Here is a 115,343-nt window from a genome sequence, read left to right on the forward strand (position 1 = left end):
AAAGATCATCAATTTATGCAGCGCGCCATTTGTTTGGCAAAGCGTGGTCACTTTACTACGTCACCGAACCCTCGAGTAGGTTGTGTTATCGCACTAAATGGCGAGATTGTTGGTGAAGGCTTTCACAAAAAAGCAGGGCAAGGACATGCCGAAGTTCATGCGCTAAAACAAGCTGGCAGCAAAGCTAAAGGTGCTACCGCTTATGTTACGCTAGAGCCTTGTAGTCACTTCGGTTTAACGCCTCCATGCGCAGAAGCATTGATTAAAGCGCAGGTTAGTCATGTTATTGCCGCTATGGTTGATCCAAATCCAAAGGTGTCGGGTCGTGGCCTTGAACTATTAGCCGCCGCGGGCATAACCACACAATTTGGTTTACTGGAACAAGATGCTATCGCATTGAACCCAGGCTTCATTCAATTAATGACCAAAAAGTTACCTTATGTGCGCTGTAAGTTAGCGGCAAGTCTAGACGGAAAAACTGCCATGGCCAGTGGTGAAAGCCAATGGATAACGTCTCCCGATGCCCGCGCAGATGTTCAACGCCTAAGAGCGCAAAGCTGTGCAGTTATTTGTGGCGCAGAGTCTGTTATTTTTGACGATGCCAGAATGAATGTCCGTTGGGATGCCTTAGGGACACTTAAAAATAGTTATGCAGAAGCCGATGTTAGACAGCCAGTTCGGATTATTATTGATGGTAAAAATCGTTTAACACCGGATCTCGCTATCTTTAAAACAACAAGTAAAATATTATTAATTCGACATGCTATTGAAAAAAGCCAAACTTGGCCGCATTTTGTAGAACAAGTCACAATTTCTAAAGCTGTAGATAGTGAATATGTCGATCTAAGCCTATTATTAGCTTATTTGGCCCAACAAGGGTTAAATGACATATTAATTGAGTCAGGTGCTAAACTAGCGGGTGCGTTTATTAACGCAAACTTAGTGGATGAGCTAGTGCTATACCAAGCACCAAAACTGATCGGCAGTGATGGTAAAAGTTTAGTGAGTATGCCAACAATAATAAAGTTATCAGAGGCTAAGATTCTTGATATTCGTGATGTGCGTATGGTAGGTAAAGATATCAGGATAACGGCAAAGTTTAGTCAATAAGCGCAGGCACTGATTGACAATCTATTTTCAGTATAAATAACAATTCATAAGCTATACAGACGACGAGAGATATTATGTTTACAGGAATAATAGAAGCCGTAGGGCGTTTAAGAGCGATTAATAGCTCAGGTGACGGCGCGCGCGTCACTATTGATACGGCAACATTAGACTTGTCAGATGTTAAATTAGGCGACTCAATTGCCACCAATGGAATTTGCCTAACGGTTGTTGCCCTAGATGCCGCTAGCTTTAGCGCCGATGTTTCCAGTGAAACCTTAACGCGTACAGGTTTAGCACATTATAAAATGGGTGATAGCGTCAATCTTGAAAAAGCGATGTTACCAACTACGCGATTTGGTGGGCACATGGTCTCAGGTCACGTTGATGCGGTGAGTGAAATTAGCGCTATCGAGCATAAAGGCAATAGCATCGATTACTGGTTAACTATGCCAGCAGAATTATCAGCATATATTGCCGAAAAAGGCTCCGTGACTATTGATGGCACAAGCCTAACGGTAAACAGTTTAAGCGATGATAAATTCCGTTTAACAATTGTGCCACATACCACAGACCAAACAATTATCAGTAAATACCAGGTAGGCACGAAAGTTAATCTTGAAGTTGATTTAATTGCCCGCTACATAGAAAGATTACTTACCAAGCAAACAGCCGACAAGCAAGATGAGTCTGGTGTTACGCATGCGTTATTAGCGCGCAACGGTTTTATTAAATAAAAGAGGTTTTCATGAATTTACACACGCCAGAAGAGATTATCGACGATATAGCTCAAGGTAAAATGGTCATCTTAATGGATGATGAAGATCGCGAGAATGAAGGTGACTTCATCATGGCGGCAGAAAAAGTTACACCAGAAGCTATTAATTTTATGGCAACTCACGGTCGTGGCTTAATTTGTATGCCAATGTCGGCAGAGCGTTGTGAGCTTTTAAAATTACCGTTAATGGTTGATAAAAATGACGCTCAGTTCACTACCAATTTCACTGTTTCTATTGAAGCAGCTGAAGGGGTTACTACAGGAATTTCTGCTGCCGATCGTGCCACGACTGTTTTAGCAGCTGTTGGCAAAAATGCCAATCACAATTCTATTGTACAGCCGGGTCATATTTTCCCTTTGATTGCTAAAGATGGCGGCGTGTTAAACCGTGCCGGACATACTGAAGCCAGTGTAGATTTAGCACGTTTAGCAGGCCTTAAAGCCGCTGCGGTTATTGTTGAAATTTTGAATGCAGACGGCACCATGGCGCGTCGTCCAGATCTAGAAATTATTGCTGAAAAACATGGCATTAAAATGGGGACTATTGCGGATTTAATTGAATATCGTAATGCTAACGAAACGACCATAGAGCGTATATCACAATGTAAATTGCCGACCGAATTCGGTGATTTTGAGTTAACAGTATTTAAAGATACCATAGACGGCCAAGCGCATTTCGCCTTAACTAAAGGTGAAATTAAGCCTGAAGAGCCGACGTTAGTGCGTGTGCATTTAGAAAATACTTTTAAAGACTTATTGTTTAGCCAGCGTGAAAGCGTTGCGAAATGGCCAATGGCTAGTGCCTTGGAAAAAATTGGTAAAGAAGGTGGGGTATTAGTCTTGTTAGGTAAGCATGAGTCACCTTTAGAGCTTATCGCCCAAGTGCAAAAGTACGCTAAGCTTGACGCTGGTGAAACAGTGAAAGAAGTTAAACGACATGTTGGTTCACGCAACGTCGGTGTTGGTTCGCAAATTTTAGCTAATTTAGGTGTCAGTAAAATGCGCTTATTAAGCTCACAAACAAAATATCATTCACTGTCAGGCTTTGGTTTAGAAGTGGTGGAATATATCGCTGATTAAACGGTCTTTTGTCAGGAAGTAAGCGCACTATTCCAAGTGCTATAAACCTGATAGATATATACAGTATGAAAAATATAAAAAGCGATTTGAAGTCATTCAAATCGCTTTTTTGATCAGGAGCTTGAGTTACGATAGCATGTAATTTTAATTGCTGCTAAAGCACCGGCGACTTTCTATGTAATGTCGATTGCTCATAACCGTAAGCAACCTCTATCAACTTACCTTCTTGCAATTTACCTGAAAACATTGATAAGCCAACAGGTAAACCATGAACATACCCCATAGGCACCGTAATATGAGGGTAACCAGAAATAGCTGCAGCAGAAGAAGCTGCGCCTAAATAATGGTCACCATTTATCCAATCAGTTTTCCAAGCTGGGCCAGTTGTCGGTGCAATAATCAAATCAAGTTTATGTTTAGCCAAAAGAGCATCAATGCCCTCAGCTTGAGTAGATTTTTTTGCCAACTGTAAAGCTGCGAGGTACCTATCATCAGTAAGCGGTCCTTTAGCTTGTGCCATTTCAAAAATTTCTTGTTTAAAATAAGGCATTTCTTTATCGGCGTGAGCAAGATTAAAGGCGATTAATGCCTCAAGTGATTTCGGGGTATGATCATCAGTACCTGCAAGGTAAGCATTTAAACCATGTTTAAATTCGTATAGCAGGACTTCAAATTCAGCGTCGCCCCAGACAGCGGAATTGGTGAAGTTAGTTGAATCGACAATAATTGCCCCTTGAGCTTGTAGGTCAACAATAGCTTGTTCGAATACTGCATCAAGTTGTCCGTGATAACCCATAAGATTGCGTGCAACACCAATTCGCTTACCTTTAATGCCATCAAGCTTTAAATGACTCATATAATCAGCAGGTGCAGCAAGGGCCGCGTTATCATCGGCGTCGACAGCGGTTAACGCTGAAAGTAGCATTACCGCGTCAGTTACTGAGCGGGCCATCGGGCCAGCAGTATCTTGACTATGAGCAATAGGAATAATACCGTCACGACTTATTGTGCCTAAAGTCGGCTTAATACCAACAATACCATTTATTGCCGATGGGCAAGTAACAGAGCCGTCTGTTTCTGTACCAACTGCCAGTAAAGCTAAATCTGCTGCAATGGCTACGCCAGAGCCGGCGCTTGAACCACATGGGCTTGTGGTAATGTCGTATGGGTTTTTACTTTGCCCCCACAGACCACTCCAACCACTTGACGAAGAGGTTGAGCGAAAGTTTGCCCATTCGCTTAAATTTGTTTTACCTAAGATAATCGCCCCAGCATTTTTAAGTAGCTGAACCAAAAAGGCATCATCTTTCGGGTAGTTATTTTTTAACGCCCATGAGCCAGCAGTATTGGCCATGCCGTCAATCGTATCGATGTTATCTTTTAATAAAACAGGAATGCCATGCAGCGCTCCGACTTTTCCTGATTTTTTATAAATTACATCAAGCTCTTGTGCTCTTTTAATTGCGTTTTTATTGAGCTGTACGACAGAGTTAAGCTGTGGCCCTTTAGCATCAATTCTGGCGATTCGGTCTAAGTAATAGTTAACCAAGGTTTCACTGGTTAACTGTTTATCTGCCATCATGTTGTGAGCTTTAATAACCGTTAAGTCTTGGAATATCATGTTATTTTGAGAGTAGGCTGATAGAGGGTAGAGCAATAGCAGCGCTATAAATCTAAGGACGTTTTTCATGGTGATTCTTTTGTTATTATTTGTGCACTTATATAACGTGAAAAAAGCTGATTTGTCTAGCCTGGAGATGAAGCTTCGTCGTTAAGATGTGAGGGGAACTGCAAACAATATTTGACGATATTCTTAGGGCCACTTGTTTAGTTTTAAATAAATTCAAAACTAAACAAGTGGCGTGTTGATATTACTAGTCGCTAATTAACGTTTGTTAAAGCGTAATAAATTGATTGATTTTCTCTACGATACCGCTTGCATCTAGCCCTAGTTCTTGATGGATTTCTGCTTGAGTACCGTGTTTAATAAAACTGTCTGGTAAACCTATATTGAGAATTTTTTTCGCGATACCTTGGCTTAAAATATACTCATTTACTCCAGAGCCAGCACCACCAGCGATAGCATTATCTTCAATCGTAACAATACAGTCGTGAGTGTTACATAATGCTTTGATGATATCTTGATCTAATGGCTTAACAAATCTCATGTCGACTAACGTAACATTGAGTGTGTCAGCGGCTATTTTCGCTTGTGTTAATGTACTACCAAAATTGAGCACAGCCACTTTAACTTCAGTATCGGCATTTTGGTCGATTTCACGAATCACATTAGCTTTGCCCAGTGCAATGGTCTCATTAACGCCTGGTAACTCAGCACCATTACCACTGCCACGAGGGTAACGCACGGCCGCAGGTGTATTTAACTGATAACCGGTATTTAACATCAGTTGGCATTCACGTTCATCAGACGGCGTCATGATCGTCATATTAGGAATACAGCGCATAAAACTTAAATCAAATGCACCTTGATGAGTCGCACCATCTGCGCCGACAATACCAGCTCTATCGATGGCAAATAAAACCGGCAAATTCTGAATAGCAACATCATGAATAAATTGATCATATCCGCGCTGTAAAAAACTCGAATAAATAGCAACAACAGGTTTTTGTCCACCAATAGCTAAACCTGCCGCAAAGGTCACGGCATGCTGCTCAGCGATAGCAACGTCATAATATTGTTTGGGGAAACGTTGGCTAAATTGTACCATGCCTGAACCTTCACGCATCGCTGGCGTAATGGCAGCTAGTTTTGAATCTTGTTCTGCAACTTTACATAACCAATCGCCAAATATGGCCGAATAAGTAGGTAAGCTTGGCGCACTTTTAGGTAGGCTAGTTTCTGTGTGATCAAACTTTGGCACCGCATGGTACTTTATCGGATCTTGCTCAGCCTGTTGATAGCCTTTACCTTTTTTAGTCGCAATATGAAGTAATTGTGGTCCTTTAAGGTTACGCATGTTGGTGATGGTATCGACTAAGCCATTAACATCATGACCATCAATTGGGCCAATATAGTTAAAGCCTAGCTCTTCAAAGAAGGTGCTTGGCACGACCATGCCTTTTAAATGTTCTTCTGCACGACTGGCTAATTCTTTGATCGGTGGAATATTCTTAAGTATGCGTTTACCACCTTCACGGATCCCAGTATATAGGCTTCCTGAAAGCATTTTTGCTAAATGATTGTTTAAAGCACCGACATTTTCTGAAATTGACATTTCGTTATCGTTTAAAATAACCAACATATCTTTTTTGATATCACCAGCGTGATTTAATGCTTCAAATGCCATGCCGGCTGTCATTGCACCATCACCAATTACGGCAACAACTTTGCGATTTTTTGCTTCTTGTTCAGCTGCAACGGCTAAGCCTAAGGCTGCAGAAATTGAGGTGCTTGAGTGACCGACGCTAAGTACGTCGTATTCACTTTCTTCCCGCCATGGAAATGGATGCAAGCCGTCTTTTTGTCGAATAGTGTGCAATTGGTCACGTCGGCCAGTAAGTATTTTGTGCGGGTACGCTTGGTGTCCAACATCCCAAAGCAGGTGGTCAAATGGTGTGTTATAAACGTAATGTAAGGCAACAGTTAATTCAATTGTGCCTAAGCCTGAGGCAAAGTGACCGCTACTTTTACTGACTGAATTTAACAGATAACGTCTTAACTCTTCACTGGTTTTTGTTAATTGCTTTTGATCTAATTTTCGTAAATCATCCGGACAATTGATGTTGGCCAGTAAAGGGTATTTAGCTAGGTTTATAGTCATATTATTCTATTAAATTTTAAAGTTAATTTTTGCGGCTGACAATAAAAGTCGCAAAGTCGGATAAGCTTTGTGTATTGTAGGGCAAAGTGGCTAAAGCTTGAAGCGCTTGTTGATATAAGTTTTCTGCTTTTTCTTGTGCGCCTTGTAAACCTAGTAGTGCAGGGTAAGTACTTTTATTAGCGGCAAGGTCAGAACCTGCTGGTTTCCCAAGTTCTTCTTCAGTCGATGTTATATCAATAATATCATCACGCACTTGGTAAGCTAAGCCCATAAGTTTCGCATATAGGGCTAATTGTTCTTTATCGAACGTTGTTGCCTGATTACTGCACTCGGCAGCCATTTTTACCGAAGCTTCAAGCAAAGCTCCTGTTTTTAAAGAATGTAAGTTTTCTAATTCTGCCAGCGTAATTGCTTGACCGGTTGCGGCTAAATCTAACGCTTGGCCACCGCACATACCTTGATAACCAGCGGCATTGACTAAGTAGCGCAATAAATTAATACGCTTAGCATCAACGGCCTTTGAAAAATCATGATTGGCGATAATATCAAAAGCTAGCGTTTGTAAACTATCACCGGCGAGAATTGCAGTCGCTTCATCAAAAGCTTTATGGCAGGTCGGTTGACCGCGGCGCAAATCATCGTCATCCATTGCAGGTAAGTCGTCATGTAATAGCGAATAAGCATGAATACATTCTATTGCCGCTGCAACACCATCGATATCGCCTTGTTCTGCATCTAATGTTGCGCCAGTGATATACGCCAAATAGGGGCGCATACGTTTGCCACCAATGAGTAAGCCGTAACGCATGGCATCTAATAATTTCTCATCGTTAATGGCTAAGCTTTCGAGTTTTTTACCTAGATAATCATTAATGCGAGTTTGTACATCATCAATATATGCAAGTTTATTCACTGCTGTTTGTCTCGTTGGTATTAAATTTTTCTAACTGGGCTTGGCCGTTTTTTTCTAGCAAAATATTAATTTGCTGTTCGGCACCTTTAAGCTTTTCTTGGTTGTGTTGGCTCAGATGTAGGCCACGTTCAAATAAAGCCATTGAGTCTTCAAGATTAAGATCCCCTTGCTCTAAATTTTGTACAATTGTTTCTAATTCAACTAATGATTCTTCAAAGCTTAAATTTTCAATTTTTTTTCTGGCCATGGACTTTTTTTAGCGTGATATGAACTCTAGGCGCAAACTTACCTTAGCTGGGGCGCTGGGTCAATTAATGATGAATTTTTGCTGATATAGGCAGTATTCCTATTATCTTCTTAAGTTATTGACAATATGGGCGATAATAGAGCTATAACTAAAAATATAAGTATTCGCGTAAGACCTATTCATCAGGTATTATCAGAATAGTAATAGCAACAGAGCTAAGTAAGTGAACAATTGAAAGTAATATAAATATTCAAGATTAAGGCGTTTGATTGAGCAATAGCGGGCTATTGGGATTGAAAGTAACGCAGATGTTGGAGCTTTAAGTTACCTTGAAATGTTCAATTATTTATTTGAGTTGGTATCAGTATATCTAAGAAAATTTATCGGAGGCATTTGTGGATTTAGCAACGTTAATAGGCATAGTCGGTGCAATAGGGTTACTGGTTATGGCGATGTTACTCGCTGGTGACATTGGCATGTTTATAGATGCTCAGTCGGTGATCATTGTATTTGGTGGCTCAATTTTTGTTGTCTTATCCAATTATAATTTAGGCCAGTTTTTCGGGATCGGGAAAATTATCGGCAAATCCTTCATGTTTAAATTAGAAAAGCCTGAAGAGTTAATTGAAAAATCAGTTGAAATGGCAGACGCAGCTCGCAAGGGGGGATTTTTAGCCTTAGAAGAAGCTGAAATTTCTAATGCCTTTATGCAAAAGGGTGTCGACATGTTAGTTGATGGTCATGATGCGGATGTCGTAAGAGCGACCATGCAAAAAGATATTGATCTTACGACCGAACGTCATGAAACGGGTTCTAATATGATGATGGCATTAGCCGACGTTGCACCCGCTATGGGTATGATAGGTACGCTGATTGGTTTGGTTGCTATGTTATCCAATATGGACGACCCTAAAGCGATTGGACCCGCAATGGCGGTTGCACTATTAACCACGTTATACGGCGCGTTTTTAGCTAACGTTATTGCGATACCTATCGCGAATAAATTAAAGCTACGTTTGGCAGAAGAAAAAATGAATCAAGAATTAGTGCTTGATGCAGTTTTAGGTATTCAAGATGGCCAAAACCCGCGTGTTATTGAAGGTTTATTGAAGAACTACCTTGCTGAAGGTAAGCGAGTTGTTGATACCACCGAAGAGTAGCGGGAGTAAATTATGGCAGATAAATGTAAATGTCCACCCCCAGGGCTACCAGCATGGATGGGAACATTCGCCGATTTAATGTCGCTGTTGATGTGTTTTTTCGTCTTACTTTTATCATTTTCAGAAATGGACGTTCTAAAGTTCAAGCAAATTGCTGGCTCAATGAAGTTTGCTTTTGGCGTGCAAAACAAAATAGAAGTGAAAGATATTCCTAAAGGTACCAGTATTATCGCTCAGGAGTTTCGTCCCGGTAAACCTGAGCCAACGCCTATTGAAGTTATTCAGCAACAAACGATGGAAATGACCCAACAAATGTTGGAGTTTCAAGCGGGTGATGAAACCGAAGCTGGGGGGCGTCAAGAGCAGCGTGGCGCTGAGCGAGGTGGTCAATCACAAAGTACCGCAGATGAAATGGCAGAACAAGCAATACAGCAAGCAAAAGAAGAGCTAGAGCAAGCGTCACAAGAAGAAGTGAACGAGCTAGTGAAAAAAATTGCAGAACAATTAGAAAAGCAAATACAAGACGGTGCAATCGAACTAGAGTCACTGGGCCAGCAAGTTATTATTAGAATACGCGAAAACGGTTCATTTCCATCAGGTTCGGCATTCTTACAGCCGCAATTTAAGCCTATTATGCGAGAAATTGGTTTGTTATTAAACACAGTCCCGGGTGAAATAATGATCTCTGGTAATACCGATAATCAAGGTATCAGCTCTGAGCTATTTACCTCTAATTGGGACTTATCAAGTAAACGTGCAGTAGCTATAGCACATGAAATTATTAAAGTACCTGGGTTTGATCAATCACGTTTGCTTGTTGTAGGTCATGCAGATACGCGACCCTTGGTGCCTAATAATAATCGCCTAAATCGCCGTCGTAATCGTCGTGTTGAAATTGCGATTAATCAAGGAAAAGCGAAAGAAACAGAACCCATTTCCATCCGTTAACTATAATTAATGGCCTTGCAGTGAAGCAAGCTTAAGTGAGGAGTACAAATGATGTACTCCTTTTTTTATGGCTGTGCTTAATATATAATGCGCGCCATTCTAGGTGTGGGTATTATTGTTAATGAAATTTATTGTTAAGTTACAGGCTGAAATTACGATTAAAAGCCGTCCGGTGCGTAAGCGTTTTACTAAGATTTTAGAATCGAGTGTGAAAAATGTTTTACGTCGAGTTGATGATCAAGTCACAACACGCATGAACTGGGACAATATTGAAGTAAATACAGCCAACAACACGCCAGAAAACCGTTTGAAATTGATCGAAACATTAAAGTCAATTCCAGGTATTCCGATGTTTCTTGAAGTGCAACAAACAGATTTTACCGACTTGCACGATATTTATGAAAAAACTTTAGCTGTGCATGCTAAAAACATTGAGAATAAAACCTTTTGTGTTCGAGTAAAACGTACCGGTAAGCACGATTTTAACTCTATAAAAGTGGAACAATATGTGGGTGGTGGCTTAAATCAGCAGGTTGAGTCTGCTCGAGTTAAATTAACCAAACCCGATGTTACGGTTTATTTAGAAATTAAAAATGAAAATTTATTTATAGTCACTGAACGCCATAAAGGGATGGGCGGTTTCCCAATTGCCACACAAGAAGATGTTTTATCGCTTATGTCTGGTGGTTTTGATTCAGGCGTTGCTAGTTATCAAATGATAAAAAAAGGGGCTCGTACCCATTATTGCTTTTTTAACTTGGGTGGTGACGCGCACGAAGTTGGTGTTAAGCAGGTTAGCTATTATTTATGGGATAAGTTTGGTGCTTCTCATCGAGTGAAGTTTTTTGCTGTAGATTTTGAACCTGTCGTAGCTGAAATCTTAGAAAACATTGAAAATGGCCTCATGGGCGTTGTGCTTAAACGTATGATGATGCGAGCGGCTGAAAAAATAGCTGCAAAAATGGGTATTCAAGCGCTAGTCACTGGCGAAGCAGTAGGGCAAGTATCTAGTCAGACATTAACTAACTTGAATGTAATTGACCGTGTTACCGAAACCTTGATTCTACGACCATTAGTTGCATACGATAAACAAGATATTATTGATATAGCACGCCAAATTGGGACTGAAGATTTTGCTAAAACTATCCCAGAATACTGTGGTGTTATTTCTAAAAAACCGACAGTAAAAGCGGTATTGTCAAAAGTTGAGGCAGAAGAAGCTAATTTTGATTTTGCAATTCTCGATAAAGTCATTGCTGAGACTCGTATATTTGATATTCGTGACATTGGCAAAGAAAGTGAAGCCGAGATTCATGCTGTTGATACCTTGGATAATATTCCTGCTAATGCGGTAGTACTCGACATTCGTAGCCCTGAAGAAGAAGATGATAATCCATTAGACCTTGAAGGGGTAGAAGTGGTGCACTTACCTTTTTACAAGCTAACGACTCAGTTTGGCGACTTAGATAAGTCTAAAGATTACTTACTTTATTGCGACCAAGGTGTCATGAGTAAACTTCAGGCACTGTATTTATTAGGTGCAGGCTTTACCAATGTTAAAGTGTATCGCCCTTAAGTCATAACACGTATTTAAAGCTAAAAAGCCCATAAACAAGCAATTGTTTATGGGCTTTTTTAATGCATAAAATTATTGTTATGATACTTGTAAAGCTTTGACTTGCTGCACTAGCATTTCATTTTTAGGTACAAGGATGCCTGATTTTTTAGCTAAAGTGACGATATAGCCATTAATATAATCAATCTCAGTTTTACGTTGCTGTAAAATATCACTGCGCATTGAAGAGCAATTTTTGGCGGTTTTTTTCGCTACCTGCATTATTTTCTCTTGCAACTCATTAAAGTCAAATTTAACATTTTCATAAGCTGCAACAGTAATAATCTCTGAAATTAATTCCGTAATTATGGGGTTGAATTTTTCATTAAGTAGCTGACCATTATCAATATTCTCAACAGCGGTTAGTGGGTTAATAACACAGTTTATAGCTAATTTAAGCCATTGCTTTGTTTTGATGTCATTGGTAAATGTTAATGTTGGTAACGCTTGTTTAAGTGTAGAAGTGATATTAGCGCGCATTAATGGTGAAATTTCCCCATGTATCGATCCTAAATCACAGTGGCCTAACCCGGTATGTTGCGCATGAAAAGGACTATTGATTTTACAGCCATGAGTCGTCAGTAGCGTTAAACAAGGTTGCTGAAGACTTGCTAAATTCTGGTATGCACCCATACCGTTATGACAAAAAACAATGATGACATGAGGTGATATTTTGTTTTTTAATGCTTCTATAGCGACATTTACCTGATACGACTTTACGCAAATTAATATTAATTCTGCATCAATAAACGCCGCGTTATCAGCGACCATTAATGAAAGTTCATGGCTTTGTTGATTAATATCAGTAAAGCCATAATGGCTGGGAATAAATGTTGTTCTGGATGAGCATAACAAGCTGACTGTATTTTTCGGAGACTTTGCCAAATGATGATACCAGAGCAAACCGATAGCACCTTGGCCAATAATAACAATATTCACTTTACTGCCTTATTGCTAGAGCGGTTGCGGTACATCAAAATCGACCATCTTATAATGCCAAACAGTGCTATACCGATCAAATCAGAAATAAAGTCACTAACCTGAGCACTACGAAAGCCCAAGTAATATTGCCCTAATTCCGTTAGTACGCCATAAAAGGCAACGGTTAAGATAGTATTAAATAATGGTAACTTTAAAATACTGTGCAGTACCCAAGTCAAACAAAAGAAGCTAATAATATGACCTATTGAGTCGATTTCTGTACTGCGAAAAACTACGCGCCTAAAATCGTTAGAACTAAAGTAAAGGCAGAAGAATAGTAGGACAATAATAGCTAGAATTGATAAATGATAGCGACTTTTCATTGAGGTGTTTTTAGTGCACTTGCCGAAATAAGGTGGCATTAATCATATCAGGGCTCAGCAAGTAAAACTATCACTGTTCTTTCATGTTAAAGGCTTTAAATGAAGCCAATTATGGAGTCCGAGTAGCATTTCCTAGCTAAAGCGAGTTATTTGTTATCTTCAGCATTGGTATTAATTTCATATATTGATAATATATGCTCAATTTTTGCTAGATAGAGAGTCATCATGCCTTCAATGGATATTGTTTCCGAAATTAATTTGGAAGAAGTTAGAAACGCAACTGAAAATGCCAACCGTGAGTTGTCGACTCGATTTGACTTTCGGGGTGTAGACGCAAGCTTTGTTTGGAAAACTCCAACCGTTACGATGAAGGGCGATTCAGATTTTCAATTAAAGCAAATGGCTGATGTACTGCGTAGCCAGTTAGCTAAAAGACATATTGACGCCAAAGCGTTAACACTTAGTAGTATTGAGCACACAGGTAAAAACTTCAGCCAAGAGGCGACTTTTAAAGAAGGAATAGAGCAACCTGTGGCTAAGAAAGTTGTTAAACTGATAAAAGACAGTAAGTTAAAAGTGCAAGCCTCTATTCAAGGTGAGCAAGTTCGCGTGACTGGTAAAAAACGTGACGATTTACAAGCCGTAATGCAGTTACTGAGAGAGACAGAGTTAGAGCAGTCATTTCAGTATAATAATTTTAGAGATTAATTCGACTATGAATTATATTAATGTCTAATGTAAAAAGAGGCCTTAGCCTCTTTTTTGTTTTTAATGTCATAGATAGCGGTATAACGAGTAAATATAAGTCGACTGTAATTTAACCAGTAATGAAATGTTTACGATGAAAGCATCAATTAAAAGCACTTTCATGATGATTTTTACTAATAAACGCTGTTTTTTTCTTAATACTTTAAGTAAATTAACTTATTCAAATAATAATAATGATGATTATAAATGGCTGCTTCTAGAGGTGCGTTCAGTTCTCGTATAGGTTTTATCATGGCTGCTGCGGGTTCTGCCGTGGGGTTAGGTAATATATGGGGTTTTCCAACACAAACAGCAAGCAATGGCGGTGCCGCTTTTGTGCTGGTTTACTTAGTGCTTGCTTTTTGTTTAGCCTATCCCGCTTTTATGGCTGAGTTACTCATTGGGCGTTATGGCCAAGCCAATGCGGTGACGTCACTACAAAAAATATCTCGAAATTTATTGCACAAACGCTTTGCTTTTGTCGTCGGTTTTGGCGGTATTATTTGTGCTGCCTTGATTTTAAGCTTTTATGGTATTTTAGCCGGTTGGATGATGTCGTTCGCGATTGAGCCCATTACCACTTTATTAGGCTTTAATGAAGCTTCAAGCTGGCTAACGTCACAATCAATGGAGCGTAACTTAGTTTTTACCGCTTTATTTATGATGCTGACTATCTCGATTATTCGCCGAGGTGTAGAGCAAGGTATTGAAAAATGGTCTAAACGCTTAATGCCAATGTTGATAGGCTTATTAGTGTTGCTCATTATCTATGTCTTTACTTTAGAGGGGTCAAAAGAAGGCTTTGAGGCTTATTTAAATCCTGATATTTCTCGGGTATTTGAGCCCGACTTATTGATCAGCGCGTTAGGTCAGGCATTCTTCTCGCTGTCGTTAGGGACAAGTGTCATGGTGATTTATGGTTCTTATATTTCTAAGAAAGAAAATTTAGTTACTTTAGGCGCGCAAGTTACCCTTATTGATGTATCAATCGCATTTTTAGCGGGTTTGTTAATCATTCCATCAATGTATGTTGCTCAGGCACAAGGTGTCGCTATATTCGATGCAGAGGGGGGGCTTATTTCTGGTCCAAACTTGGTTTTTGATGTCCTACCTACTTTATTCAATGGTATGGGGTCTATTGGTTTATTTGTTGGCTTTGGCTTCTTCATATTAATGTCTATTGCCGCGCTAACATCGAGTATTTCAATGTTAGAAGGGCCTGTCTCTTTTGTTGTAGAGCGCCATAATATTGCACGGAAAAAAGCGACGACCTTTATTGGTATAGGTATTTTCATGATAAGTGCATTAATCGTGCTTAATTTTGATGCGCTTTTTGGTTTGGCTATTTCAATTTCTACCGTTTATGGTCAGCCGCTCATTGCTATGCTTTGTTGTGTGTTTGTTGGTTGGATTTGGTTTCGCAACGATATTTTAAATGAACTTAAACAAGGAAATGATATGGTTGAGCACTCCTTGTTTTGGAAAATTTGGCCTTGGTATACCAAGTTTATTTGCCCGACGGCAATAGCAATTGTGTTCTGGCATTCGCTGTAAAGCTATTTGATATTAAATAAGTAAAAGGGAGCTATTTAGCTCCCTTTCTTATTTATAATTTTACTTACTTATAGATAATATCGACTTACTTAAGTTTTTGGGCTTTATAGCTTAGGCCACTGCTGTTGCCAAGGTGGTGTGAGTTGATCTATAACTTCAAGTGTTGATGACTCATTGAAAACAGAGCCAGTGCTCGGCGGCAGGCAATACTGATATTGTTTATTGTTCAAGCTAAAGTTTAAGGCAAAAGCGTGTAAATAGCCTCGGTCTGCAGCTTTAGTACTGTTGTAAAGTGGATCACCCATTATGGGCACACCTATGCTGTTAAGTGCCACTCTTATTTGATGGGTTTTACCCGAATGAGGTTTGATCAAATATAGTCGTTGTTTTGGCGCTATAGTGTAAGATAAAAATTGGCTAATCGCTGGGTTTTCTAGGGTACGTAGTAACTTCCACATACCTCTTCGACTTTTTTCCATATCACCTTTAATTAAGCCTTGTTTTCTTTTCGGCTTACCTTCAGCGATTGCTAGATAATATTTTTCAACTTGATGTTGTTCGAACAGCTGTTGAAATGCCCTAGCTGTGGCACTATTTTTAGCAACAATGATAAGTCCAGAAGTCATCTTGTCTAAACGGTGCACGGGATAAAGATCAGTTAATGAAAACTGCGCTTTTAGTTGGGCTTTTATTTGTGAAAATAAGCCACAACCCATATTATCTTCGTCATGAAAACTGATGTTTTGAGGTTTATCAAGCACGACAAAGTCAGCTTGATGATCAATAACGGCTAACGGTTGCTTAGTCACTAAAAGTTAAGCCCGATAATGACATAAATGATCAACGTTAGTATGCCGCCCACTAAGGCATAAGGTAATTGTGTTTTAACGTGCTCGAAGTGATCGCAGCCACTGGCAATAGACGCAACCACTGTGGTGTCTGAAATTGGTGAAGCATGGTCACCAAAAATACCGCCACCGAGTACGGCAGCCACTAAAAACTCGATAGGCAAACCGCTTTGTTGCGCAATGGGCACGGCGATGGGAATAAGTATCGCAAAGGTGCCCCATGATGTACCTGTCGCAAATGCCATAATGGCAGCCGCAATAAATAAAATAGGCGCCATTAAAAACAACGGCACTTCAAGGTTAATCAACTGGCTTACATACATACCAGTGCCTAGGGCTTTAATGGCGTCGCCAAAGGCAAACGATAACACCAAAATCGCCACGGCAGGCGACATGTATTTAATACCGGTAATAATAGTTTTAAAGATAGTAGTAAATGACATGAGCTTTCGACTCATTATTAGCAGCACTAAAAATACTAAGGCTGTAACCACCGACCAAAATACCGAGAAAGCGCCTGAGCCACGGCGTATATCACCGTCACCTGTATACCAGAGGAGAACAAAAGTGCCCATTAAGAGCGTTAGCATGGGCAGCCACATCAGATGTGCGGGAGCAACATGCTCTACCGTGTTTTTTTGCTTTTCTTTGACCACTGATTCAGCGTGTTTAAGGGGTCCAAAAACTCTGCCGCTAAATGCGGTATAATAAGCAAGAGCAACAGCAATTATAGCGTAAAAGTTATATCCGATGGTGCCAATTAATATACCCACGGGGTCATCAAATGAATAACCATCCAGTAACCCTAGAACATAAGCCCCCCAGCCATTAACCAAAAATAAAATACTGATAGGTGCGCAAGTTGAATCAACCAAGTAGGCCAACCTAGCTCGGCTAAGACCATGATGGTCGAATAATTTTTGACTCGCCATGCCGGCAGTAAACATACTCAAATTCGTATCGGTAAAGATAGAGGTACCGATCACCGTAGGTAAAATACTGGCTTGTCGGCTATTCTTCACTAAGTTTAATGAAGCAAGATGGTTAATAAAGCCGTTTACCGCGCCCGATTGGTTCATTAGCGTCACTAATGCGCCAATTAATAAGCTGAAACTGACAATGTAAACGTTACCTATAGAGGAGAATACGCCTGCTATGCCAAAGGTTGTAGCGATTATACCGTCAAGAGGGTTGCCATTTTCTGCCATTAAATAACAAAGCATTACGCCACATAAAAGCGCGAAAAGTGCATTTTTTCGCCAAATGGCAATGATAATAGCCACAAGTGGGGGAAGTAAGCTAAAAACACTGTCTTGCATAGTAAACCTTTTTTATTATTTTATGTCAGAGGGCTTTCATTTTTTGGATATAATTTAGAAGCCCCTAACTTTACCGCAAGCTCATGTAATAAGAAACTGAATGCTAGCTGACATCATGATAAAAAATCTAAAGAAAAAGAAATATACATTGAATAAGTCGGGTCAATGCCTGTGTCGATAAAGATAAATATTACAATATAGCGTATATTTTAACAGTGTATGATAGTAAGTTTAAAGTGAGTTATCTAATATTAACTCACGGCTTCTTCCTTTATTATGCGTTCTAGCTCATATTTAGATAATAATAAATCACTGCAGCCATTGAAAATTGACATTTCACCCTTAAATAACAGTTACTCGCTGGCGTAACGCATCAGGAATCATTTTGACATTATCATTAAACGAATATATCTCGGCTTTTACTGAAAAAAAGCATCAAACTTCTTTGAGCCAATTTGGTCGAGGTATAGAACGTGAAGCACTTCGAGTGCTGCCAGAAGGGCGCTTGTCTGAACGCGGGCACAGTAAACTATTAGGTTCAGCGTTAACGCATCCTAACATTACCACTGATTACTCCGAAACACTGATGGAATTTATTACGCCTGTTAGTCATAAACCCGAAACGGTGATTGCCCAACTCGAAGATGTACAGAAATTTACCTTAAGTCAGCTTGATGGCGAGCTATTGTGGCCGATGAGTATGCCGTGTTTTGTTGATGACGACGATAAAATACCCTTGGCTCAATTTGGTAAATCTAACATTGGTCGAATGAAAACTGTTTATCGCCAGGGCCTGAAAAACCGCTATGGCAGCATGATGCAAGTTATTTCTGGGATACACTTTAACTTTTCATTTCCAAAAAGTTTTTTTCAATCGTTACAAGAAATTGAACAAAATACTGATGCACTTGATGATTATATTTCTGATAAATATTTTGCTCTACTAAGAAATTATAAGCGATTTTGTTGGCTTATCCCTTATCTATACGGAAGTTCACCAGCTATTTGTGGTTCGTTTTTAAAAAACAAACCTACTGCTTTACCGTTTAAAAAAACCGGTAAAGGCTATCTGTACCTTGAACATGCAACGTCTTTACGTATGAGTGATTTAGGTTATACCAATAGCGAACAGTCATCGTTGCAAATTTGCTATAACAATTTATCGGGATATTTAGATGGGGTTAAAAACGCCATAAATTTACCATCGAAAAAATTTGAAAAAATTGGTATCAAAGTTGATGGTAAATATCAGCAGCTTAACAGTAATGTTTTACAAATAGAAAATGAATTATACGCGCCAGTTCGACCTAAATGTGTAGCTAAAGCGGGCGAAAAGCCATCTGAAGCTTTAAGAAATAGAGGCGTTGAATATATTGAAGTTAGGGCACTTGATGTCAACCCTTTATCAGCCACAGGTATTACGGTTGAACAAGTCCGATTCTTAGACACTTTTCTTACTTTTTGTATGCTCGAACCTAGCCCAATACTTGATTGTAATGCACAAGCAACCAGTGAAGAAAATATGGGTGCTGTTGTTGTACGAGGACGGGATCCGACATTATTGTTACGTGATATCTCAGGAGAAAATTCAGAAGATAAGTCAGTACCGCAATGGGGCGGAGAGATCTTTGCAAAAATGGCCGATATTGCAACATTATTAGATAAAGCCAACGATAGTGAGTTATACAGCCAAGTACTTGCAACAGAAGCAGCCAAAGTTAACGATGCGAGTTTAACGCCTTCAGCACAAGTGTTAACAGCTGTAGTTAAAGAAAACAAATCGTTAACAACGTTGGCATTGAATAGAGCTGTTGATTACCGTGAACAGCTTTTAGCCAGTAATTATCAAGAGTTTAATGAAGCGTACTTTAAAACAACAGTGGCTGAATCGTTGCAAAAACAGTCGGCTATCGAAGAAAGTGATACTGTTGACTTTGATACTTTTCTCCAGGAATATTTCTCCTGATTACCGTTTAGTTTTATTTCTTAATTTGCAGACAAAAAAAAGCGCGTTAATCTAACGCGCTGTTAAAGTTAAGAAAGCAATCCAGGGAGGTTTTACTTCCATGTTATATGACCGATGAACTTATCAGTAGTTCATTTATTGTACAGGTAAATATTTTAATGCCTACTTTCTAGATATTTTCGGGATAAACTTTATATCAAATTGGTTTTACTTAAATGAACAAACCTGCCCAAAATTTCTTCGCGCATGTTCATTTTCAGCACACTAAGTTTCAGCTGAACAAAAGCACGACAAATATAAAAACACTACCGGGAAATAATGTTCTATCAACTGTGAGTAGTAAAATGAAAAGTAGCTCCCAAGCAAAAGTGTATTTTATAGGTCTTTGACAAAAAAGTTAAAATTGGGTTTACTTTTGGCTTATGCATTTAAATGAACCAGTGCAAGCCTGCGAGATAAAAGTGAAATATATGATGATTTTAAACTGAAAAACAGCAAATATTCTGGCATTATATTAACCACTCAATACTCAGTAACAGCGTACATGACTTTTTTTAAAACCTTAATTACTTCTGCCTTAGCCTGCTTAACCTTATCGAGTTGTGCGACGAGCCCGCCAAAAAATCCTGAAAACCTTTGTGAAATATTTCGTGAACACAGAAGTTGGTATTTTGCCGCAAAAGATATGCGTGAACGCTGGGGGGTACCTATTCATGTGCCTATGAGTATGATGTATCAGGAAAGCTCCTTTAAAGCCGGTGCATTACCTCCTAGAGATTACCTGCTAGGGTTTATTCCCTGGGGGCGTGTTAGTACTGCCTATGGTTATTCACAGGCAAAAACCATGACCTGGGAAGACTACACCAGAGAAACTGATAACTCTGGTGCCGATCGCGATGATTTTGAAGATGCGATCGACTTTATGGGTTGGTTCATTTTCAAAACTCAAAAAATCAATAAAGTGTCGAAGTGGGACGCCTACAACCAGTATTTAAATTATCATGAAGGATGGGGCGGCTTTAAGCGTAAAACCTACAAGAAAAAAGCTTGGTTAAGCCAGGTGGCTCGAAAAGTAGATAGTCGCGCTAAACGCTACTCTAGTCAGCTTAAAAGTTGTGAAGAAGAACTTAATCATGGTTGGCTATGGCGCTTATTCTTTGGTGATTAGCTAGTACCGTTAGCTAGAGATTAACTGGCTTTAATCTCTAGCTTTGTTGTTTGTTCAATACCGACCTTATCTAATGTTTTATTCTTTTGTGCAAGCTTTGTAGACCTAGTAAAGCTAAACATAGCTAAGCTATGTTTTATACTTCTAAAATAGCTAATTAACAGCGCGATATGCATATTTATTACGATCTTAATAACGTTGTTTAATGAGCAAACTTTCATATTTAGCTTAGTAAGCTGCCCCTCTTTTTTATGGCTCAACATTCTACTGGGCTAAGACTTTAAAAATACACGAAATAAATTTCTAGCAATATTAATAGGCAATAACTGTTCCTAAATTAGTATTTTCTTCCCTTATTCATTGACTGACTTTTCAACTGACTTTTCAGAAGATATTGTTAGCATAGTTCTTGCCAACATGAATAAAATTTTCATTATTTTTTAGCAATTCAGTCTGTGTAAGGGCTAGGAAATAAACAAGCAATATTTTTAAAAAAAAGTGCATTATTTCAAGATAAATTGATTGCAAAATACAAAGTCTAATTTCAATAGGGCTTGCATTTGTTATCCACAGAAATTGTGGAAACTTGTACCTGAGATCTAATGCTGTGTATAACTTTGTTATTAACTTTAAGTGAGGATTGTTCTATCCACAAAATGGTCGTGGAGGTGGCTGAAATGTCGTTTAAGTAAATGTTCATACTCCGTAATAATCTAAATTTTAGAGAAGTCACTTTATTATAAGGTCATTTGTATCAGTATCATTAATTATCAGAAAATTTCAACGGATTAAAGTCGCTAACGACTACTTTCGCATTTGATGACTATCGCAGTTTGAATCCCGCTTATTAGGCACTGTAGGAGATATTAACTTGAATAACGAGTGATTAACTGATGTACCTTATGTTTGAACGTTTCTATCGGTGTAACGTAGGTCAGTTATAGACTCGGTTGTTACTATTACCGAAGGCTATAATGCAAAAGGCACCGTTAATATATTATTAACGGTGCCTTTTGCAGAAATAATCTCTAACCGTTACATTGTTATGTTTTTATACCATCATAAAAATCGGGTAATATTCTAACTGTTTTGATCATGTTGTCTTTTACTTCGATAATTTCAAGTGGATAGCCGGATATTCTAACGCTTAAGTTCGCCTCTGGAATATCTTCAAGGTACTCCAATATTAAACCATTGATAGTTTTAGGGCCGTCGGTTGGAAAGTTCCAGGTCATTTCTTTATTAACGTCACGAACGGTTGCGCTACCATCAACTAAATAGCTGCCGTCGGGCTGAATATTTACTTCGTCACTGGTTGTTGGTGTCATTGTGGTAGTGAAATCGCCAACAATTTCTTCAAGGATATCTTCTAATGTAACTAAACCTTGAATATCACCATATTCATCAACCACTAAACCTAAACGTTCTTTAGCGTGTTGAAACTTAAGTAGCTGTACATTGAGGGGGGTGCCCTCAGGAATAAAATATATTTCCCGCACAGCACGTAACAAAGTTGCTTTGGTGAATTGTTCTTTCGACACTAGCCTCAACGCGTCACGAACATGAACATAGCCCACAACATCATCGATATTATCACGATATAATAAGACTCGAGTATGGTTTGATTGTGTCAGTTGTTTTTGTATGCGCTTCCACTCGTTATTGATATCAATACCTACAAGTTCATTACGCGGGATCATAATATCTTCTACGGTGACATTTTCTAGATCGAGAATACCCACCAGCATGTCTTGATCCTGAGCTTTTAATAACGCACCAGACTCATTTACCACGGTGCGTAATTCTTCAGAGCTTAAGCTGTGTTGCTCTCGTTGTTCTGAACTAATACCTAAGATGGCTAATATACCATTGGTGATCCAATTTACCGCAATAACGAAAGGATAAAGCAGTTTTAACAGTAAAGTGAGGATTAATGAACTAGGGAAAGCTACTTTTTCTGGATACAGCGCCGCTAAGGTTTTTGGCGTTATTTCAGCAAAAATTAATATAACTAGCGTTAACAACAAACCTGAATAAAAGACACCCGCGTCGCCATAGAGTCTTTGCGCTATTATTCCGGTAATAAGCGTCGCAAAAATATTGACTAAGTTATTGCCTATTAGGATCAAGCCGATTAATTTATCTGGTTTTGCCAGTAATTTACTGACCCGTTTAGCGCCACGATGATTCTGTTTTTCTAAGTGCTTTAACCGATATCGGTTGATCGACATCATGCCAGTTTCAGAGCCAGAGAAATAGGCTGATATGAATATGAGAATGCCAAGCACGACAAACAGCATATCGGTAGAGATGTTATCCAAAAAAGGGATCCTATATATTAATTGCGAGTGGTATTACTTCGCCAAGTTGGAAAAGTAATACAAAGTTAACTTATACGCTAAAATTTATAATAAGAGAAATTCTTTCACAAATCGACTACCAAAATAAGCCAATGTAAGTATAAATGTCGCAATTACCGTTAATGTCAGCACACGTTGGCCACGCCAACCTTGTTTATAGTGACCCCATAGCGTGACGAAATAAATTGTACAGGCAATTAAAGATAAAATTGTTTTATGAGCATTTTCTTTTGAGATCATACCATCAAGAAACAAAAAACCTAATACTTGGCTGAACAATAAGCAGACGCTACCAAATAGCAGGATAATATATAGCTGCTGCTCTACTTGCATTAAAGGTGGTAAGTGGTGGACGGCCTGGAGGTTTTTACTCTTTAACTTGGTATTTATATAAGCTACTTGGAAGGCATAAAGCGTCGCAATAACTAAGATGCAATAGGCGATAATGGCAAATGTAATATGGCTTAACATCGCAATTTTATCTGAAACAATTTCCATATTACCGACGGGAGAAATAAAAATCATAGCGAGCTGCCAAAGACCAGCAAAACCGTAGATTCCGGGTAATAACAAATTAACTTTAAAGCGTAAAGCGATCGCTGAAATAACTAGAGTAATAATTAGACTAACCAATGAAACGACATTAGGTAGAGAAAAGTTAAGGTGGTTATGTGTATTTAAAAATTGTGAGCTGCTTAACACATGAAAAATTATTGCCAAGCAGGCAAAAATTAAAGTAATAATTAAATTCGGCCCTTTAGGGTGAAACAAGCGAGATAAAATTGATATTGTCGCCACGCTGTAACAGACAAAGGCAGTAAATGAAGTGATACTTGAAAATTCCACAAAGAGCTCCGAAAAAATTAAAAACTGTTCATAAGCTTGCTAATATTGAGATTCTAGCAGAATAGCCATCAGACTCCATAACTATTGTTTATTTTATATCAACAGTTTACGCGCAGGTTGAAGGGCTATAAGCGTTAGAATATAAGCGCAGATTAAGCAAAGGCCAAATTGGCATAGTTACAACAGTTTACCATAAAGTATTATCCTCTTATTGAACTGTATGCCTGCTTTTTATTTTCTTTATTAAGGTATGTCATTAGCTTAAAAGCATAACTTATACTTTCGCTAATTAATTGTACGGGTATAATAGAGCTAATTTTTTGCGCAAAGTTAATATTTGAGTCCTTTATGTTTGAGAATCTTTCCGATCGTTTAACGAAATCACTAAAAAATATCAGTGGCCGTGGTCGTCTAACTGACGACAATATAAAAGACACTTTACGTGAAGTGCGAATGGCATTGCTAGAAGCTGATGTCGCCTTACCTGTCATTCGCGAGTTTATTGCTAAAGTCAAAGAGAGTGCTGTTGGGCAAGACGTTTCTAAAAGTTTAACGCCTGGGCAAGTTTTCGTAAAAATAGTTCAAAAAGAACTTGAATCGGCGATGGGTGAAGTTAATGAAGCCCTTAATTTAAAAGCAACGCCGCCAGCTGTTGTCTTAATGGCGGGTTTACAAGGGGCGGGTAAAACTACCTCTGTTGCTAAGTTAGCTAAGTTTTTAACTGAGCGCGAAAAGAAGAAAGTATTAGTGGTGAGTGCCGATGTTTATCGACCTGCCGCGATAAAACAACTAGAAATGTTGGCCACTGAAATTAACGTGGGCTTTTTCCCAAGTGACATTAAACAAAAACCTATCGATATTGCCAATAGTGCAATTGACCACGCGAAGAAAAACTTTTTTGATGTCGTGATTGTCGATACTGCCGGCCGTTTGCATATTGACGGTGAGATGATGGCTGAAATCCAGCAGCTTCATGCCGCCATTAAACCGATTGAAACCTTGTTCACCGTTGACGCCATGACAGGTCAAGATGCTGCCAATACAGCAAAAGCATTTAATGATGCTTTACCGCTAACGGGTATTATCTTAACTAAAACTGATGGTGATGCCCGCGGCGGTGCCGCATTGTCTATTCGCCATATTACTGGCAAGCCAATCAAGTTTATGGGGGTTGGTGAGAAAATTGAGGCCTTAGAGCCATTTCATCCAGATAGAATAGCTTCACGTATCTTAGGTATGGGTGATGTACTCTCTTTAATTGAAGAAGTAGAGCAAAAAGTTGACCGTAAGCAAGCCGAAAAACTCGCTAAAAAAGTAAAAAGTGGTAAAGGTTTTGACTTAGAAGATTTCCGAGACCAACTCGTACAAATGAAAAGTATGGGTGGCATGATGGGTCTAATGGATAAGTTGCCAGGTATGGGGAATATGTCAGAGCAAGTTAAAGGCCAAATGGATGATAAAGTCACCATTCGTATGGAAGCGATGATCAACTCCATGACAAAAGCTGAACGTCAACGTCCTGATATAATTAAAGGCTCACGCAAGCGTCGTATTGCTGCTGGTTCTGGTACACAAATACAAGATGTAAATAAACTGCTAAAACAATTTACTCAAATGCAAAAAATGATGAAAAAAATGTCTGGTAAAGGCGGCATGCAAAAAATGATGCGCTCAATGAAAGGTATGATGCCTCCAGGCGGCGGCATGGGCGGCGGTCCTTTTGGTCGTTAATTTTTATCTCTACAGCATTCTATAGAACTAAAAAAGGTAGCATATCGCTACCTTTTTTGTCTTCAAAAAAAAGTGAAGAAAATTCAGTTAAATCAATTGGTAAATTCGCATTTTATAGGTAATAGATATTCCCATAAAGAAGATGTTAAGCGCTTTTGTTTTTTAAGCCTAAGTACGCTTTAACTGAATTTATATTCTTTTTGTTCAGTATTCTTTCACCGAGGGCGGTTAGCATTGAACCTAAAACCACGAACCCAGCACCTATATAAGCTAGAGTATTTAAATGTTGTGCTTGGAATGTTTGTGGCCAAACTTGTTCAGCTAAAGTGGCAAAAACCACGGTTAATAATGGTGTTATAGCCAGTGTTGCGCTTACTTTAGCCGTTGATAAGTACTCTAATGACTTAGCAAAAGTGCCGTAGGCAATAAGTGTGTTTGCACAGCAAAAAAACAATAACAGTAAAGCGGTATCATCTAATGTTGTTATTTGCTGTGGGCTTGCTAGCGGTAAAAAAAACAGTGCGCTCAATAGATAGATACACCACATTACTTGATTAGAGCTGTAATAACGTAACATTTGTTTTTGAATGATGGCATAGGCTGCCCATGTTACCGCAGCACCAAACATAATGATAAAGCCAAGTAAAAATGCGTGGTTATCAATACCACTATTCTTTATAAACTGTTGATTAAAAAATAATATTAAACCTAAGATAAGCACAAATGACCCCACCATTTGGCCGCGGCTAAAGTGCTCTTTCATTACAATTACACTACCCAACAACATGAAAAAAGGGCCCATCTGAATGAGCATTTGTGCTGTTTCTGCCGGTATGTAATGCAACGAAACTAAGTAAAGTATGTAATTTAGGCTTAAAAGTATGGCAGCAAAAAAGAGTTGTTTCATTATGCTGGCACTTTGTAACACTGAGCTGGGTATCTTTCTTTTGGTAGACAGTAATAACGTCACGAAAAATGCTGCGAAGAAAAATCGATACCAAGTAATAGTATAAGCGTCCATTAATACTAAAACAGATTTTAACGCCAAAGGCAGTATTCCCCACATAATTGCTGTGGTCATTGCCAGTATTAATCCTTTTACACTATTATTTGCGAGTTGAGTCATAGTTTATCCAGCCAGAATGGGCTAATTTATCGCGCAGCTGCTATGGCGCTTAGTTTTGCAGGCGTGGATTATACCCGTTATATTAATATTAGCAGTAACTAATTTACGAAATAATTAATCTAACACTAGCTTTAGGTTGCTTTATCAGCAGGAAAGCGTAAAATACGCGAGCTTTTCTGTCGCTGAGGCGATAGAAATGTCTGGAAAATTCGTTTTAACACTTAAATTATATAGAGGACGATATGGTTACCATTCGTTTAGCTCGTGGCGGCGCAAAGAAGCGTCCATTCTATCAGGTTGTTGTTGCAGATAGCCGTAACTCTCGCGATGGTCGTTTCATCGAGAAAGTTGGTTTCTTCAACCCTACAGCGCAAGGTCAAGCGGAAAAATTACGTTTAGACCTAGACCGTGTCAACCATTGGGTTGGTCAAGGTGCAACTGTATCTGATCGTGTGGCCAAATTAGTTAAAGATGCTCAAAAAGCAGCTTAAATTAAATTGGTAGGTTTTAGGAGTTTGTTGTGGAAGTAATTGGTAAAGATGTCACTTTAGGTAAAGTAGGCGCAGTCTACGGTATCAAGGGTTGGTTGAAAATTCATTCATTCACAGATGACCAAGAAGCCATACTAGACTATTTTCCTTGGTCTTTAAAATTAGGGAATAAGATTCAATCAGTAGAAATTACCGATTGGCGCAAACATAACAATGGTCTTGTTGTTAAAGTTGCAGGAATTGATGACCGTGATATAGCCCAAAAGCTTGTTGGTTCTGAAATTTTTGTCAGCGAAGACGCGTTATCAGACTTACCAGAAGGTGAGTTTTATTGGCGTGATCTAATCGGCATGGCGGTAGTTACTGATAAAGGTTACGACCTTGGTCAGGTTTCCGACATAATGGAAACGGGCGCTAACGACGTACTGGTTGTTAAAGCTAATCTGAAAGATGGCTTTGGGAAGAAAGAAAGGTTAATACCTTACTTAATGGACCAAGTTATACTTTCGATAAGCGCTGAAGATAAACAAATTTGTGTTGACTGGGACCCAGGTTTCTAACTTGAGTAATAGTGTATCAACAAACAAGCTTAGCAATAAGAAAATCTGGATTGGGGTGATAAGCCTTTTTCCTGAGATGTTTGACGCAATTACTGAGTATGGGGTGACAGGCCGAGCGATTCGTAATGGCTTAATTGAGTTCCACAAGTGGAACCCAAGAGACTTTACTCATGATAAACATCGTACAGTGGACGACCGACCTTACGGCGGCGGACCTGGGATGCTTATGATGGTGCAACCATTACGTGATGCTATTCAAGCTGCAAGAAAAGCTGCAGATGAAGATAGCAGCCCTGATCTTATTAAAGAAAAGGGAAGAGCGAAGGTTATTTATTTGTCGCCGCAAGGACGGAAATTGGACCAAGCTGGTGTACGTGAATTAGCACAACATGACCGACTGATATTTATAGCAGGACGTTATGAAGGTATAGACGAACGACTAATTGAGTCTGAAATTGACGAAGAATGGTCGGTCGGCGATTACGTGTTGAGTGGTGGGGAATTACCTGCTATGAACGTAATCGATGCCGTAGCACGCTTTGTGCCCGGAGTATTAGGACATCAACAATCGGCTGAGCAGGATTCATTTTCTGACGGTTTATTGGATTGTCCACATTACACTAGGCCAGAGGTTATGGACGTTTCGGCTAACGAAGCTAAGTCTGTTCCAAAAGTGTTATTAAGTGGTAATCACGAGCATATTAGGCAATGGCGCCAATATCAGTCGTTAGAAAGAACGTGGACTAGAAGACCAGAATTATTAACTAACCTAGCTCTGACAGCAGAGCAGCAAAAAATGTTAACAGCCATTAAAGCTGATAACAAAAATGCTACTGATGACTGTGAACCCTAGGAAGAAGGTATTATGAGTAATATTATTAAGCAGCTTGAAGCTGAGCAAATGAAAAAAGATGTACCAGCGTATTGCCCAGGCGATACTGTTGTTGTACAAGTAAAAGTTACAGAAGGTGATAAATCACGTCTTCAAGCATTTGAAGGTGTTGTAATTGCTATTAAAAACCGCGGCATCAATTCTGCATTCACTGTTCGTAAAATCTCGAACGGTGTTGGTGTAGAGCGTGTATTCCAGACACATAGCCCAATCGTTGATTCAATTGAAATCAAACGTCGCGGTGATGTACGTCAAGCTAAGCTTTACTATCTTCGTGAGCGTTCAGGTAAATCTGCACGTATCAAAGAGAAATTGGGCAAAAGATAATTCCTCTTTAACTAGAGCAATATCTGCTAATTTTTTAGTAAAGAAAGATGATGAGAAAAACCTGTTTGGGAAACCAAACAGGTTTTTTTGTGACATTTTTTCGATAATAGTGATTAAACAACTGGGTATTACAATAAATAGACACTCGTATCGCTGGTTTTACCAGAGAGTAAATCAATGTAACTTATGGCTTTTACTTATAAAAAATCGAATAATAATTGCATGTGTAACTAAAGATGTGTAAGTTTGTAACCGAAATGTTAATGGATTAAGTGTTTCTCAACGTTGTATTTTTTATAAAAATAAAAATAATATAAATATATTCGAGGAAGAAAATCCATGCGCGGCCCTTTTTTACTCAAGTTACTACTTATTACCTTTTTTTGGTCCTCAATCGTCTCTGCTACGTTAATCGAACGTGATTATGAAGGTGTTTCAGGTGGTATTACTTATGATAGTAAAACAAATATAGAGTGGCTTGATCTGTCATTTACGCGGTCAATGAATTTAGTTCAATATCAACATTACCTTGCTAATTTAAATGCTAATTGGCTGTTCGCTGATGGTGAAATGGTAAGTGACTTACTCACGAACTTCGAGTTTTACTTCAACCCCGACTCTGCTGGTAACGATATCTATGGTCGTGCTATTAATGTTAAAGAAAATTATACTTATAACAACCCTAAAGATATTTACTTTAAACATGTTGACGAAATGAAAGTGTTAGGGGAGTTTACAACAGAAGGCGGCAAATGGACCGGTGTGAAGGGATTTACTAGCGATTACTCAGGGAATTACTACAAGCAATATATGGCTTATTATTCCAGCAACAAAAATACCGGAGTTGTTTCCGCAGGTAAATTTTACCGAGCACCCAAAGCTAGAAGTGATGAATCATTTTTTACCTATAGAGTATCAACTTTTGAAGAACCTGCAGTAAAAGCAACAGTTGCGGTGCAATCAGCCGTGCAATTGCCAGAGCCTTCAACTTTAGGTTTATTTTCTTTAATCTTATGTTTTATGGGCCTTCGCAAGTACAAGAGTTAAAAAGTATTATAGTTGCCCCCTCAACCTTTCGTTTGAGGCATCTTTCTATCCTATTAATTTAAATATTTTGTTTATTTTCAAACGTTATATTTTCGTGTCTGCAATATCCATAGAATGTTAATTTCTAGCACATTAAGCTCACAAATTCTGAAATATTCGACTTTAGTGGTGTGTTACAGCACCCAAACTTAGGCTATGATGTTGGGAAGTAAAACAGCATGATAGTTAGGCTCAGTCAATAATTATACGTGTGTTTAGCCATTCAATATTTAGATTTCAAGGATTAAGCATGAAAGAACTCAAAAGCAGTTATCCCGTATTAGAGCAGGCAAAAGCTCACACTTACATTAATTCAGATAAATATGACGCTATGTATAAGCAGTCTATTGAGCAACCTGATATTTTTTGGGCTGAGCAAGCAGAAGAGTTTCTTGATTGGTATAAACCTTGGGATAGCGTATCAGATGTCGACCTGAAAACTGCTGATATTAAATGGTTTTCAGGTGGTAAATTAAATGTTAGTTATAACTGTATTGACCGTCACTTAGTCAGTAAAGCCAACGATACCGCCATTATTTGGGAAGGTGACGACCCTAGCGATGATAAAAAAATAACTTATCAAGAGTTACATGATCATGTTTGTCGTTTTGCTAATTTATTAAAAGCACGTGGCGTGAAAAAAGGTGATCGTGTTTGTATTTATATGCCGATGATCCCAGAAATTGGTTACGCTATGCTAGCCTGCGCCCGAATAGGTGCTGTGCATTCAGTGGTGTTTGGTGGCTTCTCTACTGAAGCGATACGTTCACGTATTATTGATGCTGACTGTAAAGTTGTAGTGACTTCAGATGAAAGTCTCCGTGGTGGCCGTGTTATACCGTTAAAGGTTAATGTTGATGCCGCTGTTGCCGATTGCCCAGGTGTTCATTCTGTTATCGTTGTGCAACGTACTGGTGGCGATGTGGCATGGAATGATAAAATAGATGTTAATTACCAAGAAGAAGTAGCCAAACTGCCTGCCGCATGTGAGCCTGAGGTAATGGATGCAGAAGATCCTCTGTTTATTTTATATACTTCAGGATCGACAGGTACACCAAAAGGTGTTCTGCATACTTGTGGCGGTTATTTACTTTACGCTGCCATGACCCATAAATATGTATTCGATTATAAAGAAGGCGAAATTTATTGGTGTACAGCCGATGCCGGTTGGATCACCGGTCATTCTTATATTTTTTACGGACCATTAGCTAACGGCGCTACAACGCTTGTTTTTGAAGGTGTTCCTACTTATCCAGATGCTGGTCGATTTTGGCAAGTGTGTGATAAACATCAAGTTAATGTGTTTTATACAGCACCAACAGCGATACGCGCACTCATGAGTGTGGGTGATAGCTTTGTTGAAAAAGCAGACTTATCATCGTTACGTCTTTTAGGCACAGTTGGTGAGCCGATAAATCCTGAGGCGTGGCATTGGTATTATGAAGTTGTGGGTAAAAATAATTGTCCTATAGTTGATACATGGTGGCAAACTGAAACTGGCGGTATATTAATTACATCCCTGCCAGGAGCGGTTGATATGAAACCAGGTGCGGCTGGCAAACCATTTTTCGGTGTTAAGCCAGCACTTTTTGATAAAGACGGCAATACTCTAGAAGGCGAAGACCAAGGCTTATTAATGATAACAGGCAGCTGGCCGGGCCAATTACGCAGTGTTTATGGTGATCATGAACGTTTCTATCAAACATATTTAAGCCAATATCCAGGAAATTACTTTACCGGTGACGGTGCGAGACGAGATGAAGATGGCTTTTATTGGATTACCGGCCGTGTTGATGATGTTTTAAATGTCTCAGGTCATCGATTAGGCACTGCTGAAATCGAAAGTGCGTTAGTATTGCATCCGGCAGTTGCTGAAGCTGCTGTAGTCGGTTATCCGCATGAAATTAAAGGTCAAGGTGTTTACGCATACGTGACCCTAATGAATAATGCGACTGAGTCTGATGAGCTGCTAAAAGAATTAACTGAATTTGTTGCGAAAGAATTAGGTCGTTTTGCTAAGCCGGATTACATTCAATATGCACCAGGCTTACCTAAAACGCGTTCAGGAAAAATTATGCGTCGAATTCTGCGTAAAATTGCCGAGAATGATCTCGATACTTTAGGTGATACTTCTACCTTGGCAGACCCTGCGGTAGTTGATAACCTAGTCAGTAATCGTATCGTTCATGGCTAAACTTTAATGCTATTAAGACAAAAGCGCCGAAAGGCGCTTTTTTTTATCCACTATTATTCGAAATAGGGCTGTACGTGAGTAAATTATAGTGTAATATAAATGATACGAATTAAGTAAACTTAAATTTACAGTTGAAAGGTCATAAAAAGTGTACAAACTGCTATATCAATATTATTACCTCCCATACTTTATCTAGTCGCATTTCTAGCGACCTAGTTATTAGCAGACAATAGCTGCTAGCCAAAAATACTTTACTTAACTACTTACATTAATTGCTCTAAATTCAGGAAAGAATCATGTCAAACTCAACCTTAACTGCGCCTGTCGCAACTGAAATGCCTAAAAGCAGATTAAATGATATTCACGTAAACGCCGAGGAAGTACTCATTACTCCTAATGCTTTGCGAGAAGAGTTACCCCTACCGGAAGCGGGACGTGTTTTTGTTAAAAACGCTCGAAACATCATCGCTAATATTATTCACAAACAAGATCATCGTTTATTAGTTATCGCTGGTCCCTGTTCTGTTCATGATCTTGAAGCCGCAAAAGCTTATGCAAGAAAATTGAAAGTATTACACGATAAGTACCAAGATAGTTTGTACATAGTTATGCGAGTTTATTTTGAAAAGCCTCGCACTACTGTTGGTTGGAAAGGCCTTATTAATGACCCGCATATGGATGGTTCATTTGATGTAGAAAGTGGTCTTCGTAAAGCACGTGAATTATTAATTTATTTAACTGAATTAGGACTGCCTTTGGCGACTGAAGCGCTCGATCCTATCAGCCCACAATATTTGGCAGAGTTATTTAGTTGGTCGGCCATTGGTGCTCGCACTACAGAGTCACAAACGCACCGAGAAATGGCTAGTGGTTTATCAATGCCTATTGGTTTTAAAAATGGTACGAGTGGAGGTCTTGGCGTTGCTATTAATGCCTTACAGTCAGCGGCGTCGTCACATCGTTTTATGGGTATTAATCGCTTAGGGCAAGTAGCCTTAATTAAAACGTCAGGTAACCCTGATGGGCATGTTATTTTGCGAGGCGGGAAAAAACCAAACTATGATGCAGAAAATGTTGCTTTATGTGAAGAAGAATTAGCAAAACAAAATTTAGAACCTGGTATCGTAGTCGACTGCTCTCATGGTAACTCTAATAAAGATTACCGCCGCCAACCCATTGTGGCCGACAATGTTTTCGATCAAATTTGTGCAGGCAACAAGACAATTATTGGTATCATGTTAGAAAGTAATATTAACTCAGGAAATCAAAGTTCTGATCTACCATTTGAACAACTTCAATATGGTGTTTCTGTCACTGATGCTTGTATTGATTTTGATACGACTGAACAGCTTATCTCAGCGGCTAGTGCTAAACTTGAAGTTGCTTTAAAGAAGCGTATTAATTAACTGTTCTTTAATAGGAAGAATCGCTAGTAATGAATAACGAACTTACATTTGAGCAACAATTAGGTGAATTACGTGATGAAATTGATGATATCGATAGTCAACTCGTTGCGTTATTAGCTCGGCGTCGTGCTGTTACCACGAAAGTTGGTTTATTGAAAAGCGAAGCTGGAATACCGATTTTTGCTCCCGAACGAGAAGCTAATTTATTAAAGATTCGTCGACAACAAGCCATAGAGGTTGGGCTGTCACCAGAGTTAATTGAAGATATTCTCCGCCGCTTGATGCAAGACTCTTATATTAGTCAAGATGCAAGTGGCTACCGATGTGTTCACCCAGATTGTAAAAAAGTTGTTGTTATTGGTGGAGAAGGTCAATTAGGGCGAATTTTTGTTGATTTATTTAACCGTTCTCATTATCAAGTTCAGTCTTTAGAGCAAGCAGACTGGCCAAATAGTGATGAAATTTTAGCTGATGTGAGTTTGGTCATCGTTGCTGTACCTATTCGATTAACCGCTATGGTGATCCAAAAATTAGGTTCATTGCCTGAAGATTGTATTTTGGCCGATGTTACTAGTATTAAAGAAGCGCCGCTGTATGAAATGATGAAAGTGCATGCCGGCCCTGTTGTTGGCTTACACCCAATGTTTGGGCCTGATGTTACCGGTTTAGTTAAACAAACTATTATTGCTTGTGAAGGGCGTTTTCCTCAAGAATATAATTGGCTACTAGAGCAATTTCGTGTGTGGGGTGCAAAAATTCATCCTGTTGCAGCACACACTCATGATCAAGCGATGTCTATGGTACAAGTTATGAGACATTTCTCGACTATTGCCTATGGTTACCATTTAATGTCTGAAGGCGCTGATATAGCACAGTTAGTTGAGATGAGTTCACCCATTTATCGCCTAGAGTTGATTATGGTAGGACGTTTATTTGCGCAAAACCCAATACTCTATACCGATATTATTTTTGCCAATCAGGATAACATTGCTATGATGAAGCGCTTTGCTTATCGGTTTTTAGAATTGCTCGAAGACGTGCAATTAAATGAGAAAGAAGCTTTTACAAAAATGTTTACACAAGTTGCTGATTGGTTTGGTGACTATGCCGATATTTTCATGCAGGAAAGCAAAGAGATGTTAATAAAAGCAGATCAGCTAAAGAAGCACTAAATAAGTAATTCAAACAAGGGCAGCAATGAACAAGTTTTCAGCTATTTTAATAGGTATTATTTTGGTTTTTGTTTCTGCTTGCGCTTATAGTCCTGCAGAGAAAAATAGTATGGCTATTGGTGAAATAAGCCAACAGCAATTATTGCGGGATCATCAATCTTTCCAGCAAAGTTACCAAATTGTTAAGTTGTCTGGTGCTGAAGTTACTGAAATTCATACTTGGCCAAGAGATTTACAGGTAGAAGTTTACTTTGGCACTTGGTGCCATGACAGTCAGCGAGAAGTACCTAAGTTTTTAAAGATTTTGGCTGAAAGTTCTAATATATCCACTCGCTTATTTGGTCTCGACTATGCCAAGTCAGAGCCAAGTGGCACAGCAAAAAGTCACGATATTAAATACACGCCAACTTTTATTGTTTATCAAAATAATAAAGAAATTGGTCGTATTATCGAGCGCCCTAAGGTGTCTTTAATAGCCGATATTTCAGCTATGTTATAGCGATAGTGATAGTGATTTTAAGCTAACCAAGGTTGATGTTGTAAATTTTACGTTTTTGAATAGTAAACCATTACTGTGTTAAGCACTTTCATTGATAAAATAATGGTTTTAAGATAATTCAGACTGATATTGATAGATGAACTCAGTAAATGATCTAAAATTTAACAGCAATACCAACAGTAATTGAACTATCTATCCATAATGAATCGGTAAAATTTGCACCACAAATATCTTGTAAGCAAAAAATGGCGTCATCTTCGTCAATTAAGGTCGCGTAGGCACGTAATTCTGTCACTAAAGCTACTCGTTCCGAAAACTCGTAACGAGTACCAAAGGCAATGCTTGCTGAAGGATACAACTCATCACTGCCTTGTTCTGCATCAAAATAAGCACCACCGAATCCTAAGCTCATGGTCGTTACATATTTCTGCTGGCGAAATAAAGCTACGCCATTGAAGTGAGCATAAGTAATATCTAATGTATTTTTAGTTTCATTTTGGTCGGTAAAGTCATGGCTAACACGGTTCAGTAGTATCTGTCCTAGACCGTTAACATTCTCTTGCCATGCCAACCCAATAGAAATATTGCTACCTGAATCAACATTAATGTCACTATCATCATTGGCAACCAAATCAGAACCGTACATTTGTCCAACCATAACGCTAATTTCGTATTGCTCTGCTAGTGCAGCGTTTGAGCATAACAAAGTGCAGAGAATTGCTAGTGGTTTTAATGGATTTTTTACTTTCATTACAACGTGTCCTATGATTTGTTATTGTTATAAACCTAGCCAAAGGTAGCGGGTAACTTTAGCTAGGTTTTTATAGCACTAAAAGTAAGCTTAACCAAATAAGTCAGTTAATTTCTTCTTGGCTTTTTCTTTTAGTTTTTCTTTAACATCATCTGTTAATTGTTTCTTTTGTGTTGCCTTAGCTTGTTGCCAAATTTTAGATAATGCTTGTTTTACAATCTCACTACCCAGTTGACTTGCAGGTAAACCAGTATCACCGCCCACATTATTTAACGTAATGTCAGGTAATGTTGCGCTGTGCTCTTTATTACCAAATGCACTTAAATCAAGTGTTAGCGCGGTACCCGCAAGAATAATTTTACTGACTTTAATTTTTGGCTCATCAGCACTCGTTTTATCAGCTGAGTTGGCATCAGCTTTAGGTGCGTTACGTTCGATGGCATCTAAAATATCTTGAATATTAGAACCGCCAGTTTGGGTAAACTGCACAAAAGCTTGTGGAGACTTGATGACGATGGCATCGATAATAATGGGTGATGAGGTTAAACTTTCTAAATTAATATCAAGTGTTATTTCTTCTAAAGCAAAGGCGTTAGGTTGGCTATAAGTTTTGGGATTAGCTAAGTTAACGCCTAAAATACTACCCGCACCGCTAGTAAGCTTAATATCCACAGCTTTAACTGTCACCGACTGTTCAGTTACTTGAGTACCAACAGTTTCAATTTGGTTTTTAATGTAGTCATTTAATGAGCCGTTAGCTAAAAACCAAAGGGCTCCACCACTGAGCAATAACAAAACGACAATAATTGAGGCAATAATTTTCACGAGTTCAATCCTTAAAATGTAAAATATGAAGTAATGGCGAATACAAGCTATTCTTCATTTAGCGTAGGTATAATTAAATTATATCTTAATAATCACAAAGTTAATTATTTTTTATAATTTGCGACCAAAGCCTTAAATCTTAGGCTAAGTTGTATCGAGCGTTCTTAGTAACTAAGTTATAGTAATACTACTGTAATTTTTCGTAAATTTAGAGAATTTTGTTTATGTTTGCTGCTATTAGTCGCCGTTTACCTTTGTTATTGCTCGTTGGAGTATTAATTGCCTTAGTGATTTATTTGCAATGGCCCGAAAATACCACTACTAAAAAACAACATCAACGAGTTGTATCTGTTAAAACTACCCAAATAGCCTTAGCTGAGTTTAAAGACTCCGTGGAGGCCGTTGGTACTTCTAGGGCGAATGAGCAAGTATTCATTACCAGTAAATATTCAGATTTAGTAGATGAAGTGTTATTTCAAGATGGTGAAACTGTTGAAAAAGGTGATATTTTAGTCCGCCTTAATAGCCGGGAAGAAGCGGCTAAGGTTAAAGAGCTTCAGGCTAATCTTGCTGAGTCAGTAGCACAACTCAATCGCTTCCAAGATTTGTATAAACAAAAAGCAACATCCCAGTCACTGGTTGATCAACAAGAAGCAAAAACTAAAGCCATTTCAGCACAGCTCTTAAGTGCCAAAATAAAACTCGCTGAATTTACGATTAAAGCACCATTTTCCGGAATATTGGGTTTTCGTGAAATTAGCCTCGGTGCGTTGATAAATGTTGGAGATGTTATTACCAGTTTAGATGATCTTAGTACTATTAAAGTCGACTTTTCAATTCCAGAGCGTTACTTAACGACAGTTTCTATTGGCCAACGCATAGAAGCGACAAATACGGCTTATAAAGAAAAAGTATTTATTGGCAAAATTTCTTCAATAGATTCTCGTATTGATAGCGTAACTCGTACCTTAAAAGTAAGAGCCGAAATCCCTAATGCTGACCATAAATTACGCGCGGGTATGTTGTTAAATCTGCAAGTGGTTCGCAAAGTTGAGCAAATACTACAAGTACCTGAAAGTGCGGTTATTCCAATTGAAGATCAACATTTTATTTTTATTGTAGAAGCAGATAAAGCCATAAAGAAAAAATTAGAAATTGGCCGTCGTCACCGAGGTTTTGTTGAGGTTATTGCTGGTGTTGAAGTTGGCACTGAAGTTGTAGTTGAGGGTGCCTTAAAATTACGAGATGGTACAACTGTAAGTGCGCAGGAGAAATAAGTCGTGATTTTATCTGACCTATCAGTTAAACGTCCAGTTTTTGCAACAGTAATAAATTTACTGCTGATCACTTTTGGTATTGTCGCATTCTTAACCTTACCACTTCGAGAATATCCAGATATTGATCCTCCTGTAGTGAGTATTAATACTTCTTATCCTGGGGCATCGGCTGCTATTGTCGAGAGTAAAATAACGCAAATCCTTGAAGATAGAATTAGTGGTGTAGAAGGGGTTAAATCAATAAACTCAACTAGCCGCGTTGGTCGTTCTAGCATCTCGATTGAATTTGAACTCGACCGCGATATTGACGCAGCCACAAACGATGTGCGAGATAGAATTTCACGCGCGTTGAATAACTTGCCTGATCAAGCTGATCCGCCAGAAGTTTTTAAAGCCAATGATGATGAAAGTACTATTGTCTGGTTTGTTTTACAAAGTGAAGCAATGAGTACCTTGCAGCTTACTGATTATGCAGAACGTTATATTGTTGACCGTTTTTCTGTGGTTGATGGTGTAGCGCGGGTTCAGGTCGGCGGTGGCAGAACTTATGCGATGAACGTTTTGCTAAACCGAAAAGCAATGGCAGCAAGAGGCGTAACTGTTAATGACATAGAGCAAACTTTACGTGCGGAAAATGTTGAGTTGCCGGCAGGACAAGTTGAATCAATTGATCGTGATTTTTCAATTCGAGTTGAACGAAGTTATTTAACCGAAAACGATTTTGCTACGATGGTTATTGCGCGCAATAATAATAAATCATTGGTCTACCTTGGCGATGTAGCCAAAATCTCTTTATCGGCTGAAGATGAAGAAAACATGTTCCGTGGTAATGGCAAAAACATGGTTGGCTTAGGTATTATTAAACAGTCAAAAGCCAATACCTTAGAAGTTGTTAAAGCTGCCCGAAAAGAAATGATGTCGATTCGTGGCGGTTTACCCTTAGGTACAACAATTACCAATAGTTATGACTCGTCAGTATTTATTCAAGGCTCAATTGACGAAGTATATAGCACATTGGGTATTGCCATGTTGATGGTGGTATTAGTTATATTTTTGTTCCTGGGTAATGTTAGAGCAACACTTATTCCAGCCGTTACGGTACCTGTAGCGTTAACCGGCTCTATGATGGTGTTGTCGTGGCTCGGCTTTTCGATAAATTTACTGACCTTACTTGCCATGGTTTTAGCGATAGGTTTGGTTGTTGACGATGCTATTGTGGTACTGGAAAATATTTATCGCCGAATTGAGCGAGGACAAACTCCATTACTTGCAGCATATGAAGGTGGTCGGGAAGTTGCGTTTGCAGTTATTGCTACCACGCTAGTCTTGGTCGCAGTATTTGTACCTTTGATCTTTCTATCGGGTAACGTAGGACAATTGTTTACAGAGTTTGCCATTGCGATAGCCGCCGCGGTAATTTTCTCCAGTTTAACTGCACTTTCTCTCACGCCGATGATGTGCTCGAAAATGTTAAAGCATAAAAAGCGTAGTTCGTCATTTGGCCAAAAATTAGATAAGGGTTTTGCTAAGCTAGAAGCCGCTTATGGTCGCTCATTAAAAGCCAGTATTCATCAACCCGTGATGATACTCATTGTTATTATTTTATCCTTATTTGCTGTTTACGGCTTATTTAATCAGCTGCCTTCGGAATATACCCCAAAAGAAGATAGAGGAAACTTCTTTGTTATGATGCGTGGTGCGGAAGGGGCAAGTTATGAAAATAACGTTAAAAATATGCAGCAAATAGAAGAGAAATTACTGGTGCATCAACAAAGTGGTGAACTCGATCGCGTTATTGTCAGAGTACCTGGTTTTGGTGGTTCAGGTGGTATTGCGATTGTAGGCATGCCAGCTTGGGAAGATCGCATAAGTAATACTTTTGAATTTATTAATAAAATGAATGGTGAACTAGCACAAGTAACTGATGTTAGGGCTTTTGCAATGATGCGCCGAGGCTTGGGTGGTGGTGGCTCTTCATCGCCGGTTGAGTTTGTATTACAAGGTAATACTTATGAAGAATTAGCAAAATGGCGCGATATTATTATTGCTAAAGCACAAGAAAATCCAAACTTAAGCGGTATTGATAGTGACTACAAAGAAACCTACCCGCAATTACTGGTAAAAATTGATCACAATCGAGCCTTTGACTTAGGCGTTTCTGTTGGCGATATTGGCCGTACCCTTGAGACTATGCTTGGACAACGCCGCGTGACTAACTTTGTCGAACGCGGTGAAGAGTATTATGTGGTGGTACGAGGTGAAAAAACCGATTTCTCTAACCCTAAAGACATTGATAATATTTTTGTTCGTTCCACTGTTAGTCAGAAATTAGTGCCACTATCGAACATGATCACGATTGAAGAAAGTGCGACATCATCACAGCTCAATCGTTTTAATCGGCTGCGCAGTGTCACGATTAGCGCCAATTTAGCTGACGGCTATGCGCTTGGCGATGCTTTAAGCTTTCTAAATAATGCGGTTGCTGAACACTTACCTGAAGAAGCACAAGTGGCTTACAAAGGGCAATCACAATTATTACAAGAGTCTGGTAACTCTATCGCCTTTATTTTTATTTTAGCTTTAGTCATCACCTATTTGGTTTTGTCTGCTCAATTTGAAAGCTTCATTCATCCATTTGTTATTATGTTAACCGTACCTTTAGCGTTAGTCGGCGCTTTAGCTGGTCTTAAATTGATGGGAATGAGTTTAAATATATACAGTCAAATTGGTATTGTAATGCTGATTGGTTTAGCGGCTAAAAATGGCATCTTGATTGTTGAATTTGCCAACCAACTGCGTGACAAAGGTATTGCTTTTGAAGAGGCATTAATTGCTGCTGCTACCCAACGGCTAAGACCTATTGTTATGACCACCTTTACAACGGTAACCACAGCAATACCATTGGTCTTCGCTGTAGGTCCAGGCGCCGAAAGTCGAATGGTTATCGGTGTGGTGATCTTTGCTGGTGTTTCTATGGCAAGTATTTTTACCTTGTTTATAGTGCCCGGCGCTTATTATTGGCTTTGTCGCAATACAGGCTCACCGCAAGTTATTGCTCAAGAGATTGAAAGGCAACAAGCACAGGTTACGGCAAATAAAGTGTAGACAAAGAATAACGTTATAAAGCCCAATTAACAGCGATGTTCATTGGGCTTTTTTATGTACAGGATGTACGGTATGCCGTGGTGACAGGACGTCAATGAACGGCGGTACAGGATGTACGGTATGCCGTGGTGACAGGACGTCAAAGAACGGCGGTACAGGATGTACGGTATGCCGTGGTGACAGGACGTCAATGAACGGCGGAACAGGATGTAAGGTATGCCGTGGTGACAGGACGTCAATGAACGGCGGAACAGGATGTACGGTATGCCGTGGTGACAGGACGTCAATGAACGGCGGAACAGGATGTACGGTATGCCGTGGTGACAGGACGTCAATGAGCGGGGGAATATTTAAAAGCGGTCTTTGATTAATACCAAGTCGATTAATTAACTAAATCGGTTTTAAAATTCTAATCTAAATAGTATGAAATTACAGCATCTTGATTAAAAAGCATACATAAGATATAAAGGAGGGAAATAATAATAATAAGCTTGGAAAATAATGATGTTTAAGGTAAACAAAAAACTCTGGTCATTTAATTTTGGCTGTTTAATCGCGGGCTCATTAGTTTGGTTAGTGCATATCGGAAATTTAGCACCCGTTCCAAGTATCCTACATCCTCATACTGACTTTATTCTTGATTACTACCCTGGCTCAATTACCGCTATTAGCGCCAGCATTGTTAGCTTATTCATGCTGTTTTTTATGCATAAAGGTTTTAAATTATGTGCCAGTGAACATACATTTTGGTTGCTATTACCGACTCTGTGCTTTATCACCTTAACCTTGTTAATTGGTCAGTTTATGTTTTCGTCGATTATGTTTGCTGCGGTTCCTATATTGTTTGTGCTAAGCGTGAGTGCTGTGATTTTTCGATTAAGAAATCGTCATCAGTCAGTTGCATAAGTTGATTTGAGAATAAACAGATATAATTAAGGGCAGTACAACTGCCCTTAATTATTTTTAAGAATCAGTATTTATAGCAATGCGCTACTCGGTACATTAGTAGGGCTAATGTGCTCGATAGGGTAACAGCCTAAAATTTTAATGAAATTTGTTTGTTCAGTGATTTGGCTTATCGCTTCTTGTAACGCTAAGTGTTTCAAGTTTGCTTCGACATCTACATAGAACATTTCTTCCCAAGGACGACCTTGAATGGGGCGCGACTCAAGTTTACACATATTAATACCTTTATTCTTCAATACTAATAAGCATTCAACTAATGCGCCAGGCTTTTGCCCCGTTGCTATAATTAGGGTGGTTTTTGCTGGGATTTGTTCAGCAACATCAATAGGTTTACGTGCGACTAAAATAAAACGGCTGTGGTTTTCAGTTTGGTTGGCGATAGATTTCTCCAAAGCATGTAATTGATATAAATTACCGCCTTCTTCACTGCCAATTACAGCCACACTATCATCTTGTAATTCATAGACCTTTGCCATGGCATCGGCCGTACTTTCACAGTATTCAATACGAATATCGCTTTGTTTATCAAGAAAGTTACTACATTGGGCGAACGGCTGTCCATGAGCATAAATAGTTTTAATTTTATTAAGCTTAGTGTTCACGGCCGTCAGTAAACAGTGCTCAATGGGTTGCGTTATTTCACCAACAATCGACAAATTAGTATGTTGGAGTATGTCATAAACTTCATTAATACTACCTGAACTGGTGTTCTCTATTGGCAACATGCCATAGTCAACCGAGCCAGATTCAACTTGCTGCATAATTTCAGCAAAACTTTGGCAACCGCTTTCAATAATTTTCTCTGCACGGCGAGAAAAATAGCGATGGCTTGCTAAGTAGCTGTAACTACCTTTATCACCTAAAAAGGCCACACTCACTGCGGGCTCTTGCATATTAGGGTTGGCTAAAGTTTGTAAGTAAGCTTGCTGATTGAGCACCGAATCTTCAATAATAGTTTGAAAAACACTAGTAACATAATGCGCATCTAATCCTAGAGTTTTACCTTGTGTGATTAAGCGGATCAATAACTCTTGTTCGCGTTGTTGGTCTCGAACGGGTCGAATAAGGTGAGCTTTGCTTTTCGCAACATTTAAAGTGAGGGCGCGGCGCTCAGCAAATAGTGCCAGTAACTGCTGATCGAGATGGGTAATTTTTTCACGTATTTTATTTAAATCTAATGCTTCGTTCACCGCGTTTTCCTAATAAGTAGTTATGAGTTTAATTACTGCAATTCTGATATTTTAGTGTTGCCTGTTATTCATTTTGTTTATTGCTATCACTAAAAATAAAAAACCTCCGTGTGGAGGTTTTTATTGAATGCCAAAACCTAAAGCGCGCTCAGATAACTGAGAAAAAGAAAGCGTTAAAGAAAAAAAGTGGTTTTGTCATTTGCATAGCATTACTTTAGCCACCATCACGCAAGAGTACAACTGTTTCTTTATGCCTATTTCTCTCTAAACCTATAAAAAAGGCTTATAGCGTGAATTTAGCTACAAGTAACTCAATAACTTTAGCCTTTATATCGGAGTGAGGCCTTACTTATCGTTTGCTTGGCCTAATTTAGATACACAAGTAGATAATAGCCAAAGCACTTATAATACCCACGGCCCATATTAAGCTGCGAATAACGCCAATATTGATTAAATAGGCAATGTGATAAAGCACGCGTGCGACAACATGCGTAATAGCAAGCTGTTCGATAAAAGCGCCAGTATTTTGTGTTGCTATGGCTAACAAAACTGCAGGGGCAAATATAATGAGTGATTCGAAGGCATTTTGATGTGCTGCAAAAGCCCTCGCGCCAAAGCCTGTCAGCTTGGCTTGTTGTGCACGTGGATGATTATTATCGTAACCACCCAATTTATTCATGGCAATGGCAACCGGGATTTTGGCAATATAAGGCAGTATTGCGGCGATAAATAAACAAATAATCAAAGTGGTCATCATCATTCCTTAGTCTATAAAGTGTTAGGTTGATTCGCTAGTAAGTTAGTAAAGTAAGCTTATATTTGCTTGGACCAGGTAAGAATGAAGAAGCTTCACCTTTCATCCAACTTTCATGGCCTAAACCATAGTATGGGCTCCAAGGGTGACCAGACTGACTAGTTGGCATATGAAAAATACCACTTTCTTCATGGCCAGGAGAAACCGACATCCGCTGTGATGCACCAAATGCTTGTCCTTGAACTCTTGGCATATAGCTATCGCCGGGTAATGCTACTTCAGGCATATCGAGCCATTGGCCAATAAATGGTACGGCACGGCTCAAAGGGTGCTGTATTTTGCTGATATTTTGTTGACCCCAAGTTGCATTTTCCAGCGTGGTTAATTCGGTCATTTCTGAAAGTGTTTTCTCTAGGCTGACTTCGAATAAAATAGCCCAACTATCGTGACTGCGCCAGAGAAAGTTTTCTGGCTGTTGGTTAATCAACTGCCATAAAGGTGTTTCTATTTGGTGTCTTATGGTATTAAAACTATAGTTGTGATCAAGCTTGGCCATATTTTCATTAAAGATATCGAAAACTTGATCTCTAATATTTAGTCTGAAATTTCTAATTAAGCGGTAGGCGACAGAATCTGTACTCGCGGATAAGTTATTATCCTTGATAATATTTTTCACTTCATGCCATTCCTGATGCTTAGCTAACATAGTATCAGTAAGTACTTCAGACAAAATAAAATTTTGCCAACGTAGTAAAAATTTGGCGCTGTCATCAAGGGCAATATTGAGTAAAGCTTGTTCATCAAACGAAGTTTTAGCTTCGAGGTTTTGCTTTATTTGAGCAGACCGTGCGCCAATAGCATAGCCACCATTACCTATTTTTTTTAGCATGTTGGCACCAACAACGCGTGAGTTGGCGGTCCATAAGCGCGAATTTTTTGGGTTGATAACTTGTGGGTAATCTTCAGGTGGTAACAAATCTAGCCATTTATTTTCGCCATTGGACCAAGAGGTTGGAGTTTCACCAAACATTGCGCTGCGTTGTGGTATCGGCCCCATAATGGTCCAGCCAATATTACCTTGTTTATCGCCCACCATTAAGTTTTGTGCTGGCATGCCTGCACGTGCTGCAATAGTAATGGCTTGTTGAACACTTTCTGCGGTTTCAAATTCAGTGATCACCATGTTAACCGCCGCTTTGTCATGAGCAACCCAGCGGTATGCCAGTAAATTCCCTTGAGCGTTTTCACCAATAACGGGGCCCCAAATAGTGTCCGTAACGGTAATGTCGACAGCTTCTTGACCTTTTACCGCGATAATTTGTTTGCGTTTAATAAAGCTTTGATAACCATCAGGCGTTAAGTATTGGCTTTTATCGGCATTGGTTTCAAGCACAATCACATCGCTCCAGTCTCCATAGCTGTTGGTAAAGCCCCAAGCGATATGACCATTGCTGCCAATAATAATGTTAGGTGTGCCTGGTAGCGTTGCGCCAGTCACTTTTACACTCTTATTATCAGCACTTTTATATTCGAAAGAAGCTCTAAACCAAGTGTTTGGTACGCGAATCCCTAAATGCATGTCGTTTGCAACTATCGCACTGCCCGTGGCACTTATAGCACCACCTACGGCCCAGTTGTTAGAACCGGGAAACTCTTCACTTTGTGCTGACTTTGTTCTGATTAGTGACGATGGAGTTAGGTTAGTTAGAGCTTTGTCGAGTGATTGATGATTTAACAGCGCTGCCATTTTTTCGCTAGAAGCAGATGGCCAAGGGGCTCGGGGTAATGGTGATGAAGGCAGCTCTGTGCCATCAATCGCGGCATCCCAACGGCTGCCTTTAGGGTTTAGAAACGAAAATACTTCAGGGCTTAATACCGAGTGTAATAAACCTAAGGTGCGTTCTCGTTTACCGTCTTGATATTGTAAGTCTATATACATACTGAGCACTGTTAATATAGTATCTTCTTCTTGCCATTCAACGGGGGCTTGGCGCAGCAGTAAATACTCAAAAGGTGCGGCCTTGAGATACTTTAATCCTTGATTTACGCCGCGGGTGTAGGACTTTAAAAGGGCTGAGTCAGTTGCAGATAATTGTGAGACTATTGTTGTAGCACGCTCACGAAAACGATGGCGGCGGATTTCACTGTCATAGTCTATTGCGGCTGCTCCAAATAAGCTGGCAAGTTCTCCTGCTGAATTTCTACGTAATAAATCCATTTGAAAAAAGCGTTCTTGGGCATGAACAAAGCCTGTTGCCAGCGCTATATCTAGGCGATTACTTGCTTTAATGGTGGCAATGCCTTGTTTGTCACGCTCTATGATGGCGCTGTCAGATAAGCCATAGAGCGTTTGTTTACCGTCTAATTGCGGTAATGCACTATCGATTTGGCTGTATATCCATGTACTTAAAGTTGCCAATACTAAGAAGAGAATAAACAATATGCTGATCAAAGTAGTTTTTAAAGATTTCATTAAGGTAAGCAAAGTAACAATTATAGATAAGTTAGAGTACCTTAAAACAAAAGAAGTTTGAATCTTGAAGTTCATCCTAATAATATCAATATTTTTATCGTCATATTTTATTGATACTATTTGTTATGGTTGGTATCAATTGAAATCACCTGATTGGATCAATAGGCTGTTACACTTTAGACTGTTTATAATCAGCAGGTTAAGTTGATGTTAGAGGGAGGGCCAATGACAAGTCACTTAAATAACAATGTTGCTATCATCGTGTTGGCCGCAGGGCAGTCCTCTCGCTTAGGACAAATGAAACAGTTAATCAATATCAAAGATAAAAGCTTGGTTGAATGGCAGTTAGAGGAAGCGTTAAAGGTGTCTAGCAAGGTTTATTGTGTGTTAGGTTTTAAAGCGAATGAAGTCAAAGCCCGAATTGACCATTTACCCATAAATACTATTATTAATCACAAATTCTCAGATGGTATGGCTTCATCAATTGCTGCAGGTGTTGCAGCGCTAGCACCTGATATAAAAGCGGTTATGATCGTGTTAGTTGACCAATGGCAGTTAACCTCTGCAGATTTGATTCGTCATCAAATCTTTTGGCAAGAATCACCTCATGCTATTGTTGTTTCACAAGACATAAATTTGGCAGGGTCAAGTGGCAAAGAAAAAGTTGGCCCGCCGGTGATATTTTCACAAAATTATTTTACAGAATTAAAACAATTAACCGGTAAACAAGGCGCAAAGCCGTTACTAGAAAAACACCAAGATAATGTATTAAAAGTTCCACTGGCACATGCGTTTTTCGATATAGATACACCTGAACAATTAAACAATATGTATAAAAACTCGGTATTAAAGCATAACGTAACTAGCATGAAAAAAGGTTAATTTAAAACAGTGCTAACGAAAGTGACGTTAAATAAACTAAAGGAAACGATTGCATGATCACCTTAACTATCAACGGTAAAGAACATCAATTTAATGATGATGGCGACATGCCATTGTTGTGGGCTCTGAGAGATATTTTAAAGTATGCCGGTACTAAATATGGTTGTGGTAAAGGCTTATGTGGTGCTTGCACTGTGCATGTTGATGGCCAACCTGTTCGCTCATGCGTTATGCCAGTATCAGCTGTCGCTAACCAGAAAATAACGACTATTGAGGGGCTTTCAGAGCTAGGTGACCATCCTGTTCAGCAAGCTTGGCAAGATTTAAATGTGCCTCAATGTGGTTATTGTCAGTCAGGTCAAATTATGTCAGCAGTCGCCTTATTAGATCGCGAGCCTAATCCAAACGATAAAGATATCGAACTTGCCATGAGTGGTAATATTTGTCGCTGCGGTACTTATCAACGAATCAAAGAAGCGATTCACCTAGCCGCAGACTTAGCCACTGAAGTAAAAGGACGCTAATCATGAAACACATTGAAAATGTTAGCCGTCGCGGCTTCTTAAAAAAATTGGGTATCAGTTCTACGGCGCTAGTGCTTGGAGTTCAATTACCTGCAATGCTCACTATTCCAAAAGCTTTGGCTGGTGTTACCGGCTCAGATAAGTTTTCACCCAGTGTTTATGTGCAAATAGGTGCTGATAACATTGTTAGCATTGTGGTGCATCGTTCGGAAATGGGTCAAGGGATCAGAACCAGTATTCCTATGATTGTTGCCGACGAACTCGGTGCTGATTGGCAACAAATAGCGGTTGTTCAAGGCTTAGGTGATAAAAAGTATGGCAGTCAAAATACTGATGGTTCCCGATCAGTCAGACGTTTTTATCAACCACTGCGTGAAGCTGGCGCAGCGGCGCGTATGATGTTGCAAGAGGCTGCAGCACAGCAGTGGCAAGTTAACGTTAGTGAAACAATCGCGGTAAATAGCACGATTGTTCATGAAAAAACTGGCCGAGAATTATCCTTTGGTAGCTTAGTTTCAGCAGCGAGTAAATTAGCATTACCAGCCCAATCAGCATTGTTCTTAAAAGATAAAAAAGATTTTAACCTTATTGGTAAGTCTGATGTGGCATTAGTTGACGGTGTAAAAATCGCTACCGGTGCTACCACTTATGGCTTTGATGTTGAATTAGACAACATGCAATATGCTGTTATTGCCAGACCACCAGTACTAGGTGCAAAAGTTAAATCATTCAATGGTGATGCCGCAAAAGCAATTAAGGGTGTTATTGACGTTGTGCAATTGCCTGACCTAGAAGAGCCTGCCGTATTTAAACCTTTAGGAGGTATTGCGGTTATCGCGAAAAATACTTGGGCAGCAATAAAAGGTCGCGAAGCACTAGCCATACAATGGCATGAAAGTGAGCATAAAATTTACAACAGTACTGAATATAAACAAGCATTAGCGGACAGTTGTGATAATCCTGCGAAAGTATTACGCAGTAAGGGCGATGTAAGTAAAGCGTTAGTTGATGCTAAACAAGTGCTCACTGCATCATATTACGTACCAGAGTTAATCCATGTACCTATGGAGCCGCCCGCAGCAGCAGCGCACTTTCATGATGGCGTTTTTGACATTTGGGCTTGTACCCAAACACCACAGTCAGCACAAGCCACTGTGGCACAAATCACCGGTGTAGCACCAGAAAGTGTCAATATTAATGTCACTTTGCTTGGAGGGGGCTTTGGTCGTAAATCTAAGCCTGACTTTATTGTTGAAGCCGCTATATTATCGAAGCAGTTACATGTACCGATTAAAGTGATGTGGACCCGAGAAGACGAAATTCAAAATGGCTATTATCATGCCGTAAGCTATCAAAAACTAACAGCAGGTATTGACCAAGCGGGCAATGTTACAGCTTGGCAACACCATGTTGCAGAGCCCACTATCGGCTCTACCTTTAGTAAAGGTGCTGATTTAATTGGCTCAGAAGCGAGTTTAGGTTTTATTGATATGCCTTACGATATTGCTAATGTTAGTTGTGCTATCGGTAAAGCACCTGCACATACCCGTATCGGTTGGATGCGCTCAGTAACCAATATAAATCATGCCTTTGCAGTGAGTTCATTTATTGATGAGCTTGCTCAGGCAAAAGGCTTGGACAGTAAAGATAACTTATTAACCATGCTCGGCGCCAATCGAAAAATTGATTTTTCTAAAGAGCATGCAGAGTACGGAAATTATGGTGAAACACTAGAGAAGTTCCCCGTTGATACTGCACGCATGAAAACTGTAATAGAAAAAGTGAGTACGATGGCAAAATGGGGCAGGAAACTCCCTAAAGGCCGTGGTCTTGGTATTGCGATGCACCGAAGCTTTGTTAGCTATGTTGCCTGTGTTGTTGAAGTATCGGAAAATAGTGACGGAAAAATTAAAGTAGAAGATGTATGGATGGCGGTAGATTGTGGTTTAGTAGTAAATCCTGAACGTATTCGCTCACAAATGGAAGGCGCGGCTATTTTTGCTTTATCGCTAACATTCTTTAGTGAACTGACTGCGAAAAACGGCGTTATTGAGCAAAATAACTTTGATAGTTATCAAGTCGCTCGAATTGGCGATGCCCCAACCACGCATGTAGAAATAATTGACAGTGACGCACCTCCTGGAGGTGTGGGTGAGCCAGGTGTTCCACCTATTGCGCCCGCAATTTGTAATGCTATTTTTAATGCCACAGGTAAACGTTATCGAGAGCTACCATTAAAGCAATATGGGATTGTTTAATGACGCACAAGATAAATGTCATGGTTATAGCACGTAGATAATCATTGTTAAATACTTTAAAAAGCAGCAATTTATGCTGCTTTTTTATTGAATGGTGTTAAATAGCAAATGAACTGATAAAATAGCACCAATATAGATACTTAATTAGCATTCTACAGCAGGAAATTTAGATGGCTTCTTTACAAGATCAGTTGCTAAAAGCAGGTTTAACCACCAAGCAAAAAGCACGACAAGCAAACAGTGATAAACGCAAAACCGGCAAACAAAAGCGCAGTGGAGTTAAAGTTGATGCCAGTTTACAAGAGCAAGTAAAGCAAGAGCTTGAGTTGGCGAAAAAAGAAAAGCTAGCGCGTGATACCGCTTTGAATAATGAGAAAAAATCAGCATTAATTGCAAAAGAGCAACAGCTGAGAATCTTACAAATTTTGCAACATCATCAAGTGACTAATGTTAATGGTGAAGCAGAGTATAATTACACCTTTAACAGTAAAATTAAGAAGTTATTTGTTGATGGTGTAACGCATAAAGCCTTAGTTAATGGTCGTTTAGCGTTATGTGGTATTGACGATACTACTTATATTGTTACCTCAGAAACAGCAGAAAAAGTCGCGAGTTTAGATAAAACCGTTATTTTGGTGCAAAACACTAAAGTTGCTGAAGAAATTATCGCTGAAGATGACCCTTATGCAGAATTTCAAATTCCTGATGATATGATGTGGTAATTCAATCATTTTATTTTTAGTTTATTTACTTAACCGTGAGCACAAACCCTACTATGTTTTTAATTCGTTGGCCGATTGGCCGTTTAATTTTGTTATTAAACTTTATATTTTCTCCAAGTGCACCAAAGCGCACACCACAGCTACAAAAAGAAGTGGATGCAAGTACAGCACACTTAAGCTTGTATCAACTACCGGCTTGTCCATTTTGTGTAAAAACTCGCCGCGCTATGAAGCGATTAGGCTTGAATATTGAATTACGAAATATCAATCAAAATGAGCAATATCGCGAAGAGTTAATTCGCGAGGGTGGTAAAAGAACTGTGCCTTGTTTAAAAATTACTAATGAAGATCAATCCATTACTTGGATGTATGAATCAAGTGAGATTATTAACTACTTAAATAAATTTTCTAGTTAAGCTACGCTTTATTTTATTGATTTGGTTTTCTTAAGAATTTTTTTACCTCTTTATGGGTCTTCTTATCATAAGTTATACCAAATCAATTAAGTAAGTGATCTATTATTTAATCCGATTAGTATAATTATCCCTATAAGAGGTAAATATGTTAATCAAAACTAAAAAAAATCATCAACTGTCTGAACAGCAAGTTACCGATGAAAGCGTTTATCATTCTAGGCGTGATCTTTTAAAAAAACTTGGTTACTTAGGGGCCGGAAGTTTACTGGCGCAATCGGTTTCGGCCAATGCAGGCGCACTAGATTTTTTTAACAGTGAAAAAGCAGTATTGTTTCAGCGCCAAGCCTTAAAGTATGTGCAAGCTAGCGAGTCGTCTCAAATATTAACCCCAGAAGCTAAAGTTACCTCGCATAATAATTTTTATGAATTTGGTACCAACAAGGGCGATCCTTTAGAAAATGCCCAAGAATTTAACGTTAATCCTTGGCAATTAAGTATTTCTGGTGAAGTCGATAAACCTTTTACCCTAGGTTACGATGATCTATTCAAACGCTTTCCCTTAGAAGAACGTATATATCGCCTGCGCTGTGTTGAAGCATGGTCAATGGTTATTCCATGGGTAGGTTTTGGGTTAGCAGAGTTAATCAAAAAAGCTGCGCCTAACTCACGAGCAAAATATGTTGCCTTTGAAACCTTATATGATCCAAAACAGATGCCAGGACAAGATAGTCGCCGTATTGGTGGCGGTGTTGAATACCCTTATGTCGAAGGTTTACGTATTGATGAAGCCATGAATCCACTCACCTTTATGAGTGTCGGTTTATATGGTAAAACCCTACCGGCGCAAAATGGTGCGCCTATTCGATTAGTCGTGCCATGGAAATATGGCTTTAAAAGTATCAAATCAATTGTTGGCATTAAATTAGTTGAACACAAACCACCGACTACATGGAATAGATTAGCCGATAATGAATACGGCTTTTATGCCAATGTAAATCCTGAAGTCGATCATCCTCGTTGGAGTCAAGCCAGTGAAAGGCGAATCACAACCGGTGGATTATTTGCGCGTAACCGCATTGCCACTTTACCATTTAATGGTTATGGCGAAGAAGTTTCAGCTATGTATAAAGGCATGGATTTAAGGAAAAACTATTAGTGCAAGCAAGTGTAAACACCGCAAATAAAGTGTCTTTTAAAAGTGTTTTTTTAGGTAATCGCGTATTGTTACTGAAAATCACTATTCACATGATGGCTTTTTTACCGTTACTGGCACTTTATTTATTGGCATTTACTGAGCAACTTGGCGCTGATCCTGTAGAAGACGTTATTCATTTTACCGGTATTGGCGCCTTTAATTTATTACTTATTTCGCTTCTAATAACACCTATTGCGAAAAAATATCGCCAAGGCTATTTATTACAAACCAGGCGATTAGTTGGCTTGTATAGTTTTACCTATGCATTATTTCACTTACTGAATTTTTTAGCTTTTGAAGTACAGTTTGATCTTGCACTATTTTTTGATGAGATAATCGATAGGCCATATATTACCGTAGGAATGGCCGCATTAATTATTCTTTTGTCTTTAGCGGTAACATCAATAACCGCAATCAGACGGAAAATGGGTAAAAAGTGGCAAAAATTACATAACGGGGTTTATCTTGCCGTGTTACTGATTTCATTGCACTTTTTTTGGTCAGTCAAGTCTGACATTGTCGAACCGCTGATTTATGTTGCTATGGCCGTATTTTTATTAAGCTTGCGAAAAGATAAAATTAAGCGATGGTTTAAAAGGTAACATTTTGCCAATAGGTACAAAAAAAGCGAAGGTTTGAATCTTCGCTTTTATTTTAACTATCACAGTCGTTATTAACCTATTAGGTATTATTCGTCTCGAGAAGTTACTTCAAGTAAGTGATAACCAAATTGAGTTTTAACAGGTCCTTGCACTTGATTTAATGGCGCTGTAAATACAACCTCATCAAACTCTTGTACCATTTGGCCGCGACCAAAAGAACCTAATGCCCCACCTTGCGCTTTTGAAGGGCAATTTGAGTGTGCTTGTGCGATTGCTGTAAAATCTTCACCCGCTGCGATTTGTTGCTTTAATGTTAGACATTGCTCTTCAGTATCTACCAGTATATGACGTGCTGACGCTCTTAACATTTTATTACCTCTGATTTATTTTTACATCCTGAAGGACTTTAACGTATTTTTTTTGAGAATAACACAGTCATTACAATTTAATATATTACATAGCTTTACAAATCGTACAGGTAATACTTGCATAAAAACCGGCTTTAAATCTCGTCTTCAACTGGCGATGTATTAATTTTGATTGCTTATCGGTTTAATTAATTGAAGTTTACCTTCTTGATAGGTTAAATTAATTGAGTGGGCTAATAACCCCATGAAAATACATCCTTCAATCTAATAAATTAATGAGCCTGGCATGTACTTACCTAATTTAAAACATTTGCGCTATTTAGTAGCGCTACATCAACATCAACACTTCCATAAAGCCGCACAAGCTTGTTTTGTTAGTCAGTCAACCTTGAGTAGTGCAATTTTAAAGCTTGAGCAACAACTGGGTTGTCAATTAATTGAACGTGATAATAAGTCATTTTTATTTACTAGCCAGGGAAATGAATTTGTTGAAAAAGCCCGAAAATTACTCGTTGATACTAATGACCTAGTCAATAGTGCTAGACAGCAAGGTCAAAGCGATGGAGGTGTATTTAACATTGGTTGTATACCGACCATAGCACCATATTTATTGACTGATTTGGTGCCAGCATGCCAGCAAGCGTTAAAAAATTTACGGATTTATTTTCGAGAAGACACCACAGATAATTTATTACATATGCTTAAAAATGGGGAACTAGATGTCGTTATTCTTGCTTTGCCTATTGCACAAAGAGGCTTTGAGAGTTTAGTGGTTGGCAAAGATCACTTCTTCGCTGCTGGTGATCCTAAATTAATGGCAAAGTTTAGTGAGAAACAAGATTACCAATGCTTACCTGAGCATAGTGTTTTTCTGCTCTCAAATGAACATTGTTTAACTAAGCATGCATTATCTGCCTGTAAATTAGCGGATACCAGCCGCATTAACCCTTTTTCTGCATCGAGTTTGGCAACTTTGGTACAGATGACAGCCTATCATCAAGGTTTCACTTTTTTACCTGAAATGGCGATTAAAAAAGGTTTTTCTATAGCTGAGGGGTTAACGATAGAGAAACTATCAGGCAATGTTTATCGAGAAATTGCCTTGATGCGGCGTTCAACAAGTACAGAAACGCCGATACACCAAAAGCTATCAGCGATATTAATAAATTTATTAAAATAATTTGAAAATTTCAAACTATTTTAATCTTCAACTCTACCTTTAATATAAGACAGTAAATTAATAGGAAAATGCGTGTTTGAACGAAGCGATGAAACGCTAGTAAAACAAGCGCTGAAAGGAAAGAAGTCAGCTTGGGTTACCTTAGTAAAACGGTATGAGAAAAACTTATACAACTACACTCTGCGTATGGTGAGTAATCCTGATGACGCCTTAGATTTGATGCAAGATGTTTTTATGGCGGTTTTTCGTAACTTAGCGTCATTTCGTGGCGACAGCCCTTTTAAAGGTTGGATGTTTAAAATTGCTCATTATCGGTGTATTGAATTTTATCGCCGTAAAAAACCGACGCAATCACTAGACGATACACCTGAGCAAGAAGAGCAAAGTAGCGATGCCTGCCCTGAAGCTCATTTATTTTCCGGACAGCAAGCTAGCCTGCTACAAAAAGCGATGCAGACTTTACCCATTAATCAAAAATTAGTCGTGGAATTAAAGTTTTTTCAGCACTGCACTTTTGATGATATTGCGAAACAGTTAGGCATATCAGTGAACACGGTTAAATCTCGCTTATACAGTGCTTTAGATAAATTAAAAGATCATTTGGAGTTAGACCATGTCAAATAAAGATGAGTCAGGCCATGAGCAAGCCTTTGCCGATTGGCTAGATGGCAAATCAGATGATTGTCAGTTAGATGATGAAAGGCAATGGCAACAACGTAAAAATACCGTCAACGCTATTGAACATCAAGTAGCAATGACTTGTGACGAAAAAGTGCCTGCATGGGACCGTGCTAGCGGCTTTGAAAGTGACAAAATAGCCTTTTGGCAATGGCGTGGCTTACCGGCATTATCGATGGCGTTTTCTGTTTTTGCTGTGGCATTAGTGTTGTTTAAAGTCGAGCTAGTGATGCAAGACAATGGCGTGTTACTGAGTTTTGCCGGCAGTAATACGCAACTGCAAGAACACAAGTTAGCTAAGTTAGTCGATGAGCGGCTGCAAAGTTTTGCACAAGAGCAGCAAGTGGTTTTAGCAAATTATGCTGCTGATATTAAAGTGAAACAGCAAGACAATAACTTACAGCTTGCCAGTTATATAATGGGCGCCTCACGACAAGAGCGCAAAGAAGATATCAGTGACTTTATACAATATATAAATGCACAAAGAAAAGACGAGTTGTTAGAACAAAAAATTAAATATCAAGCGCTTGAACAAGCGATTAAATACAGTGAAGCTTATAGACAAGAAGATGTTAAGGGCTTTGGATTGAAACAAGGTGATTTTAAAAGTACACCGGCTAATTGGACTGCTGAGGAGTAGAAAATGAAAAAATTAAGTTTAATGACATCAACGTTAATATTACCCTGTTTATTAATGTCAGGCACTGCAATTGCTGCTGAATCAAACAGTGAACAATACTCAGGTATACACAAACAGTTAACGATTATGAATGACATAATTAAGTCTTCTGTTTCAGGTAAATCAGCTGGCCGTGCGTCAGAGATTAATAGTATTCAAAGTACTTATTTACGTGGCCAAGGTGTGGTGTTTACCATTAGCTCGGTAGCAAGAAGCCGTGAGTGGGGTAATTATAACTTTAATTTTTCAATGCCTGAAATGCCAGCTGCTCCAATTGCACCAGAGGTGAACCATGAGTTTCTGGAAAAATTTGATATTGATGTGAATGAAACTGTGACTCGGGCATTGGATTCTGCGGCCGAGGACTACGAAAGAGTTGTTGAGGTATTTGAAGAAAACCAAGATAGATCAAGAGAGTTAAGAGATGAACAACGTGAAATAGCCTATAAGTTAAGGGAAGTCGAACGCGAAAAACGTGATGTAAGCTACCAGCTTTCACGGACAAGTGACGACCGAAAAGCTGAGCTAAAGCAAGCGTTAGCCCAGCTGACTGAGCAAGAAGAAAGCTTTAGAACACATCAAAGTAAAATTATCGAACTTAGTAATAAATTTGCGTTAGAGCAGAAAGAAAAGCAGAAGCAAAGAGCAAAAGAGCGCTCTAATTATTATCAACAACTAACGGTAAACTTAACCCAAACACTATGTTTATATGGCAATGGTTTAAAATCTTTACCAAAAAATGAACATGTAAATGTTATTTTAAAATCGGCTGGAGAAAAGTCAGCTAACAGCTATAAAGATAGTATTCTGGTATTTACCAAGGAAGATATCGCGAGTTGTTCGGCAGATAAAATAACGGCTGAAACATTATTGAGTAAAGGTCAGTCTTACCAATTTTAAGCTAAATGATTAAAGCCTTTGTAATATTTCACGTCAGCTATGGGCGAGTTATTCTAGGCTAGATTCGTAAGGATTTAAAACGTATTGCAGATAAAAAACCGCTAATAAGCGGTTTTTTTTTCGACTAATATAAAGCGGTATTAAATATAAATAATCAGCTTTTAATTTTACTACAATTCGACTTTATCGATTTGTTGTCATGTTTAACAATTAAGCTGACTTTACTTTTTTGATCTTTTTCGCTGATATTTTCAACTTTACTTTTAGTGCTTGTCGATGAAAAATCAAAATAGGTGAGTATTTGCTGAAGTTTGTCATTAAATTTTGCCGCAAACTCAAAGATAGAATTTTTGTTATCAAATTTACGTGGCACTATATTTACAAAATCTGCGACTTCAATACCGAGCAATGGTTGCCGAGATTTTAAAGTTAGTGTACGTGAATTATTTTGATGGTAAACATTGAATACTTCGCTGGTAATACTAGGGTAGGCGTAGTTGTTAGTTATATTAATTGCAGGTGATTTCATCTTAATAACGACGATATCGCTAGTAAAAGCTAATTGAGCATTTGCTTTTACTTTGGTCTCTGCTTGAATCGTCGAGCAAAATAAACTAACGATAACAAAAGCAGAGCCTAAAAAATAAGGTTTAGTTTGTCTTGTCATGTTGTATTTCTCATCAAATATCTATCCTAGATCTTTCCCTGATATCGCCATAATACCATTATGATATAAATTAATATAGATAAGTGCTTGCATTTACGCGAGAGTAATAAGTCGAACTGTGCATTTTTTCCGACCAATAGCCTAATTAAATTAACCCGCACTTTAACTAAAGTAACGCCGTCATTATTAATTTTAACCATTAAAAATGAGCAGTTAATTAATCAACTGGGTATAAGTGGCTATTTTTTGGCATATAGCTTCGAGGCTATAGTGACTAAGTGACTATATAAGATAAGCTATTTACTATATTAATGCTGTAATGTTAAATAAATATCACAGTTTTTAGTTTTTACGAAGAAAAAATAGGCCTGTGTTCATAAATCTAATGACTCATGAACACAGAGCCTTAATGGCCAAAATATTTATATCGCTGTAACGCTAGATTTATTTAGCTTGGGCTTTAAATATAATTCTATTTTTATGTAATAAAGGCTCAGTATAGCCATTGGGTTGGTTATGGCCTTGCAGTACTAGCTCTACTGCGGTTTGAAAAGCGATGCTGGTATCAAAATTACTCGACATTGCTTGGTATTGAGCGTCATTTTGATTTTGTTTATCCACAACAGTAGCCATTTTTTTCAAGCTTGCAAGCACTTGTGCTTCAGTACAAATGTCATGTTGTAACCAATTTGCCATATGTTGACTTGAAATTCGTAGTGTTGCGCGATCTTCCATTAAGCCAACATTATTAATATCAGGTACTTTTGAACAACCAACACCTTGATCTATCCATCGCACCACGTAACCTAATATGCCTTGTGAATTATTGTCTAATTCATCAGAAACCTCTTGCGCAGACCACTGCGTGTTTTCTGCCAAAGGTATCGTTAAAATATCGTCGACGTTAGCTGAAACACGGTTTTTTAGTTGTTGCTGTAATTGTAAAACATTGACTTTATGGTAATGCAAAGCATGTAAAGTAGCTGCAGTTGGCGATGGTACCCAGGCAGTATTTGCGCCCGCTTCAACATGGTTTATTTTTGTTGCTAGCATATTAGCCATTTGATCAGGTATCGGCCACATGCCTTTACCTATTTGTGCTCTACCACTAAATCCACAAGCTAAGCCAACATCAACATTATTATCTTCATAAGCAGAAATCCATTTTGTTAACTTGATATCAGCTTTTCTTGCCATAACACCTGCTGCCATTGAGGTATGAATTTCATCACCGGTTCGGTCGAGGAATCCAGTGTTGATAAATACTACTCGCTCTTTTGCCTCATAAATACAAGCTTTTAGGTTAACACTCGTTCGGCGTTCTTCATCCATGATACCCATTTTTAGGGTATTACGAGGCAGTGTTAATAGGTCTTCTACACGGTCAAATAATTCATTAGCAAAGGCAACTTCTTCCGGACCATGCATTTTGGGTTTAACAATATAAACTGAACCTGTTTCACTGTTTCGTAAGGTATTCTTCTTATTAACGTCATAAGTTGAGATTAATGAAGTGATCACAGCATCCATGATGCCCTCAGGGACTTCATTATTTTGTTGGTCAATAATGGCATTGTTAGTCATTAAATGGCCAACGTTACGAACAAACATCAAGCTGCGCGCTTTTAGTTTACCTTGCGTACCATCAAGGTTTTGATAACTTTTATCAGGGTGCATTAAACGTGTTTGTTGCTTACCTGATTTTTCAAATGTTTCAGATAACGTACCTTGATTTAAACCAAGCCAATTTTGATAAGCAATAACTTTGTCTTCTGCGTCAACTGCGGCAACAGAGTCTTCACAATCCATAATGGTAGTTAGCGCTGACTCCATAGATATATCACTAACACCTGCGGTGTCGCTTTTTGCAATCGTACTGTTTTGGTCAAATTCAATAATAAAATGCAAATCGTGCTGTTTAAAAACTAGCTCACTTGGCGCGGATTTATCACCATTGAAGCCTATAAACAGTTCCGGCTGTGCCAAGTTTGACGTTTTACCGTTATTCAGTTCAATAACTAATGAACCGTCAATAACTTGGTAACGCTGGGCATTATGATGTGAACCATCAATCATAGGTATCGTTTGATCTAAAAAGTCACGTGCAAAAGCAACAACCTTAGCACCCCGTTTTGGGTTATAAGATTTTGTCTTTTCTGCTCCATCAACATCAGAAATAACATCTGAGCCATATAATGCATCGTATAAGCTACCCCAGCGAGCGTTTACCGCATTTAAGGCAAAGCGGGCGTTCATTACTGGCACGACAAGTTGCGGACCCGCTATTGTGGCTAATTCAGCATCAACATTTTTTGTTGAGATAGTAAAGTCTGCTACTGGTTTAGCGAGATAGCCAATATTTGTTAAAAAGCTTTTATAGTCAGAAAAAACAAAATTATCAGCGGGGTGTTCTTGATGATAAGCCGTAATTTGTTGTTGCAGTGAAGTGCGCTTTGACAATAGGGCTTTATTCTTTGGGCTTAAATCAGCGATAAGCTTTGAAAAACCATCCCAAAACGTATTTGAAGCGATTGCAGTGCCAGGGAGAACTTGCTCGTTAACAAAGTTATATAACGCTGCTGCTACCTGTAAATTTGAGATGGAAATTCTTTTTGTCATGGGACACCTTTCTTGAAAGTTTGGAAGTAATACCCATTTGACGGATTAAATAGTGAATAGATAATTAATGAGTCAAATTGGGATAAATTTTTCTTATTTAAGACATTGAGGAAAAACTAATACCTGCAATGTAGAAATATTGTCTACTTGATGCAATAGCCGCGAAAAAAAAATAACTATCTTTTAGCCATGATTTTTGTATTTCAAGTAGCTAAAATTTATTTAACTACTTGCTTTTTAATAGATAAGTGCTTTTTTATTTGCCTTTATTATCGCTATATTCATATTATTGTTTGTTGTTATCCTTGCTATTCATGCTGAGAATGAATCATAAATAAAGTCTGTATTATTTTTATATAGTTAAGCTAACTCATTGAGATAAATGATACAGACATATCGTTTTTATAATATATGACCAAGCTATTAACGCAAATTTTCCATAAAACTTCGCTTTTAAAAATGCTAGAACAGCGTAGCTAAAAAGCTGATGATAAATGGACTAATAAATGCTGTGATTACTGCAGAAGCAATCAACGCCAATGAACTATAAGCGGCATGCTCGTAACTAATGTTACTGACAGTTGCCGTGCCGATAGCGTGGCTCGCAGCGCCAATAGCCAATCCCTGTGCTTTTGGTGATTTCACCTTAATATACCTTAACCAAGGAGGGCCAACCAAAGCGCCAAAAAATCCTGCGAGAATAATGGCAAAAGCTGTTATCGCTGTATTACCGTCTAACTGTCCCGCTATGGCAATGGCAATAGGTGTGGTAACCGACTTTAGAGAAAGTGCAACGGCTATAGTATAATCCCCGATCAACAACATAGTGATAACAAAGCTGCTAATAATGGCAATTAATGCCCCAATCAATAGCACGAAAATAATACTTTTCCACTGCTTCTTTATGGTTTCTAAGTGTTGATAAAGTGGAAAGCCTAATGCCACAACCGCCGGCTCAAGCAAGGCATTAAGCATCCAAGAACTTGAAAAATAACGTTCAAAGCTAATATCTTGCCAAAGTAAAATAACAATAATGACTAAAATACTTACTAGCATTGGCTGCAGCCAAATTGCGTTTAATTTACGTTGAAATACAGCCGTAAATTGAAATAGTGCAATGGTTCCAACAATAGTAAAAAGCGAAGAGAGCATATGTGTGCTTAATAGTTCAGGTAACATCTATGTCACTCGTCATCGACAGCGAATCGCTGATAATGTAAGCCGACAACAGTTAATAATAAAAAGGTGGTTACAAAAGTAATAGCGACTATCGCGATGCCAAATTGTTTGATTAATTCAAAGTGGTTCATAATGCCAACGCCAGCAGGAACAAAACATACTCCCATATGTTTTAAGCACCAAACTACACTGCTTTTAATATGATCAGCGTTAAAAATGCGAAAATGTAGTGTTAAGGTAAAAATAATCAACCCGTATAAGCTACTCGGCAATATAGGGGCCACATGCGAGCACAACTTACCAAGCGCAAGACAACTAAAAATGGCAAATATGCTATACAAAGCATTGAATGTTTTTTTCTTAAATGTGATCACACTCACTACGTCCTTATTGCTTTATTAGCCTTCTTTGGCCGCTTCTATAACCAACTGTCTAAACCATATATGGCTAGCATCATGATGCAACAGAGGGCTCCATATCATTTTAAGTTCAATATCTGGAATATCGAATGGCGGTTTGAGCACTGTATAATTCGCATCGTTTTTATGAATTAATGCCGCTCGTGTAGGCAAGGTTGCAACTAATTCATCTTCAAGTGCTAGTTGCATTGCCACGTGATAATTTCGTGTAAAGACTTTAATATCACGCTGTTTACCTATGCGCGCTAATGCTTCATCAACCCATCCTAATTTTTGCACATCTTTCGGATCCATACCAACACCGACACCAAAGCCTGTTTTAGATACCCAAACATGTTTAGCACTCAGATAAGTATTTAGGTTAAATTTTTCAACAACTGGATTATCGGCACTTAATAAACATGAGAATGAATCTCGCCAAATAGTTTTTTGATGAAATGATTGTGGCAACTCATCAAAACGGTTGATGGCCATATCAATTTTACCGGCCTCAACATCATGAAAGTTAACATCACTAGGCGTCATTATGTCAATGGTAACATTAGGTGCTATCTGGTTGATACGCTTCAATAATTTTGGTAATAGCGTAGAGGCTGCATAGTCACTTGCCATCAGACGAAAAACCCGTTGGCTATTTTTTTCGTTGAATTCCTCTTCACCTTGGAGTGCTTCTTCTAGCTCCAATAAAATTTTTCTAATAGCAGGCGCTAAAGCTCGAGCTCGTTCGGTAGGCACCATGCCATCAGAAGTTCTCACTAAAATAGGGTCGTTAAAAAGTGTTCGCAGCCTTTTTAAACCATTGCTCATCGCCGGTTGAGTAATATTTAACTGGCCAGCAGCGCGAGTAACATTCTTCTCTCTGAGTAAGACATCAAGATAAATCAGCAGATTTAAATCAATTTTTGAGATATTCATAACATTAATAATCTAGGACATAAACATAACTTAGATTTATGTCATGGCTTATGGTGAGAATCAAGTAAATTTCATGGGAAAATTAAATTAATTTCAGCGTGATTTTTATGAATAATTCATAAGATGAGTTAGAACTATTTGAATATATTAGATTATTTACATTTATATTTTAGAGTTATTACACCACTATTCATGGCAGAAATGGTAGGGATGCTAATTATATATTTTGTTTATTCATGAATGTTGGTTTAGTATTTATGTTGTCCGGTGTGATTGCTTACATAAGCAGTTACATCATCAAACATATAAATACTGTCAGTTAAAACTTTTGGAGAAAGTGATATGTCTAATTATCAAAGTGCAATAGAAGCAGTTAAAGAAATTAAAGAAAAAGCTGGCAGTTCTTGGGATGCCATCAATCCAGAGTCTGTAGCCCGTATGAGAGTACAGAATAGATTTAAAACTGGTTTAGACATTGCACAATACACTGCAGATATCATGCGTCGCGATATGGCTGCTTTCGACGCTGATAGTACTAAGTACACTCAATCTTTAGGTTGCTGGCACGGGTTTATTGGCCAACAAAAAATGATTTCTATTAAGAAACATTTTGATGGTCAAACAGATCGTCGTTACTTGTATCTTTCAGGCTGGATGGTTGCTGCTCTTCGTAGTGAGTTTGGTCCGCTTCCTGACCAATCTATGCACGAAAAAACCTCAGTAGCTTCTTTAGTTGCAGAGCTTTACACTTTCTTACGTCAAGCAGATGCCCGTGAATTAGGTGGTCTTTTCCGTGAATTAGACGCAGCATCTGAAAGCGATAAAGCGGCTATTCAGCACAAAATCGATAACCACGTTACTCACGTAGTTCCAATTATTGCTGACATCGATGCAGGTTTCGGTAATGCTGAAGCCACTTACCTAATGGCGAAGCAAATGATTGAAGCTGGTGCTTGTGCTTTGCAAATTGAGAACCAAGTTGCTGATGAAAAGCAATGTGGACACCAAGACGGTAAAGTAACGGTTCCTCATGCTGATTTCCATTCTAAAATCCGTGCATTACGTCACGCTTTCTTAGAATTAGGTATCGATAACGGTATTATCGTTTCACGCACAGACTCTGAAGGTGCTGGCCTTACAAAAGAAATTGCGGTTGTTAAAGAGCCTGGCGATCAAGGCGATATTTATAACTCATTCCTAGATGTTGAAGAAATTGACGTTGCTGATATGGCTGAAGGCGATGTATGTTTCAATCGTAACGGTAAGCTTGTTCGTCCTAAACGCCTACCTTCTGGTTTATACCAATTCCGTCAAGGTACGGGTGAAGAGCGTTGTGTATTTGACAGCATTGAAGCTATTAAAGCGGGCGCAGACCTACTTTGGATTGAAACGGCAACACCAAACGTTGCTGACATCACTGCAATGATGAATGAGGTACGCAAAGAAATTCCAAATGCTAAGCTTGTTTACAACAACAGCCCATCATTTAACTGGACGCTTAACTTCCGTCAACAAGCATACGACACTATGGTTGAAGCCGGTGAAGACGTATCTAGCTATGTTCGCTCAGATTTAATGAATGTTGATTACGATACTACTGAGCTTGCTGTAGCTGCAGATGACAAAATCCGTAGCTTCCAATCAGATACAGCGCGTGAAGCTGGTATTTTCCATCACCTAATTACATTGCCTACTTACCATACGGCTGCGTTATCGACCGATAACCTTGCTAAAGAATACTTTGGCGATGCGGCTATGTTGGGTTATGTTGAAGGTGTACAACGTAAAGAAATTCGTCAAGGTATTGCCTGTGTTAAACATCAAAACATGTCAGGTTCAGACATGGGTGATGATCACAAAGAATACTTTGCAGGTGAAAACGCACTTAAAGCCGGTGGAGCGAAAAACACCTCTAACCAGTTTTAATAACATATCAACTTCATTGTTGGTTTGTAAAAGAGACCCCAACCGAAGAAAAGTACTGTGTTAAAGCAGTAATGCCGATAAGTTAAAAATATTTAGCTTATAAATTGGCAATAAAACCAAAATCCGATGAAACTTATTCATCGGATTTTTTTTTGGGAACATGCCTAGTACCTCATTATTTAGAACTGTTTTTGGTGGTTAATTAAAATAAAATCCGAAGTTTTTCGTAGTCAAATTTTAATTGGTTAACATAACTTTACATATTAGGTGGATGATATCAGTGGTTAACCTGTTAAATCTGTAGTTTTTTTGTTATAAAACCTATTGATTTATTTTAGTTAAATCGTATTTCATTGACACTAAGTAACATATGTTCATATAAAAACAAATAACTGTAAAATCAAGTAACTATAAAAGCATAAAAGGAAGTTAAACATGAAACTCTTAAATAGTCGTAAACACACGCTAGCCCTTAGTATTACCGCGGCACTGTTCGCCTCGCAAAGTCATCTTGCCATAGCAGCAGAAAAACAAAGCGTAGAAAGAATAGAAGTTACCGGTTCTCATATCAAGAGAACAGACATGGAAGGTCCGTCGCCTTTAACCTCATTAAGTGCTGAAGATATCGCCAATAGCGGGGTTACTGATCTGATCGGTCTTTTTACTAAGTTACCTATGGCGGGACAAGGTACTTTTTCAACGCAAGGCAACAGTAGTGACAATACCAGTAATGGTGGTTCAAGTGTCTCATTACGTGGTTTGGGTGCTGACTCAACGTTAATCTTAGTTAACGGCCGACGCGTATCAGTTTCGCCATTTGCGAATAATATTGATACCGCATTTGTAGATATCAACAATATTCCTTTAGCGGCTATCAAACGTGTTGATATTCTAAAAGACGGTGCGTCAGCAACTTATGGTTCTGATGCCGTTGCCGGTGTTATTAATATCGTTTTACGTGACGATGTTGAAGGCGCAGAAGTTGCCGTAAAATTCGGAGATACTGCTGACGGTGGTGGTGAAGAAAAAAATATCAGCATTGTTTGGGGTAACTCAACAGAAAAAAGCAGCCATACATTTGCACTAGATTACTTTGAACGTGAAGAAATTCTTTATGCTGATCGCGACTATTCAAAATCGGCTAACCAACAAGCATTAAGACCTAATGACCCATTTGCTACTGACTTTAGAAGTTCATCAGGGTTTCCCGGCACTATAGCATTAGCAAGTGATTCAACAAATCGTATGCCTGATACCTTTGGTAATGATGTTTGTGCTGAGCAAGATATTGTCGGTAACCTTTGTCGTTATGATTATGCTCCAGTCATGACTTCTGTTCCTGCAACTGAACGCGCTAGTTTTATTTACTTAGGTAAATACGAAATTAATGACCATTTACGTGGTTTTGCGGAATTAAATGGTCAACATTCTAAAACGACAATCCGTGGTGCAGGTAGCCCAAGCTTTAATGAATTATTTATGTCTGGTGATAATGTAAATCACCCGTTTGCAATGATGCCTACGCATGAGTTTTATCAGCAAGACTTAACCATGCGCCGACGCATGCTTGATATTGGCAACCGTGAAAAGCGCGTTACCTCTGACTACTATCGCTCAATTATTGGCTTACAAGGTGAGATCAAAGATTGGAGCTGGGAAGTCGCTTATAACTATATTAAGAGCACATCGACTGAGCGTGGCGTAAATGGTTTCCCTAATTCACGTCGCACACAAGAAGCGATTGATAGTGGTTTATGGAACCCATTTGAACCCTCTAGCAACAGTCAAGAATCATTAGATTTTATTGAAACGACTACGACACGTATTGGTAAATCAACCAGTAAATCTTTTGATGGTAAAATCAGCGGTTCAGTCATGGAAATGGAGCATGGTGACCTTGGTTTAGCGGTTGGTGTTGAATACAGAGAAGAGAGTATTAGCGATAACCCTGATGATCAATTCTTACGCGGTGAAGTATTTGGCACAGAAGCCACCCAAGCGAATGGTTCGCGTGATAATACTTCTGTTTTTGCAGAATTGGCCATTCCTGTACTTGATACCTTAGAAGTACAGGTTGCCGTTCGTCATGAAGACTACAGTGATTTTGGTACTACAACGGATCCAAAAGTTGCTTTTATCTGGCAACCTACAGAGTCTTTATCTTTACGTGGTTCATACGGTACGGCGTTTAGAGCTCCGTCATTACACCAAATTGGTTTAGGTAATACTGATGAGTCACCTAATTTGGTTGATACGGTACGTTGTGCTGCGGTTGGTAATATTAACAAAGCCTGTGAGCCACAAGAGTATACTGCTGTGCTTTCAGGTAATGACGATTTGGGTCCTGAAGAATCGACTAGCTATAACTTAGGCTTAATCTATGAAATCGCAGATAACATGGATTTTTCAATAGATTATTATGATTATGATATTGAAAATGTCATTACTAAAGATACCCAGTTTAAATTCAGTACTTTAGGGAATGACCCTTCGGTAGTTGAACGTTTACCATCGACTATTGCTGGCGATCCAGGTGAAGTTGTTCGTATCTTCGATCAATATGAAAACATTGGGAATATCACTACTTCTGGTTTAGATATCGAAGCTAATTACGGCTTGGAAACTGATATCGGTGAATTTAAATTTACTTATGTAGTCAATTACGTTTTATCTTATGAAGATGCTCGCCCGAATGCTGATGGTTCTATGCGTATTGATACCCAAGAAGGTGACTTTGAACAACCGGAAGTTCGTTGGACGTTCAACACGACTTGGATACAAGGTGATTGGAACGCAAGTATGGCGATAAACTATATTGGCGAATTCAAGCAAGACGCCTCAGTTGCGACCGAAGGTATGAGTGATATAGATTCATGGACAACGGTTGATACCACAGTGAATTATATCGGTATTGAAAATACTACCTTGAGTATTGGTGCCACTAACTTGTTTAATGAAGAGCCACCGTTTGCTTATCATGATTTTATGGGTTTTGCGAATAGCACTCACAATAGCCAAGGTCGCTTTTTGTACGTTAAAGCAAGCTACAAGTTTTAAATAACGGCTAGTATTTAACAATATTAATAAGCTCTTACTTAGGTAAGAGCTTTTTTTTGCTATTTTTAGACTAAATAGGTTGGTATATAAATGATTTGGCTGTGTTGCTTATGCCGAGTCAGCTGTCAGTGCAGTGCCTTGATGTTTAATCATTTGTCTAAAAGCGCCAGGTGTAATGCCATAGCGGCGCTTAAAGTGTCGATAAAAATGACTTAAATTACTAAAACCGGTCGCAAAAGCAACTTCTGTTATATCGGTGTTTGAGCTGGCAAGTAGTTTAGCTACAGCATCGCAGCGTACTTTGAGGAGGTATTCAATAACACTAAACCCAGTATGTTGACGAAATTGACGAGCAAAATGACTTCTTGAAATATTCACTTGTTTTGCCACCATTTCTAGTGTGATGTCCATGGCATAGTTGTCATGAATCCAGTTCTGGGCCTTGGTCATTTTTAATGATGCTTGTGCATTTGTTTGTTGCTCATAACCTGCACTACTGACATGGATTAGTAATAACCTTAAGTATAAGTTCTCTTTTAAACTGGCCTGCAAAGGTGAGTTAGAATCTGGTGAAGCTTCAATATCACTGGCAACTTTAAGCATTTCCTGTGTGCTGACATCTGTGTCTAAAAGACGATTGTTTATTAAAAAGTCGCCTTTAGATAGCGAATTTAAAAATAGCCGGTTGCTAGGGTTTGACAACGTATCGAATGAGGGCGGATCAATGCAGGAAAAAAGTAATCGAGTCTCGATTTGTTGATCAATACAAATTGCATGTGAGTATTGAATCGGGATAAAAGCAGAGTGCCCAGCCGATAACGTATGTAATTCACCATTAATGCAGATGTTGACACTTCCTTGTAAACAAACCACCAACTCATGCAAGTTGTGGTGGTGTTGCTTGATGTCTTGTTCAAGCAGAACACTGGAAGTCCAAAGCATTAAAATAGTCCGATAGTATAGTTATAGGGTTCAATGCTATGCGACACTAGGCAATAAAGATACTAAAATAATGTAAACTTAGCACTATTGTACTTTTGGCTGTATTTCTAGCCGTGTGTTGTAAAGCAAATGGTCTGCTTTGGCAATTTAATGGCAATAGCTCAGCAAAATATTTTACTTTATTGGAGAAAACTATGATTGTTGTACATCATCTGAATAACTCACGCTCTCAACGAGTGCTTTGGGCTTTAGAAGAGCTTGGCGTTCCTTATGAAATAAAACATTATAAACGTGATCTCAAAACTAACTTAGCACCTGCTAGCCTTAAAAAAGTGCATCCTCTAGGTAAATCTCCCGTGATAACCGATGGTGATATTACTGTTGCAGAGTCTGGCGCGATTATTGAGTATCTTGCGCAAACTTATGGCCAAGATCATTTTATCCCTGAGGTAAAAACTGAAGCACATCGTCAGTATTTATATTGGCTACATTTTGCTGAAGGAACACTGATGCAACAATTGTTGTTAAAACTCATTTTAGAGAAAGCAGTGGATCGTTCAATGCCTTTTCTGATTAAACCTATAGCAAAAGGCATCATGAAAAAAATAATGGCTGGATACGTTGGGCCAAACATGAAAGCTAACTTAGATTTAATTGAAAACCATTTAAAAAATAATGAATGGTTTGCCGGAAATGAACTTTCAGGCGCTGATATTCAAATGAGTTTTCCCTTAGAGGCATGGGCGGCAAGGAAACCAGCGGATCAAAACTATCCGACAATCGTAGCGTTCGTTAAGCGCTTTCAAGCTCGTGAAGCTTATCAAAAAGCCTTGAAATCGGGCGGAACTTACGATTTTGCTTAATCCTTTGCTTAAAATTAAAGTCCCAATTGAAAAAGGCTAAATCAAAAATAATAAAGAGAATACGGCAAACTTAGTCTATAAATAAGTAGATATAAAGGCGTTGCTATTTTTACTTTAATTTATGACTGTGTTTGATCCTAGTCAACGGAAATAGAGTATTGGAAATAAGAAACTTGAAGAATAAACGCCAGAGATACTCTTGTCGGTCTAGCCGTTCTTATTTTAGGCCTTTGCTTTCCAGAAAGTAATGCGTTATCAATTGGTCGTGAATGATAAATAAATTTAGATAAAATTCAACCACTTCGTTAAGTGGTGTACTTAATAATTGTATGAGTTGTTAATGTTTCAACTCAGTTTTGAGAGACAAAACTATGATTGAATTCAAGTTAAATGGAAACAAAGTTTCCTCTGCTGCAGATGTAAACACACCGTTGTTATGGGTTATCCGTGATGAATTCGGTTTTAAAGGCACAAAATTTGGTTGTGGTATTGGCATGTGTGGTGCCTGTACTGTGCACATGGACGGAGCCCCTGTTAGAACATGTTCTTTTCCATTATTAGCCGCTGCAAATAAGAATATAACCACGATTGAAGGTTTGGAAGGCAAACATCCTTTACAAAAAACATGGATTGAAGAACAAGTACCACAATGTGGCTACTGTCAGTCGGGACAAATTATGCAGGCCGCCACCTTGTTGGCAAACAACCCGTCACCGAGTGACCAAGAAATTGTTGATCATATGAGTGGAAACTTATGTCGCTGCATGGCTTATGTTCGTATTAAAAGTGCTATTAAAAATGCGGCAGATGTTATGTCAGCCGATGTGCAAACTTTTGATCCTCGTGCTTCAACGCAACAATCATAAAGGCGAATGACAATGAAAAATATTAAAGATGCAAAAAATAATGTCAGCTTATCTCGACGTCGCTTTTTAGTTGGTACGGTTAGCGGTTCACTGTTAATGGCATTTGCGCCATTGGTTAGTGCGGCGGGCTTAAGTAAAAGTCCGCAAGAAACATTGAAAAATAAACTATTTTCCCCAACGGTTTGGTTTGAAATTAACCCACTGGGCGAAATTAACATTAATATTGCTAAAGCGGAAATGGGTCAACATGTTGGTACGGCGCTAGCACGCGTTGTTGCTGATGAGTTGGGCGCTGATTGGTCAAAGGTGTCGATCACTCATGTAGATACCGACCCTAAATGGGGTTATATGGTCACGGGTGGCTCTTGGTCTGTATTCCAATCATTTAAGCCACTTTCTCAAGCCGGCGCGGCAGGACGTATTGCTTTAATTGAAGCGGCAGCAAAAATATTAAATTGCCCAGTGGAAGAGTGTAGCGTTGAGAACGGTGCTGTACTTTGTAAAGAAAGCTCAATTAGCTTTGGCGATATTGTTGCTAAAGGTACATTTAATCGTACTTTTACACCAGAAGAAATCAACGCTTTGCCGTTAAAACCCGCAAGCAAAAGAACCTTAGTGGGCAAACCCAGTTCAGCACTAGATATACCTGCTAAAACTAATGGTTCAGCTGTTTATGGTATTGATATTGAATTGAAAGGCATGGTTTATGCGCGCCCGATTATTCCACCGACACGATATGGCAGTAAAGTAACGAATGTTGATGATAGCGCTGCACAGAAAGTTAAAGGTTATCTTGGATACCATATTTTACAAGACCCAAGCGATAATATTCAAGGCTGGGTTGCTGTTGAGGCAGACACTTATTATGGCGCGATTAAAGCGGCTGATGCTTTAGAGGTTAGCTATAAAGCGGGTAAAACAGCTAAGGTTAGTGAGGACGATATCCTCAAAGAAGGCGCACGTTTAGTTGCCGATGAGAGTGAAGGCGGCTTGTTTGTTGACGATGGTGATTTTGTCGCAGCAAGTGATAAAGCAGCAAACACCATTGATGCGGTTTATCGCACTCATACAGCTTTGCATTTTGCATTAGAGCCCGTAAATGCCACGGTTGAAGAAAAAGATGGCCATTGGCATGTTTATACCGGTAACCAATGGCAATCGTTAACGTTACCTGCGATAGCTAAAGCGCTGCAAGTATCTGACGAAAATGTTGTTATGCACCAGCAATATTTGGGCGGTGGTTTCGGTCGACGTTTATTCGGTGATTACGCTATACCAGCGGTATTAACGGCTAAAGCGATTGGTAAGCCGGTAAAAATGGTCTTTACCAGGGAAGATGACTCACGATTTGATCAACCAAGATCACCATCAGTTGTTTCATTTAAAGCGCTATTTGATCAAAATAACAAATTTACGGGTATGGAGCATGCTCTCGCGGCAGGTTGGCCAACTTTAACAATGGCACCAGGTTTTATGCCTGAAAGTTTAGATAAAAAAATTCGGGTAGATCTGCTTTCAACCAGTGGCGCTGACCATTGGTACAGTATGGAAAATCACCGAATACGAGCGATTAATAATAAGCTAGCACAACAAACTATTTTACCGGGCTGGTTAAGATCAGTAGGGCAAGGTTGGATTATTTGGGGCCTAGAATCATTTATTGATGAAATTGCTCATCAGGTAAAAGCGGATCCTATTGATTTTCGTTTATCAATGCTCGATGGATTAGGTAAACAAGCAGGTAAAGCACCGGAAAGTGTTGGCGGTGCCAAGCGATTAGCAAACGTACTCACCATATTGAAGCAAAAAACCAAAAACGTTAAATTAGCAGAAAATGAAGCTATTGGTGTTGCCGTAAGTGCTGGACAAGAAAGAACGATGCCGGCTTGGATGGCTTGTGCAGCGCAGGTTCATGTAGAACCTAGTTCTGGAAAAATAACGGTTAAAAAGCTTACTATGATTGTTGATGCGGGAGTTATTGTTCATCCTGATGGTGCCTTAGCACAAGTGCAAGGTTCGATGTTATGGGGAACAAGTTTAGCATTACACGAGCAAAGTCCGATTGAAAATGGTCAGGTGAGTAATCTTAACCTAAATACATACTCTCCTTTACGAATGAACGATGTGCCTGAGTTAGACATTGAATTTGTTGAAAGCGAGGAATTCCCTGTTGGCTTAGGCGAACCTGGCGTGGTGTCTATAGCGCCAGCTATTGCCAATGCTATTTTCCAAATAACAGGCGTTAGAGTGCGAGACTTACCTATTACTTCAGCGGCAATAAAAAATGCTTAAGTAAATAACATAGTCTTGTGACTTGAACGCTCAATATTTGAGTAACGAGTGTAAGTTTTAAAACCCTTAGTTTTGGCATTATGCTACTAAGGGTTTTTTATTGCCTTAACATCTGTTGATAATAAGATGTAACCTAGATTAAAGCAGACGAAAGATGATTTTGATATTCGTCTAATTAGCTCAAGCGGATGTTTTTAAGTGGATAATTAACTTGGTATAATACTTATGAGAACCGTTTTATTAAGGCTCAGGTCCAATTAATAAATGGCGTATTCACTTGAATTATCGCTTTTTATAACCATCTCTAGTAAAAGATTAACATCACAAGAGCCCATCGTGATCGACAATAGCAAAACCATCAATCAACCTATTTCAGATGAGGGCTCCTCAACAAACAAGCCCAAAGCTTTCACCAGCTTGCTACCTATTTTTGCCTTTATAAAGCCATACAAGCTGATGTTAGCGTTGGCATTATTAGCGTTGTTAATTACCGCGGCGGTTAACTTATCTTTAGGGCAAGGGGTAAAGTTTGTTATTGATAGCGGCTTTATTGCCGGTTCAGTTGAACAATTACAATCGGCTATTTTAGTCTTAATAGGCTTAATTAGTCTGCTCGCCATAGGCACCTTTAGCCGGTTTTATTTAATGTCTTGGTTAGGTGAACGCGTCAGTGCAGATATTCGAAAAGCTGTTTTTAACCGCATTGTTACTCTGCATCCAAGCTATTTCGAAGAAAACCGCAGCGGTGAATTAATGTCGCGTTTAACCACTGATACTGCTTTGTTACAGTCAATTATTGGTTCGTCATTCTCGATGGCATTGCGCAGTGTCTTAATGCTCATTGGTGGATTAGTGATGTTAATGGTGACTAATTTCAAATTAACCCTTTTTGTTATTCTCTCTGTGCCAATTATTTTAATACCCATGATGATTTATGGCCGTAAAGTCAGAAAATTAGCCGAAAGCTCACAAGCCGCAATCGCCGATGTCGGCACCTATGCTGGTGAGATTATTCAAAATATTAAAGTGGTGCAAAGTTATACCCATGAAGTAAAAGAGCAACACGCTTTTGCTGATGAAGTAGAGAAGGCATTTTCTGTCGCCAAACGACGCGTTAAACAACGATCAACCTTAATTGCTATTGTTATTTTTCTCACCTTCGGGGCGATTAGCGGTATGTTATGGGTTGGTGGTATGGATGTGTTAAAAGGTGAAATGAGTGGCGGTGAATTAGGCGCCTTTGTTTTTTACGCCGTCATGGTAGCTATGTCGGTGGCAACGGTTGCTGAAGTCTATGGTGAATTACAACGAGCTGCCGGCTCGGCAACTCGACTGTTAGCATTACTTGAAATTGAAAGTGATATTAAAGAATTAGTTTCTCCCAAAGTGCTAACAAATAGTGCTCAATCGGTGATCACATTTAGAAATGTTGATTTTTGTTATCCATCTCGACCAGACAGTGCTGCACTTAGTCAGATCAATTTAGCTATTCCAACTGGAAAAATTGTCGCTTTAGTCGGGCCTTCAGGGGCGGGGAAAACAACGTTATTTGAATTATTACAACGTTTTTATGACCCTCAAAAAGGCTGTATTAGCTTTAATGATATTGATATTACCCAACTAAAATTAACCGATTTACGTCAAGCAATGGGTATGGTGCCGCAACACCCAATACTGTTTAGCTCTGATGTGTGGCATAACATACGCTATGGCAAGCCCGATGCGAGTGATGCAGACGTTATTAGTGCCGCAAAAAAAGCCCATGCTCATGAGTTTATTGAGCAATTACCTCAAGGCTACGGCAGCTTTTTAGGCGAACAAGGTGTGCGCTTATCCGGCGGACAAAAGCAGCGCATTGCTATAGCACGAGCAATATTAAAAGACCCTGCTGTTTTATTGCTTGACGAAGCAACTAGTGCTTTAGATGCCCAAAGTGAATACCACGTACAAGCCGCATTAGATGAGTTAATGACGAATAGAACCACACTAATTATAGCCCACCGACTTGCTACCGTCATTCATGCGGATTTAATTGTTGTTATGGATCAAGGTAAAATTATTGATAGTGGAAATCATAAGTCATTGTTAAAAAGCTCTAAACTTTATCAAAGGCTTTGTGAGTTGCAGTTCGATAAAGCTAATGACGATAATGATTGATCTATGTTGAGGTTAGCTGATTTTTAATCAATTTTAGCGGCAGAGTTATTGATAGAATTATTGATAGAGTTATTAACTTTTCCGCTTACGATGCTTAATGTAATCCCCTTTTAAATATTTATTTTTAATGCCTATTATTCAATATATTCCTAGAACTATTTATTTCAAGAAGCTATTACACATCAGTCATCAATAGGGCTAAATATTATTAAGTTCAATGATAATATGTTGGATGTTTTATTTTAAAATCACTGATAACTTTATAAAATTCATTATTCTTATACATTTTTTCTGATAAATCAGTGAATTTTGGCGCAAGGTGGGCAACTTTAGATGTTTTTGACAACGCGATAAACAATAAAGAAGTACCATCTAAATTGACTGTAAACTCTTTAAATTCTTGAGTCATGTTTTTTTTGTAATTTTCCAGGTCGTTAAAGTCAGTTGAAATGACAACATCAACTTTGCCTGCTGCCAATACTCGAAAGGCAGCAGACATGTCATTAACATATACTTTTTCAAAATAGCCATTAGGGGCATTGTCAAATTGTTTAAACTGTTTAACTCCCTTAAGTACCGCTACTTTCAGGCCTTTAAGATCAGAAAATTCATTGATATTTGGCCCATTTTTTTTAACATAAAACGACTTTTTATCCAATGAACCATAAACAAATAAGTGGGAGAACTTACGTCTTGCTGGCGCATCTAACAGACCTGACATAATATCCACTTTTCCTGCTTTTAACATACCTAAACAACGCCAAAAAGAATTGTTCTGTGTAAAGTGAATTGTAAAGCCTAGTTTATTAAAGAAATAAGTTGTAGCAGCAATATTTTCGCCTATTGGTGTTTGACCGGGCAATATTATTTGATATGGAGGGAAATGTGTAACACACATGGTCAGCGTTTTATTTTCAGCACTATTCGCAATATTAGCTTGTGTTGTTAACAATATGACGAGTAAAACTAAAATATATTTTGTTAACAATAGTATCTCCTCAGATATACACTGAAATTGTTATGAATTGCGCATGGTATGCTAAAAATAATTAACCAGAATAAATGATTATTTCTTACAAAAATACGAATGGCAGCAGTGTCTCAGTAGTTAGCTTTTCAACAAAGGCAGTAAATTCGTGTTTTAGCGATAACTGAAAAGTTGAAATTCCCACTTCACTTCTGATTATACGAGATAAGAAAACACATCATAGTATAGAGTTGTAAGCTTAAAAATAAAACATAACTCGGACACCCAACGCTGTTTAGTAGCTTATTCATACTCAGCAACCTCCTATTCTACACGTGCTTAAACGCTTATCTATAACTCATTCAATAAATGAGAGTATAAATAAGCTATCAAGTCTCATTTGGCATGTCATTATTGCTTCATGTTATTATGGGTGGCATAGTTAAATCGCATTGTTAATTGTTATTAACTCATTGAATAAAAATTTTACCAAGAGAAATAAATGTCCCTAAACCTGTCTAATAACTACCAAGCACTTGGCTCTAGCTTTTCAGAGCAAACATTGCCTGCACCAGTGGCACAGCCTTCATTATTATTGTGGAACGAAACGTTAGCAAAAACGTTAACTATCCCTTTTAGTCAAGACAATGACGCAGAACTCATCGCACAATACTTCTCAGGTAATAAACTCATTGATGGAAGTAAACCCATTGCTCAAGCTTATTCTGGCCATCAGTTTGGTCATTTTAATCCGCAGCTTGGCGATGGTCGGGCGCATTTATTAGGTGATATTGCTGATATTCAGGGACAACGTTGGGATATTCAGCTTAAAGGCTCAGGCGTAAGTTCTTTTTCACGTCAAGGAGATGGTCGTTGTGCGCTTGGCCCAGCCCTGCGTGAATATATTATGAGTGAAGCTATGTTCGCTCTTGGTGTGCCTACTACGCGCTGTTTAGCTGTGGTTACTACCGGTGAATGTGTATATCGCGAGCGACCTTACGAAGGGGCTGTGGTTACACGTGTTGCGGCAAGTCATATAAGAGTGGGCACTTTTCAATATTTCGCGTCACGTGGCGATACTGACTCGCTTAAAAGATTGATAAATTATGCCATAAATCGTCATTTTCCAGAATTGCGGGTTGAAGAAAAAACACCAACAACGGTAGATCTTGTTGATAAAGCAACGGCTAATGAGATTAGTAGCGAACAAGTGCTTAAATTTTTCTCTGCGGTGTTGTCAAAGCAAGTCCCTTTAGTACTGTCATGGTCAAGGGTTGGTTTTATTCATGGTGTAATGAATACAGACAATACGACTATTTCAGGAGAAACCATAGATTACGGCCCTTGTGCCATGATGAATAGTTATGATGCAGACACTGTTTTTAGCTCAATTGATCGTAATGGTCGTTATGCTTTTGGTAAACAGATAGGCATTATGCAGTGGAATATGACACGACTAGCCGAAACATTATTACCGTTAGTTGCTAGCGATGAAGATGATGCAGTAGAGAAGATAGAGCCCTTATTAACGCAATTTCATCAAGACCTTCAACAAGGAAACTTGATTATGATGGCGGCTAAAATAGGTATTGATGAACCAGAGCAAGGCGATGCTCAGTTGATTAATGACTTATTGGGCATTATGCAAAAGCAAAAGTTAGATTACACGCAAACTTTTGCTGCTTTAACTGGTTCACTGAACAAAAATAAGATTGACGAAACCATCATTGCTGCGCTCAATGAATGGTTACCGCGTTGGAATACACGTATTGAGCCATTTAAAGCGGCAGCACACCAGTTAATGGTAAAGACTAATCCTATGGTGATTCCAAGAAATCATCATGTTGAAGCGTTATTAGACGCTTGCCAAGAAACCGGTGATTTAACGGCGCTAAATAAATTTTTAGCCGTTTTGCGACAACCTTATACAGAAACCCAAGAGACTAAACACTATCAAGATTCACCCGTTGATGGCGATAAAAATTATCATACCTATTGCGGTACTTGATTTGGCATTAAGCTTTACATTAGGCATAAATAACAGGGTAAGTAACTGAGGTAAACAGAATTGCATTGACACCCAAGATTACTTAGGCAGATTAACAGCTAGCTAATATTGCCTTTTGTTTTTTGCATATTTGCTGCAGGGTGTCATTGTCAGTTATTGAATTCGATATAAAGGTATTTGTAATAGCTGCTCGTCGATATGGCTCAACATAGCAATGTAATGTGGAGATTGTATATCTTGGTAGTATTTTTGAAATGCTTGTTGCGTAATCCCTTCAGGTAATTTTGCTAATGCTGGGATGATAGCCGACTCAGTATTGGTTTGCGCTAAACTCGCCTGTAATAATAAAGCACTTTTATTTGACTGGGTTGATATCATGGCGAATCTTGTTCCTGCGCGATCCGCCATTAAATCAGCAAAGCTAAAGCCACTGCCGCCTTTATTTGAATCTAAAAATTCTTTTAGTTCACCAATAGCATCACTGGCATTACTACTACCAAATAACTGTAATGCAATGGAATAAATAAAGTGCTTTTGAATGTCAACACGATTTCTTAAGGTGACACTCCTTTGCAATTTTAATCGCTGTAAAGCTTGTTCTGATGAATAATGCGAAATGTCACCAATCAATAATTCAAAGGTATCCGTACCAAAGTACAACACTAATGCCGTTAATGCGGCTTTATTTTCTAAAGCGGCTTGTGCTCCTAAACGGGCACTACGTTTTGTGGCGACTGAAAATACATGAGCTATATAAGGGGCTAGCGATTTTTTATCTTCGTTGTTTGAAATGAAGTTGAGTAATGCTTGGTGATAAAAGCGTATATCGTCAACATTTCCAAATAATGCAAATTTGTCACGTAATGCAAATAAAGATGCTTTAGCGGTTTTATTGTTGTTATGCAGACTGTTGGGAATTTCAATATTAATGTGCAGACTTGAAGGCGAAATATCAACCTTAGAAATAATGTTGATTAAAGAAATACCAAACTCTTTTTTAATATAGTTTTCGCTGACTACGTCAGCTAGCACCATTAACAATTTACCGGGTATTGGAATGCTGCCTATATATGCTGTGTCGAGGTCTAATCCTGTTTGTGAAGCATTTAAGGTAAGTTCTATATTTAAAAAACGAATAAGCTGAGGTAAGGGTAACTCAAGGGAAAAGCGAAAAAATCCTTGGCCTTTTATCAAGATAATGTTTGAAATAAGCTGCGGAATCGCACGGTGACCTAAAGCACTGAGGCCGTCAATTTCATTTTGAGAAACGCTTAATAATACCGGTTGATTGTTTGACTCACCCGTTTGCACTGATTTAATGGTTTGTACAATGCGCTGTAATGTTTTTTTATTTTCAGCAGCAAAATTAGCATCAATTTGATGAACCGCCTTTATATGTGGCGATGACTGTAAGGCTAGAAATATTAGCGCAAAGATTAAGAGGCTCAAGGATAATAAAATATAAAATGTGCGTTTTACGATAACTTTCAAACTTCGGCCTTAGCTAAATTTTATAAAAAATTGTGATGTTATCACTTTATAACAAGCTAATAAGGGCGAGTTTAAAAGTTATAAATATGTTGAAAACAACTGGAGTAGCCATTATAAGTAATTGAAAGATGACTACAAGTTATTAGCTTCTAAAAGCCATCAGGCAGTAATGCTCAATGTTAACTATGGCTAAATATCACTGACAATAAATCTACTAAAGTTAAGTATAAATTAAGCATAAATTAAGCGAGTTTATTGTATTAAGGGTTTATAAGAACACTCAAACCTCGTCGATTGAGGTAATGTCTTATCGGGGATTATTGAGTTGTGATCATTGTTAAATTATTTAAGTGGATCTGAGCTAATTATTATTAAGGTTTTTCTCATATGAGAACAGCTACAGTATTGCGTAAAAAGCGATTACAAACACACTTTATTTCGTCCAGAGTCTTTAGCTTGATATAAGTATTTGTCTGCCTGCTTGAGCATAGCGTCTAAGTTATATGCTGAATTTTTATCACTTTCAGTCAACCCTACGCTAATGGTGAATTTTATTGGATGCTCGTCCTCTATGTTTATAGTACTTTTCTCTATAGTATCCCGAAATATATCTAGCTTTTCTTTTGCACTTAGCAGGTTTGAATCAGTTAATAATACACAAAACTCCTCACCACCTAATCGACCAATAATGTCGCTATCTCTGAAACACTCGCACATTATTGTCGCGAATTCCTTTAACACCTCGTCGCCAGTTTGGTGGCCATAATTATCATTGATAGCTTTAAATAAGTCGATATCAATCATCGCTAAACTGACTGATTTTATGTTCCTTTTAGCGTAGGAAAGTGACGCTTTCGCTGCCTCAAAAAAGCCTCTTCTGTTGAGAAGCGAAGTGAGTGGGTCACGAACGCTGAGTTCTTTTAATACCTTTTCTCGCTCTATTTGTTCGGTTACATCACGCTCAACTGCTGCAAAATAAAATACGTCATTAAACTCATTTTTCATTGGCACAATATTCATATCTAGCCAATATTCTTTTCCTGACTTTGAGTAATTTAATATTTGCGCTTTTACGGGGAGTTGTTGGGCTAATGCTGTACGGATTTTGTAAGTGGTTTCATTACTTGTTTTAGGGCCTTGTAAAATTCGAGGTGTTTTGCCTAATACTTCTTCTTTTGTATAACCTGTTAAAGCGGTAAAAGCTTGGTTCACATAAACAATTTTAGGTCCTTTATCTTGATATGGTGCGGCTTCAGTTACCACAATAACGTCATTCGCTAGCTCGACAATATCTTCAAAGGGAATAACTTTTTTTTGTCGAGTAATATCTAAAAAGCTAACCACAATTTGTGTGATCTGATGCAGTTCATCGAACTCAGGAAAAGCATTACAAATAACCCAAGTAACTTTCTCACTAGAACTATCTAAAATACCCACTTCTAAATTAGTGATCGGTGCTTTGGTTTTAATAACGCGGTTTACTGGGAAAGTATCTACACCCATAACCTGGCTGTGCTTATCAACAAAGCGCCAGTTAGGATCAAGCGCGTCTTTACCTAATGCTTGGCTGCTAGTTAATCGTAATAACTCTAATGCTTTAGGGTTAGCATAACTTATCTTAGTGTCATTACTGTGCACAACCACGCCAGTATGGAGGTTCTCTAGCAAGGCAGCAGAATCAATTTGTGATAAATTCAATTATTTTCCGTAAATACAGACGTCTATAGCTTTAGAGTAAAAGAGCTGTATCTAAGAGTCAATTCCAATAACCAAATGCCCTGCCTGTTTGGCGTATAAGCGCTTAAAAATAGTTATTTCTTTGGCAAAAATTGAGTTTTAAAATAGCGTATTAAACACGGCGTTGTTATACAGAGAGTGTTCATCATTATTGAGCTATAACGTTCAATAATGGATCGAACCAAAGTGAACTTGCTCTCCTCGCCAATCTGCTAATTTACCACTACAGTTATTTTAGTACCAAAACATTATTTGCTTTTAATTGTTGGTTTTAATTATCGTTTTTAAGACTATATTTTAATATAAATTATAGTCTATAAAAATCATTGGAAAGTTATAATTTATGCTAAAAACGTTGTTTTCAAATGAATTCATGCCACATGGCATGTGCTATATGTGGCGACCTGAGTTACTTTGGCTGCATGTTATTTCCGATGCTTTAATTTTCCTTTCTTACACCAGTATACCCATTACGCTAGTCTATATTCTGCGTATGCGTAAAGATTTAATTTTTTCGAACGTTATGGCGTTATTTGGCGCCTTTGTATTGCTGTGCGGCCTTACCCATTTGTTGGCGGTGTGGAATGTCTGGAACGGCACCTATTGGTTAAGTGGCGGGATGAAAGCTATGGCCGCTATTGTTTCAGTGGCTACGGCTTATATGTTGTGGAAGCTAGTACCTACCTTAAAAAACATTCCGACTGTTGAGAAACTTAAAATTGAAGTTGAAAAACGTGAAGCAGCAGAAAAAAAATTGCAAGAAAAAGCCAGCATATTAGCCATTGAATCTAAAAGGTTAAATGACTTAAATGACGAATTAGAAGCTTATGCCTTTGCATCATCACATGATCTTAAATCACCTTTGCGGGGTATTAGACAATTAGCGAGTTGGATTGAAGAAGATTTACAAGCAGAGGGTTTTACCTTACCTGAAGATTGTCGCGAACATTTTGATGTCATGAAATCAAGAATAACTCGCATGGAACACTTGTTAGATGATTTACTAGCCTATTCAAGGGCGGGTCATATCTCAGGTGAATTGACATTAATCAATGTTAAAAAGTTATGTTTTGAGTTACTTGAACTTTTAAATACTACATCAAAAACCACCTTACATATTGATGATAATATTAAAGAATTTAAGTCATTTCAGGCTCCGTTAGTTTTAGTGATTCGAAATTTATTAGACAATTCAATTAAGCATAACAATAAAAAAGGCGGCAATATCTGGCTTGATATTATTGAGAAAGATAACTATTTTGAATTTAGTATTAAAGATGATGGCCCAGGGGTGAACGCCAGTGATTTTGATCGAATAACTCGAATTTTTAGTACGTTAAAAGCCAAAGATGAAGTCGAGGGGAGCGGTATGGGGCTCGCTATAATTCAAAAAATTATTAACAAATTTGATGGTTCGCTAACTTTTGCCAGTGAAGAAGGCGAAGGTTTAACCGTAATATTTACTTGGCCCCAAGAACATTATTTAAAAATGCTAATGGCTGCAGAAATAACACAAAGGGGATAGGGGCTATGGCGCAAAACTATAACGAAGTTACTATCTTAATTGTTGATGATGTCATTGATTTAGTTGGTATTAAACCTGCGTATTAAAAATACGCATCGAAGTCCTTCTGAAAGAGTTAGAAATGGTGTTGAAGCCCTTGAGGTATTACGAAGTAAATTGGCCGGTAAATCTATCATCGTATTGTTAGATTTGAATATGCCAATAATGGAGGGGAAGTATTTTAAACGAAATCCGAGATGATGCTGAATTAAATAGCATCATAATATTTTTTACCATGCCTAAATCTGACGAAGATAAGTTAGCAGCATATGAAAAAATATAGCAGGCTATGTGGTTAAGTTAGCGTTAGCTATTTCTTTTCAAAAACGGATCGATTTGTTGACTTGTTGTTGGCAAGTCATTGAATTTAATTATATTAAAAAATAAGGTTGGAAGTTGAAAATTTTACTAGTTGATGACGATCGCGTTGATCGAATGGCCACTAAAAGACTGTTAAAGCAATCAGATTTCGATCTGGAGATAACAGTAGCAGTTACGGGCTATGAAGCCTTAAGCGGCATGAAGTCAACAGAGTATGATCTAGTCTTGTTAGATTACAACCTACCAGATTTAACCGGGTTGGAGGTTTTACAGCATGCGACTAAAAGTGGCATCGGAAAAACCGCCATTATCTTTTTATCAGGTATAGAGAATGAAGCTTTGGCGCAGCAATGTTTAGAGCTTGGTGCGCAAGACTTCTTATTAAAAAAAGACATTAATCCTGCGCATTTACGCAAAGCTATAACACACTCAAAACTTCGCCATGCCAATGAAATGCAATTAGATAAAAATCGTTCAGACATGCAAGACCTTGCGGAGCATGATCAACTTACTGGCCTGTTAAATCGGTATGCATTTGAAGCCAGACTATCAACAACAAAGTCGATGAGAGAGCGATTAAGCACTGGTTTAAGTCTAATGTTGCTTGACTTAGATAATTTTAAATGGATAAACGATACCCATGGTCATGACCGAGGCGACGAGGTCTTAATTGAAGTGGCAAAACGCCTTCAAAGTGTATGCCGTGAGGAAGACTACCTATGTCGCTTAGGGGGAGATGAGTTTGCGCTTGCTATAATGTGTCAGGAAAAAGACTATTCATATGTAGTCGCAGAGCGAATATTTACCGCATTTAAACGTCCACATGAAATGAAAAATCTAGTCGTCAATATTGAGTGTAGTATTGGTATCGCTGATTTTACGGATGAAAAAGATATACTAAATGATGTTTTAAAAAAGGCCGATCTCGCTATGTACAGAGCGAAAGCTGATGGTCGAAATCGTTTTCACTACTTTAATGAAACATTGCAAGATATAGCAGAACGCCGAATTTCAATCGCGGCTGAATTACGCAAGGCTATTATGTATGACGAGTTCGTGGTTTATTATCAGCCTCAGTTATCAGCCGATAGTAATACAATAGTGGGTGCTGAAGCATTGGTTCGTTGGCAGCATCCTGAGCGGGGCATACTTGGCCCACAGGAGTTTTTAGATATTGCTGAAGAAACTGGCTTAATTGAAGAAATAGACCAAATCGTTCTGGCAAAAGCTAGTAGTCAAAGGAACGCTTGGCAAAAAACATTAATAAAGAGTACTGACTTCAAAATTGCCATTAATATTTCAGCTAGACACCTAAAGAGTGATACATTTTTAGATAGTGTACAAAAAGTGCTTGCAGAAGTTAACATCGATCCAAGTTTGATTGAGTTAGAAATTGTCGAAAGCGAATTAGTACAAGACTTTGCCAAAGCCGTAAATGTAATATCTCGATTAAAAGCCATGGGGGTGGATTTAGCTATTGATGACTTTGGTACCGGGTATTCATCTTTAAGTTACCTTAAGCACCTTAATGTACAAACGTTAAAAGTTGATCGCTCATTTTTGTCTGATGTCCCTCATGACAAAGCAAGCTGCCGGTTGCTTAAAGGGTTAATAAATTTAGGTAAATCAATGGAACTTAAGGTCGTTGTTGAAGGCGTTGAAGATGCTCAGCAATTAAGAAAATGTCATGAATATTTTGGTGATATAGTACAAGGTTACTTCTTTTCGGTGCCATTAAACGCAGAAGACTTTGCCGCATATTACAACCAATATAAAAGCAGTTAAACGGTGGCATAATACAACTTAATGAAATTATAAATTCTATGATGTGGTGTTATTCCTGCTATGTTATCTTAATAAAATCAGTTACTTGTTAATGTTTTAAATAAGGCTGAACACGATTTTCTCAGTATGAAATTTAACACCATAACTCCACTATAACTCCACCATAACCCATCGAACAATTGATATGCCTAGTTTCCAAACGGAGTAACTTTTTACCAAGCATCTGCTCGAAGCACAGTACTTTACTACGTTCAATACTCAGTTTTTCTTACCAATCATAAAACCTTGGTTTCGAGCCTATGCTCCATTCATAAACTGAAAAATTAAGTATCTTGCTTTATACCAAGTTGATTAATTAACGGCTCATTTTTAATGGCTAAAATTAATAATGACGGCGTTATAAAATTTATAGGTAGAATAATGACTGACTAAATTTTATGCCTTGTCATTATCCATTTTCCCTCATAAAAAAATAGATCACTTAATTAATCAAATAGTTATTAAAAATCGCTGACTTTATTTTTGCAAGATGAATCGAGGCGTTATTTTAGAGCGTCACACAAAGATGATGCTGTTGATTTGTTTGGCCCATTGTTTTGATGTCGTTAAGAATTGTTGATTGGTAAGGCAGGAGCAGACAATACAGCGCACCTAAAATTGTCTTGTTCAGTCTAAGGTGCACACGTCTGGTGTTACGATAAGTTAAAGGCAACATGTTGATGAAAACGTAAGGTTAATTCGTCTTTTTCTGTTGGAATTTCAAGTTCAGTTGCAAATAAACCCATGGCTTGCTCTATTTGATTAACAAATTTAGCATAATTCTGTTCTTCGCCATTTTGGCAGTTAGCAACAAAGATTAATTGCACATTATCGACTAATGCATCTGCTTGCCATTTGCTGACAATTCCACATGGACTTTGCTTTGGGTTGTAACCGAGCATTTGTAATTCGCCTACCTTTGACACTAAATCATGCAAACTATGTCTAACAAGAGGGACCAAACCATTGGCGATAAGTGCACCATTATTTAAGTTAAAGCGCTTTGCCACTAATGAAAAGGTATCAGTTAAATAGGTATAAAGTGGGTTGTAGGGATCTGTTGTAGCAGAATCTATATCAACTAACCCAGAGATCCTATGATCAAGTGTTAAGTCGACAATCGCATAGGTAATTGATGACATATTTTCAGCTAGTTTTACATCTTGGCTCGCATACCTTTGTGCTATCGGCCTAAATTTATGTGCCTGGCTTGCGTTACAGCCTTTACTTTTAGCAAAAATATCATAGGTTAAATGCTGGTGATCACGCATGCGTATAGCGTTTAGTGGCAATGCTAATTGCTCAGAAAACTCTCCAAGCAGTGCTTTTACCCGTTGATGAAAGTCTGCCGCACTCGCTCTAATATCATTACCTGATGCTAAAAAAACTAAAGTGATTTTTTTTGCTCTGTTATTGGCATCAAAAAATGAATTTTGCAGTACATGCTGCTGTGGGTCGTAGTAGAAAATTATTTGCTGTTTCGTTTGCCACTGGTGCATTTCTTGGCTATAACGTACACGCACTAATTTGTCGTTAGCAACTAATATGCTATTCGTGATGGTATTGTCGTTACTTAAGGTAAATAGTAAATCGGCTAACGCTTGGTAACAAGCATAGTAATTTGTACTACCGCTGCTATTAATATGCGTAGGTAATTGCGAAAGCAGTTGATCTGTTAACCTAAATTCAGCCAAAATATACTGATTATCGCGCGCGTTAACTGGTATATAAGCTTTTGGGGCAGCATTTCGTTTCCTAACTATTGACATAACATCTCCCTGAAAAAAACTTAGGTATCAACTTGATACCGATTGAAATAAATATGTCTTGGATTATAAGCACTAGGTGTGACATTTTTATGTCAAAGAGTAATCGTATCAGCAGTAATTAATAATATTTGGAGGCTCAATTGAGCATGTGTAACTTATGTCGATAGACAATAATGCAGAATTAATTGCTGCGATAAATCAGATAATGCCCTTCGGTAAATACAGCGGCAGAAAACTGCTACAGTTACCTGAACCCTATTTAGTTTGGTTTTACGGTAAAGGCTTCCCAGAAGGAAAACTTGGCGAACAATTAGCGCTAATCTATGAAGTGAAGCTGAATGGTTTAGAAGATATGCTGAGACCCTTGTTAAGAGGGTAATCCTGTTTATAGGATTGTTTAAATAAACTCTCTAAGTGCGGATCAGGGCGTTTTTATAAAACGCTATTCCACATGGATTTAGCGTTATTTATATTTATAACAGTCACTTATTTTATCAATGTCAGTGATTAGTAATCTACTTTATATGCAGTAATCGGCTGCTTTAGTCTAGTCATAGCCAAATAATTAGTGAATTTGGTTTTACTTAATACAACCCTTTAAACACAATGAAATCCCACCTAGAAAGCTTAAATTAATTCAATACAGCTTGTGTTGTTTAAAAAGTTTATCTAAACCATTCTCTGCTAATATTAAAATTTATCTTAATTAAATATTTAATTAATTTCTTGATATTTATCATTATTTTACTTAAATAATATTTCTTTCACTTTTTAATCAATACAGCAACTTGACGAAATTACTTTAGTGAACTAATTTTTCTAAAGCTCTACTATCAAAGGAATTGGTATGTCGTTATTTAGAAAGGAAGCTGTCTCCCATCAAGGTGAGCGTTTAACCGGTGCTATTACCTTAGCCCAGCCATTATCTATAAAACTTACGGTACTAACTTTAGTCTTAGTTGCTGTTGCAATTATTACTTTCTTGTTCAGTGCAGAATACTCTCGTAAAGAAACAGTACGAGGCTTTTTAATGCCAAACAAAGGTGTTATCAAAAGTTTTGCAAGTCAAGGTGGAACCATCGAAAAGCTATGGGTAAAAGAGGGGGACACAGTTACTAAAGGGCAGTCACTTGCGACTATCGTAGTTCAGCAGAGAAATAGCAATGGTATTGATTTAAGTACACAACTTTCCGAACAACTCAAAACCCAAGCGAATTTATTAGCAGATGAAATAACTCAACATCTAGCGTTAAAAGTTCAAGAGCTTTTAAATTTAAAAATTCAGAAAGCGGGTTTAAATAATGAAAAATTAGCACTTGAAAATCAAATGACTTTAGCTGACGAAAAGCTGCATTTGTTAACGGAGCAGCAATTAGATTTCAATCAGTTAAATAAAAGTGGCTATGTATCAAACCTAGAAAACGAGCGTCAGCAACAGGCATTACTTGAGGCCAAGCAAGAAAAACAAAATACCGCTCGATTACAGCTTCAACAGCAAAACCAATTAAACCAAGTTGCCTTTAATATTAATAATATTCCGCAACAATATACGTTACGTATTAATAATTTGAAGCGGCAACAAGCAGATCTCCTGCGTCAATTAGCTCAAGTGGCAAGTAATTATAAATACACTATCACTGCAAGCAATAACGGTTTAGTGACGGGGATTCAGGTAGTAGAAGGGGAAACCTTATCGCAATCAAAGGCGCAATCTAAACCTTTATTACACATACTTCCTGAGGGCTCAGAATTAATTGCAGAGCTTTTATTACCCACACGATCTGCGGGCTTTATTCAAGTTGGTAACAGCACACGTCTAAGGTTTGATGCTTTTCCTTACCAACGCTTTGGCTTTATTAACAGTGAAATTGTAAGAATTGATCAAACATTAATTGCCCCAAATGAAATACAGCTCCCTATTACATTACAAGAGCCTGTTTACCGTTTACGCGCGAAGTTAAATCATCAACAAATGCAAGCGTTTGGAAAGTCGTTTGATTTGAAAAGCGGTATGTTGTTTGAAGCCGATATTATGCTTGAGCAGCGTACATTAATTGAGTGGTTACTTGAGCCTATTTATAGTCTGAGAGGCAGAGTAAGTTAGTAAACCATAAAGTAATCAAAAGAATTTTTCTGGTCAGACTGTTATTTATATCTAAACAGTCTTATTGGGAAATAGAGTGGCCGACTTTAGATAAACTTTAGCGAGATCAACTAAAGTCAGCCTATTAACAACTAACTCAAATGATTGAGTTAGTCCTTAACAACCGACAACTAATTGTCGGATACATGGAGTATAACATTATGCGTGAATTAAACGTAAATGAAATTAAAGAAGTGGGCGGTGGGATTAATGGTTACGAAGGTGCAGGGTCAATAATGGCTATTGTCGGCTTTGGTTCACTATTTACTCCAATTGGTATAATAACAGGTGGAATAGCACTCGGAGCGGCCGGTGGCTTAGCTCTAGGTGAATTTTTGGCTCGTTTACGCCACAATTAGGCTTATTAAAAGCCACCGCGTTTCGGTGGCTTTATCAATTAAATTTAAAAACTATGAAAGTACCTAAATGGCTTTATTGTAGTGCGTTACCACTTAAAGATAGAACTGCAATTGAAATTACTTCTGAAGTTAAAAGACATTCTGATGCATTTATGCATGAGAACGGACAGCTTAAAGCATGGCAACCTCAGCAAAATCTATTAATAAATATTGATGGCTATAGCCGCAAGTTACCACCCATTTATTGTGAAAAGTTACAGCAATCTATTATGAGAAACTTGAAGTGTAAGCATCAATATATGTTTGTGGGGTATTTAGTTCCTACAATTATATTCCTAATTAATTTCTTGTTTTTAGGTTTCAAAATAGACGCCATAGAATGGTCATTTATTTTTTTATTAATGTCCATATTATATGCTGTTGAATATTATTGCGGCCTAAACACTATAAGAGGAATCAAAGAAAGAGCATTATTTTTTAACTGGTTTTATAACTCATCTTTGGTCGGAAAGTCTTTATTAATTTGTACCCTATTTGGTATAGCCATAGGCGTTACACAACTACTTTTGTTTCAGTATTTAGGGAATGAAGATGAAGTATTTAAAGTTTTCGGTGTTATGTATGATGATTTGCGTCAACATCAATACTGGAGATTGATTACAGGGCCATTGCTCCACTACTCAATATTACATTACCTTAATAATTTTTTGATGTTATCAATGATCGGTACATTATGTTTGAGCTTAATTGGATATAAAAGTGTTTTAGTATTTTTTTCTGGGAATGCTATTGGTGCCTATTTCCAGTTCACATTAGGCCTTCAACATTTAAATAACTGCGGTGGGATATCATTTGGAGTTTATAGCCTTTTTGGTTTTATATTGGGTTTTAATTTTTTCATTAGAAAAATATTGCCTAAAGGTTTTTTCTTATCTTTATTGGTTATAGTGCTTATCGGCTTTTTATTTAGCGAATTACTAATAATTAATTCTGCTTCAGTAGGGCATGTTGTTGGATTTTTCTTTGGTGTGTTTTCTAACCTATTCTTATTTAGAAGCGCTAAATAGCCATGATTGAAAGCACTGATGTAAATAAATTGAGCTTTTCATTCGATAAGGCGATACCTATTATTCTGCAATCAGAACTTGGAGAATGTGGACTTGCTGCTATGGCGATGGTCGCAAGCTATCATGGTCATCAGCTCGATATGCCAGCTATGCGTAAGCGTTTCTCTGCTAATTTAAAAGGCATGAATTTACAGCAGATCATTGATTTAGGTGACAGTTTGGGCTTGGCCAGTCGTGCCTTACAGTGCCCAGTTGAAGATGTAGAAAAGTTGGCGCTTCCATGTATATTGCACTGGGATTTAAATCACTTTGTTGTCTTGACTAAGGTCTCAGGCAAAGGCGCTAAGTTTTTCATTAATGATCCCGCAGTTGGCAAGCGCGTCTTAACTGCAGAGGAATTTAGTCAACATTTTACCGGTGTTTGCTTAGAGCTGGCGCCAACTAATAAGTTTGAAGTAAAACAAGAACAAGTTCGAATGAAGTTCACTCAGTTGTGGAGCTCAATGTCTGACTTGAAAGCAGGACTATTCAAATTAATAGGCTTATCGCTTGTTTTGCAATTATTTGCCTTAATGGCGCCCTATTATATGCAATGGGTGGTTGACGAGGTCTTAATTAGTTTTGATAAGCCATTACTGACTGTCTTAGCTATTGGCTTTGCTTTGATCGCTATTATTTCTGTGGTGACTAATGCAGTACGTAGTTGGCTTATTTTACGTTTATCAAGCTTGCTTAATATGCAAATGGGAGTGAATCTGCTTAGGCATTTATTGCGCTTGCCGATGAATTATTTCGAATCACGACATATCGGTGACATTGTTTCAAGATTTGGCTCTTTAGCACAAATACGCGAACGTATTACCACGGGTTTTGTTGAAACGCTTGTTGATGGTGTTATGGCAATTACTGTCTTAATTATGATGGCACTTTACTCTTTGAAGTTAACTGCCGTGGTACTTGTGGCTATTGCCTTATACACGATAGTCCGGTTAGCTTTATATCGCCCACTACATCAAGCTACAGAAGAAATGATTCAAAATTCAGCTAAAGAACAATCTAACTTCTTAGAAAATATTCGTGGTATGCAAACCATTAAACTCTTTGGGAATGAATCGCAACGTCAAGGTGTTTGGCAAAACCGTTATGCGGAAGTTATTAACAGTGAAATTCGTTTAGGTCGATTGAATATCAGTTTTGACTCTTTTAATAAATTACTATTTGGATTAGAGAACGTATTGGTGATTTATTTCGCTGCTATAATGGTCATGTCTAATAGTTTATCGGTAGGTATGGTATTGGCATTCATTGCCTATAAAGGACAATTAACCAGTCGATTTGCTAACTTGATAGAGCAAATTATTCAATTTAAAATGATGCGTTTACATCTTGACCGTATTGCCGATATTGCGTTAACAGATCAAGAGGCTAACCGAGAAGGCGAGGCTACCTTTGCTGATGAGCCCAAAGGTAAAATTAAATTAGAAAATATTTCTTTTAGTTACAGTGAAGATCAAGCGCCTATTTTAGATAATGTTAACTTAACGCTTGAAGCAGGAGAGTCCATTGCTATAACGGGTCCGTCAGGTGCGGGTAAAACTACTTTAATGAAAATTATGCTGGGGTTACTGCAACCAACATCAGGAAGAGTATATCTTGATGGCAAAGATATTAATCAACTTGGTTTGAAAAATTACCGTAAGCATATAGCGGCTGTGATGCAAGACGATACCCTGTTGGCAGGCTCTATTGCAGATAATATTAGTTTTTTTGATCCTCAACCCAATTATTTAAAAATAGAACAATGTGCTCATCTTGCCGCTATTCATGAAGATGTTAATAAAATGACTATGGGCTATAACTCGCTTGTGGGTGACATGGGCTCTAATTTATCAGGTGGCCAAATTCAACGCTTATTGCTTGCTCGTGCGCTCTATCAAACACCATGTGTGTTATTTCTGGATGAAGCGACAAGTCACCTAGATAAAGACAACGAAACTAAAATAAGTGAACAAATCCAACATTTACCCATGACACGAGTCATGATTGCTCACCGACAAGAAACCATTAATATGGTTGAAAAAGTATATGTGCTCAATCACGGAACGTTAATTGATATCAATGACAGTATTTCTGAAGCTATCAGCTAACTAGCGTTGTTAATTAATACTCCATTATTGCTCGGACAAAGTTTTGAATGTTAATTTTATGCTCAATGCTTTTTACAACTATCTATAAGTACCTTAGCAACATTAGCTTAAAGCGTAAAAGTTGAGTGTCACCAGTTAGTTTTTTATTAGCATTTATACTCACTGAAATAGACACATTCGTAACGATAAAAATGTCCCTTTTTTGTTGACTGTAATAACGTATAATATTTTAAAATTTAGCCGTACTAAGAATTAAATAATCCTCATGACCATACTCTCAATGATAGTCGCGCACGCTAATAATCGTGTTATCGGAAAAAACAATGATATGCCGTGGCACTTGCCGGCGGATTTGGCTTACTTTAAAAAAACGACCTTAGGTAAACCCATTATTATGGGGCGAAAAACATTTCAATCTATTGGGCGGCCATTACCGGGGCGGAAAAATATTGTAATTTCGCGAGACGAGAGCTATCAAGTTGCAGGCGTTGATGTGGTAAATTCTGTTGAAGCAGCTTTGGCTTTGGTTGTTGATAGCGAAGAAGTGATGGTTATTGGTGGTGGTGCCATTTACCAACATTGTTTAGCGGCGGCGCAACGCCTTTATATTACCCATATAGACGCCGATATTGATGGCGATACATATTTCCCTGAATATGACTTATCGGTTTGGAAAAAAGTCGCTAGCGATATTCGCCCGAGTGATGAAAAAAATCAATACCAATTAGATTTTTCGGTTTATGAAAAATCTTAAAGATTAAGTTGGGTTATATCAAGCCAATATAGACCTATTGATATAATACTTTTTAGAGAAGGAAAAAGAGCGCTGATGCGCTCTTTTTTGTTATTTAAGCTTTATGATAACGATATTTAAAGTTTAAATTCTTGTACTGATTGTTGTAATTCTTCAGCTAAACGGGCTACTTCACTGCTCGATTCTGCCGTTTGTTTAGAGCCTGCTGTAGTTTGCTCAGCAATGGCCACAATTGACTCAAGATTTTCGCTTATTTCATGGGCAACCACGCTTTGTTCTTCAGCTGCTGTAGCTATTTGTGAACTACGATCAAAGGCTTCATGCACCGCGTGTGTAATAGTATCGAGTGCTTGTTCTGCTTGAATACTTTGCTCAACACAGTTCGTTGCTTGTTCCTTACCTTGAGCCATAACAGAAACGGCTTTTTCTGCACCGCCTTGTAGCACTTCAATCATATTTTGAATTTCTTGGGTCGACACTTGAGTCCGGCTCGCTAAGGTTCTTACTTCATCAGCAACAACCGCAAACCCACGTCCGTGTTCCCCAGCTCTAGCGGCTTCTATCGCGGCATTTAGTGCTAGGAGATTAGTTTGGTCTGCAATGCTTCTAATTACGTCAAGAATCCCGCCAATTGATGCGCTATCTTCTTGTAATTTATTAATAACTTGTGAAGCAGACTCTACTTCAGTGGCTAATAATTCAATAGTATGACGGTTACGGCCAGAAATAACTTTTACACGTTCAGCTTCGTCATCAGCTTGTTTTATTTCACCTAAGGCATCATTTGCACTTGAAAGTACACTCTGTGCCGTACTGCTCATTTCAGTGGTCGCAGAGGCGGCTTGTTCTACTTGCATGCGTTGTTCTTCAATTGCTGTCGTGCTTTGGGCTGTTACCGCTGAGGTTTGCTCTGCAGCTGTTGCTAGCTGGATTGAGCGACTGACGATGCTTTGAATTAAGTTACGCAGGCTATCAATTAATAAATTACAGTTATGTGACAATTCAGCGAATTCATCATTACCACTTTCGTCAAGCTTACGAGACAAGTCGCCTGATGCTACGACATTAAGCATTTCGTTCACACGCTTTAAAGGGCGGGTAATGCTGGTTAAAGTTATAAACGCGATAATGATAGCAAGGGCAACTGAAATTAAAGTGATAACAAAAGTATTGCGTGTGCCTTCAGAAACAGACTTTTCAACTAAAGTGCCTGTTGCCATTGTCGTTTCATTAGCTAAATCTACCTGTGTGGCCAATATTGCATTTGCGCTATTGATACCGTTTTCTGCTGATTTTAAGCTTGCGGTTGCCGCTTGAATGGCGTTTAGTTGGTTATTTTTATTGCTGAAAATATTATCACTACCTGTGATGTAACCTTGTAATGATGCAAAACTATCTGTTAATTCATCTGGAATGTCAGTTATGCCTTTTAAGTTTAATTCATTAACTACATCATCAACTGATTTTTTAATGTCATTAAATGAGTTTTCAATTTCACTAGCGACTAAAGATGCAGACTGTTGATCTTTAACTTCACGATATTCAAAAGATGAACTAACAATGCTATTGAGTAGGGTCTCTAAACGTTCAGCTAAACTTACGGCACGTTGTAATGTTGATGATGCAAGTTCGTGGTCGCCTAGATCGAGTAAAATAGTCGCTGTATCGTCTGCTTTTTCTTCGATAATATCTATTTTTTCAGACAAAGTAATATGTTGTTCTATAGCAAGTTTTCTATTACTAAGTACCTTGTCTATTTCGTTTTCCAAGCTATTGTAAATAGGATCTACTTTGCGTAAATTTGCGAGTAAACTTGCTTCGTTTTGAACAATCTCTTTTAATTTTTTTAGGTGTGCCCTAAAATTATTTTTGTCAGCATCGAAAGCATTATAGTTTTCGGCGAGTGGAGCTAGTGAAGTTTGGTAGTATGCGCGTAGGGTTAGGTTGCCAATACTCGTTAGATTGTTAGCTAAGTTATTACTTTCTTTTAGCGTTGGTATGGCAAGTTCATTTTGCTGTTTAGTCGCATGACCAATAGTGCTTAAGCTATTCCATGATATTGCGCTGGTTAAAAAGAGTAAAAGGGAAATAATGGTAAAACCACCAATTATTTTCATCGCTACGGTTAATTTCATAAAATCCACCAATATATAAATTAAAATATTTTTTTGAACACATGAAAATTAATAAACTTATTAAAGATACACACGAACATTAATTATTATTATTAGACTACAAAGGAATGTATAAAAGTCTAGGGCTAGTATAGCAAGCTAAGTTATATTTTAAACAAATGCTAAGCTTTATCTCAGTTTTTATGTGATTGCTCGGTAAATAACCTTTTATCATGCCATCTAAGCATAGTCAGATGTTGCCCCCAAACGCAGCCAGTATCAAGTGCGTATATATTTTTAGCTGGGCAGTGACCCATTAAAGCAGCCCAATGACCAAATACCCATTGAGTATCATCGGATACGTGCTGAAATTCAAACCAAGGTGATAATTCTTTTGGTGCAGAACTAGGACTCTCTTTACAGCTAAAGTCTAAACTGCCATCAGCAAAGCAATAACGCATACGGGTTAGAGAATTAATGGTATACCTAAAACGGCCCAGCTCATCGTCGGCGTTTTGCCAACTTGTGGGCTGCTCGCCATACATGTTGCTTAACCATGCTTGGCTTGCTGAAGAACTTAAATGTTGATGTGCTATTTGTGCCTGCTCAAAAGCTTGTTGCGGTGTCCACTGCGGAGAAAGTCCTGCATGGCTCATATAAACTTCTTCGTCGGGCAATTTTTGAATCAGTGGCTGTTGAATTAGCCAATGCATTAGATCTGCCACATCAGGGGCTGACAATAATGTCGATAGATGATCTTGCTTTTTTACTTTTTTAATACCTTGATAAACGGCAAGTAAATGCAAGTCATGATTGCCCAAAACTACTTTAGCATTATTTCCAAGCGATTTAATAAGGCGTAATGTTTCAAGAGAGTTAGGACCGCGGGCAACTAAGTCACCCGCAACATAAAGTTGGTCGCTGTTATTTGAAAAACCAACTTTTGTTAATAAAGCATCTAGTTCGCTATAGCAGCCTTGAATGTCACCGACGAAATAAACTGCCATTTGCGTTCTCTAATTTAGGATGTTGGGCTTTGCTAAGCGAAATACGGGAATATCAACTTGGATTAATTCTGCTGAATCTGTGCGCATTTGATAGTGTCCTTGCATATTGCCTAATGGAGATTTCAATACGCAACCACTACTATAAGTAAAACTTTGATCGGTTTTAATAAAAGGTTGCTGGCCTATAACACCTTCACCAGTCACGGTGCTAGAATCACCATTAGCGTCGGTAATTAACCAATAGCGACTGAGAAGTTGCACCGTTTCTGCACTATTATTTGTAACAGTAATGGTGTAACTAAAAACAAACTGTTGCTCTGCTTCTATAGATTGCTGAGCAATGTAGTCAGTAACTACTGAAACTTGAATATCAGCGACCGACGCTACTTTGTCATTACTCATCGTCTAGTTCTACCGGGTTGTCAGTAACAAAATTAGCTAACATAACAAAATCGGCTAACGCTAGGTTTTCAGGGCGTAGTCCGGGATCTATACCTAACTCCGTTAACTGTTCGACAGAAATAAGTTTTTTAAAGCTGTTACGAATAGTTTTTCTACGCTGATTAAATGCGGCTAAACATACTTTATTAAGAGAGTTAATATCTTTAACTGGGTTCTTAATGGTTTTATGCGGTACTAATCTGACAATAGCAGAGTCTACTTTCGGTGCTGGCTTAAAGGCCTCTGGCCCTATTTCCATTACTGGAATAACTTGGCATTGATATTGTGTCATGATCGACAAACGGCCATAAGCTTTACAATTTTCACCCGAAGCCATGCGTTGAACAACTTCTTTTTGTAGCATGAAGTGCATATCTTTTACTTTATCTTTGAAAGTCAGTAAGTGAAAAATAAGCGGCGTTGAAATGTTATAAGGTAAATTACCAAAAATGCGTAACGGTTTCTCGTCACTGGCTAATTGAGCAAAATCAAACTTCAAAGCATCTTCTTCATAGATCGTTAACTTAGGTGCCAAAAATGGATGATGACGTAATCTATGCGCTAAATCTCTATCTAACTCAATCACGCTGAGTTGGCCAGCACGATCGATAACAGGCTCGGTAAGTGCGCCTAAACCTGGGCCAATTTCAACTAAGTTTTCACCTGGTTCTGGGTTAATCGCGTCAACGATATCGCTAATTATGGCTTCATTATGTAAAAAGTTTTGTCCAAAGCGTTTTTTGGCTTGATGACCTAAATGGGAATTTTTACTCATAGTGTTTTGTGCTCTAATGCATCTTTTTCATGGTTATTAGCCAAAGTTATCGCCGTGTTTATGGCTTCATAGAAGCTGCCCGCATCTGCTGTATCTGTACCCGCTAAATCTAAAGCAGTACCATGATCGACAGATGTTCTGATGAATGGCAGACCTAATGTAATATTTACTGAAGAGCCAAAACCTTTATATTTAAGTACCGGTAAGCCTTGGTCATGAAACATGGTTAAAATAGCATCGGCGTCATCTAAGTATTTAGCTTGGAAAATAGTATCAGCAGGTAATGGCCCGATAAGGTTCATGCCTTCTGAGCGTAATTCGTCTAAGGCAGGGATCATTACATCAATTTCTTCACGACCAAGATGGCCATCTTCACCCGCATGTGGGTTGATACCACAAACATAAATCTTCGGATCAGGAATGCCAAATTTATTGATTAAATCTTGGTGTAATATGCGCGCTACTTTTTGCAGTCTTTCATGTGTAATAGCTTTAGAGACGTAAGCTAAAGGAATATGCGTGGTGACTAGCGCCACTCTTAATCCCTCTGTTGCTAACATCATTACTACGTCAGAGCAGTTAGCTTGATGAGCAAAATACTCGGTATGGCCGCTAAATGCGATACCCGCTTTATTAATTAAGCCCTTATGAACAGGCCCTGTAACTACGGCGTCAAATTCACCCGAAATGTTTTTTTCACTAGCAATACGTAATGTTTCAACGACATAGCGACCATTGTTAGGGTTAGCTACACCTGCTTCGCAAACGTCTTCTAATGGCACTGGCAACACAATAAGTGTTCCCGCTTTATGTGCCGTTACTTCATCATTGACGTTATAGAGCTTAATGTTGAGCGGCAAGTTTAATAACTTCGCCCTTGCCGTTAATAACTCAGGAGATGCAACAGCAACAATTTGTATTGGCCAATCTTGCTGTGCGACTTTTATCATCAGATCTGGGCCTATTCCTGCGGGCTCTCCTGGCGTTATTGCAATTCGTCTTAACACTATTTTTTACCTGTTTCTAGAATTTCTATGTACGCTTCATCGCGTAATTCTTTGATCCAACGAGCACCTTCCATACCAAATTTACGGTTGTAAAGTAGTTGGTAAACGCGGTTCTCATTCATTTGCTCAGTGGCATCTAATGTTCTACGGCCAGTTAATTTAGCTATGTGCCAACCAAAAGATGAACGAAAAGGTTTATGAACTTCGTCGATATCTAAACTGGCTAATGCTTCGGCAAATGCTGGGTCATATTTACTTGGCTCTGACCAACCTAAGTCGCCACCGCGAACAGATGTAGGCCCTTCAGAATGTTTTTTGGCAAGTTCAGCAAAATCAGCTTCGCCAGCATTGAGTTGTTCAACAAAGCCTTGTAATAACGCTTCTGCCTTCGCTTCACTAAGAATAATTGAAGGTTTTATCAATATGTGACTGGCTTTTACTTCTTCAACTTCCATGGTTTGACGACCGCGAATATCAACTAACTTCACGATACTGAAACCTAAACCCGTACGGATTGGGCCAAAAACGCTGCCTTTGTCCTGACCATCAACTAATTCAGAAAATAGCGTTGGCATTTCATTGATTGTTTTCCAACCTAAATCACCACCTTCAAGGGCATTACCACCCCCTGAAGAGGTCATGGCGATATTAGTAAAGTCGCTACCATTATTTAGTAATTCAAGTACTTTCTCAGCACGTACTTTAGCGGCACTGATATCTGCTTGTTTCGGATTATTCGGGAATTCGATTAAAATATGTCCTAAGCGGTACTCTACGTCGGCGTTAGTTTGTTCTTTCATAACCGATAATAAGTTGGTGATTTCTTGTGGTGAGATATAAATGCGACGACGTAAGCTAGCGCGTCGAACTTCACCTGAAATTAACTCATTTCGTACATTTTCACGATATTTTTCATAATCTAGGCCGTCTGAAACAAGTGCTTGGCGAAACGACTCAAGCGACTGCTTATTTTCTTTTGCCATATTAGCTAAGGTTTCGTCGAGTTGGGCATCGCTGATCTGAACACCCATGCGCTCACCCAGTTGCGATATAATCGCGTCGTTAATTAACTTATCCATGACTTGGATACGCAAAGCGCGATCCGAAGGTAAGGTTTGGTTATTCTTTTTTGCTTGCAAGGTAATAGAAGTAATAAGATCTTTAACTTCAGATTCTAATACCACACCACTATTGACCACCGCTGCTACTCGGTCCAGTTCAACTTCAGCTGCCAGACTCTGCTCGAGTGAGCTTAAAATAAACACCGAGCTAAGAAGTAATAATTTCAATGAATTTTTCATGTAACGTAAATTTCTTTTAATTAGTTATTGAGGAAGTAAGGGCGTTTATAGCCGAATATACTTGAATTAAACATATCTCCAACACTGTTGGAAGATTTATTGCTATTTATGCCATTATATACAAATTGAATATTAAAACTGCTATCAAATGCATCACGATTTTCGTCTATGTTACCAGCGTCGTCAATTTTAGAGTTAATATTGCGATGGTAAGTAAAGCGAATACCCCAACAACAACTACTATATTCAAGGCCCGCATAGCTTTCAATGCTGCGTTTTCCTTGTAGGTCTTGTGTAAATCGACCCACAAGTTGCCATCGTTGGGCAATCTTAACATTAGTCGCAAGCGACATTTGTTCTAATGACTCTCCTGAGACATCACGCGCATATCGATGGTTCAATTGAATTGTTTGATTATTGGAAAATAAATAATCTAATGTGGTTTGGCTTTTATTAGTAACGCCTAAATCTGTATTATATTGAATGTCAGAACTAAACTGCCAATTGCGACTTAAGTTGACAAAAATATCGGCTGCAAGTGCTGATTTATCGACTAAAGCATCTTGGTCGGTATCGTCAATTTTTCCATCGTTTAAATAAACGATACGCCCTAAACTAAAACGTAGTACTTCATTATTTTCTTCGGTCAATAATCGACTCGTAACACCCCAAGATATTTGGTTGGCTTGTGCTATACGATCAATGCCGCTAAAACGACGGTCGCGGAATAAACCATTGTAGTCATCTTGTAAGTTTGTTGTATCGTAAATACCAATGTTGTTTTGCTCTTTCTCAGGAATATAAAGGTATTGTAATTGTGGCTCTAGTGTTTGGTTATAGTCGCTATTAAATAAAGCAATATTGCGGTCGAAATTCACCCCACCATGAAGACGTACTTTAGGTAAAGTTCTGCTGATGTTTTTTTCTAAAAGGCTATTGTTACTAATGTTTTGTTGACTGTAATTGGTTTGTAGCACTTTTAATTCTGAATTTAGAAACCATGCAGGCGTCACCATTGGATATAACAATCCGGCTTCTACGTGGTATCTTTGGGCCGTTGGTTTGGTTTTATCTGAAGTATCAAAACTTGAAAATTCAGCATAAATGTCAAAAAGGCCATCAAAATCATCAAACGTCTGCTGACGGCTTGCTTCTATTTGCGGTAAGGTTTTGTAACTCTGCTGATGATTACCTAAAAGTTCAAAATCTTGCATTTTCAAGGTTGTTTGCCAGTTATCGGCAAAGTAGGCAAGCTCGCCTACTTGATAGAGATATGCATCGTTGGAATTGAATTGGCTACTGCCCAAATCAACAAGGTAGTTATCATCGCTAATGGTGGTGTAATCGACGTGTGCTCTAAATCGCTCTGAAAATGTACCTATATGCTGAAATCGAGCTAAATAGCGTGAATCATCATTATTGGTAAGCTTTTTATCTTTATTAAGATATTCAATATCAACTTGTCCTGACTGTAAACCTTGTAAATATCTAAATTCAGTAATTAATTGCGTTCCTCGCTCCGACATATAGCGGGGCGTTATAGTCGCATCCATATTTTCTGAAATATTTACATAATAAGGCGTTTCAACTTCTAGGCCTGAGCTATTTGAAGTACTGATTTTTGGATATAAAAAACCTGACTGTCGATCATCACTGATCGGCATGGTTAAATAAGGGATATATAAAATAGGCACATCAAAAAGGCTAAAACGGGCATTATAAGCTTCAAGCGATTTTTTATCAGATGAAATGGTAATTTCACTTGCACGCATCTGCCAATCAGGCACTGGATCATAACAAGTGGTAAAGCTTGAATCGATAAAGCTTAAAGTCTTGCTATTGCCATCAATGTTGATTTCTTTTGCACTACCGTGGCCGGCAGAGCCATTTAATTGATAAGAAGTTGACGTAAGTGACGTAGATTTTTTCTGTTGATTTATAATGAGTGACTCAGCAAAAATATCTATGCCTTTATTTTGAAAGTGAATATCGCCATTCGCATCGACCGATGAGGTGCTTCTATTAACAGATAATTCATCGGCAACAATCGATTTATCTTGATTAAGTAAGGTAACACCACCGGTAAATTTGGCAAATTTACCTTTTTTAATACTTGAGGTTGAAGATAAAATAGTAAAGCTTTCATCCGCTTGTTTACCGGTTTCGTTGGCAATATTAGCGTAAAATGGAATCGGGCATTGGCTCGTTATATTTGTATTTATTTCAATGTTTTGCGCCTTACTACCAAATGTAAACGATATCAGGCAGAGAAAGGAAATTTTGTTTAAGGGAAAACGCATTTATGATCCGGGTAATTAACTTGAAAAATACAAAGCCTAGTTTCAGTTCGGCATTTTAACGCTAAAGGCAATAATAATATAGCAATTTTCATTAGCCTGCGAATTAGTTATATTGGTACTATCATTTTTTAGAGATATCTCCCATTGAGTAATTTAAGAACTACGGCATTATTACACTGGCTAGAAAGACATTTTTCGGCGGAAAATATTAACTTAAAAGCACTAACGGGAGATGCCGGCTTTCGACGTTACTTTCGCTTTGAGTATCAAAATCAGAGCTATATCGCGGTTGATGCGCCGGTTAATTTTTCAAATAATCAAGCTTTTGTAGATGTGCAGCAAATTTTGCAGGGCGTTGGCGTTAATGTGCCTAACATTTTAGCGGTTGATCTAAATCAAGGTTTTCTTTGTCTTAGCGACTTTGGCCATACCGTTCTATCAGATCGCCTATCAAACGAGAATATGCAGCTACATTACACCCAAGCGATAGTTGAACTGAGTAAGATGTTAAAATGCCAAACAGCATTAGTTGCAGGGTTGCCGTATTATGATGAAAAATTTATCGAAACTGAGTTGGCCATCTTTAGCGACTGGTTATTAGAAAAACATTTAGGGATATATTTAACGGGCGACGAAAAAGCAGCTTTAAACGAGTGTTTCGAAACATTGATATCTGCCATTGTTGAACAACCTAAAGTTTTTATGCATCGCGATTATCACAGTCGGAATATTATGCTATTGGATGATGGTGAACTTGGTATTATTGATTTTCAAGATGCAGTTCAAGGCCCTGTTATTTATGATTTAGTGTCACTATTAAGAGATTGTTATGTACGTTGGCCTAACGAGTTAATAACGCCGTTAATGGAAGCATACCGCCAGCAGGTCGAAAACGCTTTCCCTGAAGAGAATTTAACGAAAGAAAAGTGGCAATATTGGTTTGATTTAACTGGCCTGCAGCGCCATATAAAAGCGAGTGGAATTTTTGCACGCTTACATCATAGAGATAATAAGTCAGGGTATTTAGCGGATATTCCACTTACTTTAGGCTACATACAAGATGTTAGCGCACAATATGATAAACTCAGTTTCCTGCATGAATTAATCACTAAACGCGTAATACCGGCAGTAGATAAATTGAGTTAATTCTAACTAATGGCTTAACTTAAATGTTAATTTAATTTTGGAAAGTTTTTCATGAAAGCAATGATTTTAGCAGCCGGGCGTGGTGAACGAATGCGACCACTAACCGACAGCTGCCCCAAGCCGTTACTTAAAGTAAGAGGGCTAGCGCTGATTGAATACCATATAAAAAATTTAGTGGCGGCTGGTATTAACGATATTGTGATAAATCACGCTTGGCTGGGTCAACAAATTGTCGATTATCTCGGCGATGGTGAGCGATTTTCGGCGAATATTAGTTACAGTGAAGAAGCTAGCGCTTTGGAAACTGCTGGTGGTATTATGAAAGCGTTGCCAATGTTGGTAGAGCACGAAGATGATGTTTTTGTCGTGATTAATGGCGATATTTATTGTGATTATAATTTAAAGAATTTACCGCAATTGTCTGCTGAGTTTAACGCTCACTTGTTGTTAGTTGAAAATCCAGAACACAATCCCAAAGGCGACTTCCAACTTGCCAAAGGCATGCTAGTTAATCCTAAAAGTAACCAGCAAGAAACTTATACCTTTAGTGGCATTGCGCTCTACCGTAAAAGTTTCTTTAAACAATATACGGCAACAGAGCACGATGCCTTAATGCAGCTAACAAAAATACAACCTTTAGCACCGATGTTAAGAGCGGGTGCTGAGCAAAATAAAGTATCGGCTAGTGTTATCACATCGGCTTGGACAGATGTTGGTACGCCTGAACGTTTAGCTAAGCTAAACACTATTTAAACAGTTTTATATTTAATTAATTATTGAGTTTTACGATGCGAATTTGGGGTAAAGTTTTAGGTTTTTTATTTGGTTTAATGCTAAGTAAAAATATTTTTGGTGCACTATTAGGTGCATGGCTTGGACATCGTTTTGATAAAGGCCTTGGCCTAAATTTCAATTCTTTAGGTGGCGCTAAAAGTGAAGCTGATCGACAAGCAACATTTTTTTATAGCAGTTTTTCGGTTATGGGCTATATAGCAAAAGCTAATGGACAGGTTACGCAACATGAAATTGCCTTTGCCACGGCTTATATGGATAAATTGGGTCTAAAAGGTTCATTACGCCAGCAAGCCCAAGATGCATTTAGAGATGGAAAAACGACAGGTTTTCCACTCACTGAAAGATTAACAGAATTAAAATCTGCAGTAGGAAATCGTCAAGATTTATTATTACTGTTTTTAGAAATTCAAATTCAAGTGGCCTTTGCCGACGGTAGTTTAGACACCGATGAACGTGAAGCATTGCATCAAATTGCTAATGGTTTAGGGTACTCAGCTCAAGAGTTAGATAAATTATTAGAGATGATTATCGCCGGTGCTAACTTTCATCAACAAGGGCAACGCGGTGGCAACCAAAGTTTTGCGCAATCAGGAAAGCAACTTGAAAATGCCTATAAAGTTCTCGGTGTTTCAGAGAACGACTCGGCAAGTGATATTAAAAAAGCTTACCGTAAACTTATGTCACAACACCATCCTGATAAGTTAGTGGCGAAAGGCTTACCACCAGAAATGATGGAAACGGCTAAGCAAAAAGCACAAGATATACAAGCAGCCTATGAATTAGTTTCAGCACAAAATAAATAATTTTTCATAGCATATTAAAAATTTCATCTGGCTCGTGTATTTCAATAAAATGCATTATTGTTAGTGACTTTAATGCGTTAAAACTACTCTTTTATATGGTAGACGACGTTATAGATACTTGCGCGCAAGACAGCAAGTCGCGTAAACTACTGTCGATTTTGATTTAATCATTGGATAACACAAATGTTATTTTCGGCAACTAACAGACGATCTATCGCAATATGGCTTAGCGCTATATTGTTAGTCATGTCTGTGGCTGCTTCTGCGCATAGTGTTGAACATATAGATGATGGTGCTAAACAGCATTGTACTTTGTGCTTTCACCAGCATCAATTCGATCAAGTACTACCGCAGCAAGACGCCAATCTTGACTTTATTAGCCAATTAGCAGAACCAACCGTAACTGCTCAACCAATATTAACATTAACTCATAGTGTTAATTACCATAGTCGCGCACCTCCCGTAGCTCTCTAAAAGCAATTATTTAACAGTTTTTATCTTTGCATGTCCAACTGCCAATGTAGCAGGTGGGTTTTTGTATTCGTGTTTAATTTATTTTAGAGATTTTCAAATGAAAAATTTTCAATTTTTTCCACCTCGCTTATCCGCTGTCATATCGAATTCTTTAGTTATTTTGTCGCCTGTGAAAGTTAGCGCAGCCTTCATATTAACCGGCATTTTCCCCATACTTTCTTTTGCACAAACACCAACACTTTCTAATCTCACCGTTAGTGCCGTTTTAGATGGTTATTATCAAAGTGAAGATCGGTTAATGACCGAGAGGGTAAAAGGTTTTGGGCTAGGTGAAACTGAGTTAGCATTTAGTGCCAGTATCGATGATATGTTTTTTGGTAAACTCACCACTGTTTTCGAATCACATGACGGTGAAAGCGAAGTTAACGTCGAAGAAGCCTTTATACAAACCATGGCATTGCCGAATGGCTTTACATTACGAGCAGGGCGTTTTTTATCAGATATTGGCTATTTAAATAATCAACATCTTCATACGGATGCTTTTACCAGTAGACCGAGCGCTTATCGGGCATTTTTAGGTGGGCACTACTTCGATGATGGACTGAGAGTTAGTTATATCGCTCCAACAGATTTGTATTGGACTATGGGCGCTGAAGCTTTTGCTGGTGACAGTCTTCGAGCTGAGGATGAAACTGGTGAGCGAGAATTTGACAGTACAGGGGTTTATACTGCGTTCACTAAAATTGGTGGTGATATTGGTATTGAAAGCTCATGGCAGATAGGTGCAAGCTATTTACGTAATGAAAATGGCCAATTAAGCCCCGAAGATCATGACGAAGAAGGTGGTGAAGATACCCACGCTCATTCAGCGAGTTACACCGGCAAGAATACTTTGGTGGCTGATTTTGTTTATAAGTGGGCGCCCAATGGCAACTATAAATATCAACATTTAACACTGAGCGCTGAATATTTTAGAGTCAGTGACTTTATGTTACCTGAACTTCATGACGCGCATGCTGAAGAAGAACATGAGAACGAAGAAAGTAATACTAAAGATTATCACCAAGCTTGGTATGTCAGTGGTGTTTATCAGTTTTCACCACATTGGTCAGCAGGATTACGATACGGAAAGTTAGATAGCCAGTTGCAACATGATGCACATTTTGATCAACAAACGCTTAAAGAAACTGAGTTAAGTATCGCTTGGCATAATAGCCATTTTTCTACGGTCAGAGTCGAGTTTAGCCATCAAAGCAATGTTGGCTTTGAAAGTGTAGAAAATGATAATGTTATTACTTTGCAATATGTTATGGCAATGGGAGCTCACAATGCGCATCAATTTTAAATACTTATTAAGCAGCACCTTACTGATTATAAGTCAGAGTGCTTTTGCGCAAATGAATATTTTTACTTGCGAACCAGAGTATGCCGCCTTAGCAAAAGAATTAGCGCCTGATGCGCGAATATATTCGGCAACAACAGCCATGCAAGATCCACATCAAGTGCAAGCACGACCAAGTTTGATTGCTAAAATGCGCCAAGCAGATCTTGTGATTTGTGCCGGTGCTGATCTAGAAGTAGGCTGGTTACCTATGTTGCAAATGAAAGCGGCAAATGCCCGAGTGCGAAGTACAGACAAAGGCTTATTTTTTGCAGCTGATCATGTGAAAACTTTAGATCAAATGAATAATGTCGATCGAAGTATGGGGGATGTGCATAGTGCGGGTAATCCGCATGTACATTTTTCACCACAACACGTGTTAGATATTGCTAAAGCATTAACAAGTAAGTTAATACAACTAGACGTAAATCAAAGAGACTCGTATCAGCAACGATTCACAAACTTTTCTGAACGTTGGCAGTTAGCCATGGCACAGTGGCAAATTAAAGCAAGTCGCTTGCAAGGTATGAAGGTCATTGCTTATCACTCAAGCTTTCGCTATTTATTTGACTTTGTCATTATTGAACAAGTAGCAGACTTAGAGCCTAAACCGGGTTTACCTCCAACGAGTAGCCACCTTGCAAGTTTGTTAAAGCAAGCGAAAAAGGACGATATATCGGCGATTATTGTTGCCTCTTATCAAGACCGACGTGGCGCAGACTGGTTAGCTGAAAAATCTAATTTACCTGTGGTTGTGTTGCCATTATCGGTCGGTGGTAATGAGCAAAGTACTGATTTATTTAGCTTGTATGACAGTGTGCTAGATTTATTGAGTCAAGCATACATCTTACAAAAATAGCGTAGCAATTTATAGGTACACTCGATGGATTATGAATTACTCACCATACTGTTACCGGCATTTGCTGCTGGTATATTAGTACTTTCAACCCATGTGGTCTTGGGCAAGCAAGTATTAAAACGTGGCATTATTTTTATTGATTTAGCCATTGCACAAATTGCAGCATTAGGGGCAATAGTCGTGCGAATGGATCATGATATTGCTGAACTTGCCTACGTAAGCATTTGGATGCCTGCACTATTTGCCTTAGCAGGAGCAGGGATTATTGCATTGTTGGCTAAGCATATGGCAGAAGAGTTGGAAGCAATGATAGGGTGTTTTTACGTTTTATCAGCCGTAACGGCTATGTTGCTGTTATCTAATGATCCGCATGGTGCTGAATTACTTAAACAGTTAATGTCAGGACAAATACTTTGGGTAAGTTGGCAGCAACTGTTATTACCAACGATTGTCTATAGTACTATTCTCGCATTAATATTTTACAAACCTAAAATATTAGATGGAGCAGCTTTCTATCTTTTATTCGCGGTAGTAATAACGCTATCGGTTGAGCTTGTTGGTGTTTACCTTGTTTTTAGTACTTTAATTTTGCCCGCTTTAGCCATTAATAAGTTACAAGGCAAGCGTGTTTTACTCTGGGCTTACAGCGTTGGTTTAGTCGGGTATCTATTAGGACTGTACTTATCAGCAAGTTTTGATTTGCCCAGTGGGGCGGCCATTGTTGCGACATTAGCGTTAAGTGCTGTAGTTTTTAGGTTGGTCAGTAAAGTCGGTCTAAAAAGGTAATATTAAATTGGTATAAAATAAGGATGCTGATTTAACAACAAAAAAGCCAGCGCGTTCAACGTGCTGGCTTTATATAATGTTATAACTTAGCGGTGATTAATACTTAGAAACTGTATACCAAAGTCATTGCTGTTTCGGTATTTACGTTCTCTTTACCATCTTCTACATCAGTATTGTAATCTAGGGTAAAGCTAAACTTAAGCTGTAACGTTTCTAGTAACTTTGTTGTGATTGACGTTCTAGCTTTATAAGTACTATTTTCGCCACTTTCTGGTGCGTATTTTGCCACTAATAACTGTTTAAATAAAACGTGTTCATTTATTTCACGCTTATATAAAGCTTGCGCTTGAATGATAAAAGCCGTTTTAGTTTCTTCCGGCTGAGTATCAGTTGCACGAATTACATCGCGTTTATAACCAGGACCAACATCCGCATCTAGTGTGGCTTTTTCAGTTTCGAACCAACGACGACCCCAACCTGTTGATATTGAACTTTGACTTTTGAAGTTACTAAAACGGTTATCTTCATAAGAAATATTGCCGTAGACATAATTCGGACTGGCTTTATCGATATTATAATTAGTTTGGCCGACCGCAGTCCATTTTTGATCACTGGTGGTAAAATGTTCTTCACCGTTTTCATCTTCTTGTTCACTTTTCTTGATCAGTAAGCCTAATGTAACAGTTGATTTCCAAGCAGCTTCTTCGTGAGTAAAATCAAAGCCTGACTTAATATCTGCACTATTTGTATCACCTGTTTTAAAAAGCATACCTAACTCCGCCGAAGCAGTATAAGGAGACTTTACTTTCGGTGCGGTTGCTTCTTCTGCTAATGCCATTAGCGGCATAAAACAAAATGCGGCTGATATTAACTTATGACTCATTCGTTTCTTCCTTTCTTACATGTAATGATAATTGTGGATAAGGTATTTCTATGCCTGCATGGTCTAGCGCTACTTTAATTTTTTCAAGTAAATCGCGATGTAAGGGCCAGTAATCGCCTGATTTAACCCAAGGGCGAACGACAAAGTTTACTGAGCTTTCGGCTAATTCTTGAACACCGATGACGATTTCTTTTTCTTTCATGACTAATTCATGCTCATTAGTGATTTTGGTGAGCAATGCTTTAGTGACGGCAAGATCTGCTTCGTAGCTAACCCCAATAACTAGATCTAAGCGGCGTTCTGGCTTAGTTGAAAAGTTAGTAATAGTGCTAGAGGTAATTTTTCCATTTGGAATAATCACGGCTTTATTATCACCGGTTCTTAACTTTGTTGAAAAAACATGAATTTCTTCAACAATGCCTGAAACACCCGCGACATCGATGAAATCGCCACTTTTGAATGGCTTTAATATAATAAGTAGGACACCAGAGGCGAAGTTAGATAAAGAACCTTGTAACGCTAAACCGATGGCTAAACCGGCAGCACCGACTATTGCAACTAATGAAGTCGTGTTAAAACCTAGGTGCGATATAGCAGCAATAAGAACAATAACGAACAACATACCGTAAAGTAAACTGCTGAGAAATGAAATAATCGCTTCATCCATACCTCTAAGTCGCATAACCTTAACTACGCCTTTGCGAACCAAGTTTGCTACAAATTTACCGATAAAAATGATAGCTAAAGCAACTACCAATTTAATAGCAAAGTCTATTAGCATTTGTTGGTTATCGACAAGCCAATTCTGAATAGTGTCCATTGTTTACCCTAAGTATTAATTTAAATAGGGGGATTATAATGAACATGAAATTAAATTTCATTAAATTGTTAATAAATTAAACAAATGCTTCAAAATCTTTTCAAGTCAGTGACATTAAAGGGGTTGACTTGCTTTTTAGTGTTTGAATAACAGGTATAAAAAATCCGATGCAAAGTGTCATCGGATTTTTTTATTAAGCTCAATATTGTTTAGCTATCGCTATATCGGAGGGGGCGAATAAGGAGCACCCTTAATCAATCAGATACTACTTAATTATAGCGTCTAATTTCCCCGTAGAATATTGCATAAACATATTATCTAGAGATATAGGTTTAATGGTGGCTGCATGGCCAACGGCACCAAAGGCTTCGTAGCGTGCTTTACAAATATCATACATAGCTTGGGTTGAGGCTTTTAAGAATTTACGTGGATCAAATTCACTTGGATTTTCAGCCAAGAAGCGACGAACAGCACCGGTAGACGCTAAACGCAAATCGGTATCGATGTTAATTTTTCGCACACCGTTTTTAATGCCTTCTTGAATTTGCTCAACAGGGACACCATAAGTTTCTGGGATATTACCACCATACTTATTAATGATAGCTAACCATTCTTGTGGAACTGATGAAGAGCCATGCATAACTAAATGTGTATTAGGAATGCGGCTATGTATCGCTTTAATACGATCGATAGCTAATATATCGCCCGTAGGTGGACGAGTAAATTTGTAAGCGCCGTGCGAGGTACCACATGCAATAGCTAAAGCGTCAACTTGTGTTTTTTGGACAAAGTCTGCAGCTTCTTCAGGATCAGTTAGCATTTGATCCATGGTTAGTTTCCCTACAGCGCCTATACCGTCTTCTTCACCAGCTTCACCGGTTTCAAGCGATCCTAAACAACCTAATTCACCTTCAACGGAAACACCACAGGCGTGCGCCATTTCTACCGTGCGACGAGTAACATCAACATTGTATTCATAGCTTGAAGGTGTTTTACCGTCATCCATTAAAGAGCCATCCATCATTACTGATGAAAAGCCTAGCTGAATTGAGCGTTGGCAAACACTTGGCGAGGTGCCGTGGTCTTGATGCATTACGACAGGAATATGTGGAAACTCTTCAATTGCTGCTAGGATCAAATGGCGTAAAAAAGGTGCGCCTGCATAAGCTCTAGCACCAGCAGAACCCTGCAGTATTACAGGGCTATTAGTGTCGTTAGCAGCAAGCATAATGGCTCTAACTTGTTCTAAATTGTTAACGTTAAAGGCTGGAATACCGTAACCGTGTTCAGCTGCATGATCTAACATTTGGCGCATAGAAACTAAAGCCATGAACTAACTCCTGTGATTATAAATAGAAACAAAATTGGGTTTATTAAGTTTCATTGTGAAACTTAACACTTTCGTATCGTAATTATATCAGATGGATTTAGTGCATTACACTAGAAAAAATGTCGCCATAGCGCATAAAAAATTTATTTATTTGCCATTGATTGTTTTTGTATATTAATTACGAAAATAATGGGGTGTTAATCGTTTATTACTGAAAAAAATGCGGATATTTATGTAATTTTACAACGAATTTGAAGGGGGAAATAAAAATTATTTTTTGATGGTTTTAATTGCGAGGATACGCGATTGTTTTATAAGGCCGAAGTTGGATGTAATTTAAACGCTATAGATAAAAAATGGCAGTGCAATTAAGCACTGCCAACTATTTAGCTTATATATTTAGTATTTAGTATATAGGCAGGCATGGTGAGCTTTAGAATATTATGCCTTAGCGCGCGCTTCTAATATTTCTACTGCCGGTAATTTCTTGCCTTCTAAAAATTCAAGGAAAGCACCGCCACCGGTTGAAATATATGACACTTGATCGGCAATGTCATATTTATCTACAGCGGCTAATGTGTCACCACCGCCAGCTATAGAGAATGCCTTGCTGCTAGCAATAGCGCGGGCGATAACTTCAGTGCCTTTACCAAATTGGTCAAATTCGAATACACCAACCGGGCCATTCCAAACTACGGTGCCGGCATTAGCGATAATCTCAGCCAACGCTTTAGCGCTTTGAGGGCCTATATCAAAAATCATATCGCTGTCGTCAACGTCGCTTACATTTTTAAGTGTTGCTACCGCAGTTTCAGAGAACTCTTTGCCAACCACGACATCTGTCGGCACTGGAATTGAACCATTATTATCGTTTGCTTGTTTTGTTAAGCGCTTAGCTTCATCGACTAGGTCAGCTTCGAATAATGATTTACCAACATTATGGCCCTGTGAGGCAATAAAGGTATTAGCAATACCGCCGCCAACAACTAATTGGTCAACGATTCCTGCTAATGAGTCTAGTACGGTCAGTTTAGTTGAAACTTTCGAGCCGCCAACAATGGCAACTAATGGGCGGGCAGGGTTATCAAGTGCTTTTGATAAAGCTGATAATTCACCGGCCAAAAGTGGTCCTGCACAAGCAATAGGAGCATATTTTGCAACGCCATGAGTACTCGCTTGCGCGCGATGAGCTGTGCCAAATGCGTCCATAACGAAAACATCACATAACGCGGCTAATTTTTTCGATAAAGTGTCGTCATTATTTTTTTCGCCAACATTAAAACGAATATTTTCAAAAATGACCAACTCGCCAATGTTAACGTCGACACCATCAAGATAACTTTTAGCTAAACGAACAGGTACATTAAGGGCTGCACTAAGGTAGTCGGCAACGGGCTGTAATGAGAACTCTGCATTATATTCGCCTTCTGTTGGGCGTCCTAAATGCGACATAACCATCACTTTCGCACCTGCTTCTAAAGCTAATCTAAGCGTTGGTAAGGCAGCTCTTAAGCGAGCGTCTGAGGTGATTTTGCCATCTTTAACTGGCACATTTAAGTCTTCACGAATTAGCACACGTTGATTGTTTAATGCTAAATCGGTCATTTTGATTACTGACATGTTTATTTCCTGTTGGTAGAAGTTTAACTGTTAAGTAAGTTTAAAAATTTAATATCGGACTATGTCGGACTAACCCACTTTGCCCATCGTATAAGCAGTATCGAGTAAACGGTTAGCGAAACCCCATTCGTTATCACACCAAATAAGTAATTTAACTAAGCGCTTGTGACTGACACGTGTTTGATTACCATCAACAATGCTGGAATGAGGGTCATGATTAAAGTCGATTGAAACTAGCGGCTCAGTGGTGTAGCCTAAAATACCAGCTAAACCATTATTTTGAGCATCGACAATTGCTTGGTTAATTTGTGCAATTGTGGCATCGCTAGATAAGTTTAAGCTTAAATCCATAGCGGTTACATTGATAGTGGGCACTCGCACCGCAATCGCCTCAAAGCGACCGGCAAACTTAGGTAAAATGCGCTCAATACCTGCGGCAAGTTTAGTATCAACAGGTATTATTGATTGGCTGGCGGCACGAGAACGACGTAAATCAGGATGATAAGCATCGATAACTTGTTGATCATGCATCGAAGAGTGAATGGTAGTAATAGCACCACTTTCAACGCCAAAAGCTTTATCTAAAACCTGAATAACAGGTACCACACAGTTGGTAGTACAAGAGCCGTTTGAAACTACTTTTTCAGCAGCAGTTAGTTGCTGATGATTAATACCATAAATAATAGTAGCGTCTAAATCTTGTGAACCGGGATGGGAAAACAAAACCTTTTTTGCACCCTGCTCAATATGAAGCTGGCCATCTGCTTGGCTGCCATACTTGCCGGTACAATCAATAACAATGTCAATATTGTGCTGTTGCCACGGCAAATCCGATATTTCGGCTTCATGACTCAAGGCGATTTCGTCACCCGCTATAAATAATTTGCCATCGCTTTGTTGAACTGAAAATGAAAAGCGACCGTGGGTAGAATCGTACTTTAATAAGTGAGCTATGCCTTCAGGATCGGCAAGCTCATTAATAGCAACTAACGTAAAGTCGTTGGCTCTGCCGTTTTCATAAAGTGCACGAACAACATTTCTGCCTATTCTTCCAAAGCCATTTATTGCGATATTAATTGACATATTTTGGGATCTTATTGATAACGAACTTGGTGAAGGAAATAGCCAGTTAAGCATAAGTTAACTGGCTATAAATACCGTTTAGCGGTAATAAAACGAGATTAGTTTAAGCTGTTCACCGTTTTAACCACGTTTTCAACTGTAAAACCAAAGTGCTCAAGTAATACATTACCGGGCGCTGACTCACCAAAGGTCGTCATGCCAACAACTTTTCCACTTAAACCTACGTATTTATACCAAAAGTCAGTATGCGCGGCTTCGATAGCAACACGTTTAATTACAGCTGTTGGTAATACTGATGTTTTGTATTCGTTGTCTTGCGCATCAAATATATTGGTAGATGGCATAGAAACAACACGAACATTGTCGCCTAAGCTTTCGGCTGCCTTTAATGCTAATGACACTTCAGAGCCAGTAGCAATCAAAATCACTTCTGGTGTACCAACGCTATCTTTTAATATGTAGCCACCTTTCGCAATATCAGCAACTTGTGCACTGGTACGACTTAAAGCAGGTAAACCTTGGCGTGAAAAAATTAATGATGTTGGCGCTTTTTGGCGTTCAACAGCATTTTTCCATGCTACGGCAGACTCGGTTGCATCGGCTGGACGCCATGTCACCATGTTTGGGGTTGTGCGCAAGTTAGTTAACTGCTCAATCGGTTGATGCGTTGGACCATCTTCACCTTGGCCAATTGAATCATGGGTATAAACAAAAATGTTTTGAATGCCCATTAGTGCTGACATACGTACCGCGTTACGCGCATATTCCATAAACATCATGAACGTTGCGCCATAGTTGATAAAGCCGCCATGCAATGAAATGCCGTTCATAATACCGCTCATGCCAAATTCACGTACACCGTAATAAATGTAGTTACCATCAGCATTATCTTGAATACCTTTTGAACCGGACCAAAGTGTTAAGTTTGAACCCGCTAAATCGGCAGAGCCACCCAATAACTCAGGTAACATAGCACCAAATACTTCAATCGTATTTTGTGACGCTTTACGCGAAGCTACATTTTCAGATTTTTCTTGGCATTCTACAATGTAGGCATTTGCTTTTTCTTCAAACTCTGCAGGCAAGTCACCTTTAATTACACGACGTTCGTATTCTGCAGCTAATGCTGGGTGTGCGGCTTGGTAAGCAGCAAATTTATCATTCCAACTTGCTTGTTCAGAACCGCCTTTTTCTTTTTGATCCCAGTCAGCGTATACATCAGCTGGAATTTCAAATGGAGCATGTGGCCAATTAAGGAATTCGCGTGTAGCGGCAATTTCATCATCACCTAATGGAGCGCCATGACAGTCGTGTGTGCCTGATTTATTGGGTGAACCAAAACCAATCACTGTTTTACAACAAATCATAGTAGGTTTATCAGTAACTGCTTTTGC

General features: G+C 38.5%; 95 protein-coding genes and 1 pseudogene (2 of these 96 only partly in view). 56 read left to right on the top strand and 40 right to left on the bottom strand.

Features of this window, described 5'->3' with window-relative positions; translation table 11 throughout:
- From ribD to ribBA, 3 genes are all read left to right on the top strand, one after another.
- Nucleotides 1-1,110 carry the 3' portion of a bifunctional diaminohydroxyphosphoribosylaminopyrimidine deaminase/5-amino-6-(5-phosphoribosylamino)uracil reductase RibD gene (gene ribD, locus B5D82_RS00950; RefSeq protein WP_216629008.1) on the top strand. 18 nt of this gene lie to the left of the window's left edge, so the window shows 1,110 of its 1,128 coding nt (coding positions 19-1,128); its start codon lies off the left edge, out of view; its stop codon occupies nt 1,108-1,110.
- A gap of 74 nt (nt 1,111-1,184) precedes the next feature.
- Entirely contained in the window at nt 1,185-1,844 is a 660-nt protein-coding gene (locus B5D82_RS00955; protein WP_081148492.1) for a riboflavin synthase, read from the top strand.
- 11 nt (nt 1,845-1,855) lie between these two features.
- Nucleotides 1,856-2,965, top strand: coding sequence for a bifunctional 3,4-dihydroxy-2-butanone-4-phosphate synthase/GTP cyclohydrolase II (gene ribBA, locus B5D82_RS00960; protein WP_081148494.1), 1,110 nt, complete (start codon nt 1,856-1,858; stop codon nt 2,963-2,965).
- A gap of 154 nt (nt 2,966-3,119) precedes the next feature.
- Here the strand turns inward: ribBA and B5D82_RS00965 are convergent, their stop codons facing one another.
- The 4 genes from B5D82_RS00965 to xseB all read right to left on the bottom strand — a co-directional run bounded on the left by B5D82_RS00965 (nt 3,120) and on the right by xseB (nt 7,907).
- Nucleotides 3,120-4,655, bottom strand: coding sequence for an amidase (locus B5D82_RS00965; RefSeq protein WP_081148495.1), 1,536 nt, complete (start codon nt 4,653-4,655; stop codon nt 3,120-3,122).
- A 205-nt stretch (nt 4,656-4,860) separates the two neighbouring features.
- On the bottom strand, nt 4,861-6,747 hold the full coding sequence (gene dxs / locus B5D82_RS00970) for a 1-deoxy-D-xylulose-5-phosphate synthase (RefSeq protein ID WP_081148497.1): 1,887 nt from the start codon (nt 6,745-6,747) through the stop codon (nt 4,861-4,863).
- A 22-nt stretch (nt 6,748-6,769) separates the two neighbouring features.
- A complete protein-coding gene (gene ispA, locus B5D82_RS00975) occupies nt 6,770-7,660 on the bottom strand; it encodes a (2E,6E)-farnesyl diphosphate synthase (RefSeq protein WP_081148498.1) in 891 nt (296 codons plus the stop codon).
- A complete protein-coding gene (xseB, locus tag B5D82_RS00980) occupies nt 7,653-7,907 on the bottom strand; it encodes an exodeoxyribonuclease VII small subunit (protein ID WP_081148500.1) in 255 nt (84 codons plus the stop codon). Before xseB ends, ispA begins: the two co-directional genes overlap by 8 nt.
- A 395-nt stretch (nt 7,908-8,302) precedes the next feature.
- On the opposite strand from xseB, the gene pomA reads away from it, so the two are divergent.
- From pomA to thiI, 3 genes are all read left to right on the top strand, one after another.
- A complete protein-coding gene (gene pomA / locus B5D82_RS00985) occupies nt 8,303-9,067 on the top strand; it encodes a flagellar motor protein PomA (RefSeq protein WP_081148501.1) in 765 nt (254 codons plus the stop codon).
- A gap of 12 nt (nt 9,068-9,079) precedes the next feature.
- Nucleotides 9,080-10,015, top strand: a complete 936-nt coding sequence (locus tag B5D82_RS00990; protein WP_081148503.1) for a flagellar motor protein MotB — start codon at nt 9,080-9,082, stop codon at nt 10,013-10,015.
- A 121-nt stretch (nt 10,016-10,136) separates the two neighbouring features.
- Nucleotides 10,137-11,591 carry a tRNA uracil 4-sulfurtransferase ThiI gene (gene thiI, locus B5D82_RS00995; RefSeq protein WP_081148504.1) on the top strand — a complete coding sequence of 485 codons (1,455 nt, stop codon included), beginning with the start codon at nt 10,137-10,139 and terminating at the stop codon, nt 11,589-11,591.
- Nucleotides 11,592-11,669: 78 nt separating this feature from the next.
- On the opposite strand, the gene B5D82_RS01000 is transcribed toward thiI, so the two are convergent.
- Together B5D82_RS01000 and B5D82_RS20285 are read right to left on the bottom strand one after the other, a co-directional pair.
- The gene (locus tag B5D82_RS01000; protein ID WP_081148506.1) at nt 11,670-12,569 is read right to left on the bottom strand and encodes a ketopantoate reductase family protein; all 900 of its coding nucleotides are present in this window, start codon (nt 12,567-12,569) and stop codon (nt 11,670-11,672) included.
- On the bottom strand, nt 12,566-12,973 hold the full coding sequence (locus B5D82_RS20285; protein ID WP_425429872.1) for a VanZ family protein: 408 nt from the start codon (nt 12,971-12,973) through the stop codon (nt 12,566-12,568). Before B5D82_RS20285 ends, B5D82_RS01000 begins: the two co-directional genes overlap by 4 nt.
- 186 nt (nt 12,974-13,159) lie before the next feature.
- Between B5D82_RS20285 and B5D82_RS01010 the strand changes: the two genes are divergently transcribed.
- Both B5D82_RS01010 and B5D82_RS01015 read left to right on the top strand, forming a co-directional pair.
- Nucleotides 13,160-13,642 (top strand): YajQ family cyclic di-GMP-binding protein, encoded by a 483-nt coding sequence (locus B5D82_RS01010; RefSeq protein ID WP_081148509.1) that lies wholly within the window; start codon nt 13,160-13,162, stop codon nt 13,640-13,642.
- Between the two features lie 246 nt (nt 13,643-13,888).
- Complete coding sequence (locus B5D82_RS01015; protein WP_081148511.1) at nt 13,889-15,235, top strand: sodium-dependent transporter; 1,347 nt, start codon at nt 13,889-13,891, stop codon at nt 15,233-15,235.
- A gap of 104 nt (nt 15,236-15,339) precedes the next feature.
- Here B5D82_RS01015 and B5D82_RS01020 read toward each other — a convergent pair whose 3' ends face one another.
- Both B5D82_RS01020 and B5D82_RS01025 read right to left on the bottom strand, forming a co-directional pair.
- Entirely contained in the window at nt 15,340-16,044 is a 705-nt protein-coding gene (locus B5D82_RS01020) for a TIGR01621 family pseudouridine synthase (protein ID WP_081148512.1), read from the bottom strand.
- Nucleotides 16,044-17,402: a Na+/H+ antiporter NhaC family protein gene (locus B5D82_RS01025; RefSeq protein WP_081148514.1), complete on the bottom strand. Its 1,359-nt coding sequence runs from the start codon at nt 17,400-17,402 to the stop codon at nt 16,044-16,046. The genes B5D82_RS01020 and B5D82_RS01025 overlap by 1 nt, the downstream gene beginning before the upstream one ends.
- 385 nt (nt 17,403-17,787) lie before the next feature.
- Here B5D82_RS01025 and gshA point away from each other — a divergent pair, with 385 nt between their 5' ends.
- On the top strand, nt 17,788-19,368 hold the full coding sequence (gene gshA, locus B5D82_RS01030) for a glutamate--cysteine ligase (protein ID WP_081148515.1): 1,581 nt from the start codon (nt 17,788-17,790) through the stop codon (nt 19,366-19,368).
- A 544-nt stretch (nt 19,369-19,912) separates the two neighbouring features.
- Nucleotides 19,913-20,536 carry a transglycosylase SLT domain-containing protein gene (locus B5D82_RS01035; protein WP_081148516.1) on the top strand — a complete coding sequence of 208 codons (624 nt, stop codon included), beginning with the start codon at nt 19,913-19,915 and terminating at the stop codon, nt 20,534-20,536.
- A gap of 1,043 nt (nt 20,537-21,579) precedes the next feature.
- On the opposite strand, the gene B5D82_RS01045 is transcribed toward B5D82_RS01035, so the two are convergent.
- On the bottom strand, nt 21,580-22,857 hold the full coding sequence (locus B5D82_RS01045; RefSeq protein WP_081148518.1) for an HlyC/CorC family transporter: 1,278 nt from the start codon (nt 22,855-22,857) through the stop codon (nt 21,580-21,582).
- Nucleotides 22,858-22,941: 84 nt separating this feature from the next.
- Complete coding sequence (locus B5D82_RS01050; protein WP_081148519.1) at nt 22,942-23,742, bottom strand: cytochrome C assembly family protein; 801 nt, start codon at nt 23,740-23,742, stop codon at nt 22,942-22,944.
- A gap of 348 nt (nt 23,743-24,090) precedes the next feature.
- On the opposite strand from B5D82_RS01050, the gene ffh reads away from it, so the two are divergent.
- Complete coding sequence (ffh, locus tag B5D82_RS01055; RefSeq protein ID WP_081148521.1) at nt 24,091-25,473, top strand: signal recognition particle protein; 1,383 nt, start codon at nt 24,091-24,093, stop codon at nt 25,471-25,473.
- Between the two features lie 145 nt (nt 25,474-25,618).
- On the opposite strand, the gene B5D82_RS01060 is transcribed toward ffh, so the two are convergent.
- Nucleotides 25,619-26,599 (bottom strand): DMT family transporter, encoded by a 981-nt coding sequence (locus B5D82_RS01060; RefSeq protein ID WP_081148523.1) that lies wholly within the window; start codon nt 26,597-26,599, stop codon nt 25,619-25,621.
- Nucleotides 26,600-26,841: 242 nt separating this feature from the next.
- On the opposite strand from B5D82_RS01060, the gene rpsP reads away from it, so the two are divergent.
- The 9 genes from rpsP to B5D82_RS01105 all read left to right on the top strand — a co-directional run bounded on the left by rpsP (nt 26,842) and on the right by B5D82_RS01105 (nt 35,226).
- The gene (rpsP, locus tag B5D82_RS01065) at nt 26,842-27,090 is read left to right on the top strand and encodes a 30S ribosomal protein S16 (RefSeq protein ID WP_077286254.1); all 249 of its coding nucleotides are present in this window, start codon (nt 26,842-26,844) and stop codon (nt 27,088-27,090) included.
- A 29-nt stretch (nt 27,091-27,119) separates the two neighbouring features.
- A complete protein-coding gene (gene rimM, locus B5D82_RS01070; RefSeq protein WP_425429873.1) occupies nt 27,120-27,650 on the top strand; it encodes a ribosome maturation factor RimM in 531 nt (176 codons plus the stop codon).
- A 43-nt stretch (nt 27,651-27,693) separates the two neighbouring features.
- Nucleotides 27,694-28,503, top strand: coding sequence for a tRNA (guanosine(37)-N1)-methyltransferase TrmD (gene trmD, locus B5D82_RS01075; RefSeq protein WP_081154227.1), 810 nt, complete (start codon nt 27,694-27,696; stop codon nt 28,501-28,503).
- Nucleotides 28,504-28,515: 12 nt separating this feature from the next.
- Nucleotides 28,516-28,869, top strand: a complete 354-nt coding sequence (gene rplS / locus B5D82_RS01080; RefSeq protein ID WP_081148524.1) for a 50S ribosomal protein L19 — start codon at nt 28,516-28,518, stop codon at nt 28,867-28,869.
- 339 nt (nt 28,870-29,208) lie between these two features.
- Nucleotides 29,209-29,916 (top strand): PEP-CTERM sorting domain-containing protein, encoded by a 708-nt coding sequence (locus B5D82_RS01085; RefSeq protein WP_081148526.1) that lies wholly within the window; start codon nt 29,209-29,211, stop codon nt 29,914-29,916.
- A gap of 289 nt (nt 29,917-30,205) precedes the next feature.
- Nucleotides 30,206-32,149, top strand: a complete 1,944-nt coding sequence (acs, locus tag B5D82_RS01090) for an acetate--CoA ligase (protein ID WP_081148527.1) — start codon at nt 30,206-30,208, stop codon at nt 32,147-32,149.
- A gap of 335 nt (nt 32,150-32,484) precedes the next feature.
- Nucleotides 32,485-33,555, top strand: coding sequence for a 3-deoxy-7-phosphoheptulonate synthase (locus B5D82_RS01095; RefSeq protein ID WP_081154229.1), 1,071 nt, complete (start codon nt 32,485-32,487; stop codon nt 33,553-33,555).
- Nucleotides 33,556-33,584: 29 nt separating this feature from the next.
- Complete coding sequence (gene tyrA, locus B5D82_RS01100; protein WP_081148529.1) at nt 33,585-34,727, top strand: bifunctional chorismate mutase/prephenate dehydrogenase; 1,143 nt, start codon at nt 33,585-33,587, stop codon at nt 34,725-34,727.
- Between the two features lie 25 nt (nt 34,728-34,752).
- Entirely contained in the window at nt 34,753-35,226 is a 474-nt protein-coding gene (locus tag B5D82_RS01105; RefSeq protein ID WP_081148530.1) for a thioredoxin family protein, read from the top strand.
- 154 nt (nt 35,227-35,380) lie between these two features.
- Here the strand turns inward: B5D82_RS01105 and B5D82_RS01110 are convergent, their stop codons facing one another.
- Together B5D82_RS01110 and B5D82_RS01115 are read right to left on the bottom strand one after the other, a co-directional pair.
- On the bottom strand, nt 35,381-35,977 hold the full coding sequence (locus B5D82_RS01110) for an outer membrane beta-barrel protein (protein WP_081148532.1): 597 nt from the start codon (nt 35,975-35,977) through the stop codon (nt 35,381-35,383).
- A gap of 90 nt (nt 35,978-36,067) precedes the next feature.
- The gene (locus B5D82_RS01115) at nt 36,068-36,802 is read right to left on the bottom strand and encodes a DUF748 domain-containing protein (RefSeq protein WP_081148533.1); all 735 of its coding nucleotides are present in this window, start codon (nt 36,800-36,802) and stop codon (nt 36,068-36,070) included.
- Nucleotides 36,803-37,026: 224 nt separating this feature from the next.
- On the opposite strand from B5D82_RS01115, the gene B5D82_RS01120 reads away from it, so the two are divergent.
- The 3 genes from B5D82_RS01120 to B5D82_RS01130 all read left to right on the top strand — a co-directional run bounded on the left by B5D82_RS01120 (nt 37,027) and on the right by B5D82_RS01130 (nt 42,090).
- Nucleotides 37,027-38,079, top strand: a complete 1,053-nt coding sequence (locus B5D82_RS01120; RefSeq protein WP_081148535.1) for an efflux RND transporter periplasmic adaptor subunit — start codon at nt 37,027-37,029, stop codon at nt 38,077-38,079.
- 3 nt (nt 38,080-38,082) lie between these two features.
- The gene (locus tag B5D82_RS01125; protein ID WP_081148537.1) at nt 38,083-41,184 is read left to right on the top strand and encodes an efflux RND transporter permease subunit; all 3,102 of its coding nucleotides are present in this window, start codon (nt 38,083-38,085) and stop codon (nt 41,182-41,184) included.
- A 501-nt stretch (nt 41,185-41,685) separates the two neighbouring features.
- Nucleotides 41,686-42,090: a hypothetical protein gene (locus B5D82_RS01130; protein ID WP_172820614.1), complete on the top strand. Its 405-nt coding sequence runs from the start codon at nt 41,686-41,688 to the stop codon at nt 42,088-42,090.
- Between the two features lie 119 nt (nt 42,091-42,209).
- Here the strand turns inward: B5D82_RS01130 and pheA are convergent.
- The 3 genes and pseudogenes from pheA to B5D82_RS01145 all read right to left on the bottom strand — a co-directional run.
- Nucleotides 42,210-43,340: pseudogene (gene pheA, locus B5D82_RS01135) on the bottom strand (prephenate dehydratase); the annotation flags it as partial.
- A gap of 370 nt (nt 43,341-43,710) precedes the next feature.
- Nucleotides 43,711-44,094: an MAPEG family protein gene (locus B5D82_RS01140; protein WP_081148542.1), complete on the bottom strand. Its 384-nt coding sequence runs from the start codon at nt 44,092-44,094 to the stop codon at nt 43,711-43,713.
- A gap of 37 nt (nt 44,095-44,131) precedes the next feature.
- A complete protein-coding gene (locus B5D82_RS01145) occupies nt 44,132-46,567 on the bottom strand; it encodes a penicillin acylase family protein (protein ID WP_081148543.1) in 2,436 nt (811 codons plus the stop codon).
- Between the two features lie 225 nt (nt 46,568-46,792).
- On the opposite strand from B5D82_RS01145, the gene B5D82_RS01150 reads away from it, so the two are divergent.
- The 7 genes from B5D82_RS01150 to msrQ all read left to right on the top strand — a co-directional run bounded on the left by B5D82_RS01150 (nt 46,793) and on the right by msrQ (nt 53,166).
- Entirely contained in the window at nt 46,793-47,449 is a 657-nt protein-coding gene (locus tag B5D82_RS01150; protein WP_157673820.1) for a nucleotidyltransferase family protein, read from the top strand.
- A gap of 53 nt (nt 47,450-47,502) precedes the next feature.
- Entirely contained in the window at nt 47,503-47,973 is a 471-nt protein-coding gene (locus tag B5D82_RS01155) for a (2Fe-2S)-binding protein (RefSeq protein WP_081148547.1), read from the top strand.
- A gap of 2 nt (nt 47,974-47,975) precedes the next feature.
- Nucleotides 47,976-50,231: a xanthine dehydrogenase family protein molybdopterin-binding subunit gene (locus B5D82_RS01160; protein WP_081148549.1), complete on the top strand. Its 2,256-nt coding sequence runs from the start codon at nt 47,976-47,978 to the stop codon at nt 50,229-50,231.
- A gap of 170 nt (nt 50,232-50,401) precedes the next feature.
- Complete coding sequence (locus B5D82_RS01165) at nt 50,402-50,953, top strand: DUF2058 domain-containing protein (RefSeq protein ID WP_081148551.1); 552 nt, start codon at nt 50,402-50,404, stop codon at nt 50,951-50,953.
- A gap of 53 nt (nt 50,954-51,006) precedes the next feature.
- A complete protein-coding gene (locus B5D82_RS01170; RefSeq protein ID WP_081148553.1) occupies nt 51,007-51,369 on the top strand; it encodes a glutaredoxin family protein in 363 nt (120 codons plus the stop codon).
- A 145-nt stretch (nt 51,370-51,514) separates the two neighbouring features.
- Nucleotides 51,515-52,525 carry a protein-methionine-sulfoxide reductase catalytic subunit MsrP gene (gene msrP, locus B5D82_RS01175; RefSeq protein WP_081148555.1) on the top strand — a complete coding sequence of 337 codons (1,011 nt, stop codon included), beginning with the start codon at nt 51,515-51,517 and terminating at the stop codon, nt 52,523-52,525.
- Nucleotides 52,525-53,166: a protein-methionine-sulfoxide reductase heme-binding subunit MsrQ gene (msrQ, locus tag B5D82_RS01180; RefSeq protein WP_281255937.1), complete on the top strand. Its 642-nt coding sequence runs from the start codon at nt 52,525-52,527 to the stop codon at nt 53,164-53,166. Before msrP ends, msrQ begins: the two co-directional genes overlap by 1 nt.
- Before the next feature lie 86 nt (nt 53,167-53,252).
- Here msrQ and B5D82_RS01185 read toward each other — a convergent pair whose 3' ends face one another.
- Nucleotides 53,253-53,534: a peptidylprolyl isomerase gene (locus B5D82_RS01185; RefSeq protein ID WP_081148556.1), complete on the bottom strand. Its 282-nt coding sequence runs from the start codon at nt 53,532-53,534 to the stop codon at nt 53,253-53,255.
- Nucleotides 53,535-53,820: 286 nt separating this feature from the next.
- Here B5D82_RS01185 and B5D82_RS01190 point away from each other — a divergent pair, with 286 nt between their 5' ends.
- The 4 genes from B5D82_RS01190 to B5D82_RS01205 all read left to right on the top strand — a co-directional run bounded on the left by B5D82_RS01190 (nt 53,821) and on the right by B5D82_RS01205 (nt 56,971).
- On the top strand, nt 53,821-54,714 hold the full coding sequence (locus tag B5D82_RS01190; RefSeq protein WP_081148558.1) for a LysR substrate-binding domain-containing protein: 894 nt from the start codon (nt 53,821-53,823) through the stop codon (nt 54,712-54,714).
- A gap of 72 nt (nt 54,715-54,786) precedes the next feature.
- Entirely contained in the window at nt 54,787-55,338 is a 552-nt protein-coding gene (locus B5D82_RS01195) for an RNA polymerase sigma factor (protein ID WP_081148559.1), read from the top strand.
- Nucleotides 55,328-56,032, top strand: a complete 705-nt coding sequence (locus B5D82_RS01200) for a hypothetical protein (protein ID WP_081148560.1) — start codon at nt 55,328-55,330, stop codon at nt 56,030-56,032. The genes B5D82_RS01195 and B5D82_RS01200 overlap by 11 nt, the downstream gene beginning before the upstream one ends.
- Nucleotides 56,033-56,035: 3 nt before the next feature.
- Nucleotides 56,036-56,971, top strand: coding sequence for a hypothetical protein (locus B5D82_RS01205; protein ID WP_081148562.1), 936 nt, complete (start codon nt 56,036-56,038; stop codon nt 56,969-56,971).
- 154 nt (nt 56,972-57,125) lie between these two features.
- Here the strand turns inward: B5D82_RS01205 and B5D82_RS01210 are convergent, their stop codons facing one another.
- From B5D82_RS01210 to B5D82_RS01235, 5 genes are all read right to left on the bottom strand, one after another.
- Nucleotides 57,126-57,638: a hypothetical protein gene (locus B5D82_RS01210; protein WP_081148563.1), complete on the bottom strand. Its 513-nt coding sequence runs from the start codon at nt 57,636-57,638 to the stop codon at nt 57,126-57,128.
- A 444-nt stretch (nt 57,639-58,082) separates the two neighbouring features.
- Nucleotides 58,083-60,257 carry a malate synthase G gene (locus B5D82_RS01220; protein WP_081148567.1) on the bottom strand — a complete coding sequence of 725 codons (2,175 nt, stop codon included), beginning with the start codon at nt 60,255-60,257 and terminating at the stop codon, nt 58,083-58,085.
- 462 nt (nt 60,258-60,719) lie between these two features.
- The gene (locus tag B5D82_RS01225) at nt 60,720-61,436 is read right to left on the bottom strand and encodes an LrgB family protein (RefSeq protein WP_081148569.1); all 717 of its coding nucleotides are present in this window, start codon (nt 61,434-61,436) and stop codon (nt 60,720-60,722) included.
- A gap of 5 nt (nt 61,437-61,441) precedes the next feature.
- The gene (locus tag B5D82_RS01230) at nt 61,442-61,810 is read right to left on the bottom strand and encodes a CidA/LrgA family protein (protein ID WP_245807535.1); all 369 of its coding nucleotides are present in this window, start codon (nt 61,808-61,810) and stop codon (nt 61,442-61,444) included.
- A gap of 24 nt (nt 61,811-61,834) precedes the next feature.
- Nucleotides 61,835-62,770, bottom strand: coding sequence for a LysR family transcriptional regulator (locus tag B5D82_RS01235; RefSeq protein WP_081148571.1), 936 nt, complete (start codon nt 62,768-62,770; stop codon nt 61,835-61,837).
- A gap of 342 nt (nt 62,771-63,112) precedes the next feature.
- Between B5D82_RS01235 and B5D82_RS01240 the strand changes: the two genes are divergently transcribed.
- Nucleotides 63,113-64,696 (top strand): isocitrate lyase, encoded by a 1,584-nt coding sequence (locus tag B5D82_RS01240; protein WP_081148573.1) that lies wholly within the window; start codon nt 63,113-63,115, stop codon nt 64,694-64,696.
- 435 nt (nt 64,697-65,131) lie between these two features.
- Complete coding sequence (locus B5D82_RS01245; RefSeq protein ID WP_081148575.1) at nt 65,132-67,753, top strand: TonB-dependent receptor plug domain-containing protein; 2,622 nt, start codon at nt 65,132-65,134, stop codon at nt 67,751-67,753.
- Nucleotides 67,754-67,861: 108 nt separating this feature from the next.
- Here B5D82_RS01245 and B5D82_RS01250 read toward each other — a convergent pair whose 3' ends face one another.
- A complete protein-coding gene (locus B5D82_RS01250) occupies nt 67,862-68,695 on the bottom strand; it encodes an AraC family transcriptional regulator (protein WP_081148577.1) in 834 nt (277 codons plus the stop codon).
- A gap of 194 nt (nt 68,696-68,889) precedes the next feature.
- On the opposite strand from B5D82_RS01250, the gene B5D82_RS01255 reads away from it, so the two are divergent.
- The 4 genes from B5D82_RS01255 to B5D82_RS01270 all read left to right on the top strand — a co-directional run bounded on the left by B5D82_RS01255 (nt 68,890) and on the right by B5D82_RS01270 (nt 74,873).
- Nucleotides 68,890-69,558 carry a glutathione S-transferase family protein gene (locus tag B5D82_RS01255; RefSeq protein ID WP_081148579.1) on the top strand — a complete coding sequence of 223 codons (669 nt, stop codon included), beginning with the start codon at nt 68,890-68,892 and terminating at the stop codon, nt 69,556-69,558.
- A 371-nt stretch (nt 69,559-69,929) separates the two neighbouring features.
- Nucleotides 69,930-70,424, top strand: a complete 495-nt coding sequence (locus tag B5D82_RS01260; protein ID WP_081148580.1) for a (2Fe-2S)-binding protein — start codon at nt 69,930-69,932, stop codon at nt 70,422-70,424.
- 6 nt (nt 70,425-70,430) lie between these two features.
- The gene (locus B5D82_RS01265; RefSeq protein WP_094122751.1) at nt 70,431-72,716 is read left to right on the top strand and encodes a xanthine dehydrogenase family protein molybdopterin-binding subunit; all 2,286 of its coding nucleotides are present in this window, start codon (nt 70,431-70,433) and stop codon (nt 72,714-72,716) included.
- Nucleotides 72,717-72,980: 264 nt separating this feature from the next.
- A complete protein-coding gene (locus B5D82_RS01270) occupies nt 72,981-74,873 on the top strand; it encodes an ABC transporter transmembrane domain-containing protein (protein WP_081148584.1) in 1,893 nt (630 codons plus the stop codon).
- A 214-nt stretch (nt 74,874-75,087) separates the two neighbouring features.
- On the opposite strand, the gene B5D82_RS01275 is transcribed toward B5D82_RS01270, so the two are convergent.
- Nucleotides 75,088-75,825 (bottom strand): substrate-binding periplasmic protein, encoded by a 738-nt coding sequence (locus B5D82_RS01275; RefSeq protein WP_157673821.1) that lies wholly within the window; start codon nt 75,823-75,825, stop codon nt 75,088-75,090.
- A gap of 517 nt (nt 75,826-76,342) precedes the next feature.
- Here B5D82_RS01275 and B5D82_RS01280 point away from each other — a divergent pair.
- Nucleotides 76,343-77,848 carry a protein adenylyltransferase SelO gene (locus B5D82_RS01280; RefSeq protein WP_081148588.1) on the top strand — a complete coding sequence of 502 codons (1,506 nt, stop codon included), beginning with the start codon at nt 76,343-76,345 and terminating at the stop codon, nt 77,846-77,848.
- Nucleotides 77,849-78,001: 153 nt separating this feature from the next.
- On the opposite strand, the gene B5D82_RS01285 is transcribed toward B5D82_RS01280, so the two are convergent.
- Nucleotides 78,002-79,339 (bottom strand): hypothetical protein, encoded by a 1,338-nt coding sequence (locus B5D82_RS01285; protein WP_081148589.1) that lies wholly within the window; start codon nt 79,337-79,339, stop codon nt 78,002-78,004.
- 420 nt (nt 79,340-79,759) lie between these two features.
- Nucleotides 79,760-81,037 carry a sensor domain-containing diguanylate cyclase gene (locus B5D82_RS01290; protein ID WP_081148591.1) on the bottom strand — a complete coding sequence of 426 codons (1,278 nt, stop codon included), beginning with the start codon at nt 81,035-81,037 and terminating at the stop codon, nt 79,760-79,762.
- A gap of 382 nt (nt 81,038-81,419) precedes the next feature.
- Between B5D82_RS01290 and B5D82_RS01295 the strand changes: the two genes are divergently transcribed.
- Together B5D82_RS01295 and B5D82_RS01300 are read left to right on the top strand one after the other, a co-directional pair.
- Complete coding sequence (locus B5D82_RS01295; protein ID WP_081148592.1) at nt 81,420-82,601, top strand: sensor histidine kinase; 1,182 nt, start codon at nt 81,420-81,422, stop codon at nt 82,599-82,601.
- 435 nt (nt 82,602-83,036) lie between these two features.
- A complete protein-coding gene (locus tag B5D82_RS01300; protein WP_081148594.1) occupies nt 83,037-84,746 on the top strand; it encodes a two-component system response regulator in 1,710 nt (569 codons plus the stop codon).
- A gap of 692 nt (nt 84,747-85,438) precedes the next feature.
- Here B5D82_RS01300 and B5D82_RS01305 read toward each other — a convergent pair.
- Entirely contained in the window at nt 85,439-86,554 is a 1,116-nt protein-coding gene (locus B5D82_RS01305) for a DUF3083 family protein (protein ID WP_081148595.1), read from the bottom strand.
- 157 nt (nt 86,555-86,711) lie between these two features.
- Between B5D82_RS01305 and B5D82_RS01310 the strand changes: the two genes are divergently transcribed.
- From B5D82_RS01310 to folA, 6 genes are all read left to right on the top strand, one after another.
- A complete protein-coding gene (locus B5D82_RS01310) occupies nt 86,712-86,933 on the top strand; it encodes a DUF3820 family protein (protein WP_081148597.1) in 222 nt (73 codons plus the stop codon).
- Nucleotides 86,934-87,401: 468 nt separating this feature from the next.
- A complete protein-coding gene (locus tag B5D82_RS01315) occupies nt 87,402-88,658 on the top strand; it encodes a beta-barrel domain-containing protein (protein WP_081148598.1) in 1,257 nt (418 codons plus the stop codon).
- 200 nt (nt 88,659-88,858) lie between these two features.
- A complete protein-coding gene (locus B5D82_RS01320; RefSeq protein WP_081148600.1) occupies nt 88,859-89,056 on the top strand; it encodes a hypothetical protein in 198 nt (65 codons plus the stop codon).
- A gap of 53 nt (nt 89,057-89,109) precedes the next feature.
- Nucleotides 89,110-90,123 carry a rhomboid family intramembrane serine protease gene (locus B5D82_RS01325; RefSeq protein WP_081148602.1) on the top strand — a complete coding sequence of 338 codons (1,014 nt, stop codon included), beginning with the start codon at nt 89,110-89,112 and terminating at the stop codon, nt 90,121-90,123.
- Nucleotides 90,124-90,125: 2 nt separating this feature from the next.
- Nucleotides 90,126-92,270: a peptidase domain-containing ABC transporter gene (locus tag B5D82_RS01330; protein ID WP_081148603.1), complete on the top strand. Its 2,145-nt coding sequence runs from the start codon at nt 90,126-90,128 to the stop codon at nt 92,268-92,270.
- Nucleotides 92,271-92,535: 265 nt separating this feature from the next.
- Complete coding sequence (folA, locus tag B5D82_RS01335; protein ID WP_081148605.1) at nt 92,536-93,024, top strand: type 3 dihydrofolate reductase; 489 nt, start codon at nt 92,536-92,538, stop codon at nt 93,022-93,024.
- A 116-nt stretch (nt 93,025-93,140) separates the two neighbouring features.
- Here the strand turns inward: folA and B5D82_RS01340 are convergent, their stop codons facing one another.
- The 7 genes from B5D82_RS01340 to lptD all read right to left on the bottom strand — a co-directional run bounded on the left by B5D82_RS01340 (nt 93,141) and on the right by lptD (nt 101,969).
- Nucleotides 93,141-95,159, bottom strand: a complete 2,019-nt coding sequence (locus B5D82_RS01340; protein WP_081148606.1) for a methyl-accepting chemotaxis protein — start codon at nt 95,157-95,159, stop codon at nt 93,141-93,143.
- A 173-nt stretch (nt 95,160-95,332) separates the two neighbouring features.
- Nucleotides 95,333-96,145, bottom strand: coding sequence for a symmetrical bis(5'-nucleosyl)-tetraphosphatase (locus B5D82_RS01345; protein ID WP_081148608.1), 813 nt, complete (start codon nt 96,143-96,145; stop codon nt 95,333-95,335).
- Between the two features lie 9 nt (nt 96,146-96,154).
- Nucleotides 96,155-96,547, bottom strand: a complete 393-nt coding sequence (gene apaG, locus B5D82_RS01350; protein WP_081148610.1) for a Co2+/Mg2+ efflux protein ApaG — start codon at nt 96,545-96,547, stop codon at nt 96,155-96,157.
- Nucleotides 96,540-97,361, bottom strand: coding sequence for a 16S rRNA (adenine(1518)-N(6)/adenine(1519)-N(6))-dimethyltransferase RsmA (gene rsmA / locus B5D82_RS01355; protein ID WP_081148611.1), 822 nt, complete (start codon nt 97,359-97,361; stop codon nt 96,540-96,542). Before rsmA ends, apaG begins: the two co-directional genes overlap by 8 nt.
- On the bottom strand, nt 97,358-98,371 hold the full coding sequence (gene pdxA / locus B5D82_RS01360) for a 4-hydroxythreonine-4-phosphate dehydrogenase PdxA (protein WP_094122752.1): 1,014 nt from the start codon (nt 98,369-98,371) through the stop codon (nt 97,358-97,360). The genes rsmA and pdxA overlap by 4 nt, the downstream gene beginning before the upstream one ends.
- Nucleotides 98,368-99,690: a peptidylprolyl isomerase SurA gene (gene surA, locus B5D82_RS01365; RefSeq protein WP_425429882.1), complete on the bottom strand. Its 1,323-nt coding sequence runs from the start codon at nt 99,688-99,690 to the stop codon at nt 98,368-98,370. The genes pdxA and surA overlap by 4 nt, the downstream gene beginning before the upstream one ends.
- Nucleotides 99,690-101,969: an LPS assembly protein LptD gene (gene lptD / locus B5D82_RS01370; protein WP_081148616.1), complete on the bottom strand. Its 2,280-nt coding sequence runs from the start codon at nt 101,967-101,969 to the stop codon at nt 99,690-99,692. Before lptD ends, surA begins: the two co-directional genes overlap by 1 nt.
- Before the next feature lie 144 nt (nt 101,970-102,113).
- Here lptD and B5D82_RS01375 point away from each other — a divergent pair, with 144 nt between their 5' ends.
- From B5D82_RS01375 to B5D82_RS01405, 7 genes are all read left to right on the top strand, one after another.
- Entirely contained in the window at nt 102,114-103,115 is a 1,002-nt protein-coding gene (locus B5D82_RS01375; RefSeq protein WP_081148618.1) for an aminoglycoside phosphotransferase family protein, read from the top strand.
- Between the two features lie 51 nt (nt 103,116-103,166).
- Nucleotides 103,167-103,868, top strand: a complete 702-nt coding sequence (murU, locus tag B5D82_RS01380; protein WP_081148619.1) for an N-acetylmuramate alpha-1-phosphate uridylyltransferase MurU — start codon at nt 103,167-103,169, stop codon at nt 103,866-103,868.
- A 35-nt stretch (nt 103,869-103,903) separates the two neighbouring features.
- On the top strand, nt 103,904-104,713 hold the full coding sequence (gene djlA / locus B5D82_RS01385) for a co-chaperone DjlA (protein WP_081148621.1): 810 nt from the start codon (nt 103,904-103,906) through the stop codon (nt 104,711-104,713).
- Between the two features lie 183 nt (nt 104,714-104,896).
- Nucleotides 104,897-105,187, top strand: a complete 291-nt coding sequence (locus B5D82_RS01390) for a hypothetical protein (protein ID WP_081148623.1) — start codon at nt 104,897-104,899, stop codon at nt 105,185-105,187.
- A gap of 97 nt (nt 105,188-105,284) precedes the next feature.
- Nucleotides 105,285-106,532 carry a hypothetical protein gene (locus B5D82_RS01395; RefSeq protein ID WP_081148624.1) on the top strand — a complete coding sequence of 416 codons (1,248 nt, stop codon included), beginning with the start codon at nt 105,285-105,287 and terminating at the stop codon, nt 106,530-106,532.
- The gene (locus tag B5D82_RS01400; RefSeq protein WP_081148626.1) at nt 106,516-107,427 is read left to right on the top strand and encodes a metal ABC transporter solute-binding protein, Zn/Mn family; all 912 of its coding nucleotides are present in this window, start codon (nt 106,516-106,518) and stop codon (nt 107,425-107,427) included. Before B5D82_RS01395 ends, B5D82_RS01400 begins: the two co-directional genes overlap by 17 nt.
- Nucleotides 107,428-107,451: 24 nt before the next feature.
- The gene (locus tag B5D82_RS01405; protein WP_081148627.1) at nt 107,452-108,213 is read left to right on the top strand and encodes a metal ABC transporter permease; all 762 of its coding nucleotides are present in this window, start codon (nt 107,452-107,454) and stop codon (nt 108,211-108,213) included.
- 103 nt (nt 108,214-108,316) lie between these two features.
- On the opposite strand, the gene B5D82_RS01410 is transcribed toward B5D82_RS01405, so the two are convergent.
- The 6 genes from B5D82_RS01410 to tkt all read right to left on the bottom strand — a co-directional run.
- Nucleotides 108,317-109,096, bottom strand: a complete 780-nt coding sequence (locus B5D82_RS01410; RefSeq protein ID WP_081148629.1) for a DUF481 domain-containing protein — start codon at nt 109,094-109,096, stop codon at nt 108,317-108,319.
- Nucleotides 109,086-109,916: a mechanosensitive ion channel domain-containing protein gene (locus B5D82_RS01415; RefSeq protein WP_081148631.1), complete on the bottom strand. Its 831-nt coding sequence runs from the start codon at nt 109,914-109,916 to the stop codon at nt 109,086-109,088. Before B5D82_RS01415 ends, B5D82_RS01410 begins: the two co-directional genes overlap by 11 nt.
- A 265-nt stretch (nt 109,917-110,181) precedes the next feature.
- Nucleotides 110,182-111,246, bottom strand: coding sequence for a class II fructose-bisphosphate aldolase (gene fba, locus B5D82_RS01420; protein ID WP_081148632.1), 1,065 nt, complete (start codon nt 111,244-111,246; stop codon nt 110,182-110,184).
- Nucleotides 111,247-111,687: 441 nt separating this feature from the next.
- On the bottom strand, nt 111,688-112,866 hold the full coding sequence (locus tag B5D82_RS01425) for a phosphoglycerate kinase (protein ID WP_081148634.1): 1,179 nt from the start codon (nt 112,864-112,866) through the stop codon (nt 111,688-111,690).
- 69 nt (nt 112,867-112,935) lie between these two features.
- Nucleotides 112,936-113,949 (bottom strand): erythrose-4-phosphate dehydrogenase, encoded by a 1,014-nt coding sequence (epd, locus tag B5D82_RS01430; protein ID WP_081148635.1) that lies wholly within the window; start codon nt 113,947-113,949, stop codon nt 112,936-112,938.
- 98 nt (nt 113,950-114,047) lie between these two features.
- Nucleotides 114,048-115,343, bottom strand: the 3' portion of a protein-coding gene (gene tkt, locus B5D82_RS01435; RefSeq protein ID WP_081148637.1) for a transketolase. Its footprint extends 690 nt past the window's final position; the window shows 1,296 of its 1,986 coding nt (coding positions 691-1,986); the start codon falls outside the window, past its right edge; the stop codon is at nt 114,048-114,050.

Source organism: Cognaticolwellia beringensis (assembly GCF_002076895.1).
Lineage (GTDB): Bacteria > Pseudomonadota > Gammaproteobacteria > Enterobacterales > Alteromonadaceae > Cognaticolwellia > Cognaticolwellia beringensis.

Bases quoted from the DNA above. Each gene is read 5' to 3' on its own strand.
- B5D82_RS01250 (WP_081148577.1), bottom strand. From the start codon at position 68,695: ATGCTTTGGACTTCCAGTGTTCTGCTTGAACAAGACATCAAGCAACAC.
- B5D82_RS01325 (WP_081148602.1), top strand. From the start codon at position 89,110: ATGAAAGTACCTAAATGGCTTTATTGTAGTGCGTTACCACTTAAAGAT.
- B5D82_RS01415 (WP_081148631.1), bottom strand. From the start codon at position 109,916: ATGGACACTATTCAGAATTGGCTTGTCGATAACCAACAAATGCTAATA.
- B5D82_RS01390 (WP_081148623.1), top strand. From the start codon at position 104,897: ATGTTATTTTCGGCAACTAACAGACGATCTATCGCAATATGGCTTAGC.
- djlA (WP_081148621.1), top strand. From the start codon at position 103,904: ATGCGAATTTGGGGTAAAGTTTTAGGTTTTTTATTTGGTTTAATGCTA.
- B5D82_RS01220 (WP_081148567.1), bottom strand. From the start codon at position 60,257: ATGACAAAAAGAATTTCCATCTCAAATTTACAGGTAGCAGCAGCGTTA.
- B5D82_RS01095 (WP_081154229.1), top strand. From the start codon at position 32,485: ATGCCTAAAAGCAGATTAAATGATATTCACGTAAACGCCGAGGAAGTA.
- B5D82_RS01235 (WP_081148571.1), bottom strand. From the start codon at position 62,770: ATGAATATCTCAAAAATTGATTTAAATCTGCTGATTTATCTTGATGTC.
- B5D82_RS01345 (WP_081148608.1), bottom strand. From the start codon at position 96,145: ATGGCAGTTTATTTCGTCGGTGACATTCAAGGCTGCTATAGCGAACTA.
- fba (WP_081148632.1), bottom strand. From the start codon at position 111,246: ATGGCTTTAGTTTCTATGCGCCAAATGTTAGATCATGCAGCTGAACAC.
- B5D82_RS01305 (WP_081148595.1), bottom strand. From the start codon at position 86,554: ATGTCAATAGTTAGGAAACGAAATGCTGCCCCAAAAGCTTATATACCA.
- B5D82_RS00990 (WP_081148503.1), top strand. From the start codon at position 9,080: ATGGCAGATAAATGTAAATGTCCACCCCCAGGGCTACCAGCATGGATG.
- B5D82_RS01405 (WP_081148627.1), top strand. From the start codon at position 107,452: ATGGATTATGAATTACTCACCATACTGTTACCGGCATTTGCTGCTGGT.
- B5D82_RS01225 (WP_081148569.1), bottom strand. From the start codon at position 61,436: ATGTTACCTGAACTATTAAGCACACATATGCTCTCTTCGCTTTTTACT.
- B5D82_RS01035 (WP_081148516.1), top strand. From the start codon at position 19,913: ATGACTTTTTTTAAAACCTTAATTACTTCTGCCTTAGCCTGCTTAACC.
- B5D82_RS01315 (WP_081148598.1), top strand. From the start codon at position 87,402: ATGTCGTTATTTAGAAAGGAAGCTGTCTCCCATCAAGGTGAGCGTTTA.
- epd (WP_081148635.1), bottom strand. From the start codon at position 113,949: ATGTCAATTAATATCGCAATAAATGGCTTTGGAAGAATAGGCAGAAAT.
- thiI (WP_081148504.1), top strand. From the start codon at position 10,137: ATGAAATTTATTGTTAAGTTACAGGCTGAAATTACGATTAAAAGCCGT.
- B5D82_RS01240 (WP_081148573.1), top strand. From the start codon at position 63,113: ATGTCTAATTATCAAAGTGCAATAGAAGCAGTTAAAGAAATTAAAGAA.
- B5D82_RS01310 (WP_081148597.1), top strand. From the start codon at position 86,712: ATGTCGATAGACAATAATGCAGAATTAATTGCTGCGATAAATCAGATA.
- B5D82_RS01165 (WP_081148551.1), top strand. From the start codon at position 50,402: ATGGCTTCTTTACAAGATCAGTTGCTAAAAGCAGGTTTAACCACCAAG.
- B5D82_RS01410 (WP_081148629.1), bottom strand. From the start codon at position 109,096: ATGAGTCATAAGTTAATATCAGCCGCATTTTGTTTTATGCCGCTAATG.
- B5D82_RS01260 (WP_081148580.1), top strand. From the start codon at position 69,930: ATGATTGAATTCAAGTTAAATGGAAACAAAGTTTCCTCTGCTGCAGAT.
- B5D82_RS01265 (WP_094122751.1), top strand. From the start codon at position 70,431: ATGACAATGAAAAATATTAAAGATGCAAAAAATAATGTCAGCTTATCT.
- ribBA (WP_081148494.1), top strand. From the start codon at position 1,856: ATGAATTTACACACGCCAGAAGAGATTATCGACGATATAGCTCAAGGT.
- rsmA (WP_081148611.1), bottom strand. From the start codon at position 97,361: ATGAGTAAAAATTCCCATTTAGGTCATCAAGCCAAAAAACGCTTTGGA.
- B5D82_RS01400 (WP_081148626.1), top strand. From the start codon at position 106,516: ATGCGCATCAATTTTAAATACTTATTAAGCAGCACCTTACTGATTATA.
- B5D82_RS01255 (WP_081148579.1), top strand. From the start codon at position 68,890: ATGATTGTTGTACATCATCTGAATAACTCACGCTCTCAACGAGTGCTT.
- B5D82_RS01295 (WP_081148592.1), top strand. From the start codon at position 81,420: ATGCTAAAAACGTTGTTTTCAAATGAATTCATGCCACATGGCATGTGC.
- B5D82_RS01105 (WP_081148530.1), top strand. From the start codon at position 34,753: ATGAACAAGTTTTCAGCTATTTTAATAGGTATTATTTTGGTTTTTGTT.
- B5D82_RS01160 (WP_081148549.1), top strand. From the start codon at position 47,976: ATGAAACACATTGAAAATGTTAGCCGTCGCGGCTTCTTAAAAAAATTG.
- B5D82_RS01425 (WP_081148634.1), bottom strand. From the start codon at position 112,866: ATGTCAGTAATCAAAATGACCGATTTAGCATTAAACAATCAACGTGTG.
- B5D82_RS01395 (WP_081148624.1), top strand. From the start codon at position 105,285: ATGAAAAATTTTCAATTTTTTCCACCTCGCTTATCCGCTGTCATATCG.
- B5D82_RS01205 (WP_081148562.1), top strand. From the start codon at position 56,036: ATGAAAAAATTAAGTTTAATGACATCAACGTTAATATTACCCTGTTTA.
- dxs (WP_081148497.1), bottom strand. From the start codon at position 6,747: ATGACTATAAACCTAGCTAAATACCCTTTACTGGCCAACATCAATTGT.
- acs (WP_081148527.1), top strand. From the start codon at position 30,206: ATGAAAGAACTCAAAAGCAGTTATCCCGTATTAGAGCAGGCAAAAGCT.
- xseB (WP_081148500.1), bottom strand. From the start codon at position 7,907: ATGGCCAGAAAAAAAATTGAAAATTTAAGCTTTGAAGAATCATTAGTT.
- B5D82_RS01015 (WP_081148511.1), top strand. From the start codon at position 13,889: ATGGCTGCTTCTAGAGGTGCGTTCAGTTCTCGTATAGGTTTTATCATG.
- B5D82_RS01110 (WP_081148532.1), bottom strand. From the start codon at position 35,977: ATGAAAGTAAAAAATCCATTAAAACCACTAGCAATTCTCTGCACTTTG.
- B5D82_RS01280 (WP_081148588.1), top strand. From the start codon at position 76,343: ATGTCCCTAAACCTGTCTAATAACTACCAAGCACTTGGCTCTAGCTTT.
- B5D82_RS01130 (WP_172820614.1), top strand. From the start codon at position 41,686: ATGATGTTTAAGGTAAACAAAAAACTCTGGTCATTTAATTTTGGCTGT.
- ffh (WP_081148521.1), top strand. From the start codon at position 24,091: ATGTTTGAGAATCTTTCCGATCGTTTAACGAAATCACTAAAAAATATC.
- B5D82_RS01245 (WP_081148575.1), top strand. From the start codon at position 65,132: ATGAAACTCTTAAATAGTCGTAAACACACGCTAGCCCTTAGTATTACC.
- msrP (WP_081148555.1), top strand. From the start codon at position 51,515: ATGTTAATCAAAACTAAAAAAAATCATCAACTGTCTGAACAGCAAGTT.
- B5D82_RS00965 (WP_081148495.1), bottom strand. From the start codon at position 4,655: ATGAAAAACGTCCTTAGATTTATAGCGCTGCTATTGCTCTACCCTCTA.
- B5D82_RS01185 (WP_081148556.1), bottom strand. From the start codon at position 53,534: ATGTTAAGAGCGTCAGCACGTCATATACTGGTAGATACTGAAGAGCAA.
- B5D82_RS01200 (WP_081148560.1), top strand. From the start codon at position 55,328: ATGTCAAATAAAGATGAGTCAGGCCATGAGCAAGCCTTTGCCGATTGG.
- B5D82_RS01270 (WP_081148584.1), top strand. From the start codon at position 72,981: ATGGCGTATTCACTTGAATTATCGCTTTTTATAACCATCTCTAGTAAA.
- rplS (WP_081148524.1), top strand. From the start codon at position 28,516: ATGAGTAATATTATTAAGCAGCTTGAAGCTGAGCAAATGAAAAAAGAT.
- apaG (WP_081148610.1), bottom strand. From the start codon at position 96,547: ATGAGTAATGACAAAGTAGCGTCGGTCGCTGATATTCAAGTTTCAGTA.
- B5D82_RS20285 (WP_425429872.1), bottom strand. From the start codon at position 12,973: ATGCCACCTTATTTCGGCAAGTGCACTAAAAACACCTCAATGAAAAGT.
- B5D82_RS01150 (WP_157673820.1), top strand. From the start codon at position 46,793: ATGACAAGTCACTTAAATAACAATGTTGCTATCATCGTGTTGGCCGCA.
- B5D82_RS01320 (WP_081148600.1), top strand. From the start codon at position 88,859: ATGCGTGAATTAAACGTAAATGAAATTAAAGAAGTGGGCGGTGGGATT.
- B5D82_RS01060 (WP_081148523.1), bottom strand. From the start codon at position 26,599: ATGACTCAACTCGCAAATAATAGTGTAAAAGGATTAATACTGGCAATG.
- lptD (WP_081148616.1), bottom strand. From the start codon at position 101,969: ATGCGTTTTCCCTTAAACAAAATTTCCTTTCTCTGCCTGATATCGTTT.
- B5D82_RS01140 (WP_081148542.1), bottom strand. From the start codon at position 44,094: ATGACCACTTTGATTATTTGTTTATTTATCGCCGCAATACTGCCTTAT.
- rpsP (WP_077286254.1), top strand. From the start codon at position 26,842: ATGGTTACCATTCGTTTAGCTCGTGGCGGCGCAAAGAAGCGTCCATTC.
- B5D82_RS01210 (WP_081148563.1), bottom strand. From the start codon at position 57,638: ATGACAAGACAAACTAAACCTTATTTTTTAGGCTCTGCTTTTGTTATC.
- B5D82_RS01340 (WP_081148606.1), bottom strand. From the start codon at position 95,159: ATGAAATTAACCGTAGCGATGAAAATAATTGGTGGTTTTACCATTATT.
- B5D82_RS01145 (WP_081148543.1), bottom strand. From the start codon at position 46,567: ATGAAATCTTTAAAAACTACTTTGATCAGCATATTGTTTATTCTCTTC.
- B5D82_RS01170 (WP_081148553.1), top strand. From the start codon at position 51,007: ATGTTTTTAATTCGTTGGCCGATTGGCCGTTTAATTTTGTTATTAAAC.
- B5D82_RS01190 (WP_081148558.1), top strand. From the start codon at position 53,821: ATGTACTTACCTAATTTAAAACATTTGCGCTATTTAGTAGCGCTACAT.
- tyrA (WP_081148529.1), top strand. From the start codon at position 33,585: ATGAATAACGAACTTACATTTGAGCAACAATTAGGTGAATTACGTGAT.
- B5D82_RS00955 (WP_081148492.1), top strand. From the start codon at position 1,185: ATGTTTACAGGAATAATAGAAGCCGTAGGGCGTTTAAGAGCGATTAAT.
- B5D82_RS01010 (WP_081148509.1), top strand. From the start codon at position 13,160: ATGCCTTCAATGGATATTGTTTCCGAAATTAATTTGGAAGAAGTTAGA.
- murU (WP_081148619.1), top strand. From the start codon at position 103,167: ATGAAAGCAATGATTTTAGCAGCCGGGCGTGGTGAACGAATGCGACCA.
- folA (WP_081148605.1), top strand. From the start codon at position 92,536: ATGACCATACTCTCAATGATAGTCGCGCACGCTAATAATCGTGTTATC.
- B5D82_RS01330 (WP_081148603.1), top strand. From the start codon at position 90,126: ATGATTGAAAGCACTGATGTAAATAAATTGAGCTTTTCATTCGATAAG.
- B5D82_RS01025 (WP_081148514.1), bottom strand. From the start codon at position 17,402: ATGCAAGACAGTGTTTTTAGCTTACTTCCCCCACTTGTGGCTATTATC.
- B5D82_RS01120 (WP_081148535.1), top strand. From the start codon at position 37,027: ATGTTTGCTGCTATTAGTCGCCGTTTACCTTTGTTATTGCTCGTTGGA.
- B5D82_RS01155 (WP_081148547.1), top strand. From the start codon at position 47,503: ATGATCACCTTAACTATCAACGGTAAAGAACATCAATTTAATGATGAT.
- B5D82_RS01085 (WP_081148526.1), top strand. From the start codon at position 29,209: ATGCGCGGCCCTTTTTTACTCAAGTTACTACTTATTACCTTTTTTTGG.